This window comes from Paenirhodobacter ferrireducens (genome assembly GCF_004022265.1).
Lineage (GTDB): Bacteria > Pseudomonadota > Alphaproteobacteria > Rhodobacterales > Rhodobacteraceae > Rhodobacter > Rhodobacter ferrireducens.
The window spans coordinates 57,078-164,110 of record NZ_SAVB01000004.1 but is presented as its reverse complement, the minus strand read 5'-3'; the positions used below and the strand labels follow the sequence as shown (position 1 = coordinate 164,110).

Below are 107,033 nucleotides of genomic sequence, written 5' to 3'. Positions count from 1 at the left end.
GCCTGCCAGCGCAGGCCGAGCGACAGGATCAGCGCCAGCGTGCCATAGGAGCCGATCCGGCTGTCGCGCATGATCTCGAGCCGCCGCGCCCGCTCACGCCCGCCCCAGAAGCCATCGGCGACATCGGCGAGCCCGTCCTCGTGCAGCCCGCCGGTGGTCACGACCATCGACGCAAGCGCCAGCCCCGCCGCCAGCATCGGCGGCAGGCCAAGCGCGCCGGCCACGGCCAGCACCGCCGCCGCGACCAGCCCGACGGCGAGCCCCGCCAGCGGAAAGGCCCAGGCTGCCGTGCCGATCGCCGGCGCGGGCTCGGGCAGCCGCCCCGCCGGCAGCCGCGTCAGCAGCATCAGCGCCAGCTGGGCCTCGGCGGCGCGGGCGCGGATCATGCCTCGCTGACCCCCGCCTCGCCGAAGGTCGCCATGCCGTTGTGGCATTCGAGCGCGGCGCGCAGGATGCCAAGCGCCAGCGCCGCGCCCGAGCCCTCGCCAAGGCGCATGTCGAATTCGACCACCGCCGTCTTGCCGATCGCCGCGAGCAGGCGCCGGTGCCCCGGCTCGGCCGAGGCATGGCCGACGAGGCAATGATCGAGCAACCGCGGCTCGGCGGCATAGAGCGTCGCCGCCGCCGCGGTGCAGATGAAACCGTCGAGAATCACCGGAATCCGCGCCGCCCGCGCCGCCAGCACCGCACCGCAGATCGCCGCCTGCTCGCGCCCGCCAAGGCTTGCGAGCGTCGTCATCGCGTCCTTGCCGCCATGGAGCCGCAGCCCCGCCTCGATCGCCGCGACCTTGCGCCTGATCCCGGCATCGTCCGAGCCGGTGCCGGGCCCGACCCAGTCGGCCGGCGTCGCGCCGAAAAGCGCCGAGGCGAGCGCCGCCGCGATCGTCGAATTGCCGATGCCCATCTCGCCGAGGATCAGCACATCGGCCGTGGGATCGACCGCCGCCGCGCCGCGGTTCATCGCATCAAGCGTCTCGGCCTCGGTCATCGCCGGGCCCTGGGTGAAATCGGCGGTGGGATGATCGAGATCGAGCGCGACGACGCTCAGCTCGGCCCCGTTGACCCGGCACAGCTGGTTGATCGAGGCGCCGCCGGCCTCGAAATTCGCCACCATCTGCTTCGTCACGTCCTGCGGATAGGGGTTCACCCCCTGCGCGCAGACGCCGTGGTTGCCGGCAAAAATTACCGCCTGCGCCTTGGCGATGCGCGGCCGGTCGGTGCCGCGCCAGCCCGCCATGAAGATCGCCAGATCCTCGAGCCGGCCGAGCGATCCCGGCGGCTTCGTCAGGCTGTTCTGCCGGGCAAGGGCGGCAGCGCGGGCGCCCTCGTCCACGGCCGGCAGCGTGTCCGCCAGCGCGGCGATTTCGGCAAGCGATTGGAATGTCATCATTTCACCTTCATCGGCAGGCCGGCCACGGCGAAGATCACCTCGTCCGCCACGGCCGCGACCCATTGGTTGAGAAGCCCCGCGGCATCGCGGAACTCGCGGGCAAGCCGGTTCTCGGGCACGATGCCCAGACCGACCTCGTTCGTCACCAGAACCACCGGCGAGGTCTGTCGGGCAAGTGCGGCGCACAGATCGCGCCCCGCCGCCTGCCAGTCGTGCCCGCCGAGCATCTGGTTCGTCAGCCACAGCGTCAGACAGTCGACCAGCCGCGGCGCGCCATCGGTCGCGGCCAGCGCGCCGACAAGGTCGAGCGGCTCCTGCACCGTCCGCCATTCGGCGCCGCGCCGGGCCTGATGCGCCGCGATCCGGGTTTCCATCTCGCCGTCGAAGGCCTGCGCGGTGGCGATGTAGACGGCCGGCGTGCCGAAGCCGAGGGTGCGGCCCTCGGCGATCGCGCTCTTGCCCGAACGCACGCCGCCGGTAATCAGGATGGTCTGGCTCATGGTTTCTCTTGTCCCCCGCCCGGCTTCAAAGCAGAAACGGCGCAGCCGCGAAAGGAGAAATGCGAGATGTCCGCCGAGGGGATGCGCGAGCTGGTCTTCATCCGTCATGCGCCCGCGCGCCATGGCGGCTGTCTGGCCGGTCGCCGCGATGTGCCGGCCGATCTGCCCGCCGCGGCCACGCTTGCCGCGCTGCGCGCCGAGCTGGGGCCTTTGCGTGTCGTCGCCTCGCCCGCGCTGCGCTGCCGGCAGACCGCGGCGGCGCTCTGGCCCGATCAGGAGCCCGAGACCGATCCGCGGTTGTGGGAACAGGATTTCGGCGAGTGGGAAGGGCTGCCCTTCGCCGATCTGCCCGATATCGGCACGCTCTCTGCGTCTGAACTCGCCGCGCATCGCCCGCCGCGCGGCGAAAGCTTTGCCGATCTGTGTGCCCGCGCCACCCCGGCGATTGCGGCGCTGGCGGCGGGCGAGGGGCGGGTGGCCGTCGTCGCCCATGCCGGCATCGTGCGCGCGGCGCTGGCGCTCGCCACCGGATCGGTGCCGGGCGCGCTCGCCTTTCAGGTGGCGCCGCTGTCGCTCACCCGGCTGCTGGCGCTGCCCGGCGGCGGCTGGTCGGTGGCCGGCGTGAACCGGGTCTGCGGATGAGGGGGAGCCTGCACGTCCCCGGCCATTTCGGCGAGTTCCTGCAGGGTCGGCTTGGCCCCGACGGGCCGGTGGCGCTGATCACGCTGCCCTGCCCGTCGCTCGGCGTCGTCGCGCAGGCAAGCGGCGGGCGCGGGCTCATGCTGCATGGCGGGCCGCCGCCGGCGCAGGCGCGCGCGCTGCTCGCCCGGCTTGACCTGCCGCTGCCCGGCCGCTTGGCGCTGCGCCCGCTCGCGCCGCCCGGCATGGGCACCGGGGTTTCGACGGCTGCGCTGGTGGCGCTCGCCCGGCTTGCGGGCTGGCAGGGCCCGCCCGAGGGGCTCGCCCGCGCCTGCGTCGCGGCCGAGGGCGCCTCGGACCCGCTGATGTTCGCGTCTCCCGCGCGGCGTCTGTGGGCCTCGCGCGAGGGGCGGACGGTGGCGCATCTGCCGGCGCTGCCGCGGTTTCACGCGATCGGCGGTTTCTGGGGCCCGCCGCGCCGGACCGAGCCGCGCGACGCGGGCTTCCCCGACATCGCCGACCTCGCCCGGCTCTGGGCCCGGGGCGGCGATCTGCCCACCCTGGCGGCACTCGCCAGCGAAAGCGCGCGCCGCACCCTTGCGTTGCGCGGCCCCGTGGGCGATCCCTCGGCCGGGATCGCCCGCGCGCTTGGTGCCGCCGGGTATGCGATTGCCCATACCGGCGCCGCCCGTGCCTTCCTCTTCGTGCCGGGCACTCTGCCCGCGGGCGCAGGGGCGGTGCTGCGCGCCGCGGGCCTTACCGGCATCCGCCGCTTCACCGGAGGAGAAAGATGAGTTTTGCCGCGATGATGCTGGTCGCCTGCGCGATCGACCTGATCTTCGGCTGGCCCGACGCGCTGTTTCGCCGCATCGGCCACCCGGTCACCTGGCTTGGCGCGCTGATCGCGACGCTTGACCGCCGGCTGAACCGCGAGGGCACGGCGCGGCGCGCCCGCGGTGTCTTCGCCGCGCTTCTCACCATCGCCCTTGCGGCGGGGGCGGGGGCGGTCGCACAGGCGCTGCTGCCGGCGGGGCCGCTCGGCATCGTGATCGGCGGCGTGCTGGCCTGGCCGCTCGTCGCGATCCGCTCGATGCACGACCATGTCGCAGCTGTCGCCCGGCCGCTCGTCGCCGGTGACCTTGGCGCTGCGCGGCAGGCGGTGTCGATGATCGTCGGCCGCGATCCCGCGGCGCTGGATGAGGCTGGCGTCGCCCGCGCGGCGCTGGAAAGCCTGGCCGAAAACAGCTCGGACGGGATCACCGCGCCCCTTTTCTGGGGCGTGGTGGCGGGGCTGCCGGGAATTGCCGCCTACAAGGCGATCAACACGCTCGATTCGATGATCGGCCACCGCACCGCACGGCACGAGGCCTTCGGCTGGGCCGCGGCGCGCATCGACGATGTCGCGAACCTGATCCCGGCGCGGCTGACCGGGGTGGTCTTCGCGCTGGTCTCGCGCGCGCCCGGCCGCGCGCTTGCGGTGATGATGCGCGACGCCCGCGCGCATCGCTCGCCCAATGCCGGCTGGCCCGAGGCGGCGCTTGCCGGGGCGCTTGGCGTGCGGCTGTCCGGGCCGCGGATCTACGGCACCACGGTGGCGGCCGAGCCCTGGCTGAACGGCACCGCCCCCGATCCCGCGCCGCTTGACCTTGCCCGCGGCCTTGCGCTTTACCGTCGGGCGATGGCGGGGCTCGGGCTTCTCCTCGCGGCGGCGGCAGTCTGGGGGATCTGATGCGCGATCACGGTGGTAATCTGGATGCGGCGCGGGCGCGCTTTGGCGGCACCGACTGGATCGACCTCTCGACCGGCATCAACCGCGCGCCCTATCCGCTGCCGCCGCTGCCGCCCGAGGTCTGGACGGCGCTGCCCACGGCGCCGGCCAAGGCCGCACTGCTTGCCGCCGCGCAGGCAGCCTTTGGCACCGCGGCGCCGGGGATGGCGCTGGCCGGCGCGCAGGCGGCAATCCAGATGTTGCCCCGCCTTGGCCCGCCCGGACGCGCCCGGGTGCTGGCGCCGACCTATAACGAGCATGCCGCACAGCTGCGCGCCGCCGGCTGGCAGGTCGAGGAGGTGGCACGACTGACGGACCTTGCCGGCGCCGATCTGGCCGTGGTCGTCAACCCGAACAACCCCGACGGCCAGACCCACGCGCCCGCCGATCTGCTGGCGCTGTCGGGCGCTGTCGGCCGGCTGGTGGTCGATGAAAGCTTTGCCGACCCGGTGCCGGGGCTGTCGGTCGCTGCCCATGCCGGCACCGATGGGCTGACGGTGCTGCGCTCCTTCGGCAAGTTCTGGGGCCTTGCCGGGCTGCGCCTCGGCTTCGTCTTCGCCGATGCGGCGACGATCGCCGCGCTCGAGGCCGCGGCCGGGCCCTGGCCGGTCTCGGGCCCCGCGCTCGAGATCGGCCGGATCGCGCTTGCCGATGCGCCCTGGTGCGCGGCGACCATCGCCCGGCTCGCGGCCGAGGCCCTCCGCCTCGATGCGCTGGCGCAGGGGGCGGGCTGGTCGCTTGTCGGCGGCACGGCGCTGTTTCGCACCTATGCCACGCCCGATGCACCGGCGGCACTGGAGGGCCTTGCCCGCGAACGGATCTGGTCGCGGATCTTCCCCTGGTCACCCACCTGGCTGCGCCTTGGCCTGCCCGGCGGCGCGGCGGAATGGGGCCGGCTGAGCGCCGCGCTCGCCCGCTAACGCGCGAGCGCCAGAAGCCCCGTCACGTCGAGATGTTCCTCGACGTGATCGGCGAGGGCCTCGAGCGCCGCCTCGACCCCGGCCTCGTGCCCACGGCCCGAGGCGGCGATGCCCAGCCCGCTGAGGAAAGCCGCACGGAAGTCGTCGGCGGCAAAGAGCCCGTGCAGATAGCTGCCGCTCACCCGCCCGTCGGCCGAGATCGCGCCCTCCGCCGCGCCGGCAATATCGGCGAAGGGGCGGGCGCGGTCCGGCCCCTCGGTGCGGCCGATGTGGATTTCATAGCCCTCGACCGCCAGCCCGGTGCCCGCATGGCGCGCCGAGACCCGGCTCAACCGCTTCTCTGGCGTCATCACCGTGGTCACGTCGAGAAGGCCCAGCCCGGGGCTTTCGCCCGCGGGCCCCTCGATCCCCTCGGGATCGGCGATCACGCGGCCCAGCATCTGATACCCGCCGCAGATGCCCAGCACAGCGCCGCCGCGGCGCAGATGGGCGGCGAGGTCGATGTCCCAGCCCTGCGCGCGCAGGAAGGCGAGATCGCCGCGCGTCGATTTCGTGCCGGGCAGGATCACCAGCCGCGCATCGCCCGGGATCGGCTCGCCCGCGCGCACCATCACCAGCTCGACCCCCGGCTCGGCCGCGAGCGGGTCGAGGTCGTCGAAATTCGCGATCCGCGAGAAGCTCAGACAGGCGATCTTCACCCCGCCCGAGGCCGGGCCCGAAACCAGGTCGAGCGCATCCTCGGCGGGCAGGCGATGCGCCGCGGAGAACCAGGGCAGCACGCCGAAACCGGGCCAGCCGGTGCGTGTCTCGATGAAGCGATAGCCATCGTCGAAGAGCCGCGGGTCGCCGCGGAACTTGTTCACGACAAAGCCGCGCACCAGCGCCGCGTCGGCCGGGTCCAGCACCGCCTGCGTGCCGACGATCTGCGCGATCACCCCGCCGCGGTCGATGTCGCCGGCGAGCACCACCGGCACCCCGGCCGCGCGCGCAAAGCCCATGTTGGCGATGTCGTTCGCGCGCAGGTTCACCTCGGCTGGACTGCCCGCGCCCTCGACGAGGACAAGGTCATGCGCCGCTGAAAGCCGGCCGAAGCTTTCGAGCACCGCCCCCATCAGCCCGGCGCGGAAGGTGGCATAGTCGCGCGCCCCGGTGACGGCGCGCCGCCGCCCCTGCACGATGACCTGCGCCCCGGTCTCGCTTTCGGGCTTCAGCAGCACCGGGTTCATGTCGGTGACGGGCAGAAGCCCCGCCGCCCGCGCCTGCAGTGCCTGCGCCCGGCCGATCTCGCCGCCGTCGGCAGTGACCGCCGCGTTGTTCGACATGTTCTGCGGCTTGAAGGGGGCGACACTCAGCCCGCGCCGCCGCGCCGCCCGGCACAGCCCGGCCACCAGCATCGACTTGCCGACGTTCGAGCCCGTGCCCTGGATCATCAGCGCCGTCATCCCCGGCCTCCTGCCGTCGTGCGGCCGAGACTGCGGGAGCCTCCGGCGGAGGTATTTGAGGCAAGATGAAAGGGCTGGGCGGTTCCAGCAATGCCGCGCCGCGCCTCGGGCCGGCGGAGCGGGGGAGACGCGGCGCTTTCACCTTGCGCGGTCATCGGGACCTCTCCCTGTACCGCCCCGTCAGCGTGGCACATCATTCTTAAGCCTTCCCTGCTTTCATCTTGCCGAAAATACCTCGGGGGTCCCGGGGGCTGGCCCCCGGTCCGGGCTCAGAACTCGACGCCCGGCTGGGCCTTGATGCCGGCGCGGAACGGGTGCTTGACCAGCGTCATCTCGGTCACCAGATCGGCCGCCTCGACCAGCGCCTCGGCGGCGTTGCGGCCGGTCAGGATGACATGGGTCATCTCGGGCTTCTCGTCGCGCAGGAAGGCCAGGACCTCGTCGAGGTCGAGATAGCCATAGCGCAGCGCGATGTTGATCTCGTCGAGCAGAACCATACGGATCTCGGGGTCGCGGATCAGCGCCTTGGCCTTGTCCCAGCCGGCGCGGGCGGCGGCGATGTCGCGCGCGCGGTCCTGGGTTTCCCAGGTGAAGCCCTCGCCCGAGGCGACGAAGCGGCACAGATCGCCGAAATGGGTGGTGATCAGGCGCCGCTCGCCGGTGTCCCAGCTGCCCTTGATGAACTGCACCACGGCGCAGGGCATCTCATGCGCGATGGCGCGCAGGATCATCCCGAAGCCCGACGAGCTCTTGCCCTTGCCCGGCCCGGTATGAACGATGATCAGCCCCTTCTCGCCGGTCTTCGTCGCCATCATCCGGTCGCGCGCGGCCTTCTTCCTGGCCATCTTCGCGGCGTGGCGGGCGGCGTCGGCTTCGGTCTCGGGCGTCATCGCGGCTCTCCTTCGGCTTGACAAATCGCGCGGCGGGGCCTCTGGTGGCCGCGCGTTGGTTCCTGTCCTACGACAGGCGAAGAGGGAATGCGATAGGGCCTTGTCAGCCCGAAGCGCAGCCGCCCCCGCGACCGTGACCGGAAAGGTCGCCCAAGCCACTGGCCTTTGGCCGGGAAGGTGGGCGCCCGTTGGGGAAACCCTGGATCCGCAAGCCGGGAGACCTGCCAGCGCTGACGATTACGGGCGGACGGGGTGTGCCGCGACCGGGTGGATTGCCGGTCGCCCCCGTGTGCCTGTCGATCCCTTGGCCAGCCCCCTTTCCGCGAACTGGAAGGACGGGCGATGACCGCGACACTTCATGTCTGCACCACCTGCCGCAGGGCGGGCGAGGATCCCGGCGAGGGGGCGCGCCCCGGTGCTGCCTTGCTGGCCGAACTGGCCGGCGGCACCTGCCCCGAGGGGCTGCGCATCCGAGGCGTCGAATGCCTCTCGGCCTGTGCGCAGGGCTGTGCCGTGGCGCTGAGCGCGCCGGGCAAGTGGAGCTATATCTACGGCCGCCTGAGCCCCGAGAACGCCGCCGAGATCCTCTCCGGCGCCGCGCTTTATGCCGCCAGCGCCGACGGGCTCGTGCCCTGGCGCGCGCGCCCCGAGATCTTCCGCAAGCAAAGCCTTGCCCGCATCCCCCCGCAGGAGTGACCATGACCGACCTGACCAAGATCCCCGTCACCGTGATCACCGGCTTTCTCGGCGCCGGCAAGACCACGCTCATCCGCCATCTGATGGCGAACCCGCAGGGCCGTCGCCTGGCGATCCTGGTGAACGAGTTCGGCACCGTGGGCGTCGACGGCGACATCCTGCGCGCCTGTGCCGACGAGAACTGTCCGCTCGACAACATCGTCGAACTGGCGAACGGCTGCATCTGCTGCACCGTCGCCGACGCGTTCATCCCGACGATCGAGGCGCTGCTGGCGCAGCCCGTCCGCCCCGACCACATCCTGATCGAGACCTCGGGTCTTGCCCTGCCGAAGCCGCTGCTGAAGGCCTTCGACTGGCCGGCGATCCGCTCGCGCATTACCGTCGACGGGGTGATCGCGGTCGCCGATGCCGAGGCGGTGGCGGCCGGGCGCTTTGCCCCGGATCTGGCCGCGGTCGATGCGCAGCGCGCCGCCGATGACAGCATCGACCACGAGACGCCGCTTTCCGAGGTGTTCGAGGACCAGATCGCCTGCGCCGATATCGTGCTGCTGTCGAAGGCGGATCTTGCCGGTGCGGCGGGGCTTGCCGCCGCCCGCGCCGCGATCGAGGCCGAGGCGCCGCGCCCGCTGCCGATCCTGCCGATGGTCGAGGGGGCGATCGACCCGGCCGTGGTGCTGGGGCTCGCCGCGGCGGCCGAGGACGACCTTGCCGCGCGCCCCTCGCATCACGACGATCATGGCGATCACGAGCATGACGATTTCGACACGGTGGTGATCGAGTTGCCCGAGGTCGCCGATCCCGAGCGCCTCGTCGCCGCGATCGAGCGGCTGGCGGCCGAGCGCAACATCCTGCGGGTGAAGGGCCATGTCGCGGTCACCGGCAAGCCGATGCGGCTTCTGGTGCAGGCGGTCGGCGCGCGGGTGCGGCGACAGTTCGACCGGCCCTGGGGCGCCGAGCCGCGCCGCTCGGCCCTCGTGGTGATCGCCGAACGCGCCGATGTCGACGCCGGGGCGATCCGCGCCGCGCTGAGCGAGGCCGCCGCCTGATGCATGTCGTCTTCCGCGAAAGCCACGGGCTCGAGGAGACCGAGGTGCCGACCGATCTCGGGCAATCGCCCGCGGATCTGGTGGTGCTGTCCTTCTCGGATTCCGATCTCGGCGCTTTCGCGGAGGGCTGGCATGCGGCGGCGGGGGCGTTGCCGCCCTTGCGGCTTGCCCCCTTGGCGGCGCTGCGCCACCCGGTCTCGGTCGATACCTATCTCGAGCGCACGCTGGGGGGGGCGAAGGCGGTGCTGATCCGGCTGATCGGCGGCGAGGGCTATTGGCCCTATGGCCTTGCCTCGGTGCAGGATTTGGCGCGGCGGCGGGGCATGGCGCTGGCCGTTCTTCCGGCCGATGGCCGGCCCGATCCGCGGCTGGCCGAGGCTTCGACCCTGCCCGCGGAGACGCTCGCCACCCTTGCCGCGCTGTGCGATGCGGGAGGCACCGAGGCCGCGCGCGCCGCGCTGTGCCACCTGGCCCGCGCCGCGGGCCTGCCCGCGCCCGCGCCGGATGCGCCGGCGGCGCTCCCCGACTTCGGCTTCTGGACGCCCGAGGCGGGGGTGACTCCCGCGCCTGTGGGCGAGGGGCCGTGGGTGCTTGTGCCCTGTTACCGTGCCTGGTTGGCGGCGGCCGACATGGCGCCGGTCGCGGTGCTGATCGAGGCCCTCCGCGCGGCGGGGTTTCAGGCCACGGCCTGCTTTGCGCCCTCGCTCAAGGCGCCGGGCTTTGCCGACTGGCTCGCCCCGCATCTGGCCGCGGCGCCGCCGGTCGCGGTGGTCAACCTCACCGCCTTTTCGGCGCAGGGCGCGGCGGGGCGCACGCCCTTCGACGGGCTTGATGTGCCGGTCTTCCAGGGTGCGCTGTCGACCGCCGCCCGCGCCGACTGGGCCGCGGCCGAGCGCGGCCTGTCGCCCGCCGATCTGGCGATGCATGTGGTGTTGCCCGAGGTCGATGGACGGATCTTTGCCGGCGTCGTCTCGTTCAAGGCGCCGGCCGCGCGCGATGCGGTGCTGGAACACGCCCGGCTGATCCACGCGCCCGAGCCCGACCGGATCGCCGCGCTGGTGGCGCGGGTTGCGGCCTGGCACCGGCTGGCCATGACCCCGGCCCCGGCGCGGGCGGTGACCGTGGTGCTGTCGACCTATCCGGGGCGCAGCTGGCAGATGGCCCATGCGGTGGGCCTCGATGCGCTTGCCTCGACCGGGGCGCTGCTCGATGATCTCGCGGCCGAGGGCTATGACGTCGCGCCGGGGACGGGGAGCGAGGCGCTGGCAACCGAACGGCTGAGCTGGCCGCTCGCGGAATATCAGGCGGCGCTTGTGGCCCTGCCTGCGGCCCTGCGCGACGATCTGGCCGCCGCCTGGGGCACGCCGGCGGAGGACCCCGCCTGCCACGACGGCGCCTTCCATTTCGCCGCGCTGCGCCGGGGCAAGATCCTGCTGGCCCTGCAGCCCGAGCGCGGCGAGGTTGCGGCGCGCGAGACCGACTATCACGACCTCGCCCGGGTGCCGCGGCACGGCTATGTCGCCTTCTACCTGTGGCTGCGGGCGCAGGGGCTGCACGCGCTCGTGCACATGGGGGCGCATGGCACGCTCGAATGGCTGCCGGGCAAGGCGGTGGCGCTGTCCGAGGCCTGCTGGCCCGAGGCGCTGCTGGGCCCGCTGCCGGTCATTTACCCCTTCATCGTCAACGACCCGGGCGAGGCGGCGCAGGCCAAGCGCCGGCTGGGCGCGGTCACGCTTGGCCATCTGCCGCCGCCGCTGACCGAGGCCGCGCTGCCCGAGCGGCTGGCCGGGCTCGAGGCGCTGCTCGACGAATATTCGACCGCCGACGGGCTCGACCCGGCGCGGCGCGACCGGCTGATCGGCGCGATCCGCGACGAAGCGGCGGCAAGCGGGGTCGCCGAGGACCTCGCCCTCCCCGTGGGCGCCAGCCCCGCCGAGGCGATCACCCGCATCGACCGTTTCGTCTGCGACCTGAAGGAAAGCCGCTTCGGCGACGGGCTTCATGTCTTCGGCCGGGGCGCCTGTGGCGCGGCCGAGCGCGCGGGGCTGATCGCCGCGCTTGCCGGCCGGCGGGTGGCGCCTGGCCCCTCGGGCAGTCCGGCGCGGGGGCGTTCGGATGTGCTGCCGACCGGGCGGAACCTGTTTTCCGTCGATCCGCGTGCGGTGCCGACGCCCGCCGCCCATGCGCAGGGGGTGACGCACGCCGAGGAGCTGTTGCGCCGCCACCTGCAGGACCACGGCGACTGGCCGCGGGGTCTGGTCGTCGACCTCTGGGGTTCGGCCACGATGCGCACCGCGGGCGAGGATTTCGCCATGGCGCTGCAGCTGGCCGGGCTGACGCCGGTCTGGGACGCGCAATCGGGCCGGGTGACCGGGGTCGAGGTGATCGCGGCGGCGCTTCTGGGCCGGCCGCGGATCGACGTGACCTTGCGGGTCTCGGGCCTTTTCCGCGACATCTTCCCGGCCCTTGCGCAGCTTTTCGAGACCGGCGCCGCGGCGCTTGCGGGGCGCGAGGAAGCGCCCGAGGACAACCCCTATACCGCCCGTATCCCGCGCGTCTTCGGGCCGCGGCCGGGGCAATACGGGCTCGGCATGGGCGATGTGACCGCGGCGCTGACCCCCGAGGCGCGGGCGGCGGCGGGCGAGGCCTGGCTTGCGGCCTCGGCCCATGCGATCGGCGCGGATGGCGCGGTGCGGCCCGCGCGCGCGGCGCTCGAAACCCGGCTCGCGGGCGCCGATGCCTTCGTGCATGCGCAGGACCTGCCCGAAAGCGACCTGCTGCTTGCCGTCGATTACGCCGGCCATGAGGCGGGCTTTGCCGCCGCGATGGCGCGGCTCGGGGCGCCGGCGCCGGCGCTTTACCACCTCGACACCACCGACCCGGCTCGCCCCCGCGCCCGCAGCCTGACCGAGGAGATCGCCCGCATCGTGCGTGCGCGTGCCGCGAACCCGGACTGGGCGGCGGGGATGATGCGCCACGGCTTTCGCGGCGCGGCGGAGATCGCGGCGACGGCCGATCACCTGGCCGCCTTCGCGCAGCTTGCAGACGCGGTGCCGGCGCATCTCTTCGACCTCTACTTCGAGGCGACGCTGGGCCGGCCCGAGGTGACCGATTTCATGGCGGCGGAAAACCCCGAGGCGCTTGCAGCGCTGTGCGACCTGTTCCGGCGGCTGGCCGAGGCAGGGCTGTGGCACAGCCGGCGCAATGCGATCGCCGCGGCATTGGAGGATCTGCGATGAGTTTCACGGTGCAGGGCTGGTGCCCGGGCGCGCTGCGTCCGATGGCCTCGGGCGACGGGCTGGTGGTGCGGCTGCGCCCGCCGGGTGGTCGGTTGAACACCCGTGCCGCGGCCGCTGTGGCCGAGGCGGCGCTGCGCTTCGGCAGCGGGGTCATCGACCTCTCGGGCCGGGCGAACGTGCAGCTGCGCGGGGTGACGAGGGAGAGCCACGCGCCGCTGATCGCCGCGTTGCGCGGGGCGGGGCTCATCGACGCCGACATTGCCGCCGAGACCCGGCGCAACATCCTGGTCACCCCCTTTGCCGATGCCGCGACCGACGCGCTTGCGGCCGCGCTGGCCGGGGTGCTTGCCACCGCGCCGGCGCTGCCGGGCAAGTTCGGCTTTGCCGTCGATACCGGCGCTGCGCCGGTGCTGCGGGAGACGCCGGCTGACATTCGGCTGGAGCGAGCGGCGGCGGGCGGGCTGATCCTGCGCGCCGAGGGGCTGGCCGAGGGCGCGCCGGTGACCGCAGCCGAAGCCCCCGCGGCGGCGATCGCGCTGGCGCAGTGGTTCGTGGCGGCGGGCGGCGTGACGGACGGCCGCGGCCGGATGGCGGCGCTGATCGCGCGCGGCGCGCGGCCCGAGGGCGCCCTTGCTCCGCGGCTGGCCCCGGCATCCGCCTGTGCTCCGCCCGGGCCGGGCCTGTGCCCCACGGGCGCGCTCGTGGCCTTTCCCTTCGGGCAGATGCGGGCCGAGCTTCTGGCGGAGTTGGCGGGCCTTGGTGCGCTGCGCCTGACGCCCTGGCGGATGCTGCTGATCGAGGGGCTTTCGTACCTGCCCGACTTGCCGGGCCTGATCACCGATCCGGCCGCGCCGCTCTTGCGCGTTTATGCCTGCACCGGCGCGCCGGGCTGTCCGCAGGCGCTGGCCGAGACCCGGCCTTTGGCCCGCACGCTGGCACCGCAGCTGCCGCCCGAGGCGGTGCTGCATGTCTCGGGCTGCGCCAAGGGTTGTGCCCATCCGGCGCCGGCCACGCTGACGCTGACCGCGACGCCCGCAGGCTTTGACCTGATCGCCCGTGGCCGCGCCGCGGACACCCCTTGCCGCCGCGCGCTCGGTGCGGCCGACATTCCCTCCCTGCCGGAGTTTTCCTGATGCCTTACGACTATGAAAAGGACGGCGCGAAGATCTATGCGCAATCCTTCGCGATGATCCGCGCCGAGGCCGACCTCGCCCGCTTCACCCCCGACGAGGAGCCCGTGGTGGTGCGGATGATCCACGCCGCGGGGATGGTCGGGCTCGAGCGCGCAGTGCGCTTCAGCCCCGGCATGGCGACGGCGGCGCGCGCGGCGCTCGAGGCCGGGGCACCCATTCTGTGCGACGCGCGGATGGTGAGCGAGGGCATCACCCGCGCCCGTCTTCCCGCCGCGAACGAGGTGCTCTGCGCGCTGCATGACCCCGCGGTGCCGGATCTGGCGCGCGAGATGGGCAACACCCGCTCGGCTGCGGCGCTGGAACTGTGGCGGCCGCATCTGGGCGGCGCGGTGGTGGCGATCGGCAATGCGCCGACGGCCCTCTTTCACCTGCTGAACATGCTCGAGGACCCGGCCTGCCCGCGGCCGGCGGCGATCATCGGCTGTCCGGTGGGCTTCGTCGGCGCGGCGGAATCGAAGGCGGCGCTGTTCGCCGCCGCGCCGGTGCCCTGCCTGATCGTCGAGGGGCGGCTTGGCGGTTCCGCGATCACCGTCGCCGCGGTGAATGCCCTCGCCAGCCGGAAGGAATGAGCATGGGACGCATCATCTGTGCGGGGCTCGGCCCCGGCGACCCCGACCTGATCTCGGTGCGGGCAGACCGCGCGCTGCGCAGTGCCCGCCAGATCGCCTATTTCCGCAAGAAGGGGCGGCAGGGGCAGGCGCGGCGCATCGTCGAGGGGCTGCTGCCCGCGGGCGTCGCCGAGCATCCGATGGAATATCCGGTGACGACCGAGATCCCCTTCGACAGCCCGGCCTATAACGCGCTTCTGGCGGCCTTCTACGACGGTTGGGCGGCGCGGCTGGTGACGCTGGCGCAGGCGGGCGATGTCGTCATCCCCTGCGAGGGCGACCCGTTCTTCTACGGCTCCTTCATGCACCTTTACGTGCGGCTGCGCGGCAAGGTCGAGATCGAGGTGATCCCGGGCATCACCGGCATGACCGGCTGCTGGAACGCCACGGGCGAGCCCTTCACCTGGGGCGACGACGTGCTGACCGTGCTGATGGGCACCCTGCCCGAGGACGAGCTCGCGGAGCACATGGCGCGTGCCGATGCGCTGGTCATCATGAAGACCGGGCGCAACCTGCCGCGGGTGAAGCGTGCGCTGGCGCAGGCCGGGCGGCTCGAGGCGGCCTGGCTTGTCGAACGCGGCACCATGCCGGGCGAGCGCATCGCCCGGCTGAGCGAGGTCGACGATGCCGACTGCCCCTATTTCGCGATCGTGCTGGTGCATGGTCAGGGCCGGCGGCCCGCGGCGGAGGAGGCGGCATGAGCGGCTGGATCGCGGTTGCGGGGCTCGGGCCGGGGGCCGAGGCGCTGGTGACGCCCGAGGTCAGCGCGGCGCTGGCCGAGGCGAGCGATGTCGTGGGCTACATCCCCTATGTCGCGCGGGTTGCGCCGCGGGCGGGGCTGACACTCCACCCCTCCGACAACCGGGTCGAGCTCGACCGCGCGGCCCTTGCGCTGACCCTCGCGGCCGAGGGGCGGCGGGTGGTGATCGTCTCCTCGGGCGATCCCGGGGTCTTCGCCATGGCCTCGGCGCTCTTCGAGGCGCTCGAGGCCGCGCCGGAGCATGCGGGCGCCGACATCCGCATCCTGCCGGGCATCACCGCGATGCTCGCCGCCGCCGCGCGGGCGGGGGCACCGCTTGGCCACGACTTCTGCGCGATCAACCTGAGCGACAACCTCAAGCCCTTCGCGGTGATCGAGCGCCGGTTGCGCGCCGCGATCGCCGGCGATTTCGCCATGGCCTTCTACAACCCCCGCTCGAAGGCGCGGCCCGAGGGCTTTGCCCGTGTGCTCGAGATCCTGCGCGCGGGCTGCGAGCCCGGCCGGCTCATCACTTTCGCCCGCGCCGTCAGCACGCCCGACGAGGCGCTCAACACCGTGACGCTGGCCGAGGCGCGGCCCGAGATGGCCGACATGCGCACCGTGGTGCTGGTCGGCAATTCCGGGACGCGGCGGGTCGGTCGCTGGGTCTATACGCCGCGCGGGGTGAAGCCGTGAGCGGCGAGCCACTCACTCACCCCGGCGACCTCGGCGCAGACCTCGCGCGGCGGCAGGGCGGGGCGGTCGATCAGGATGACGCCAAGGCCAAGCGCGCGCGCCGCGATCAGCTTTGCCTCGGCCCCCGCGCCTCCGGCGTTCTTCGCGACGACATGGGTGATGTCATGGGCGCGCAGCAACGCACTGTCGCCTTCGGCGCTGAACGGACCGCGGGCGATCACCGCCGCGGCATCGGTCAGCGGCAGCGGCCCCTCGGGCGGGTCGACAAGGCGCAGCAGATAGTGATTGCCGGGCTTTCCGGCGAAGGGGGCGAGCGTCTGCTTGCCGATTGCCAGAAACACCCGCGCGCCCGCCTCGGGAAGCGCCGCGACGGCGGCCGCGATGTCGGGCACGGCGGTCCAGCGGTCGCCCGGCCCCGCCCGCCACGGCGCGCGTTCGAGGGCGACGAGCGGCACGCCGGTCTCGGCGCAGGCGGCAACCGCGTTGCGGCTCATCTGCGCGGCGAAAGGGTGGGTGGCGTCGATCACCGCGCCGATGTTTTCGGCGCGCAGGAAGGTCACCAGCCCTGCCACCCCGCCAAAGCCGCCGATCCGGGTGGGCAGCGGCTGCGGCGCCGGTGCCCCGGTGCGCCCGGCATAGGAGAAGAGCGCGGGCAGGCCAGATGCGGCCAGCGCCGCGGCCATGCGGCTCGCCTCGGTGGTGCCGCCCAGAAGAAGGATGCGCGTCATGGCTGAGCCCTGGCTGCTGATCGTCGGTCTTGGCGAAGATGGCCTTGCCGGGCTGCCGGATGCAAGCCGTGCCGCGCTTGCCGCGGCCGAGGTGATCTTCGGCGGGCCGCGGCACCTCGAACTGGTCGGCGCCGGGGCGCGCGGGCGGGCCTGGCCGGTGCCCTTCGACATCGCGCCGGTGCTGGCCCTGCGCGGCCGGCGCACGGTGGTTCTGGCCTCGGGCGATCCGTTCTGGGCGGGGGCGGGGGCGGTGCTGGCGGCGGCGTTCGGCCCCGGCGAGTGGCGGGCGATCCCGGTGGCGGGGGTGTGCTCGCTGGCGGCGGCCCGGATGGGCTGGCGGCTGGAGGACACGACCTGCCTTGCGTTGCACGCCGCCCCTTTCGCGCGGCTGCGCCCGGTGCTGTGCCGCGGCGCGCGGGTCATCGCCACGCTGCGCGACGGCGCGGCGGTGGCCGACCTTGCGCACTGGCTGGCCGATGGCGGCTTCGGCGCGGTCGAGATCACCGTGCTCGAACGACTGGGCGGCCCGGCCGAGCGGCTGCGCCGCACCCGCGCCGATGCTTTCGATCTGGACGCGATCGCGGCCCCCGTTGCTGTCGCGCTCGACGGTGCCGCCCTGCCCGCGGGGGCTGGCCTGCCGCGCAGCCCCGGCCTGCCCGAGGCGGCCTTTGCCCATGACGGGCAGATCACCAAGTCGCCGGTGCGGGCGCTGACCCTTGCAGCCCTTGCCCCCCGACCCGGTGCGCTCTTGTGGGACATCGGCGGCGGTTCGGGCTCGGTCTCGGTCGAGTGGTGCCTGGCCGGTGGCCGCGCCTGCACGGTCGAGCCGCGCGCCGACCGGCTCGACAACATCCGCGCGAATATCGCGGAGTTCGGCCTTGGCGGACGGATGCAGGCGGTGGCAGGCCAGGCGCCCGCGGCGCTTGCCGGTCTGCCTGCACCCGATGCCGTCTTCGTCGGTGGTGGCGGCTCCGAGGCGCTGTTCGCGGCGCTGTGGGGGGCGCTTGCCCCCGGCACCCGGATCGTCGCCAATGCCGTCACGCTTGAAACCGAGGCGCTGCTGATCGCGCTTCATGCCCGCCACGGCGGCACGCTGCTGCGGATCGAGATCGCGCAGGTGGCGCCGCTTGGCCGGGGGCGCGGCTGGCAGCCGGCGCGGCCGGTGGTGCAGTGGAGCGTGACCCGATGAGAGTCGCGGGCGTGGGGTTCCGCGCGGCCGCGACGGCGGCCGAGATCGTGGCGGCGCTGGCCCCCCTGGGCCGGCTCGATGCGCTGGCGACGCTGCCGGAGAAGGCCGCGGCGCTGCGCGCGGCGGTGGCGCCGCTTGGCCTGCCGGTGCGCGCGGTCGCGGTCGCGGGCGTGCCCACCCCCACCCGCGCGCCGCGCATTCTGGCGGCCCATGGCACCGGATCGGTGGCCGAGGCGGCGGCGCTGGTCGCCGCGGGCCCCGGCGCCCGCCTTGCGGTGCCGCGCCGCATCTGTCCGGGCGGCGTGACCGTCGCCCTTGCCCTGTCCGAAGGAGAGACCGAATGACCGTCCATTTCATCGGCGCGGGCCCCGGGGCCGCCGATCTGATCACCCTGCGCGGCCGCGACCTGATCGCCGCCGCGCCGGTCTGCCTGTATGCCGGCAGCCTGGTGCCCGAGGCGCTGCTCGCCCATTGCCCGCCCGGCGCGCGGATGGTGAACACCGCGCCGCTCGGCCTTGACGCGATCATCGACGAGATCGCCGCGGCCCATGCCGCCGGGCAGGACGTGGCGCGGCTGCATTCGGGCGATCTGTCGGTCTGGTCGGCGATGGGCGAGCAGCTGCGCCGGCTGCGCGCGCTCGGCATTCCCTATGACGTCACCCCGGGCGTGCCGGCCTTCGCCGCCGCCGCCGCGACGCTGGGGGCCGAGCTGACCCTGCCCGGCGTCGCGCAATCGGTGGTGCTGACCCGCACCTCGGGGCGCGCCTCGGCAATGCCCGAGGGCGAGACGCTGGCGAATTTTGCCGCGACCGGGGCAGTGCTGGCGATTCACCTGTCGGTGCATGTGCTGCCGCGCGTGATTGCCGAGCTGACGCCGCATTATGGCGCCGACTGTCCGGTGGCGGTGGTCTGGCGCGCGAGCTGGCCCGACGAGAGGGTGCTGCGCGCCACGCTCGGCACGCTCGACCCGGCGGTGGGCGAGGGTGAGCGCACCGCGCTGATCCTCGTCGGCCGTTCGCTCGGCGCCGAGGACTTCGGCGAAAGCCGTCTTTACGCCGGCGATTACGACCGCCGATTCCGTCCGCGCGGCGCGGCGCCGCGGTTCCCGGACACGGGCGCATGACGGGGCGGATGACGGCGGGGCTGCTGATCGCCGCGCCCGCTTCGGGCACCGGCAAGACCACGCTGACGCTTGGCCTCATTGCCGCGCTGCGGGCGCGCGGCGTCGCGGTGCGGCCGTTCAAGTGCGGGCCCGATTACATCGACCCGGCCTTTCACGCCGCCGCCGCCGGGCGCGCCTCGGTCAATCTCGACAGCTGGGCGATGACGGCGGGGCAGATCGCCGCGCTGACCGCGCCCGATGACGCGGGGCTGGTGATCGCCGAAGGCTCGATGGGCCTGTTCGACGGGGTCGCGGTGCCCGGAGAGGCGGGGATCGGCGCCTCGGCCGATATCGCGGCGCTGACCGGCTGGCCGGTGGTGCTGGTGCTCGATGCCTCGGGCGCGGCGCAATCGGTCGCGGCGATGGCGCTTGGCTTTGCGCGCTACCGCTCCGATGTGCGGCTTGCCGGCGTGGTGCTGAACAACGTCGCCTCGGCGCGGCACGAGGCGCTGATCCGGCGCGGGCTTGAGGCGGTGGCGATCGAGGTGCTGGGGGTCTTGCCGCGCGCCGCGGGCATCCGCCTGCCCGAGCGGCATCTGGGCCTCGTGCAGGCCGAGGAGACCTCGGAACTCGATGCGCTGCTGGCCGAGGCGGGCACGGTGATCGCGCGCTGCTGCGATCTTGGCCGGATGCAGGCGGTGGCCACGTCCGTGCCGATGGATGCCGCGCCCGCGCCGCACCTTGCTCCGCCGGGCGGGCGCATCGCGCTGGCCCGCGACGCGGCCTTTTCCTTCGTCTATCCGCATCTGCTGGCCGAGTGGCGCGCGGCGGGGGCGACGATCGTGCCGTTTTCGCCGCTCGCCGACGAGGCCCCCGATCCGGGCGCCGATGCCTGCTGGCTGCCCGGCGGTTATCCCGAGCTGCACGCGCCGCGGCTCGCGGCCGCCCAGACCTTCCGCGCCGGGCTGCGCGCCTTTGCCGAAACCCGCCCGGTGCATGGCGAATGCGGCGGCTACATGGTGCTTGGCGCGGGGCTCGTCGCGGCCGACGGGGTGCGCTATCCTATGACCGGGCTCCTCGGGCTCGAAACCTCTTTCGCGACACGCCGGATGCATCTCGGATATCGACTCGCCACGCTTGCGGCGCCCACGCCCGTCGCCCCGCCCGGCACCCGCCTGCGCGGGCACGAGTTCCATTATGCCACGATCCTCGCGCAGCCCGACGCACCGCTTGCCGCCGTCACCGACGCCACCGGCGTGCCGGTGGCCGAGACCGGCTCGCTGCGCCTCACCCCGGGCGGCGGGCGCGTCACCGGCACCTTCTTCCACCTGATCGCAAAGGCCAGCGCATGACCGGCTTCGTCTCCTTCGTTTCCTCCGGCCCGGGCGATCCCGAGCTGATCACCCTCAAGGCGGTCGACCGGCTCAAGCGCGCCGATGTCGTGCTGTTCGATGATCTCGCCTCGGGGCCGGTGCTGGATCATGCGGGCGCGGGGGCGGAGCGGATCGCGGTCGGCAAGCGCGCCGGCCGCCCCTCGGCGAAGCAGGAACACGTCAACGCGCTGCTGATCGAGCACGCGCAGGCCGGCAAGCGGGTGGTGCGGCTGAAGTCGGGCGATTCGGGCATCTTCGGGCGGCTTGAGGAAGAGATCGGCGCGCTGCTGGCCGCCGGCATCCGCTACGAGATCATCCCGGGCGTGCCCTCGGCCTGTGCCGCGGCGGCGCATGCGGGCATTCCGCTCACCCGCCGGCTGACCGCGCGGCGGCTGCAATTCGTCACCGGCGCCGACATCACCGGCGGCCTGCCCGAGACGCTGAACTGGGCGGCGCTCGCCGATCCCGGGGTGACCACCGTGGTCTTCATGGGCAAGCGCACCTTCCCGGACCTCGCCCGCGGGCTGATCGCGCACGGGCTGCCGGCCGATACCCCCGCGATGCTGGCCGAGGCGGTGGGGCAGGCGGGGCAAAGCTTCCTGCGCTCGACTGTGGCGGAGCTGGCCGAGGTGCTGGCGGGCGCGCGCACCGACCATCCGGCGCTGATCTTCTATGGCCCGCTCGCCCCCTTCGGTCTGCCGCCCGGAGAGACCGGCGGCGCTTGACCTCGGCCCGCCGTTGGCGTTTATCTGAACCTCTGCATGGTGCCCATCACGCGCAAAGCGCCGGGCTTCATCGGGAACGGGGAAGGGCGGACCCAGTTGCGGCGCCCGAAGCCCCGGCCGCCCCCGCGACTGTATGCGGCGAGCGCCCTTCACATTGCCACTGGGGATCCCCCGGGAAGGCGAAGAGGTGCTGCGACCCGCGAGCCAGGAGACCGGCCAGCAGGCAACCTCAACCGCCGTCGGGTGTGACGGCAAGGAGACCGACATGCATATCGAACCCGGTATCGTCACCGGCGCCAAGCTGCTGCTGAGCTATGCCACCGCTGCCACTGCTGGCGTCTACACGCTGAAGACCGCCTTTGACGCGATCCGTGCGCAGGGCGCCGTTTCACTGATCGCCCGCTCGGCGATCGCCAGCGCCCTCGTCTTCACCTTCTTCGAGGTGTTGCCGCACCTGCCCGTGGGCGTGTCCGAGGTGCACCTGATCCTCGGCTCGACGCTGTTCCTGATCCTCGGCGCGGCGCCGGCGGCGATCGGGCTGGCACTTGGCCTGCTGATCCAGGGGCTGTTCTTCGCGCCCTTCGACCTGCCGCAATACGGGATGAACATGACCACGCTGCTGGTGCCGCTCTTCGGCCTGCAGATGCTGGCAAAGCGGCTGATCGCGCCCGGCACGCCCTATGTCGAGCTGCGCTATACCCAGGCCCTCGCGCTCTCGACCGCCTATCAGGGCGGCATCGTCGCCTGGGTCGGCTTCTGGGCCTTCTACGGCCAGGGCTTCGGTGCGGTGTCTGAGGTTGCGACTTTCGGCGTGGCCTACATGACGGTGATCCTCGTCGAACCGCTCGTCGATCTCGGCGTGTTGGCGGTTGCGAAGCGCATCCACGCGCTGCGCGGCTCGTCGCTCGTCACCCCGCGGCTTTACGCCTGAGGAGCTGCGGGCGGCGGGGCACCCTGCCGCCCGCGGACAGCACGCATGATCGAACTGACCCTCATCGGCATCGGCACCGGCAACCCCGGGCATCTGACGCTGCAGGCGATCGACGCGATGAACGCGGCCGATCTGGTGCTGATCCCGCTCAAGGGCGCCGAGAAGTCGGACCTGGCCGGGCTGCGCCGCACGCTGTGCGAAACCCATCTGCGCACACCCGGCCCGCGCGTCGTCGACTTTGCCTTGCCGGTGCGCGAGGCGGAAAATCCCTCCTACCGGCAAGGCGTGGACGACTGGCACGACGCCATCGCCGCCGCCTGGGAGCGCGAGATCCGCGCGCAGATCGGCACCGGGGGGCGGGTGGCGCTCCTGGTCTGGGGCGACCCGTCGCTTTACGATTCGACGCTGCGCATCGCGGCGCGGCTGGCCCGGGTGATGCCGGTGACGACCCGTGTCATTCCCGGGATCACCGCGGTGCAGGCGCTCTGCGCCGCCCATGCGATCCCGCTCAACGAGATCGGCGCGCCGGTCATGATCACCACCGGGCGGCGGCTGCGCGACGACGGCTGGCCCGAGGGCGCCGAGACCGTGGTGGTGATGCTCGACGGCGGCTGCGCCTTCACCACGCTTGCGCCCGAGGGGGTGACGATCTGGTGGGGGGCCTTCGTCGGCATGGCCGAAGAGGTGCTGCACGCGGGCCCGCTGGCCGAGGTGGGGCCCGAGATCCTTGCCACCCGCGCCGCCGCGCGCGCCGCGCATGGCTGGATCATGGACATCTACCTGCTGCGGCGCAGTTAACCCGCAAGCTCAAGGAACGCCGCCATCGCCCGGGTGCGGTGGCGTTCGGGGTGGCTGAGCGCGGTGAAGGGCCGTTCGGCGCCGGGCAGGGGGGCAAGCGTGACCGCGCCCGAGGCCACGGCATGTTCCGCGACCCGCTCGGAGAGCGCCGAGATCCCGCCGCCCGCCGCCACCGCGGCCAGCACCGCCTCGTTCGAGGGGAGTTCCAGCACCACGTCAAGCGCCGCCGTGTCGATGCCCAGCCGATCGAGCGCGGCAAGGGCGACCGAGCGGGTGCCCGAGCCCTCCTCGCGCAGGATCCAGCGGGCCTGCGCCAGTGCCGCGCCTGTGGGCAGTGGCTGCCCCGCAGGCCCCACCAGAACCAGCCGGTCGCGCGCCACCGCGCGGGCGCGCAGCGCGCCCTCGCTCACCGCGCCCTCGACAAAGCCGAGATCGGCCGCCCCGGCCCGCACCGCCCCCGCGACCTGCGCGGTGTTGCCGACATCGAGCCGCAGCCGCACCTGCGGATGCGTCACGCGGAACCGCACCAGCAGCGCCGGCAGCCAGTAGCTGGCGACGGTCTGGCTGGCCCAGATCCGCAGCACGCCCTGCGGCCGCGCGCCGAGATCATCGAGCACCGCCCGCGCCGTCTCGAGCCGGTCAAGCGCCGCCCGCGCCTCGGGCACGAAGGCCGCGCCCTCGGCGGTCAGCACGATGCGCCGGCCGATCCGGTCGAAAAGCTGCACGTCATGGGCGCGCTCGAGCGTCGCCAGCGCTGCCGAGACCGCCGATTGCGTCAGGCCAAGCGCCTCGGCCGCGCGGGTGACATGGGCGCGGTCGGCGACGGCCAGGAAGATGCGGAGCTGTTCGGGCGTCATGTGAAATTCATAAATGAAAACGAACGATCCTACCAGAATTATGAATTGGAATTGTTGAATGCGTCAGGCGAAGAGGGGGCATCCAGCGAAAGTTCCTGCCATGACCTCTGTCGTCCTTCCCCGCCCGGCGCTGCCCCTGCGCCTTGTCGCCCCCGGCCTTGCGCTCTGCCTTGCCCTTGCGCTGCTCGCGATGGGGGGGCAGGCGGTGCTGGGCATCGCGGCGCTCAGCCCGCTTGTCCTTGCGCTGATCCTTGGTGTCGTCTGGCGCAACACCGTGGGCACCATCGCCGTGCTGCAACCGGGCATCGCCTTCTCGCTCAAGCGCGTGCTGCGCGCGGGCGTGGTGCTGCTGGGGTTCCAGCTGACGCTGACGCAGGCGGCCTCGGTCGGGGTTTCCGGCTTGGCGGTGATCGCGGTGACGCTGGTCGCGACCTTCACCGTGACGAAGCTGCTCGGCCGGCTTCTGGGCGTGCCCGCGCCGCTGGCCGAGCTGATCGCGGCCGGCAGCTCGATCTGCGGCGCCTCGGCGGTGATCGCGGTCAACACGGTGACGAATGCAGATGACGAGGATGTCGCCTATGCCATCGCCTGTGTCACCGTCTTCGGCACGCTCGCCATGCTGGGCGCGCCGATGCTGGCCGCGGCGATCGACCTTGGCCCGCGCGCCTATGGGCTGTGGACCGGCGCCTCGATCCACGAGGTGGCGCAGGTGGTGGGGGCGGCCTTTGCCCGCGGCGAGGAGGCAGGGCATTTCGGCACCATCGCCAAGCTCAGCCGGGTGATGCTGCTTGCGCCCCTGATCCTGACGCTGGGCGCGCTGCGGCGCGAGCGGGCCGAGGGCGCGGCGCGGCCGCCGCTGCCGTGGTTCGTCTTCGGCTTCATCGCGGTGGTGCTGCTGAACACCGTGCTGCCGCCCGCGCCCGCGCTGCATGCGGCCATTGCCAGGGGCACCGCCTTCCTGCTCACCGTGGCGCTGGCGGCGATGGGGCTCGAGACCGACATCCGCCGGCTGAAGGCGCGTGGGCTGCGGCCGCTGGCGCTTGGCGCGATGGCGGCGGTCTTCATCTCGGGCCTCGCCTTCGCGCTGGTGCAGCTGGTGGCGTGACCTTACTCCGCTGCGGTGATCGTCAGCCGCACCGGGGCCAGCCCGGCGATCGTGCCCTCAAGCACATCGCCCGGCCCGACCGCCCCCACGCCGGACGGCGTGCCGGTCATCACCAGATCGCCCGGCCCGAGGTGGTAGAGCGTCGACAGATGCGCGAGCAGCGCCGGCACCGACCAGATCATCTCGCCCAGACCCGAGCCCTGCCGCGGCGTGCCGTTCACGGTGAGCGCGATCGGCTGATCCGCCACGGCACCGAAGGTGGCGGCGGGGGTGATCTCGGCGATGATGGCCGAGCCCTCGAAATCCTTGCCGGTGTCCCAGGGGTGGCGCTTTGCCTTCGCCGCCGCCTGCAGATCGCGCCGCGTCATGTCGAGCCCGACGGCATATCCGAAGACCGCCGCCGCCGCCTCGGCCTCGCTCGCGCGGAAGAGCGGCGCGTCAAGCGCCACGGTCAGCTCGACCTCGTGATGCAGGTCCTCGGTTCCCGGCGGATAGGGGAGCGCGCTGCCCGAGGCCGCCAGCGCGAAGGCCGACTTGGTGAAATAGACGGGCGACTCGCGGTCGACCTCGGCGCCCATTTCCTTCGCGTGTTCGGCATAGTTGCGACCGACGCAAAAGATGCGCCGCACCGGGTAGCGGGCCGACTGACCCGCCACCGGCAGGGTCGGCAGGGCCGGGGCCTCGAACAGAAGATCGGTCATGTCTGTCTCCTTCATGCCTGTGCCGCCAGCGACACGAGCCGCAGGCAGACCCGCACCGCCGCCGCCATGTCCTGCACCGAGATCCATTCGAGCGGCCCGTGGATCTCCTGCATGCCGGTGAAGAGATTGGGGCAGGGCACGCCCATCTCGGTCAGCCGCGAACCGTCGGTGCCGCCGCGGATGGCGCGGGCGACGGGCTCGATCCCCTCGGCGCGGCAGGCGGCATGGGCGAGCGTCACCGGCGTCATGTCCTTTTCCAGCCAATAACGCATGTTGCGATACTGCGGCCGGATCTCGCAGGTGACCTTGGCGCGCGGCTCGGTCGCGGCGATGGCGGCGCAGGCGGTGCGCAGCAGCTCGCCGCGCGCGGCGAGGCCCGCCAGTTCGAAATCGCGCAGGATGATGCTCAGCTCGACCTCGGCCGCGGTGCCGGTGAGCGCGTAGACATGCCAGAAGCCATCGCGCCCGGCCGTCACCTCGGGGGTCTGGGTCGCCTGCGGCAACAGCTCGATCAGCTTCGCCGCCAGATGCAGCGCGTTCACCATCTTGCCCTGCGCCGTGCCGGTGTGGGTCGAGACGCCGGTGATCTTCACCTTGGCGCCATCGGCCGAGAAGGTCTCGTGCTCGACCTCGCCAAGCGCGCCGCCGTCGAGCGTATAGGCGAAATCGACGCCCAGATCGGCGGGCAGGCGCGGGTCGACGCCGCGGCCGATCTCCTCGTCCGGGGTGAAGGCGAGGCGCAGCTTCGGATGCGCGATCTCGGGATGGGCGAGCAGATGCGCGGCGAGCGTCATCACCACGCTCACCCCCGCCTTGTCGTCGGCACCGAGCAGCGTGAGGCCCGAGGCGGTGATGATGTCATCGCCGATCTTCGTGGCCAGATAGGGCGCGATCTCGGGGCTCAGCACCAGATCGGGGGCGTCGGGGAAGCGGATCGGCCCGCCGGCATAGCCGCGGATCACCCGCGGCTTCACCCCGGTCGCGTTGTAGGCCGGCGCGGTGTCCATATGAGCGAGCAGCCCGATCGCCGGCCCTTCGGCCGTTGCCGGCACCGTCGCCAGCACCGCGCCGTAGTCCGTCACCGTCACCTCGGCCGCACCGATGGCGGTCAGCTCATCTGCCAGCATCCGGGCGAGATCGAGCTGGATCGCCGTGCTCGGCTGCGTCGCCGAATTTTCGTCGCTTTGCGTGTCGACCGAGGCATAGCGGACCAGCCGCTCTTCCACATCGCGCTCGAACTGGGTCATCGCGGATCTCCTTTTCGGCCCGGATCAGGACCCGGCGGCACGCCGCTGTCAAGCCAAACCCGCCCTTGGCGGCGGCCGGGGGCGGGGCTAGAAAGGCGCTCCAAACCCCGGAGGAGAGCATGGACACAGCCGCCCGCATCGCCCGCACCATCGCAGCCGAAATCGACGCCCGCCCCGAGCAGGTGCGCGCCGCGACGGAGCTTCTGGACGGTGGCGCGACGGTGCCCTTCGTCGCGCGCTACCGCAAGGAAGTGACCGGCGGGCTCGACGACACGCAGCTGCGCAAGCTGGCCGACCGGCTGATCTATCTGCGCGAGATGGAGGCCCGTCGCGCCGCCATCGTCTCGAGCATCACCGAGCAGGGCAAGATGACCGACGATCTGGCCCGCACGCTGGCCGGCGCCGGCACCAAGGCCGAGCTCGAGGACATCTATCTGCCCTACAAGCCGAAGCGCCGCACCAAGGCGATGATCGCGCGGGAAAACGGGCTCGCCCCCCTGGCGGAAGGGATCTTGGCCGATCGTCGTGCCGATCCCGAGGCGCTGGCGCAGGGCTTCGTGACCGAGGCGGTGCCGACGGTGAAGGACGCGCTGACCGGCGCGCGCGAGATCGTCGCCGAGGGTTTGGTCGAGAACGCGACCCTTCTGGGCGAGTTGCGCGCCTTCCTGTCGCGCGAGGCGAAGGTGACGGCGAAGGTCGTCGCCGGGCAGGAGGAGAAGGGCGCGAAATTCTCGGATTACTTCGACCATGCCGAGGATTGGGCGACGATCCCGAGCCACCGCGCGCTCGCGCTGCTGCGGGCCTCGAACGAGGGGGTGGTGACGCTCGACATCGGGCCCGACGAGGCGGGGGCGGAACGTGCCGTCGCGATGGTCGGCGCGGTGCTCGATGCGCGCACGCAGGCGCCGGGCGATGTCTGGCTGCGCACGGTGGCGGGCTGGACCTGGCGGGTGAAGCTGTCGCTGTCGATGATGCTCGATCTGACCGCCGAGATGCGCGGCCGGGCGCAGGAAGAGGCGATCGCCGTCTTCTCGCGCAACCTGAAGGATCTGCTGCTGGCCGCGCCCGCCGGTTCGAAGGCGACACTCGGTCTTGACCCGGGCATCCGCACCGGGGTCAAGGCGGCGGTCGTCGATGCCACCGGCAAGCTTGTCGCCACCGACACGCTCTATCCGTTCCAGCCGAAGAACGATGTGCGCGGCGCCCAGGCGGCAATCCTGCGGCTGATCACCGCGCATGGGGTCGAGCTGATCGCGATCGGCAATGGCACCGCCAGCCGCGAGACCGAGCGGCTGGTCGCCGACACGCTGAAGCTGCTACCTGCCAGCGTGAAGGCGCCGGTGAAGGTAGTGGTGTCCGAGGCCGGCGCCTCGGTCTATTCCGCCTCGGAACTCGCCGCGCGGGAATTCCCCGGGCTCGACGTCAGCCTGCGCGGCGCGGTCTCGATCGCGCGGCGGCTGCAGGACCCGCTCGCCGAGCTGGTGAAGATCGAGCCGAAGTCGATCGGCGTCGGGCAATATCAGCACGACGTCGATCAGTCGAAGCTGGGCCGTGCGCTGGAAGGTGTGGTCGAGGATGCGGTGAACGCCGTGGGCGTCGATCTCAACACCGCCTCGGCGCCGCTGCTGGCCCATGTCTCGGGCCTCGGGCCGGGGCTGGCCGAGGCGATTGTGGCGCATCGCGACGTGAACGGCGCCTTCCGCTCGCGCAAGGAACTGCTGAAGGTCAGCCGCCTCGGGCCGCGCGCCTTTGAGCAATGCGCGGGCTTCCTGCGCATCCGCGAGGGCGATGAGCCGCTTGATGCCTCGGCGGTGCACCCCGAGGCCTATGACGTGGCGCGCCGGATCGTGAAGGCCTGCGGCCGCGACATCCGCGCCCTGATGGGCGACAGCGCCGCGCTGAAGCGGCTGAACGCGGCCGATTTCGTCGATGCGAGCTTCGGCCTGCCCACGGTGCGCGACATCCTGAGCGAGCTGGAGAAACCCGGCCGCGACCCGCGGCCGAGCTTCGTCACCGCGACCTTCGCGGACGGTGTCGAGGACATCAAGGACCTGAAGTCGGGGATGCAGCTCGAGGGCACGGTGACCAACGTCGCGGCCTTCGGCGCCTTCGTCGACATCGGCGTGCATCAGGACGGGCTGGTCCATATCAGCCAGCTCGCCGACCGTTTCGTGAAGGACCCGCATGAAGTGGTGAAGGCGGGCGACGTGGTGCGGGTGCGGGTGACCGAGGTCGACGTGGCGCGCAAGCGCATCGGGCTGACCATGCGCAAGGACGGCGGCGCCTCGGCGAGCGAGGAACGCGCCGCGCGCGGGCCGCAGGGCGCGCCGAAGGGGCGGGGCCCGAAAGGGCCGATGAGCGCCGGGCCGAAGGGCAACGCGGGTGCCGCGACCGGCGCTTTCGGAGCGGCGCTTCTGGACGCGATGAAGCGGCGCTGAACGGCAGGGCTTGGCAAGCGGCCCTGTCCCGGCGCAGAAGGGGGCAGGGCCGGCGCGCGGCCACGGAGGCAAGCATGAGCGACACGATCTTCATCCTGAACGGGCCGAACCTGAACCTGCTCGGCCAGCGCGAGCCGCAGATCTATGGCCACGAGACGCTCGCCGATGTCGAGGCGCTGTGCGCCGCCGAGGCCGGTCCGCGCGGGCTCAAGGTGGTGCTGCGCCAGACCAACCACGAGGGCGAGATGATCGACTGGGTGCACGAGGCGCGCCACGCCGCGGCGGGCATCGTCATCAACCCGGCCGCCTGGACCCATACCTCGGTCGCGCTGCTTGACGCGCTGAACGCCTATGAGGGGCCGGTGATCGAGGTGCATATCTCGAACGTGCACAAGCGCGAGGCCTTCCGCCATCACTCCTATGTCTCGCTGCGCGCCGAGGGGGTGATCGCGGGCCTCGGCATCGAGGGCTATGCACTCGCCACGCGCCGGATCTGCACGCTGCTCGGCCGGGGCTGAGCCCGCCCGCCGCGAAAGCCTCCGGATCTCCGTCAGCGGGTCAAGATTCGGCCGCAATCACGGCCGAGTCTGACTTCCGCAACACCCGGGATGGCTGGAGGACGACGATGCGCAGCCTGTTGAAACTCTTCGGTCTCTGCCGCGAGGAAGAGGGGGACGCGATCCTCGAGGCGCGGCTATCCGCGCTTGGCCGGCAGAGCCACCGCAAGCTCATCCATCACGCCCCGGTCTCGCCCTTCCGCCCGGGCCGCCTTTCGGCCTGAGCTCAGAAGTCGACTTCGACCCCGGGCAGCCGCAGCTCTTTCATCAGCTCGCGCAGCTCCTGCCGCGCCGCCACGTTCGAGATGTTCAGGTTCTCGACGCCGAGGTCGCGCAGATCCAGCAGCGTGAGCCCGCGCGGGAACAGCTCGCGGAAGATCACGCGCTCGGAAAAGCCCGGTGCCACGCGGAAGCCGATGCGCTTCGACAGCTGTTCGAGCGCCGCACCGACCTTGCGCTTGTTGTGCATCTGCTGTGCGCCGACGCGGTTACGCAGCACGATCCAGTCGATCGGCTTCAGCCCGGCGCGCGCGCGCAGCTGCCGCGCCGACCAGACCATTTCCGAATAGATCGAGGGGCCCAGGACCTTCGAGGTCTCGGGGTCGATCCGCGCCAGCAGGTCGAAGTCGATGAAGCTGTCGTTCAGCGGCGTGATCAGCGTGTCGGCCAGCGAATGCGCCACCTGGCTCAGCCGCGTGTGCGATCCGGGGCAGTCGATCAGGATGAAATCGCACTCGGGTTCCAGCTCGGCCACTGCGGCCGCGAGGCGGTGGTCATAGGGGTTCTCGCCCGGCGCAAGACTTTCGGACTCGGCCTCGGGCAGATCGCGATATTCAGGGGTGGGCAGGTCGAGCCCCTCGCGGGCCAGGAAGGCGCGGCGGTTCTCGACATAGCGGCCGAAGCTGCGCTGGCGGATGTCGAGGTCGAGCGCCCCGACCCGATGCCCCATCCGGCACAGCGCCGTGGCGACATGCATGCAGGTGGTCGACTTGCCGGAACCGCCCTTCTCGTTTCCGGTCACAATGATATGCGCCACGTTCTTCCCCCGGGTTCTGACGCGCCTGGCAGGGCGCTTATGGTCAGAATCGGGCTAACCAAGGTTCCGCTCTGGCGCAAGGGGATGTTGGCGAATGTGCCGGGCCGTGGCGCCGCTGCCCGCGCCGGGGCCATGAAAAAGGGCGCCGCAAGGGCGCCCTTTCCGGTTCCGCAAGCGGCGGGGCTCAGAAGCCCAGACCGGCGTACTTGTTCTTGAACTTCGACACGCGGCCGCCGGTGTCCATCAGACGGGCGTTGCCGCCGGTCCAGGCCGGGTGCGAGGTCGGGTCGATGTCGAGCGACATGACTTCGCCTTCCTTGCCCCAGGTCGACCGGGTCTGATACTCGGTGCCGTCGGTCATCTTGACGGTGATGAAGTGGTATTCGGGATGGATTTCGGCTTTCATCGGTCCGCTCCTCAGGCCTTGGCTTTGTAGGTGGTGTCTTCGGCGATACGGGCCGATTTGCCGCGACGCGAACGCAGGTAGTACAGCTTCGCACGACGCACACGGCCGCGACGGACGACCTCGATCGAGTCGATGTTGGTCGAGTAGAGCGGGAACACGCGCTCGACGCCTTCGCCGAAGGAGATCTTGCGCACGGTGAACGAGGCCGCGAGGGTCGAGCCGCCCTTGCGCGAGATGCAGACGCCTTCGTACATCTGCACGCGGGTGCGGGTGCCTTCGGTCACCTTGAAGCCGACGCGAACGGTGTCGCCAGCCTTGAAATCCGGGATGGTCTTGCCGAGGGCGGCGATCTGTTCCGCCTCGAGTTGCGCGATCAGGTTCATCGCATGTCCTTTCGTTGCCTGCGGTAAGCCCGCAAAGATGTCGCGCCCGAGAGCTCCGGTCTTCGATCGGGTCCGGGCCTTTGGAAAGGCGCGCCCGCCGGAGGATCGTTCGTCTTTTTCAGCCTCCCCCCGGCGCCCCACGCGACCGCCGAAGCAGGCGGCCACAGGCAACGGGCAAAGGGTCCGTGGGCCGATTCCGGTCCGGACCGGCGCGTCATACGGTCAAATGCCCAACGGATCAAGGGGGAAGTGGTGGCGGGGGGCGCGTCCCGTCCGGGTTGCGCGACCACTGCCGCCTCAGATCTCGATCACCACAGATGGCGCGCTGCGTCGGGCTTCGCCCTGATAGACCGCCTCGATGTTGTTGCCATCGGGATCGAGGACGAAGGCCGCATAATATGCGGGATGGTAGGGGCGCAGCCCGGGGGCGCCGTTGTCGCGCCCGCCATGGGCGAGGGCGGTGCGGTGGAAGGCATCGACGGTGGCGCGGTCCTTCGCTTGGAAGGCCAGGTGCTGGCGCCCGGTCAGAACGCCCGAGGCGGTCGGACTGTCGAGCGCCGACACCACCAGCTCATCGGCGAAGAAACAGCCCGCGCCGGTGTCGGTCACCGCGATCCCGAGCTCGCCCAGAACCGCCCTGTAGAACTCGGCACTCGCCGCAAGGTCGCGGACCACAAGCTGGACGTGATCGAAAAGCCGGCCGCGCTGCAATCGAATGGGGCTCATACTGTCCTCCCTCGGGAAATCGGGCGCGCACGCCCCCCATTCATCTTGCCCCAAATACCTCGGCGGGGCAGAGCCCCCGCGCGACCGGTCCCGCGCGTGCCGTGTGGCATCACTTGCCGAACTTCTCCCACAGGTCGGGCCGCCGCGCCCTGGTCAGCGCCTCGCTCATCGCGCGCCGCCACTCGGCGATCTTCTTGTGATTGCCCGAGGTCAGCACCTCGGGGATCGTGCGCCCCTCCCATTCGGCAGGGCGGGTGTATTGCGGATGCTCCAGCAGCCCGTTCGAATGACTTTCCTCGACCGCGCTTTCGGCATTGCCCAGCACCCCCGGGCGCAGCCGCACGATGGCGTCGAGGATCACCTGCGCCGCCAGCTCGCCGCCGGTGAGGACGAAATCGCCGATCGAGACCTCCTCGATCGCGTAATGCTCCAGCACCCGCTCGTCGACGCCCTCGAAGCGGCCGCACAGGATGGTCATCCCCTCGGCCGCGGCGAAACGGCGCGCGTCGGCCTGGGTGAAGGGCTTGCCGCGCGGGCTCATGAAGATCACCGGCCATTTCTTGCGGTCCGCGGGCGTGCCCGCCGCCGCGGTATCAAGCGCTGCCGCCACCACATCGGCGCGCAGCACCATGCCCGCGCCACCGCCGGCGGGCGTGTCGTCGACATTGCGGTGCTTGCCGATGCCGAAGGGGCGCAGATCGATGGTTTCGAGCGACCACAGCCGCTCGGTCATCGCCTTGCCGGTCAGGCTGAGGCCCAGAACGCCCGGGAAGGCCTCGGGGAAGAGGGTGACGACCTTCGCACGCCAGCCGGCGGCGGGTTCGGCCTGTTCTTCCATCAGGTCGCGCGGGCGCAGCTTGCCACCGGCAAGCGAGGTGACGACATGACGCCGGCCGATCGCGCGGGTGGGGACGTCCGCCGGCACCTCGGCCTCGGCCAGATAGCTCGTCGAGTATTTCTCGGCGCCCTTGCCGACGCGGCGGGGGGCGGGCGGGGTGTCGGGGGCGTCGGTCTCGTCGCTCATGGCGTTTCCTTCGATGCCGGCTTCGGGGCCGGGGCGAGCACCGCGGCCTTGCGTTTGCGCGCCTCTGCCGGCGGGAAGCGGCGGTTGATCTGGGCGAGGCGGTTCGCCAGTTTCGTCGGATCGGCGCGGCGGGGGCGGCCGTTGCGCCGATCCTGCGCCCGGAACCCGCTGCGGGCGGGCTCGGGCAGGCCCATCAGGTCGAGCAGGGGCGTGATCGGGCCCTGTGCCATCAGCGTCGAGACCTCGATCGGCACGGCCCGAACCGGGGCCGAGGTCGCCTCGGCAATCGCGGCGGCGATCGTGTCGAGCGCCGCCGCCCCGGCCATCCGGGCGCAGAACTCCGCACACCCCTCGGTGAGCGTGCCGGTGCGCACATGCTGCCAATGCACGCTTTCCAGCCAGGGCTGCGCCGACCGGGTCGAGAGATAGAATTGCAGATCGAGGCTGGCGCCGAAGATCTTGCGCGCAGTCGTGGCAAGGGCCGCCATCAGTGCCGGCGCGGCGGAATAATCCTCGATCCCGGGGCGGCCGGGCATATGGCCGCACAGCCCCTCGCAGGAGATCACCACCCCGGGCGCTCCGAGCTGGGCCTCCAGCACATCGGCCATCGCGGCCTGAAACAGGCCGAGATCAAGCGGCGACCGCGGGCCGCAATAGGCCCGTGCGGCGGCGGGTGCATCCAGCAGATCGTCGCGCAGAAGCACCATCCAGTCGGGCGCCAGCACCGCGCGGGCCTCGGCCAGCTGGGTCTGCACGGTCGTCGTTGCGGTCTTGTGAAAGCCCGGATGGACGATCAGCCGCGTCATTCCAGTTCCTCGGGCGGGTCGGCGATGATCCGGCCGGCCTTGAGATCGACGGTGGGCACCACGGCGCGGGTGAAGGGCAGCATCAGCGTCGTCTTGCGCCCGGGCGCGAAGATCTCGAGGATGTCGCCGGCGCCGAAGTTCTGCACCGCGCGGACCTTGCCGATCTGCACCCCGCCCGCGTCGAAGACCGGCAGGCCGATCAGGTCGGTGTGGTAGAATTCGTCATCGGGCAGCGAGGGCAGGCGGTCGCGGTCGGCCCAGAGCGTCGCACCCTTCAGCGCGTCGACCTCTTCCTTGGTCGCCAGCCCCGCCAGCCGCGCGCCCAGCCCGCCCGTCACCGGGCGCGTCAGCTTGACCGTGAAGCTGCGCGTGCCGTCCTCGAGCCAGAGCGGCCCGTAGGTGGCGATGTCCTCGGGGGTCGAGCAAAAGCTCTTCAGCCGCGCCTCGCCCTTCACGCCGAAGGCTCCGGCGATGGCGCCGACACAGACGCGATCCTCTTTCGTCATCGGGGGCCTCCTTGTGCAACGGGCCGGGCATCGCTGCCCGGCCCGCCTGTCTTAGCCGAAATCGGGCCTTGGGCCAGATTATTCTTCGGCCGGAGCGGCAGCCTTGGCGGCCTTCTCCTCGGCGCGCTTCTTCGCCTTGTCGCCGGGCTCGGCCTTCTTCATGTTCTTGCGCTCGGTCTTCGCGACGACGCCGGCGGCTTCCAGGAAGCGGGCCACGCGGTCGGTCGGCTGGGCGCCCTGGGCGAGCCAGTACTGCACGCGCTCCATGTCCATCTTGACGCGGTCTTCGCTGTCCTTGGCGAGCAGCGGATTGTAGGTGCCGAGCTTCTCGAGGAAGCGGCCGTCACGCGGCATGCGCGAGTCGGTGGCGACGATCGCGTAGTGCGGGCGCTTCTTCGAGCCGCCGCGGGCGAGCCGGATCTTCATAGCCATGGGTGTCTCTCCTTCAGATGGCTGGGGGCGGGCAGATGCCCGTCATTTCTGGAATTGCTCGTGATGCCGGATCACTTCCGAGATCACGAAGGTCAGGAACTTCTTGGCGAATTCGGGGTCGAGATCGGCCTCTTTCGCCAACATTTCGAGCCGCGCGATCTGCTGCGCCTCGCGCGCGGGATCGGCGGGGGGCAGCGCGTGCTCGGCCTTCAGCCGGCCCACCGATTGCGTGTGCTTGAACCGCTCGGCCAGGGTGAAGACGAGGATCGCGTCGAGCCGGTCGATCGAGGCGCGATGCCCCTTCAGCAGTTCGGCGGCGCGGGTGATGGCATCGGTCATGCGGCCATCTCCTTCAGCTGGGCGGCCGAGGGGTGACGCCAGACGTTCATCATGCCGTGGCGCTCGTGCTGGAAGGTGCCCTCGAGCACCGCACCAAGGCGCTGTGCCACGCGCGCCGACTGTTCGTTCGCCAGCCGCGTCAGGCTGACCACGCTCGACATGCCGAGGGTGTCATAGGCATAGGCGCGGGCGGCGCGACCGGCTTCGGTCGCATAGCCGCGGCCCTCGAAGCCCTCGTAGAGATCCCAGCCGATTTCCGGGCCGAACCAGCCCTCGGGATTGAAGATGCCGACCATGCCGACGATCTCGCCGCTTGCCTTCTCGACCACGCTCCAGCGGCCATAGCCGCGCAGCGCCCAGTGCCCGATCTCCATCGCGAGCGAGCGCCAGGCCTGCTCGTGCGAGCAGGGGCCGCCGACGAAGCGCGAGCGTTCGGAATCGTAGAAGTCATACATCGCGGGCAGGTCGTCCGTGCCCGGCGCGCGCAGCACCAGACGCTCGGTCTCGATCACCGGGATGTCGAGCAGGATCGTCATTTCTTCTTGCCCATCAGCCCGGACAGGCTGCCCGGCAGGCCCATGCCGCCAAGCCCCGGCATCGACGGCAGGCCCTTCATCTGGCCAAGCGCCTTCGCCGCCTCTTCCATCTTCGCAGGGTCCATGTCGCCGGCGTCGGGAAGCCCGCCCATTTTGCCCTGCATCGCGGCCATCGCCTGCTTCAGCATGCCGCCCTTGCCCATCTTGCCGAGCTTCTTCATCGTGTCGGCCATCTGCCGGTGCATCTTCAGCAGCCGGTTCAGCTCGGCCACGTCAAGGCCGGCGCCGGCGGCGATGCGCTTCTTGCGGCTGGCCTGCAGCATCTCGGGATGGGCGCGTTCCTGCTTGGTCATGGCGCTGATCAGCGCGATCTGGCGGCGGATGGCGCGGTCGGAGAAGCCGGCTTCCTCGGCCTGCTTCGCCATCTTGCCCATGCCCGGCATCATCTGCATCACGCCCTGCATGCCGCCCATCTTCAGCATCTGCTCGAGCTGGGACTTCATGTCGTTCATGTTGAAGAGGCCCTTCTGGAACCGCTTCATCATGCGTTCGGCCTGCTCCTTCTCGAAGACCTCCTGGGCCTTCTCGACGAGCGCGACGATGTCGCCCATGCCGAGGATGCGGCCGGCGATGCGCTCGGCCTCGAAGGTCTCGAGCGCATCCATCTTCTCGCCGAGGCCGACGAAGCGAATGGGCTTGCCGGTCACGGCGCGCATCGACAGCGCCGCACCGCCGCGGCCGTCGCCGTCCATCCGGGTCAGCACGACGCCGGAGATGCCGACCTTGTCCTCGAACTCCTGCGCGACCTCGACCGCGACCTGGCCGGTGAGGCCGTCGACGACCAGAAGGGTCTCGCGCGGGGAAACCGCGTCGCGGACCTGCTGCACCTCGCCCATCAGGACTTCGTCGATGTGCAGGCGGCCCGCGGTGTCGAGCAGGTAGACGTCATAGCCACCGAGCGTCGCCTGCTGCTTGGCGCGCTTGGCGATCTGCACGGCGCTTTCGCCCTGCACGATCGGCAGGGTGTCGACGCCGATCTGGGTGCCGAGGATGGCGAGCTGCTCCATTGCCGCCGGGCGGTAGATGTCGAGCGAGGCCATCAGCACGCGCTTCTTCTCGCGCTCCTTCAGGCGGCGGGCGAGTTTTGCGGTGGTGGTGGTCTTGCCCGAGCCCTGCAGACCGACCATCAGGATCGGCGCCGGAGGGTTGTCGATCTTCAGCGCATCGGCCGGGCCCTCGCCCGACAGCATGGCGATGATCTCGTCATGGACGATCTTCACCACCTGCTGGCCGGGGGTGACCGATTTCGTCACCGCGGCGCCGGTGGCCTTGCCCTCGACGCGCTTGACGAAGTCGCGCACCACCGGCAGCGACACGTCGGCCTCGAGCAGCGCGGTGCGGACCTCGCGCAGCGCGGTGCGCACGTCGTCGGCCGAGAGCGCGCCCTGTTTCGTCAGGCGCTCGAAGACGCCGCCAAGGCGCTCGGAGAGATTCTCGAACATGGCCACCTCCATGCGGGGCACCGGCAGGCCGGCACGACAAACGACAAGCGCACCAGTGGGCGCAACGCGCTGACTGGTGGCGATCCCCGCCTCATGCGGGGACCGGAGGAATCTGCCTCCGGGGAATCTGGGGCCTTCTAGGCGAAAAGCCCCCCGGAGTCAACCGAGGGGCCTCGAGCCGGTTGGGAGAACCGGCAGGTCCACCGCGTCCCGATCCCGCGCAGAGCACGAAGCCGGGTGGGGCGCGGCGACCGAATCAGGCGGCGAGCGTTGCGATCTGCGCATCGGCGCGGGCGAGCGCCGCGGCCTCGTCGACCGCCACGCCTTCGGCGGCGACGACGGTCACATCGGTGATGCCGATGAAGCCCAGAACCTGCTTGATGTAGGGGGTGGCGAAGTCATAGCCCGACCCGGCCGGCACGCCGCCCGAGGAATAGGCCACGATCACGCGCTTGGCACCGGCCAGGCCCTCGGGGCCGGCTTCGGTGTAGCGGAAGGTCTCGCCGACGCGGCAGACCATGTCGATCCAGTGCTTGAGCGGGCCGGTGACGCCGAAGTTGTAGACGCCGCAGCCGATGACGACGGTGTCGGCGGCCTTCAGTTCGGCGATCAGCGCGTCGGAGAGGGCAAGCGCGGCCTTCTGCGCGTCGGTGCGGTTCTCGGCCGGGGTGTAGGCGGCGCCGATCCAGGTGCCGTCGATCGCCGGGATCGTGGTGCAGTCGCGCACGGTCACGTCGCCGCCGACCTTGGCAATCACTTTCTGGGCGATCTTGTGCGAGACCGACATCGGCCCCTTGATGGAGGTTTCAAGAAGCAGGGTCTTGGTCATGAGGAGGACTCCGGGTGTTTGCTGTTGCAGCAAAGAAATGCCCTTGCGCCCGTGAACTCAATTGTCATGATTGCGCAATGAGTGTTCGCGGGTGAACAGATGAATTTCGACAATTGGGACGAGATCCGCACTGCCTATCAGGTCGCGCGGGTGGGCACCGTATCCGGTGCGGCCGAGGTGCTGGGCGTGCACCATGCAACGGTGATCCGCCATGTCGATGCGCTCGAGGAGCGGCTTGGCACCAAGCTGTTCCAGCGCCACCCGCGCGGCTATACGCCGACCGAGGCGGGGCTGCAGCTGCTGGCCGTGGGCCAGGCGACCGAGGATCAGTTCTCGCAGCTTGCCGCGCGTATCGCCGGGGCGGGGGAGGAGGTCTCGGGCGAGCTCATCATCACCTCGCTGCCGACGCTGACCGGGATCGTGCTGCCGGCGCTTGCCCAGCTGATGATCGACCATCCGGGGCTGCGGCTGCGCTATCTGACCGATCAGCGGGTGTTCCGTCTGGAATATGGCGAGGCGCATGTGGCGATCCGCGCCGGCGGTCGCCCGACCGAGCCCGACAACGTGGTGCAGCCGCTCGGCGTCAACCGCGTCGCGCTCTATGCCTCCGAGGATTACCTGAAGCGTATGGGCCGGCCCGCGTCGATCGACGATCTTGCCGGGCACCGCTTCGTCGGGGCCGAGAACCGCGAGAGCCGGGCGCCGTTCTTCCGCTGGCTTGCGGCGAACCAGCCGGCGGATTCGGTGGTGTTCATGGCGAACGATCCGGAGAGTCAGGCGGCGGCGGTGCGCGATGGCATGGGGCTTGGGTTCCTGCCGGTGATCGAGGCGCGGCGCGATCCTCGGGTGATCGAGGTGATCGCGCCGATCCCGGAGTGGGAATCCTCGCTTTGGCTGGTGACCCATGTCGACCTGCACCGCACGCCCAAGGTGCAGGCGGTGCTGAAGGCGCTGAAGACCGTGGCGGCAAGCTGCGGCGCGCTGGACGCGCCGCAGGGCTGATCAGCGGGCGGCAGCGGCATACTGCGGCTTGCCGTCGGCCGTCGCGGCCGCCGCGCCCGGTGCATGGGGAGCGGCGTGGCGGGCGTGCAGCGCCTCGGCCCGGGCCTTGTCGGATTGCCTGATCCGGTCGCGGATCCCGGCAAAGGCCCACAGGATCGCCAGCCCGCCGAGGATCAGCACGCTGTCCTGCCCGAAGCCCGCCGGATGCACCTGCTTCACCGCCTGCGAGAAGATCGCAAGCACGGTGCTCGCCGCAAACACCTGCAGACCGTGCCGGCCGAGCAGCCGCACCGGCGCCATCGCCTTCGAGGCGGCAAAGCGCGGCACGCCCCAGGGCAGCGACAGCAGATAGGCGAGCGCGATGAAATGCGCGAACCGCGGCAGCGAAACATAGGTCTTGTCGAACTCGACCAGGAAGAACGGCACGCCGAGGTCGCGCAGGTGGTGCACATACTCGCCGACGCCGGCCTTGATCGTCTCCGACTTCACCCAGACCAGGCAGATCGCCACCCAGATCGCGGCGACCCAGATCAGCCAGCCCTTCAGCGGGGCGAAGCGGTGGCCGTGGCGCAGCGCCAGCCCGGTGAGGATGCCGAAGGAGAAGATCATCTGCCAGGAGAAGGGGTTGAAGAACCAGCCCCCCTCCTGCGGGAAGTTCGGCAGGTCGAAGCGGAAGAGGCCGCTGAGCGCCCAGAAGCCGATGCTGAACAGCAGCAACAGCAGCGGGTTGCGCTGCCCGAGCCGGATCAGGAAGGGCGCGCCCAGCATCAGCACCGCATACATCGGCAGGATGTTGACGTAGCCGAGCTGATGGCCCAGCGTGGCGATGCCGATCATGAAGGCGAGCGGATCGCTGCCCATCACCTGATAGCCCTGCTGCTCGAGCATCGCGGTGCCGCCGAACCACAGCGCCGCGCCCGAGACGATGGCGATTGCCCAGATCGTGGTGAACATGTGGGTGAGATAAAGCGTCCAGGACCGGCCCCAGCCCTTTCGGACGGCGGCCCAGTTCAGTCCCTGCTTCATCTTCGGCCCATAGGCCAGCGCGGCGGCGCAGCCGGACATGAAGACGAAGCCCTCGGCGGCGTCGGACAGGCCGAAGTTGCGCGAGGTGAAGTTCTCGTACACCGTGCCCGGCACGTGGTTGATGTAGATCATCAGCAGGCTGAGCCCGCGGAAGAAATCAAGACGGGGATCGCGCGCGCCCACGGGCAGCGCCGACCCCGCAGCGGGGGACAGTTTAGGCATGGGTCTTCTCCGGCGCCACGGCCGGGGCGGCCGGCGCGTCTTCGGGGATGAGCGCGGCGGTCCAGCGCTCGAGAATCTGGTCGTGCAGCACCATCACCGGGGCCGGCGCATATTCGGTGGGCACGCCCATCAGCCGCCCCTTCGATGGCAGCGAGGACCAGCGCAGCAGCGCCGGGGCGAAGATCATCGGCACGCCAACGGGCAGCAGCCACAACAGCAGCCCGGGCGCGAAGGCCCAGGTCGCGGCCAGGCCGACGGTGCCGATCGTGACGATCCAGTGCGAGGCCGCAAAGCTTTCGCCAAGCGTCAGGGTGCCGTCGCCGCGGTTGTTGGTGGGCCAGCCGCCATCACGGCCGAGCAGCACCTGAAACACCGAGCGCGTCGCATACATCAGCAGCACCGGCGCGGTGAGCGAGGAGAAGGCCAGCTCGCCCAGCGTCGACAGGAAAGCGAGCCGCGCGCCACCGAAGCCCTTCGCCCGGCCGGTGAAGGCGGCGCGGGTGGCGATCAGGATCTTCGGCAGCAGCAGCAGGCCGAAGATGCCGATCGCGAGCGAGATCGCCTTCGAGGCCTCCGACGGCGGGAAATAGGGGAAGGGCCAGTAGGGGATCGGGAAGTAGTCGGGCGGCGGGGCAAGGATCGGCGCGGCGATCGAGGCGAGGATGAAGCCCAGCCAGAACAGCGGCGCGATATAGGCCATGATGCCCTGCGCGAAGACGAAGCGCGACCAGGCGCGCAGGCCCGGCGCGCCGATGATGCGCGAATGCTGCAGGTTGCCCTGACACCAGCGCCGGTCGCGTTTCGCGTGGTCGACGATGTTCTCGGGGCCTTCCTCGAAGCTGCCGCCGAGGTCGTCGTCAAGCCGCACGATCCAGCCCGCGCGGGCCAGCATCGCGGCCTCGACATAGTCGTGGCTCATCACATGGCCGCCGAAGGGCGGCTTGCCGCGCAGCGCCGGCAGGCCGCAGCTTTCGGCGAAGGCGCGCACGCGCACGATCGCGTTGTGGCCCCAGAACGGGCCGGTCTCACCCTGCATCATCGCAAGGCCGCGCGCGAAGATCGGCGAGAAGAACGAGGCCGAGAACTGCATCGCGCGGCCGAAGCGCGAGCGGGCCCGGATCACCTTCGGCAGGGTCTGCAACAGGCCGAGACGCTCCTCGGCCTCCATCCGGCGGATCATCGACAGGATCGTCGTGCCTTCCATCAGGCTGTCGGCGTCGAGGATCACCGCATAGTCATAGGCGCCGCCGGAGCGGGTGATGAAATCCTCGATATTGCCGGCCTTCTTGCCGACGTTGTTCTCGCGCCGGCGATAGAAGAAGCGGCCCATGCCGTTTCGGTCTTCGACCAGATGCTTGAACAGCACCAGCTCGCGTCGGGCGATGGTCTCGTTTCGGGTGTCGGAGAGGATCGCGAAATGGATCTGCGCCGGGTCGCCCGTCTCGCGCAGCGAGGCTTCCATCGCGGCGACGCGCGAGAAGGTGGCGAGCGGGTCCTCGTTGTAGACCGGCATCAGGATCACGCTGCGGCCACGGATCGGCGCGGCCGGGTCATGGGCAGGCGGATGGGCGAAGGAGGTCAGCCCGATCAGCGCCTGGATCGCGCCCCAGGCAAGCCACAGCGTCGAGATCAGGATCAGCAGCGCGCGCAGGATGTCGAGCGTGTCGAGCCCGTCCGCGTCGCCGAACTGCAGGAACAGCACGAAAGCCCCCAGCCCCGCGACGAGGCTGAGGCCCACGGCCAGCGAGCGCAGGGCATAGAGCCCCGCGCGCGAGATGCTTGTGCGGTTCATTTTGTCAGAGGCCGGCGCCCGCCGACGGCGCCGCGGGGTGATGCGGGATCAGCCCTGAAAGAAGCCTCCGCAGCAGGCCCACACGCGGCTCGATGATCTGCATCGGCATTGCGAGGGGGGCGTTGGGCAGGGCACAGGGGCCCGCGACGAGCTCTGCCGGGCTGAGCGCCTCGGCGGAAACGGAGGAACGGGCCGCTTGCGGTTCGAGAAGTGCGGTCATGCCTTGATCCATTGATAGAGCCAGGTTTCGGTCAGCTTGCGGCCATAACCCGCGATATGGGCGGAAAGTTCCACGGTGGCGCCCGAGGGCGCCTTGACGTCGAGGACGAGCCGCCAGATCCCGTCCTCGGGAATGCGTTGCAGCACCTGCGTCACGATCTCCCCCTTCGAGACCGAGGCGACGATGTTCAGCTTGTCGACCGCCTCCGCCGGGAGATTTTCCAGCAGACCGCCGACAAAGTCGATGACGAACTTGCGGGTGCCATCGGTATTCGCCACGCCCGAGACGCCGCCGGCGCCGGCGCGGGTCTCCAGCACGCGCGCAAGCGCACTGCCGTCGAAGGGCTCGATGTCGCCCCAGCGCAGTCGATAGCGGTATTCGAACGCATCGCCCGCCTTCGCCGGCGCCTCAGGCACCCAGAAGGCGACGATATTGTCGTTGACCTCGAGGTCCGAGGGGATCTCGACCAGCCGCACGGCGCCCTTGCCCCAGTCGCCCAGAGGCTCGACCACGCAGGAGGGGCGGCGCTCGTAAAGTGCGGCAGCATCCTGATAATGATCGAAATTCCGGTCACGCTGATAGAGGCCGAAGCTTTTCGGCGTGGTCTCGGTGAAGTAGCTCGAGGCGAGGCGCGGCGGGTTCGCGAGCGGTCGCCACAGCAGTTCGCCGTCGGCGCGGGTGATGCCCAGCCCGTCGCTGTCATGCACGTTCGGACGATAGTCGTCGAAGTCGGAATGGTTGCGCTCGGCAAAGAGGAACATCGAGGTCAGCGGCGCGATGCCGAGCTGCTCGACATTGTTGCGCAGGAACAGCCGCGCCGTCACCTCCATCACCGTTTCCTCGCCGGGGGTGATGACGAACTGATAGGCGCCGGTGAGCGAGGCACTCTCCATCGCGGCCCAGACGGTGATCGTGCTGCTGCCCGATTCGGGGCGCTGGATCCAGAACCGGGTGAAGCGCGGGAACTCCTCGGCGATCGACATGCCGGTGTTCACCGCCAGCCCCCGCGCCGAGAGCCCATAGGCCGAGCCGCGGCCGAGCGAGCGGAAATAGGAGGCGCCCTGGAAGGCCACCAGCTCGTCGAAGACGTCGGGACGGTTCAGCGGCGTGTGCAGGCGGAAGCCGGCGACGCCGGGCAGTACCGTGTGCTCGGGCACATGGGTGCGGGCCTCGCGCTCATAGATGAAATCGTCGGTGTCGAAGCCCATCAGCCGGGCCTGGTCGCCCGAGACCTCGTAGAGCAGCACCGGTTCCTTGAACAGCCAGCCCATGTGGAAGGCGTGGAGCTGGAAGCGGGTCTCCTCGACATCGGCGAAGCGGGCGCGCTCGGGGTTGAAGCGGATCAGCCGGTAGTCGTCGTAGGTCAGCTGCGACAGGAAGCTGTCGGGCAGTTGCTGCGGCTGGTCGGGCTTCGCCGTCGCCGCGCGCATCTCCTCGGTCAGGCTGTCGAAGCTGAACGGCGCCTGCTGCGGCGCAGCGGGTTCGGCTGGAACCTCGGGGGGGGGCGCCAGGGTGGGCTCGGTCGCCGGAGCTGCGTCCTGGGCCAGCACCGGGCGTGCGAAACCGCCGCTGCAGGCCAGAACGGCCCCGGCGGACAGGGTTCCGAGCAGGCGGCGGCGGGTCACCAGGGCTGGTCTTTGAAGACGACGGGCAGGCATCTATTTTCCAAGGTATCTCAGATAGTTCTTGAGGCCACCCTAGGGCAGCCTCGTTGCCAAATCCTTAGGCATAGTGCCCATAAACTTGCAAGAGAGCATTGCGTCACACAGTCGTCAAAGTCGCGGGTGCGGCGCTGCTGCCGCAGCGGTTCAGCGCATTGTTGCTCAGACCACGCCGGAACCGGCAGGTTGTTGCGCATTCTGCATGTGCGAGAGGATTTCGCCGGGCCCTGCCGGCCCGGCACCGCCGCCCGCCCGAGGGGTGAGTCGCCCGGTCCCGGCCGGCCGCTCCTGCGGGCCTCCCCCGGTCTTTGCGCCTGGGCGCGATTGCACTTGTTTCCTGCGCCTGCCCGGGGGTAAATCCAGCGGAAACAGGGACTGGAGAACTCTCGGAATGGAAAGCCTGGACCTTACGGGCAGCGTGATCGGCATTGCCTCGATCCTGATCTTCATCGGCGCCTATGCGCTGGTGATCACGGAAGAAGCGACCCACATGCGCAAGTCGAAGCCGGTGATGCTGGCGGCCGGCCTGATCTGGATGCTGATCGGCATCGCCTACATGCGGGCGGGGCTGACCGGCGTCGCGCATGAGAAGGCAATCGGGATCGTCGAGGAATATGGTGAGCTCTTCCTCTTCCTCCTTGTCGCCATCACCTATGTGAACACGATGGAGGAACGGCGCGTCTTCGATGTGCTGCGGGCCAAGCTCGTCAGTCTCGGGCTGACCTATCGCAAGCTGTTCTGGATCACCGGCGTCATCGCCTTCTTCCTGTCGGGCGTGCTCGACAACCTGACCACGGCGCTGGTCATGGGCGCGGTGGTGATGGCGGTGGGCAAGGGCCATCCGAAATTCGTCTCCACCTCCTTCGTCTCGCTCGTCGTCGCGGCGAATGCGGGCGGCGCCTTCACCCCCTTCGGCGACATCACCACGCTGATGGTCTGGCAAAAGGGCGTGATCGAGTTCTTCGAGTTCTTCGACCTGCTGATCCCGTCGCTGCTGAACTGGCTGGTGCCGGCGCTGATCATGTCCTTCGTGATCCCGAACGAGATGCCGGCCGACGTGCATGGCACCGCGCATCCGAAGCCGGGCGCGGGCATGGTGGTGTTCCTGTTCTTCGCGACCATCGTCACCGCGATCTGCTTCAAGAACTTCCTCGCCCTGCCGCCGGCGCTGGGCATGATGCTCGGCCTCGGCTACATGCAGATCTACAGCTATTTCCTGACCCGCAAGATCACCAAGCGCCGCCCGCACGAAGAGCTGGTGCTCGACGCCTTCAAGCAGTTCGAGCAGCTCGAATGGGACACGCTGCTGTTCTTCTTCGGCATCATCTTCGCCGTCGGCGGTCTGGGCGTTCTGGGCTATCTCGATATGCTGTCGGGGCTGCTCTATCAGGGGCTCGGGCCGACCGCGGCAAACACCATCCTCGGTGCGATGAGCTCGATCATCGACAACATCCCGCTGATGTTCGCGGTGCTGACGATGGACCCGGACATGACGCATGGCCAGTGGCTGCTGATCACCCTGACCTGCGGCGTCGGCGGCTCGCTTTTGTCGATCGGCTCGGCGGCGGGCGTGGCGCTGATGGGGCAGGCGCGTGGCATCTATACCTTCACCACCCACCTCAAATGGACCTGGGCGATCGCGCTTGGCTATGCGGTGGCGATCGGCGCGCATCTGCTGTTGAACGCCGATCTCTTCTCGGTCGCCGCCCGCGCGCACTGAGGACAGGATTGTCGAAAAGGCCCGGGCCGCGCGCCCGGGCCTTTTCCTTTTGGCAGACGGCGTGCCGGAACGGCACGTCGCGGGGCGTTGACGGCGAACCGTCCGGCGTGCTGATCTGCGCCGATCTCGGGAGGGGCAGATGACGGATGAACGCATCGGCGGGGCGAGCGCCGCACGGATTGCCGATTTCGCGGCGACCGAGGCTGCGGTCTATGCTGCGGCTCGCCCGCGCAGCCGCGCCGCGCTTGCGGCGGGCGCCGGGGCCTTTCTCGACGGCGTGCCGATGCACTGGATGCGCGACTGGCCGCAATCGTTCCCGATGCTGGTCGCCCGCGCCGAGGGGGCGGTGATCGAGGATCTCGACGGCCATGTGATCGACGATTTCTGTCTGGGCGACACCGGCTCGATGTTCGGCCATTCGCCCGCCCCCGTCGCCCGCGCGATCCGCGCGCAGGCAGACCGCGGCCTCACCACCATGCTGCCGAGCGAGGCGGCACTTGAGGCCGGGCGGCGTCTGTGCGAGGTCTTCGGTCCGATGCGCTGGCAGATCGCGACGACCGCGACCGATGCGAACCGCTTCGCGCTGCGCCTTGCCCGCGCCGTCACCGGGCGGCCGAAGGTGCTGGTGTTCAACGGCTGCTACCACGGTACGGTCGATGACACGATGGTGCGGCTCGAGGGCGGCCGGACCGCGGCGCGTCCGGGCCTTGTCGGTCAGGTCGAGGATCTGACGCAGGTCGCCGTCGCGGCCGAGTTCAACGACCTCGCCTCGGTCGAGGCGGCGCTGGCCGCGGGCGATGTCGCCGCGATCCTGACCGAGCCGGTGCTGACCAATTCCTGCATGGTGCTGCCGGCGCCTGGGTTCCACGCCGGGCTGCGCGATCTGACCACCCGCCACGGCGCGCTCCTCATCATCGACGAGACGCACACGATCTCGTCGGGGCGGGGCGGGTACAGCCGCGTGCACGGGCTGATGCCCGACATCTTCGTCACCGGCAAATGCGTGGCGGGGGGGATGCCCACCGCGATCTGGGGCGTGACCGAGACCGTTGCGCGCCGCTTTGCCGCCTATGACGCCACCCGCCCCGCCGGCCATTCCGGCATGGGCACCACGCTGTCGGCGAATCCGATGCAGGTCGCCTGCCTCGTCGCCACCCTCTCCGAGGTGATGACCGCCGAGAATTATGCCCGGATGGAGGCGGGCGCCGCGCGACTGAGCGCGGGACTGACGAAGGCGATCGTCCGCGTCGGCGCCCCCTGGCATGTGGTGCGCGTCGGCGCGCGGGTCGAGTTCATCTGCGCCCCCGGGCCACTGCTGAACGGCACGCAAGCCGAGGCCGCCCATGCCCCCGCGCTCGAGGCGGCGATCCACCAGGGGCTTTTGAACCGCGGCTGCCTGATCGCGCCGTTCCACAACATGATGCTGATTTCGCCCGTCACCACCGAGGCCCAGATCGACCGCCTGGTCGAGGCCTTCGGCGCGGTGCTGGGCCTTCTTTTCGAGACCTGACATGACCCTTTCCCCGTCCGGCTCCTCCATCGAGGAAGCCGAGGAATTCCTCGCCGCCCATCCCGAGATCGAGGCGATCGACATCGTCCTGTCCGACGCCAACGGCATCGGCCGCGGCAAGATCATCCGCCGCCATGAGCTGATCGGCCTCTACCGCAACGGCCGTCACCTGCCGATCTCGATCCTCGGGCTCGACATCGTCGGCGAGGATGTGCACGAGACCGGCCTGATCTGGGATCAGGGCGATGGCGATCTGCGCGCCTGGCCGATCCCGGGCACGCTGAAGCCGCTCCATGGCACCACGCCGCCGCGGGCCGAGTTGCTGATGAGCATGTATTCGCTCGAGGGCGTGCCGATGAGCTCGGATCCGCGCCATGCCCTGAAGCGTCAGGTCGAGGCGATGGCGGGCGAAGGGCTGTTCCCCGCCGGCGCCTTCGAACTCGAGTTCTTCCTGCTCGACCCGGACATGAGCGCGGGCGTGCGGCCGGCGGCCGCGGTGCTCGACGGGCGCCGCTCGGACTGGACCGAGGTCTATTCCGTCGACCACCTGCACGGGATGCAGCCGCTGTTTTCCGACATCTACCGCGCCGCCGAGGCGATGGGGATCCGCGCCGAGACGGTGATCTCGGAATATGCGCCGGGGCAATACGAGCTGACGCTCGATTACCGCACCGACGTGATGCAGGCGGCCGATGACCTCGTGCGGCTGAAGCGCATCGTGCGGATGCAGGCGCGCCGGCACGGCGTCACCGCCTGCTTCATGGCGAAGCCGGTCGAGAAATACGCGGGCTCGGGCATGCATTTCCACGTCTCGCTGCAGGACGGCACGGGGCGCAACATCTTCGCCGAGGCGGTCGAGGGGGTGTGGACCGAGACGATCAGGCACGCGCTCGGCGGGCTACGCCAGACGATGGGCGAGTCAATGCTGGTCTTCGCGCCGCATGCGAATTCCTGGCGCCGCTTCGTCGGGCAAAGCTATGCCCCGGTCTCACCGTCGTGGGGCGTCAACAACCGCTCGGTCGCGCTGCGCATCCCCGCGGGCGAGGTCAAGGCGCGGCGGATCGAGCATCGCCCCTCGGGCGTCGACGCCAGCCCCTATCTCGTCGGTGCGACGATCCTTGCGGGCATCCGCCGCGGCCTCGCGCAGCGCATCGACCCGGGCCCCGAGACCACCGGCAACGGCTATGAGGGCACCGACGACCTGCCGATGCCGCGCGACTGGCGCGAGGCGATCGATCGGGCGACGGCGTCGGAGTTCCTGAAGGAGGCACTTGGTGCGGACATGCACCGCACCTTCACCGCGATCAAGGCGGCCGAGCACGCCCGCGTCGCGCGCTGGATCGCCGACGTCGATTACGCGCTCTACCTGCACAACGTCTGAGGCGGCCGGGGGAGTCTTCGTGAAACGAAGACGGGGGGCAGCGCCCCCCGACCCGGTGTCCGATTGTGACGTCGCCTCAGATCAGGCCGGCATGCGCCATCGCCGCGTCGATCGCGGCCTTGGTGGCGTCGGTGAGCTCGGTCAGCGGCAGCCGCACCTCGGCCGCGCACAGGCCCAGCTTCGACATCGCGTATTTCGCGCCCGCAACGCCCGGCTCGAGGAAGATTGCGATGTGCAGCGGGATCAGCTTGTCCTGATATTCCATTGCCTTCTCGTAATCGCCCGCCAGCGTCGCCGCCTGGAACTCGGCGCAGAGCTTCGGCGCCACGTTCGCGGTGACCGAGATGCAGCCGACGCCGCCCATGGCGTTGAAGCCGAGCGCCGTCGCATCCTCGCCCGAGAGCTGGATGAAATCGGGCCCGCAGGTCAGGCGCTGCTTCGCCACGCGGCTGAGGTCGCCGGTCGCGTCCTTGACACCGACGATGCGGGGCAGTTTCGCCAGCTCGCCCATCGTCTCGGGCGACATGTCGACGACCGAGCGGCCGGGGATGTTGTAGATGATGATCGGCAGCGACGAGGCGTCGTGCATCGCGGTGAAATGCGCCACCATGCCGCGCTGCGTCGGCTTGTTGTAATAGGGCGTCACCACAAGTGCGGCATCGGCGCCGGCGGCCTCGGCGTGCTGGATCAGTTCGATCCCTTCGGAGGTCGAGTTCGAGCCCGCGCCGGCGATCACCGGCACCCGGCCGGCGGCGGCCTGCACGACCACCTCGATCACGCGGTTGTGCTCCTCGTGGCTCAGCGTCGGGCTCTCGCCGGTGGTGCCGACCGGGACGATGCCGCTCGAGCCCTGCTCGATGTGCCACTCGACGAGTTTCTTGAGCGTGTCCCAATCGACTGCGCCGTTCGTGAACGGCGTGACGAGTGCGGGGAAGGACCCTTTGAACATGACACGCTCCTGCGGTGTGGGCGGATTCGCCCGGTTGAAATCGGCCGGACCATAGGCGAGCCTTCGCCTCTTGCCAACTTGTGAATTGCATCCGGGCGGGCTTCGGGTCACCACTTGAAAAAACGAGCAGAGCGATGATCCGAACCCTTCCGCAGGCGGTCCTTCTGGCCGTCGCCCTTGCCCTTTCCCCGCCGCCCGTCCGGGCGGCCGATGCCACCGCGCTCGCCGCGGCGCTGGCGGCGGCGCAGGCCGGCGACTGGGATGGTGCGGCGGCCGCCGCCCGCCCGGCGGGGCAGATCGCCGCCGATCTGATCGAATGGCAGCGGTTGCGCGCGGGGCGGGGCAGCTTCGACGATTACGCGGGTTTCATCGCGCGCCGGGCCGACTGGCCGGGGATGCCGCTTCTGCGCCGGAAGGGCGAGGACACACTGAGTGAAGCGAGCCCCGCCGCGGTCGTCGCCTGGTTCGCCCATTCCGCGCCGCAGACCGGGCAGGGCGCGCTTGCCCTGATTGCGGCGTTGCAGGCGCTTGGCCGCGACGAGGCCGCCCGGCAGGTGGCCGAGACCGCCTGGCGCGGCCTGACCCTGACCGAGGCCGAGGAGGCCGCCTTCCTCGCGCGCTATGGCGATCTGGTGGCGCCGGCGCATGGCGGGCGGATGCAGGCGATGCTCGACCGCGGTGAGACCGCGCAGGCGGCGCGCCTGCTGCCGCTTGTCACCTCTGGTACCCGGGCGGTCGCCGCGGCGCGGATCGCGCTCCAGCGCCGCGCGCAGGGGGTGGATGCGCTGATCGCGGCCGTGCCCGACTACATGATGCACTCGGCCGGTCTGGCGCGCGACCGCGCCGTCTGGCGCTGGCGCAAGAGCCTCGAGGAGGGGGCAGCCGAGATCGTTCTGTCACGCTCGGACAGCGCCGAGACCCTGGGCGATCCGGGGGCCTGGTCGACGCTGCGCGGCCAGCTGGCGCGTTTCTTCCTGCGCAAGGGCGATGTGGCGCTCGCCTACAAGCTGGCGGCGGGCCATCACCTGGCTGCGGGGGGCGGCGACTGGGCCGATCTCGAATGGCTGGCGGGCTTTGCCGCGCTGAAGCTCGGCGATGCGCCGCAGGCGCTTGCGCATTTCGAGGCGCTTGGCGCCGAGGTGGCAAGCCCGATCAGCACCTCGCGTGCCGATTACTGGCGCGGCCGCGCGCTCGAGCGGATGGGCAAGACCGCCGAGGCGCAGGCCGCCTATCGCGACGGGGCACGGTTCCAGACGGCCTATTATGGCCTCCTGTGCGCCGAGCGCGCGGGCGAGCCGCTCGATCCCGCCTTCTCGGCCCCCGCGCCCTTGCCCGACTGGCGCGGACAGGGGTTCACGACCAGCTCGGTCTTCGCCGCGGCGCAGGAGCTGCAGGCGGCGGGCGACGGGGATCTGGCGGCGCGCTTCATCCTGCATCTCGAGGAAGGCCTGCCCGATGCGGCGTTGCCGGCACTGGCCCGGCTGGCCGACGAATGGCGCGATCCGCATCTGGCGCTGCTTCTGGCCAAGCGCGCGGCAAGTGGCGGCACGGTGCTGGTGCAGGCCTATTATCCGATTCCCGAGCTGACCACGCATGACCTCGGTGTGCCCGAGGAGCTGGCCCTCTCGATCGCGCGGCGGGAAAGCGAATTCGACCACGCCGTCATCAGCCATGTCGGCGCACGCGGGCTGATGCAGCTGATGCCGGGCACGGCGAAGCTGATGGCGCCCACGATCGGCGAGACCTACAGCGCACCGCGGCTGACCACGGACGCGACCTACAACCTGCGCCTTGGCGGGGCCTATCTGGCGAAGCTGCGCGCCGAGTTCGGCGCCTCGCCGGTGCTGGTGGCGGCGGGCTACAACGCCGGCCCGGGCCGGCCGCGGCGCTGGATCGAGGAGATGGGCGATCCGCGGGTGCCGACGGTCGACGTGGTCGACTGGGTCGAGATGATCCCCTTCACCGAGACCCGCACCTATGTGATGCGGGTGGCCGAGAGCCTGCCGGTCTATCGCGCCCGGCTGGGCGTGGCGGGCCACGGCCCGATCACCTTCTCGGACGAGCTGCGCGGCATCGCGCCCTAGCGCTGCGCCGCGCGGCGCGCCCGCCACAGGGTGAAGAGCCCCGCGCCGACGGTGACCGCTGCGCCAAGCGCCACGTTCGGGCGCAGCACGTCGCCGAAGATGGTGATGCCGAAGATCGCGCCGAAGACGAGCTGCAGATAGGCGATCGGCTGCAGCGCCGAGGCCTCGGCGATCTCATAGGCGCGGATCATCAGCCAGTGCCCGGCGATCGCGGTCAGGCACAGCAGGCCCATCCAGCCCCAGTCGCCCGCGCTCATCGGCTGCCAGAACCAGATCCCGCCGGCGGTGGCGGTGAGCGCGCCGGTGATGCCGGTCCAGAAGAAGGACACCTCGCCCGAATCATCGCGCGCGACCCAGCGGGTGGCGAGCGCATAGATCGCGAACATGATCGCGCCGGCGAGCGGGATCAGCGCCTCGGGGCGGAACACGCCGCTGCCGGGGGCAAGGATGATCGTCACGCCGACGAAGCCCGTGGCAATCGCCAGCCAGCGCCGCCAGCCCACCTTCTCGCCCAGCACCGGGCCCGAGAGCGCGGCGACGATCAGCGGGTAGGAGATGAAGATCGAGTGGCTCTCGACCAGTCCGAGCTTGACGAAGGCGATGATCGCCACCCAGACCTCGACCACCAGGAGCACGCCGCGCAGGCTCTGCATCAGCGGGTGCTTGGTGCGCAGCGCCCCCCTCAGCCCGCCCGCACTGCGCAGCGCGAGGCCGAGCACGAAAAGTGCGAAGACCCAGTAGCGGATCATCACCACCAGATAGACGTTGTAGGTGCCCGCGAGATGGCGCGAGATGCCGTCCTGTGCGGCGAAGATGAAGGTCACCGCGACCATCATCGCGACGCCGAGGCGGGTGTTCTGTTCGGTCATGGGCGCACTCCACGGCTCATGTGGCGCTTGCCGGCATGACCCGGGGCGCGGCTGACCGCGAAGCCCGCGGCGGCAAGGCCGCGGCGCACGAAGCCCGCGGCGGTATAGGTGGCGAAGCTGCCGCCGGGCGCGGTGTGGCGGCCGACTTCGGCCATCAGATCCTCGCCCCACATCTCGGGGTTCTTCGCCGGCGAGAAGCCGTCGAGGAACCAGGCGTCGGCGGCGCCTGCCCAGGCGGGCAGGGTCTCGCGCACATCGCCGAGGATCACCTCGACCGAGACGCTGCGCAGGGTGAAGCAGGTCTCGCCGCGGCCCCAGGCGGCAAGGAAGGAGCCGGCGGCGGCCTCGGCCTCGGGAAAGGCTGCGAGCGCGCGGGCAATCTCGGGCGCCGACATCGGATAGGCCTCGAAGGAGGTGAAGCGGATCGGCGTGTCGGTCGCCAGCGCCGTCGCGATCAGGTTCAGCCCGGTGCCGAAGCCCAGCTCCGCCACCCGGAAGCCCGGGCGGAACCGCGACGGCAGGTCGTTGCCCGCCAGGAAGACGTGGCGCGTTTCCGCAAGCCCGCCCGCGAGGCTGAAATAGGGGTCGTCGAAGCGCGTCGAGACGGGCGTCGTTCCGTCGCGCCAGTCGAGCGCGGCAGGGCTCTGGTCAGGGGAGGTCATTGCGGGTAGTGCCTGAGGCGAATTCCCGTGGAAACTGGCGAAAGGTCCGGGCAATGGCAAGAGGGGATCGGGTGACAGTGCGCGGCGGCGGCGTGTTCGGCCTTGCCTGCGCCTTCGAGATGGCACGGCGCGGCGCGCAGGTGCGGGTGATCGAGCGGGTGCGGATCGGCGCGGGCTCGTCGGGCGGCACGGTGGGGGCGCTTGCCCCGCATGTGCCCGAGACCTGGAACCCGAAGAAGCAGTTCCAGCTTGAAAGCCTGCTTGGGGCTGAGGCGTTCTGGGCGGCGGTCGAGGCCGCGGGCGGTCAGGGCGCGGGCTATGCCCGACTCGGCCGGATCCAGCCGCTGGTTGACGCTGCTGCGGTCGAGCGGGCGCGGGCCCGCGCCGCCGGCGCGGCCGAACACTGGCGCACCGCGGCGCTGTGGCGGGTGCTGCCGGCCGAGACATTCGCCCCCTTCGTGCCGCTCTCTCCGACCGGGCTCGTGGTCCACGACACGCTTTCGGCCCGCGCCGCGCCGCGCGCGGCCTGCGCGGCGCTGGCCGCGGCGCTGACCGCGCTTGGCGGCGAGATCGTGATCGGCGCGGCCGAGGACGAGGGCGCGGTGCTGCACGCGACCGGCGCGCCGGGGCTTGCGGATCTCGGGATGGCCTTCGGCAAGACGCTTGGCGGCGGGGTGAAGGGGCAATCGGCGCTGTTGCGCCACGATGCAGGCGCGGTGCCGCAGATCTATGCCGACGCCGTGCATATCGTGCCGCATGCGGATGGCACCGTGGCGATCGGCTCGACCTCCGAGCGCGACTTCGACGCGCCCGACAGCACCGACGCACAGCTCGAGGCGCTGATCGAGAAGGCGCGGGCAATCTGCCCGGCGCTTGCGGGGGCCGAGGTCGTCGACCGCTGGGCGGGGGTGCGGCCACGCGCGCGCTCGCGCGCGCCAATGCTGGGCGCCTGGCCCGGACGGCCCGGACAGTTCATCGCGAATGGCGGGTTCAAGATCGGCTTCGGCATGGCGCCAAAGGTGGCACAGGTGATGGCGGATCTGATCCTCGAGGGGCGCGACGCGATCCCGGCGGGGTTCCGGGTCGAGGACAATCTCTAGGGGGCGCTGCCCCCCTTGCGTGCGATGTCACCAGCGCGTCAGGGCGTCTTCATCGCTTGCCTTCGCCGCGACCCAGCAGGTGCCATCCGGGCTGATCTCCTTCTTCCAGAAGGGGGCGCGCGATTTCAGATAGTCCATCAGGAACTCGGCGGCCTCGAAGGCGGCGGCGCGATGACGGGCGGCGGTGGCGACCATCATGATCGGCTCGCCCACCGTCAGCCGGCCGAAGCGGTGGATCACCAGGCAATCGGCCAGCGACCAGCGGGTCATTGCCTCCTCGGCGATCTTCGCGATCGCGCGTTCGGTCATGCCCGGGTAATGCTCGAGCTCGAGCGCCTGCATCCGGCCGCTGTCGTCGCGCACGAGGCCGGTGAAGGTGACGAGCGCGCCGGCATTCGTGCCCGCGCCGAAGCCTGCGATCTCGGCCGCAGCGTCGAAGGGGGCGGATTGCACGGCGATCCGCATCTCAGCCGCCCGTCATCGGCGGGAAGAAGGCCACTTCGCGCACGCCCGCCAGCGGCGCGTCGAACTCGGACAGCTCCTGGTCGAGAGCGACGCGCAGTGCCGAGATGTCGGCGAAGGCCGCGGCATAGCGCTCTTCGCGCGCGCTCAGTTCCGCCACCAGATCCGCCACCGTCGCCGCCCGGGTCTCGACCCGCTCGCGCGGCAGGCCGATGCGCTCGCGCACCCAGGCGAAATAGACGACGTCAATCACGGCCGGGGTCCCGCAGGAAGGGCAGGGCCTTGCGGAAATAGTCCCAGCCGGTGATCGCGGTCAGGATCGCGGCGATCCAGATCAGGCCGAGGCCGACGTGGTTCGCCATGTCGGCGGGGCTGAGCCCGGTCGGCAGGTCGCCCTCGCCCGCGCGCGGCGCGCGGCCCTTTTCGAGGAAGTCGAGCCCGGTGCCGAGGAACAGCGTGGCGATCGCCACCATTTGCGCGGTGGTTTTCCACTTGGCGAGCTTGGTGACCTTGAGCTTGCCCTTCTCGGCGCCGAGGTATTCGCGCAGCCCCGAGACGAAGACCTCGCGGAACAGGATCACCGTCGCCGGCAGGATCAGCCAGGGGTTCATGCCCGAATAGCCGGTGAGCACCATGATCGCGATCACCACCATCGCCTTGTCGGCGATCGGGTCGAGCATGGCGCCGAATTTCGACTCCTGCTTCCACAGTCGGGCAAGGTAGCCGTCGAAGTAATCGGTGATCGCCGCGCCGACGAAGAGCGCAAGCGCCAGCCAGTCGGCCCAGGGGCGGTGGAAATAGAGGAACATCACCGCCACGCCGGGGGCGGCGAGCAGTCGAAGCACCGTGAGCGTATTTGGCAGGGTCCAGGTCATGCGCGCACCCTAGCGGGGGCGCGCCCCGAGGGAAAGAGGGCCGTTCAGCGCGGCGGGTCCACGTAATCGTGAACGCGCCCCTGCCAGTCGGTCACCCGCCAGCTGCCACGGGTGGGGCCGGGGGTGAAATGGTCGGCGGTGACCGGCACCTTGCCGAAGCCGCCGGGGATGTCGAGCACATAGGTCGGCACCGCGGCGCCGCTCAGATGCCCGCGCAGTCCCGCCATCAGCGCCCGGCCCTCGGCGATCGTGGTGCGGAAATGCGAGGTGCCGCGGGCCAGGTCGCAATGATGCAGGTAATAGGGCTTCACCCGGTTGTCCTGCAGCATGCGGAACAGCCCGATCAGCGCTTCGTGGCTGTCGTTCACCCCGCGCAGCAGCACGGACTGCGACAGCATCGGCACGCCGCCATCGACCAGCCGGGCAATCGCCGCGCGCGCCTCGGCGGTGAATTCCTGCGCGTGGTTGGTGTGCAGCACCACCCAGACCGGTGCGCGCAGGCCCGACAGCAGCGCCACCAGATCGGCATCGATGCGCTCGGGCGCGACCACCGGCACCCGGGTGTGGATGCGCAGCGTGGTGACATGGGCGATCGCGTCGAGCCGCTTCAGCACGTCAGCGAGGCGCCGGTGCGAGAGCGTGAGCGGGTCGCCCCCGGTCAGGATCACCTCGCGGATCGCCGGGGTGGCGGCGATATAGGCCAGCGCCTGTGCCAGTGCCTCCTCGGGCAGCGGGCCGGTCTCGCCCACCGTCTCGCGGCGGAAGCAGAAGCGGCAATAGACATCGCAGGTCTTGGTGATGTGCAGGATCACCCGGTCGGGATAGCGGTGCGTCACCCCGGGGGCGGGCGAATGCGCGCCGTCGCCGATCGGGTCGATCAGCTCCTCGGCGCGGATCTCGAGCTCCTTCGGCGAGGGCACGAATTGCATCGCGACCGGGTCGGTGGCCTCGGTGCGGGCGATCGCGGCACGCATCGCCGGGGTCAGGCGGATGCGGAAGTCCTGCGCGACCTCTTTCAGGGCCGGCAGCGCGGCATGGGGGATCAGGCCCTCGGCCAGAAGGTCTTCGGGATGGGTGAGTGCGTGGCGGATCGGGCTTTCGTCTGTCATTTGCGGGCCGCTACGCCTGCCGCCGCGATCCGTCAAGCCGCATTTTTCGGCAGGATGTGAGCGCTCACATCTTGTCGTTGAAGAAGTTCCAGATCGTTTCGGCCATCGCCTGCGAGATTCCGGGCACCTCGACAAGGTCGGTGACGCCCGCCCGGCTGACCGCCTTGGCCGAGCCGAAATGCTGCAGCAGGGCGCGCTTGCGGGTGGCGCCGATGCCCGGAACCTCGTCGAGCGGGTTCGCCATCGCGGCCTTGGCGCGCTTCGCCCGGTGTGCGCCGATCGCCCAGCGGTGGGCCTCGTCGCGCAGCCGTTGGATGTAATAAAGCACCGGATCCTGCCGTGGCAGCGCCATCGGGCGGGCGCCGATGCGGTGGAATTCCTCCTTGCCGAGGTCGCGGTCGATGCCCTTGGCGACGCCGACCATCGGGATGTCGGTGACGCCCATCTCGACCATGATCTCGTGCACCGCCGAGACCTGCCCGGCGCCGCCGTCGATCAGCAGCAGGTCCGGCCAGGCGTCGGTCTTGCGCTCGGGGTCTTCCTTCAGCAGGCGGGCGAAGCGGCGGGTCATCACCTCCTTCATCATGCCGAAGTCGTCGCCGGGGGTCAGCTCGTCGCCCTTGATGTTCCACTTGCGATACTGGCTCTTCATGAAGCCGTCGGGGCCGGCGCAGATCATCCCGCCGACCGCATTCGTGCCCTGAATGTGCGAGTTGTCATAGACCTCGATCCGCTCGGGGGGCTTCGGCAGACCGAAGGCCTCAGCCAGGCCCCTGAGCAGCCGCGCCTGGGCGGCCGATTCCGACATCTTCCGGCCCAGGCTTTCGCGCGCGTTGCGCAGGGCGTTCTCGACCAGTTCCGCCTTCTCGCCGCGCTTCGGCACGGCAATCTCGACGCGGTGGCCGGCCTTGCCGGCGAGCGCCTCTTCCATCAGATCGAGATCCTCGATCGGATGCGACAGCAGGATCAGCCGCGGTGCCTCCTTCGTGTCGTAGAACTGACCGAGGAAGGCCTCGATCACCTCGGCCTCTTCCGCGCCGGAGCCAGTCTTGGGATAGAAGTCGTGGTTGCCCCAGCTTTGATGAGCGCGGATGAAGAAGACCTGCACGCAGGCCTGCCCGCCCTCCATGTGCAGTGCCACCACATCCGCCTCGGCCACGCCGCGCGGGTTGATGCCCTGGCTCTGCTGCACCGTGGTCAGCGCCGCGATCCGGTCGCGCAGCGCCGCCGCGCGCTCGAACTCGAGCGCATCCGAGGCGGCCTGCATTTCCTCGGCCAGCTCCTGCTGGATCGCCGTCGACTTGCCCTCGAGGAAGCGCTCGGCATCGGCGACGGTGCGGCCATACTCGGCCTCGGAGATCTTGCCGACGCAGGGCGCCGAGCAGCGCTTGATCTGGTATTGCAGGCAGGGCCGGGTGCGCGAAGCGAACATCGCGTCCGAGCAGTTGCGCAGCTGGAACACCCGTTCGAGGTGGTTCAGCGTGCGGTTCACCGCCGCGGCCGAGGCGAAGGGGCCGAAATAGGCGCCCTTCACCGTGCGCGCACCACGGTGCTTGCGGATCTCGGGGAAGGGGTGGCTCTTGTCGAGCAGGATATAGGGAAAGCTCTTGTCGTCGCGCAGCAGCACGTTGTAGCGCGGCTTGAGCTGCTTGATCAGGTTCTGTTCAAGCAACAGCGCCTCGGTCTCGGTGCGCGTCGTCAGGAACATCATGTAGCGCGTTTCCGAGATCATCCGCGCGATCCGCGCCGAATGCCCCGAGGGCCGGGCATAGTTCGATACCCTCGCCTTCAGGTTGCGCGCCTTGCCGACGTAAAGCACCTCCTGCCGGTCGTTCAGCATCCGGTAGACGCCGGGCGAGCTGTCCAGCCGCGACACGTAATCGGCGATCAGCGCATGGCCGATCAGCCGCGGCGGCTGCGGCATTTCGGCGGGATCGGAAGCGATCTCTGGGTCGGTCATCTCGGAGCCTTGATTCCGGTTTCTGGCTGCAATGTTAAGGCGACGGGTTCAAGAGAAAAGGCATCCACGGTTTCTGTGGATAACTCTGTTGGGAAGTTTCCGGGAACGTCGATTTTCCCTTGAATCAGGGGTTGTTCTTTGGATCGCCCAATTTTTAGGCGATCAATTAAGTCGTTGAAATCGTGCAAATAATTTTCAAGCATCACACAAGTAGCTGAAAATACTGAGAGATTCGTAACGCTTGCGTGACAGGTGGCGATGGCGTGGACAACTTGCCGCACGGTCATCGTTAAAGGGGCCGAAACGGCCCTATTCCGGGCCGAGCACATCGGGTGTCTGCCAGCCGAGGTGCTGGCCACCGTCGACGCAGAGCAGCTGTCCGGTGACCGCCTTGGCGTCGAGCAGATAGCCAAGCGCGGCGCAGATATCGTCGGGATCGGCGCCGCGCTGCAGAATGGTCGCGGCGCGCTGGCGGGTGAAATGGCTCTCGCTCTGCCGCGCGCCCTGCAGCGTCGGGCCCGGGCCGATGGCATTTACACGGATTGCGGGAGCCAGCGCCTGCGCCGCGGTGCGGGTCAGCGCCCAGAGCCCGGCCTTGGCGAGCGAGTAGGTCATGAACTCGGGCGTGGGTTTCAGCACGCGCTGGTCGATCATGTTGACGACAAGCGCCTGAGCCCGGGGCTCGGGGCCGCTGCGGTCGGCCGCGGGGGCCTGTGCTGCGAAGGCCTGGGTCAGCACGAAGGGCGCGCGCAGGTTCGAGCCGAAGTGCCGGTCCCAGCCCGCCCGCGTGGCGGTGCGGAGAGTGTCGTATTCGAAGATCGAAGCGTTGTTGACCAGCACCGTCAGCGGCCCGCCGAGCGCCTCGGCCGCGCGCGGCACCAGCGCCTCGACCGCCGCCTCGTCGAGGATGTCGGCGGGCAGCACCACGGCCTTGACGCCACGGGCGCGGGCCTCGGCGGCGGTCGCCTCGGCCGCTTCGACCGAGCCGTTGCAATGGATCGCGACGTCATGGCCGCGGTCCGCGAGATAGAGCGCCATCGCGCGACCAAGCCGTTTCGCTGCGCCGGTGATCAGGGCCTTGCCCATGCTGTCCTCCTCAGCCCGCATGGGCGGTCATCAGCACCACCACATAGGTGGCATAGATCAGGGTGAAGCCCACGCCCACCAGCCGGGTGAACGGCCAGCGGTGCAGGATGAAGGGCGCGATCAGCAGCGAGGCCGCCAACATCACCCACAGGTCGAGCCGCAGCATCCCCGGCGGCACGTCGAGCCGGCCGAAGAAGCCCGCGACGCCGATGATCCCGAGCAGGTTGAAGATGTTCGAGCCGATGACATTGCCAAGCGCGACATCGGCGCGCCCTTTCATCGCGGCGGTGACCGAGGTCGCCAGTTCCGGCAGGGACGTGCCGATGGCGACGAGGGTCAGGCCGATCACCGTGTCGGGAATGCCCGCCGCGCGGGCGATCGAGCTGGCACCATCCACCAGGAAATCGGCACCGAAGGGCAGGCCCACAAGACCGATCGCGATGAACAGCGCGACCTTGCCCAGGCTCATGTGCACGTCGACGCCCTCGATCTCTTCCTCGGTGCGGCTGGCGCGATGGGCGAGCGCCTGACGCCCCTGCCGGATCAGGATCACCACCAGCGTGACCAGCAGCAGCGCCGCATGCGGCCAGCCAAGCGGCCCCATGAAGCAGACCAGAATGAACAGCACCGAGGCGCCAAGCATGATGAAATAGCTTTCGCGCGTGTCCTGCTCGTCGGTGCGGATCATCGAGATGATCGCCGGGATGCCCAGCACCAGCAGGATGTTGGCGGTGTTCGAGCCGACCACGTTGCCAAGTGCGATGCCCGGGTTGTGGTCGAGCACGGCGGCGACCGAGACCATCATCTCGGGCGCCGAGGTGCCGAAGGCGACGACCGTCAGCCCGACGATCAGCGCCGGAATGCCAAGCCGCAGCGCCAGGTTCACCGCGCCCTTCACCAGAAGGTCGCCGGCCACCACCAGCAGGCCGAGACCGGCCAGGATCTTCACCAGATCAATGAGCACTTAGGCCCCCTTCTTGTTGTTGCGCCCGCAGGGGCAGGGCCCCGGCCCGATCTTCGGCCGGCCGCAGGCCGGGCAGCGCCCCGCCAGCCGCCGCGCCTTGCCGCCCGGCAGCCGCAGCTTGCCGAAGATGGCGAGCACCGCCATCGCGACGAGGAAAAGCGTCATGCCCTTGATTAGCATGTCACAGCCCGTAACGCGCCCAGAGTGCGCGCTCCTCGGCGGTGTCGAGCAGCGCGCCCGCGACGTCGGCGCCAAACCCCGTGCCCGGCAGCCGCAGCCACGACCGGCGCGGCCCGTTCACCGGCACGATCCGCACGGTGTCGCCGTAAAGCGCCTTCAGCTTCGGAACGGTATGGGCGGTGCCGTCGATGAGCCCGGTGGCCACCGCCTGCGCGCCGGTCCAGACCTCGCCGGTGAACAGGTCTGCGCCGCTCAGCCGGGTGCCGCGCCGCGCGGTGACATGGGCCTTGAAGGCGCGGTGCATGTCCTCAAGGAGCCGGGTCAGGCGGGCGATGTCCTCGGGCTTTTCCGGGCGGAACGGGTCAAGGAAGCTCTTCGAGCCGCCCGCGGTGTGCACCCGCCGCTCGATCCCGTGTTTCGCGATCAGCCCGTCCAGCCCGAAGCCCGACGAGATCACTCCGATCGAGCCGACGACCGAGGTCTCGTCGGCCCAGATGTCATCGGCCGCGCAGGCCAGCCAATAGCCGCCCGAGGCCGCCACGTCCTCGACGAAGGCATGGACCGGCACGCCGGTTTCGCCGGCAAGCCGCCGGATCCGTGCCGCGATCAGCGAGCTTTGCACCGGCGAGCCGCCGGGCGAGTTGATCACCAGCGCCACGGCGGCGGGCTTGCCCTTGCGAAAGGCGCGCTCGATCACCGGCGCAAGCGCCGCGTCCGACAGGCCCGGCGACCCGGGGCGGGTGATGCCGATCGCGCCTTGCAGGCGGATCAGGGCGACACGGGGCGCGCGGCGGCGCAGGAAAAGGCGGGCAAGGTCCATGTGGCTCGATGTAGGGGGGCACAATCGCGTGAACAAGCCGCGGTGGGAGGGTTTCGCCGAATTTCCCCGCTACTGGTCGGGACCGCCCGGGAATGCGGCCGCCGGGCACTGGCGCGGGGCCGCGCGGGCGGCTAGCGTGGCGCGATGATCGACAAGCTCGAAATGTTCATGGTGCTGGCGCGCGAGGGCCATTTCGGTCGCGCGGCGGCCGTCTATGGCGTGACGCAGCCGACGCTCAGCTCGGCGATCCGTTCGCTCGAGGACAGCCTCGGCGTGCAGCTGGTGCTGCGTGGCGCGCGGTTTCAGGGGCTGACGCCCGAGGGGCAGCGGGTGCTCGACCATGCCCGCCGCATCGTCGGCGAGGCGCGCGCGATGCAGGACGAGATGCGCGAGGCACGCTTTGGCGTGGCAGGGCATCTGCGCATCGGCGTCATCCCCACTGCACTGCCGCGGGTGGCGCGGCTGACCGGGCCGTTCCTGGCGCGCAACCGGGCCGCGCGGGTGACGCTCCTGTCGCGCAGCTCGGCCGAGATCCGCGAGGGGATCGCGGCGCAGGCGCTTGATGCCGGGATCACCTATCTCGAGGGCGCCGAGCCCGGGCGGCTCGATGCCGTGGCCCTCTGGGTCGAGCGCTACCGGCTGGTCGAGCGCGGCAGCGAGACCGGCGCGCTGAGCTGGGCCGAGGCGGCGACCCGGCCGCTGTGCCTGCTCACCCCCGACATGCAGAACCGCCGGCTGATCGACGCGCATCTGGCCGCGGCCGGGGTCGAGGTGGCGCCGCGGGTCGAGTCGAACTCGACGCTCGCGCTTCTGTCCCATGTCGCGACCGGAAGCTGGGCCGCGATCCTCGCCGAGGCGCTGAGCGAGGGCTCGGCGCTGCCGGCGGGCTGTGTCGCGCGGCCGTTGACCTCGCCCGAGGCGCGTCATGCCGTGGGCCTTGTCGTCGGCCATCGCGCCACCCGCACGCCCAGCCTGCGCGCGCTGCTGGAAGAGGCCGAGCGGATCGTTGAGCGATAGACGTTCTCTATCAATCAACGGGGGTCTTGACGTTGATTGGTCTATCGCGCTGCGCTATCGGGCGGTAAGCCAACCGGCCCTGACCTGAGGGAGGAGAGCCATGACCGACACGGCGCGACTGAGCGAGATCGTCGCTTCCCATGCCGAGCGCGAGGGCGCGCTGCTGCCGATCCTGCACGACGTGCAGGCGGAATTCGGCTTCATCCCCGAGGCGGCACTTGACCCGATCGCCACGGCGCTGCGGCTCAGCCGGGCCGAGGTGGCGGGGGTGATCGGTTTCTACCACGATTTCCGCCGCCAGCCCGCCGGGCGCCATGTGCTGAAGCTGTGCCGGGCCGAGGCCTGTCAGGCGATGGGCGGCGTCGCGCTCCAGGCGCTGCTTGAACATGCGCTTGGTCAGAAGATCGGCGAGACGAAGGACGGCATCACCTTCGAGGCGGTCTATTGCCTAGGGCTGTGCGCCTGTGCGCCGGCCGCGCAGGTCGACGGGCGGCTGGTGGGGCGGCTCGATGCCGCCGCGGTCGATGCGCTGGCCGAGGAGATGCGGGCATGAGATTCTGGGTTCCGGCAGATGCGGCGGCCAAGGCCTGCGGCGCGGATGCGGTGGCGGCGGCGATCGCGGCCGAGGCGGCGCGGCGCGGCATTCCGGTCGAGATCATCCGCAACGGCACGCGCGGCATGGTCTGGCTCGAGCCGCTGGTCGAGATCGAGGCGCCCGAGGGCCGGCTCGGCTTCGGCCCGATGACGGTGGCCGACGTGCCCTCGCTGTTCGCGGCCCCCGCGAAGCATCCGAAGGCGCTTGGCCCGACCGAGGAGATCCCCTTCTTCAAGCGCCAGACCCGGCTGACCTTCGCCCGCTGCGGCCGCACCGATCCGCTCAGCCTGTCCGACTACGAGGCGGGCGGCGGTCTTGCGGGGCTGCGCGTGGCGCTGGCGAAGAAGCCCGAGGAGATCGTCGACGACGTCGTCACCTCGGGGCTGCGCGGGCGCGGCGGTGCGGGCTTCCCGACCGGGATCAAGTGGCGCACCGTGCAGCTCGCCCGCGCGCCGAAGAAATACATCGTGTGCAACGCCGACGAGGGCGACAGCGGCTCGTTCGCCGACCGCATGCTGATGGAGGGCGACCCGTTCTGCCTGATCGAGGGCATGGCGATCGCCGCCCTCGCCACCGGTGCGACGCAGGGCTTCGTCTACATCCGTTCCGAATATCCCGACGCGATCGCGGTGATGCGCCGCGCGGTCGAGATCGCGACTGCGGCCGGGGTGATCGGGGACGCCATGCTGGGCAGCGGTCACGCCTTTCACATCGAGATCCGCGAGGGCGCCGGCGCCTATGTCTGCGGCGAGGAGACCTCGCTGCTGAACAGCCTCGAGGGCAAGCGCGGCGTGGTGCGGGCAAAGCCGCCGCTGCCGGCGCTTCAGGGCTTCATGGCCGCGCCGACGGTGGTCAACAACGTGCTCTCGCTTGCCGCCGTGCCGTGGATCATGGCCGAGGGGCCCGAGGCCTACAGTGCCATCGGCATCGGTCGCTCGCGCGGCACCATTCCGCTGCAAATTGCGGGAAATGTGAAATTCGGTGGCCTGTTCGAGACCGGTTTCGGCATCACATTGGGGGAAATCGTCAATGACATCGCAGGCGGCACGGCCTCTGGCCGGCCGGTGAAGGCGGTGCAGGTGGGCGGCCCGCTCGGCGCCTATCACCCGGTGTCGGATTTCGAGCTTGCCTTCTGCTACGAATGCTTTGCCGAGCAGAAGGGGCTGGTCGGGCACGCCGGTCTCGTCGTGCATGACGACAGTGCCGACATGATGGCGCTGGCCCGTTTCGCGATGGAATTCTGCGCCGTCGAAAGCTGTGGCAAGTGCACGCCCTGCCGCATCGGCGCGGTGCGGGGCGTCGAGACGCTCGACCGCATCGCGGCGGGCGACGGCGCGGCGCTCGCCCTGCTCGATGACCTGTGCGAGCTGATGAAGACCGGCTCGCTGTGCGCCCTTGGCGGCTTCACCCCCTATCCGGTGCAAAGCGCGTTGCGACATTTCCCCGAGGAATTCACCCCTGTCCGGGAGGCGGCAGAATGAAGGACTTCATCATCCCCGAACCCGGCTGGACCAAGGACATGGGCACGCCCGCGCGCGCGGGCAAGCCGGTGCATCTGGTGATCGACGGTGTGGCCGTCACCGTGCCCGCGGGCACCTCGGTGATGCGCGCGGCGGCCGAGGCCGGGATCACCATCCCGAAGCTTTGCGCCACCGACAGCCTCGAGCCGATCGGCTCGTGCCGGCTGTGCATGGTCGAGATCGACGGCATGCGCGGCACGCCGGCCTCCTGCACCACGCCGGTCAGCGAGGGGATGCAGGTCCATACCCAGACCGCGCAGCTGGCCAAGCTGCGCCGCGGGGTGATGGAGCTTTACATCTCCGACCACCCGCTCGACTGCCTGACCTGCGCCGCGAACGGCGATTGCGAGTTGCAGGACATGGCCGGTGCCGTCGGTCTGCGCGAGGTGCGCTATGCCAGGGGCGAAAACCATTTCGAGGTGCGCGCGAATGGCGAGGCGAACCCGCGTTACATCGCGAAGGACGTCTCGAACCCCTATTTCAGCTATGACCCGGCGAAGTGCATCGTCTGCATGCGCTGCGTGCGGGCCTGCGAGGAGGTGCAGGGCACCTTCGCGCTGACCATCGAGGGGCGCGGCTTCGATGCCCGGATCTCGCCCGCCGCGCCCGATTTCCTGTCCTCCGATTGCGTCAGCTGCGGCGCCTGCGTGCAGGCCTGCCCGACCGCGACCCTGGTCGAGAAAACGGTCGAGGCGATCGGCACGCCGGAACGGTCGGTCATCACCACCTGTGCCTATTGCGGCGTCGGCTGCGCCTTCAAGGCCGAGATGCGCGGCGACGAACTCGTGCGGATGGTGCCCTGGAAGGGCGGCAAGGCGAACCGGGGCCATTCCTGCGTGAAGGGCCGCTTCGCCTGGGGCTATGCCACGCACCGCGACCGGGTCCTGAAACCGATGGTGCGCGAGCGCATCACCGACCCCTGGCGCGAAGTCAGCTGGGACGAGGCGCTGAGCTTCGCCGCGACGCGGCTGCACGCGATCCAGGCAGCGCATGGCAAGGATTCGGTGGGGGTGATCACCTCCTCGCGCTGCACCAACGAGGAAACCTTCCTGGTGCAAAAGCTGGCCCGCGCGGTCTTCGGCACCAACAACACCGACACCTGCGCCCGCGTCTGCCACTCGCCCACCGGCTACGGGTTGAAGCAGACCTTCGGCACTTCGGCCGGCACGCAGGATTTCGACTCGGTCGAGAAGACCGATCTGGCGCTCGTCATCGGCGCGAACCCGACCGACGGCCACCCGGTCTTCGGCTCGCGGCTGCGCAAGCGGCTGCGGGCGGGGGCGAAGCTGATTGTCATCGACCCGCGCCGGATCGACCTGCTCGACACCGCGCATCTCGGCCAGAGCTGGCACCTGCCGCTGCGCCCGGGCACCAATGTCGCGGTGCTGACCGCGATGGCCCATGTGATCGTGACCGAGCATCTGACCGATGACACCTTCATCGCCGAGCGCTGCGATCTCGATGAATGGGCCGATTACGTCGAATTCGTCACCAACCCGGATTATGCCCCCGAGGCGGTCGAGGCGCTGACCGGCGTGCCCGCGGCGACGATCCGCGACGCCGCGCGCGCCTATGCCGCCGCCCCCAATGCGGCGATCTATTACGGCCTCGGCGTGACCGAACATTCGCAGGGCTCGACCACCGTCATCGCCATCGCCAACCTCGCGATGATGACCGGCAACATCGGCCGCGAGGGCGTGGGCGTGAACCCGCTGCGCGGGCAGAACAACGTGCAGGGCAGCTGCGACATGGGCAGCTTCCCGCACGAGCTGCCGGGCTATCGCCATGTCTCGGACGACACCGCGCGGGCGATCTTCGAGAAGGCCTGGGGCGTGGCGCTCGATCCCGAACCCGGGCTGCGGATCCCGAACATGCTCGACGCCGCGGTGGCCGGGCAGTTCAAGGGGCTCTATGTCCAGGGCGAGGATATCCTGCAATCCGATCCCGACACCCGCCACGTCTCGGCAGGGCTCGCGGCGATGGACTGCGTCATCGTGCATGACCTCTTCCTGAACGAGACCGCGAATTACGCCCATGTCTTCCTGCCCGGCTCGACCTTCCTCGAGAAGGACGGCACCTTCACCAATGCCGAGCGCCGGATCAACCCGGTGCGCCGGGTGATGGCGCCGAAGGCGGGCTATGCCGACTGGGAGGTGACGCAGCTTCTGGCGAATGCCATGGGCGCGGGCTGGAGCTATACCCACCCGCGCGAGATCATGGCCGAGATCGCCGCGACCACCCCGGGCTTTGCCGGCGTCACCTACGAGATGCTGGACGAGCGCGGCTCGGTGCAATGGCCGTGCAATGATGCCGCGCCCGAGGGCTCGCCGATCATGCATGTCGAGGGCTTCGTGCGCGGCAAGGGCCGGTTCATCCGCACCGCCTATGTGCCGACCGACGAACGCACCGGCCCGCGCTTCCCGCTGCTGCTGACCACCGGCCGGATCCTCAGCCACTACAACGTCGGCGCCCAGACCCGGCGCACCGAGAACGTGGTCTGGCACCCCGAGGACCGGCTGGAGATCCACCCCCATGACGCCGAGACGCGCGGCATCAAGGACGGCGACTGGGTCCGGCTGGCAAGCCGCGCGGGCGAGACCACGCTGCGCGCGACGTTGACCACGCGGGTCTCGCCCGGTGTCGTCTACACCACCTTCCACCACCCGACGACACAGGCGAACGTCGTCACCACCGACAATTCCGACTGGGCGACGAACTGCCCGGAATACAAGGTGACGGCGGTGCAGGTGGGGCTGTCGAACGGGCCCTCGGACTGGCAGGAGGGCTATGAAGCGCTGAGCGAGGCGGCGCGCCGGATCGAGGCCGCGGAATGAGCCTGCCTGCGGGGGCCACGCGCGTTCCCGTTCCGGCCGGCACCGAGGTGCTGGCCGAGGAGGTGCCGGTGGCGCTCGTCTATGACGGGGCGACGCAGGCGGTGATGATGGCGACGCCTGCCGACCTTGAGGATTTCGTGCTGGGCTTTGCGCTGGCCGAGGGGCTGATCGACAGTCCGTCCGAGCTCATCCGGACCGAGATCGTCGCGCAGCCGCGCGGGATCGAGGCCCGGGCCTGGCTTGCCGCCCCCGCGGGCGCCCGCTTTGCCGCGCGGCGCCGGGCGATGGCGGGGCCGGTGGGCTGCGGGTTGTGCGGGCTCGACAGTCTCGAGCAGGCGCTGCGGCAGCTGCCGGCGCGGCCGATGCGCGCGGCGCCGGGGCCCGCACAGGCCGCCCGGGCGCTCGACGATCTGCGCGCCGCGCAGGCGCTGCAGGATGCGACCCGCGCGGTTCACGCTGCGGGCTTCTGGACCGAGGCCGGGGGGCTGATCTCTCTGCGCGAGGATGTCGGCCGGCACAATGCGCTCGACAAGCTTGCCGGGGCTCTGGCCCGTGCCGGCATCGCGACCGAAGGCGGGGCGGTGGTGATGACCTCGCGGCTCTCGGTCGATCTGGTGCAGAAGGCCGCGACCCTTGGCGCCACGGCGCTGATCTCGCCCTCGGCGCCGACCGCGCTGGCCGTGGCCGAGGCCGGGGCCGCCGGGCTTGCGCTGATCGCGCGCGGGCGCGACGGTTTCACCCGATACACAGGCCCTGCCGGGGCAGAGGAGAGTGCCGCATGAGCGAGGACCGCCTGATCCGCATGGCGAACCAGATCGCCACCTTCTTCGAGGTGCAGCCGGGCGATGGCGCCGCGGCCGTCGCCGCGCATCTGAACGAGAACTGGTCGGTGCCGATGCGCGCGGGCCTGGCCGCACAGATCGCCGCCGGGGCCGGGGGCGTGCATCCGCTCGTCGCCGCGGCCCTGCCGCTGATCCGCACCGCGCGCGTGTCCGTCGCGGGCTGAGGGGGCGCTGCCCCCATCTTCGTTCCGAAGACTCCCCCGGAGTATTTCCGCAAGGAAAAGCAGTGGTTTTTCGGCTTTTTCTTGGGGAAAATACTCCCGGGGGTGAACTTGCCGCAGGCAAGGAGGGGGCGGGAGCCCCCTTTCACTCGATCCGCTTCTGCATCCGCTCGATATGGTCGCGCAGCTCCTCGGCCTCGCGTCGCGCGTCGCGCAGCCCGTCCATCGCGGCGCGCAGCTCGGCCTCGGTCTGGCTGAGGTGGTTCGTCAGCTCGGCCTCGCGGCTTTCGGCATAGGCGACGGCGCGGTCGCGGGTTTCCTCGGCCTCGTGCAGCGCCTGCGCCATCTGTTCGAGCTCGCCCATATCGGCCCGGCTTACCCGGGTGAGGCGGTGGATCAGCCAGGAAGCGAACCAGCCGAGGAAGAAGAAGACGAGCAGGATCAGCGCCGTCGCGAAGATGAATTCGGGTCTGTTCATGGCGGTCTCTCGCGTCCTCAGTTCTGGTCGGTCTTCAGCCCCTTGGGGCGGGGTTTCGGCGTGCCGGGCGAATCCTTGGCCGGGGCGACCGGAATCTCGATCGTCGGGTCCTGGGCGGCGGCGACACCGGGCGGCAGCGCGGGCGTCGCCGTGCTCTCGGCAGCCGGTTCGGCCTGAACCGCCGGGGCGGTCTCGGCCGGGGGCACGGCCGGCGGCGTGGCTCCGGTTGCCGCTTCCGGCGCAGTGGCTTCGGCAGGCTTGGCGGTATCCGGGGTCGGCGCCGGGGCCGTCTCGGACGGCGGCAGGGCCTCGGGCGGAGGATTCTCGCCCACGCCGGCGAGCGGCTCGCCCGTCGCATCCTCCATCGGCCCCTCGTTCCCGGAGAAATCCGGCGCGTCGAGCGGAGAGAAGTCGGGCGCCATGTCCTCGGCCGGGACCTCGGTGGCGGTGTCGGGTGCGGCCGCCGCGGCATCGGGAGCGATCTGCGCCGCGTGTTCCTCGGGCGCAGTGACGGGGGCCGCCTCGGTCGCGGGCAGCGGTGCGCCCTCGGTCTCGACCGGGGCCGCGTCGAGCAGCACGAATTCGATGCGGCGGTTCGCCTCGCGCCCCTCCTCGGTGCCGTTGTCGGCAATCGGCTGGCTCTCGCCATAGCCTTTCGCCACCAGATTCTCGGTCAGCACCCGGCGGTCGCGCAGCGCATGCAGCACGGCGAGCGCGCGATCCTGGCTGAGCTGCTGGTTCATCTCCTCGCGGCCCTGGCTGTCGGTGTGGCCGGCGATTTCCATGCGGAAATCCTGGCAATCCTTCATCGCCTTTGCCAGCGCCTCGATCGGCTTCTCGCCCGCGGCCGCGATCACCGCCGAGCCGGGCTCGAAGCTGATCTTCTGCTCGGTCAGAACGGCGTTCAGTCGCCGCACGCATTCGGGCCCGTCGGGTAGGCCCAGCACCGGATCGAGCCGGCGGTCATAGCGCACGTCGAGCGCGATCCGCGCGCCCTCGCCAAGGCGCTGTGTCAAAACCCGCGAGATCGTGTCCGAGGCCTGAGCGTCACCGGTCACGCCCTTGACCGTCACAAGGTCAGGGGTGACGGTGACGCTGCCCTGGGCGAGGCTGTCGAGCGCCTCGAGGGCGGCGAGGGTACGCACCGGCCAGCCCTGCGGCAGCTCGCCGTCGATGCGGGTCGCGCCATAGACCGATTTCGCACCGAACCGGGCGCGGGCGAAGCTTTCGACCGCCTCGCGGCCAAGCGCGTTCGTCACCCGGCCGCGCAGCTCGACCTTGCCATCCTCGCCGAGAAGCGCCGAGAATTCGGGCCTGGCGCCGCCCTTTTCGGCCTTCTTCTGCAGCTCGGCCTTGAGCGAGAACACCTCGGGCAGGTTCGATTCGAGCTCGCCCACGACCTTGTCGAAGACAGCGGGGTCTGCGCCGTCATTGGCCGAAAGCGCGATGTCGCCATCCGAGAAGGTGATCGTGCCGGCGCCGATCTCCTTCAGCGCATTGATCCCCATCACCACCGCATCGGCCCATTGCGGCGAGGGCGTGCCCATGCCGACGGTGCAGCCCAGCGTGCCGGTCGCGCCGGCCGCGCGCGCGGCGGCAAGGATGCGGTCGCGTGCCCGCGTGGTGTCGGCCGAGCAGGCGTCGAAGCGCGGGCCGGCCGTGTCGATCAGGAAGCGCAGGGTGAATGGGGTGATCACCGGCCGCGGCGCCGAGATGTCCGAGGTCAGTTTCAGCTCGACCGGGCGGCGGCGGGCGAGGGTGGTCTCGATCCGCGCCTTCTCGGTCGGGCTGTCGGTGATCGCCTGCACCTCGACCCGGCCCGGATCGACCGAGATCTTCGCCCGCGGCAGGGTTTTCAGTGTCTCGACCGCGAAGTCGAGTGCCATCTGCCAGCCGGCGGGCACCGGATAGTCGGCGCGTTCAAGCATGTCGGTGACCGTGCCCCGATCGCCAAGCGCGGCCTGCAGCCCCTCGATCAGCGCCTTGCGGTCGGTGTCGGTGGGGACGAGGCCAATCAGCGAGATGCCGTCGTCGTTGCGCAGCATCTGCAGCGAGAACTGGGGCGGCGCAATGGCCGCGGTGCTTTCCACATCGGTGCTGTCGACGATGCGGGCGCTGTCGACCACGGTGCCGGCGATGGTGATGGCGCGGAAGCGCGCCGCTTCGGAGGGCGCGGTGCCGAGCAAGATCACCTGCAGCCCGTCCGCCTCGGTGCGCACCCAGCTGATGCCCGCGCTTTCAAGCGCGACGCGCACCGCCATGCGCGAGCGCTTCTCGATGATCGTGGCCGAGCCGCCGGCGACGAAGGCGGAGAGCACGAGCGCGGAAGCGACGGCGGCGGTGGTCAGGAGAGTGGTGCGCAAGCGCATGCAGTCAGGGCCTCCTCCGGTGTGTGGGCAATCTCTTACGGGGCAGGGCGGGGCGGATCAATCACACGATTGCGGCGACGGCGAGAAACAGCGCAGCAATCAGCCCGGTGTCGCGGGTGGCGCGGAACAGGCGCAGGCAGGTGTCGCCGTCGTCGATGTCGAGCTGGCGCAACAGCCACAGCATGTGCCAGCCCATCCCCCAGGGCGCGCAGAGCGCAAGCACGAGAACAAGCGGCGGCGCTCCGGCGGGCAGAAGCGCCGCCAGCACCGCGGCGGTCATCAGCGCCACCACCGCGACCAGAAAGCCCGAGAGCCATTTCACCGTGTCGGTGCCGAACAGCCGCGCCGTCGACTTCACCCCGATCAGCGCGTCGTCCTCCTTGTCCTGATGGGCATAGATTGTGTCATAGAACAGCGTCCAGATCAGGCCGGAGAGATAGAGCAGCACGGGCGCCAGGCTCAGGCTGCCGGCATGGGCGACCCAGCCGAGCAGCGCGCCCCAGTTGAAGGCGATGCCGAGAAAGGCCTGCGGCCACCAGGTGAAACGCTTGGCGAAGGGATAGATCGCCACCGGCACCAGCGCGACGATGCCGATCACGATCGACGCGCCGTTGAAGGTCAGCAGCAGCAGCGCCGAGACCGCGATCTGCGCCACCATGAAGGCGAGGGCCTGCTTCACCGTGACCTGTCCCGAGGGGATCGGCCGCGAGCGGGTGCGGGCGACCGAGCCGTCGAAATCGCGGTCGGTGATGTCGTTCCAGGTGCAGCCGGCGCCGCGCATCAGGAACGCGCCGGCGGTGCAGGCCAGCGCCCACCACAGGTCCGACAGCCGCGGGCCATCGGTGGCAGCGGCGAGTGCAATCCCCCACCAGCAGGGGATCAGCAGAAGCCAGGTGCCGATCGGCCGGTCGGCGCGCGCCAGCCGCAGATAGGGGCGCGTCACGGGCGGCGCCAGCCGGTCGACCCAGTTGCCCTGCACCGCATCCGCGACCGTGCCGTGAAGCTCTGGCATTTGTTCCGTGCCTCCCCTAGATTTCCGCGCATGGACCGCGCCAAGATCAGACTGTGTGTAGATCACCCGCTGGGGCCGGGGCAAGCCGTGCCCCTGACGCCCGAGCAGGCGCATTACCTGTTTTCGGTGATGCGCGAGGGACCGGGGGCGCGGGTGGCGCTCTTCAACGGCCGCGACGGCGAATGGACCGCCGAGGTCGTTGCCGCCGCGAAGAAGGGGGGCACGCTCACCTGCCTTGGCCAGGCGGCGCCACAGCTGGACCCGCCCGACCTGTGGCTGATCTTCGCGCCGATCAAGAAGGAGCGCACCGACTTCATCGTCGAGAAGGCGGCCGAGCTGGGCTGTGCGCGGATCGTGCCGGTCCAGACCGAATTCACCAATTCGCAGCGGATCCGGCAGGACCGGCTGCAGGCCCATGCGCTCGAGGCGGCCGAGCAATGCCTGGGCACCTTCGTGCCCGAGGTCACCGACCTCGTGCCGCTGCGCCGGCTGCTTGACGGCTGGGACCCGGCGCGGCGCATCCTGTGGGCGGACGAAAGCCTGGTCGGGCCGGCCGAGACGCTCGCGGGCCTCGCCCCCGGCCCCTGGGCGATCCTGATCGGCCCCGAGGGCGGGTTTTCCGAGCCCGAGCGGGCGCGGCTGCGCGCGCTGCCCTTCGTGACGCCGGTCTCGCTCGGCCCGCGCATCCTGCGCGCCGACACCGCCGCCTGCGCGGCGATCACCCTGTGGCAATCGGCGCTCGGAGACTGGCGGTGATCCGCCCCGAGCTGCGCGCGGCGCTGCAGCGCCACCGCGAGACCCTCGCGGCGGCGGGCGTCGCGGCACTCGGGCTCTGGATCGCGACGCGCGGCGGCTGGCTGCTGGGCCCGCTCGGGCTTGGCCTGTGCGCGCTGGCCCTGGTCTGGGCAGGAACGGCACTGCGCCGCACGCGCTTTGCCCGTGCGGTGACCGATCCGGGCCTTGTCGAGGTGGACGAGGGGCGGATCGGCTATTTCGGCGCCGGCAGCACGGTGCTGGGCGGCTATATCGCGCTTGCCGATCTGGCCGAGATCCGCCTGCTCACCCTGCGCGGCGCGCAGCACTGGCGGCTGAAGACGGGGGACGGGCAGGCGCTGCTGATCCCGGTCGCGGCGGCGGGTGCCCCGGCGCTCTACGATGCCTTTGCGGCGCTGCCCGGCATAGACATGGGCCGGCTTGCCGCCGCGCTCGATCGGCGCGAGGTCGCACAGAGCCTGTGGCACCGTCCTGCGCGGGCCTCCCTTGACTTGGCGCGCTGATAGCGCCACCTGTTGCGCTCGGTTTCCGCAAGAAGAAGGCGTCTGCATGTCCATTCCCCAGCAGGGCGGAGGCCCGATCGAACGGTTCGAGCAGCTCGCCGAATACATCGCCTCGGGCGAGAAGCCGCCCGCCGACTGGCGCATCGGCACCGAGCACGAGAAATTCGGCTATCTCGCCGACAGCCTGACGCCACTGCCCTACGAGGGGCCGCGCTCGATCAAAGCGATGCTCGAGGGGCTGCGCGACGGCTTCGGCTGGGAGCCGGTGCTTGAGCAGGGCAACATCATCGGCCTGACCCAGAACGGCGCCAATGTCAGCCTGGAACCGGGCGGGCAGCTGGAACTGTCGGGCGCGCCGCTCGAGACGATCCATGACACCTGCTCCGAGGTCGGCGAGCATCTGCGCGAAGTGCATGCGGTGGCCGACCGGATCGGGGCGAAGTTCATCGGCCTTGGCGCCGCGCCGGTCTGGCGCGGGGACGAGATGCCGATGATGCCGAAGGGCCGCTACCGGCTGATGACCGACTACATGGACAAGGTCGGTACCATGGGCAAGACGATGATGTACCGCACCTGCACGGTGCAGGTGAACCTCGACTTCGCCTCCGAGGCGGACATGGTGCAGAAGATGCGCGTGGCGCTGGCGCTGCAACCGGTGGCGACGGCGCTGTTCGCGAACTCGCCCTTCCTCGACGGCAAGCCCAATGGCTTCAAGTCGTGGCGCGGCAATGTCTGGCAGAACCTCGACCCAGCCCGCACCGGCATGCTGCCCTTCATGTTCGAGGAGGGCGCGGGCTATGAACGCTATGTCGATTACGTCCTCGATGTGCCGATGTATTTCGTCTACCGCGACGGGCAGTATATCAACGCGCTGGGCCAGTCCTTCCGCGACTTCCTCAAGGGCGAGCTGCCGGCGCTGCCGGGCGAGAAGCCGACGCTCTCCGACTGGGCCGACCATCTGACCACCGTCTTCCCCGAGGCACGGGTGAAGAAATACATCGAGATGCGCGGCGCCGATGGCGGGCCGTGGCGGCGGCTGTGCGCGCTGCCGGCGCTCTGGGTCGGGCTGATGTACGATCAGGGTGCGCTCGATGCCGCCTGGGATCTGGTGAAGGGCTGGGACGAGGCCACCCGCGAGGGCCTGCGCCGCGCCGCTGCCAAGGACGCGCTGCAGGGCGAGGCGGGAGGCGTGAAGCTTTATGCTCTCGCGCGCGAGGTGGTGTCGATCGCCAAGGCTGGTCTTGCCGCGCGGGCGCGTCCCTCGGCGAACGGGCTGATCCCGGACGAGACGCATTTCCTCAATGCGCTCGAGGAATCGATCGAGACCGGCAAGGTCCCGGCGGACGAGCTGCTCGATCGCTACAGGGGCGACTGGAACGGCAATCTGACCAAGATCTACGCCGATTACAGCTATTGAGACGGAAAGGAGGGGCGCTGCCCCTCCTGGCCTGCGGCCAGTTCACCCCGAGGTATTTGGGGCAAGATGAATTGGGGGCGTTTCATCTTGCCCCAAATACCTCGGGGGAAGGCTGCGGATGCAGCCGGGGGGCAGCGCCCCCCGCGACGGCTCAGCCCATCGGCACCGGCGGCGGTGTGTTGCCCGGCTGCGGCCCGAAGCGGTTGGTGCCGGGCTGCGAGGGCTGGACGAAGAAGAACAGCAGGATCAGCCCGCCGATGAGCGGGATGAAGGCGATCAGCAGCCACCAGCCCGACTTGTCGAGGTCATGCAGCCGCCGCACCCCGACCGCGATCATCGGCACCAGAAGTGCCAGGGTGAAGATCGTGCTCAGCGGGCCGCCATTGCTGACCCAGCTGGCATAGCCCGGGCCGTGCATGAAGCGGCCGGTGCCGAACAGCATCGAATCGACGATGCTCAGCACGATCTGGCCGAGAAAGGCGAAAAGAACGAACCACCAGTATTCCGAGCGCGCGGCGCGGCCGGAAAAGGTGGCGTATTTCGTCAATGACGTGCGAACGGCGGTCTGAAAATCCATCGGGGCCTCCTGGCTGATGCCTGCATCTGGCCAGCGAAGCGCGCCGGGATCAACCCTTCTTTCCGATCCGCGGCTCGCGCCCCTGGGCGAGGCGCTGGATATTGGCGCGGTGGCGCCAGAAGATCAGCACCGCCATCGCCGCGACGAGCAGCATCATCTCGCGGTGGCCGAGCGCGAGGGCGAGCGGCACCGCGGTCGCGGCCGCGACGAGGGCGGAGAGCGAGGAGATCCGGCTGAGCGCCGCGGTCACCAGCCAGACAGCGCAGGCGGCGAGGCCGACGGGCCAGGCGAGCGCGATCAGCGTGCCGAGGAAGGTCGCCACGCCCTTGCCGCCGCGAAAGCGCAGCCACACCGGGTAGAGATGGCCGACGAAAGCCGCGCCGCCCGCGATCTGCGCCGCGGTGTCGTCGAGGAAATAGCGCGCGAGCAGCACCGCCACCGCGCCCTTGCCCGAATCGAGCAGCAGCGTTGCCAGCGCCGCGCCCTTGTGCCCGGTGCGCAGCACGTTGGTCGCGCCGATATTGCCCGAGCCGATCGTGCGCAGGTCGCCCAGCCCCATCAGCCGGGTGACCACCACCCCGAAGGGAATGGCGCCGAGCAGATAGCCCAGCACCGCCACCCCGGTCAGCACCGCGGCCCCGTTCTCCATTCCAGGCATCACTGCTCTGCCTCGTTCTTTTATTTTTCGTTATGCGGATAAACCTGCACCCCGGCGACGAATGTGGCAAGAACTTTGCCTTCCATCCGGGTGCCGTCGAAGGGGGTATTCTTCGATTTCGAGTGCAGGGTAAAGCGGTCGAGGACGAACGGCGCGTCCGGATCGAAGAGAACGAGGTCGGCAGGCGCGCCTTCGGCCAGCCGGCCCTGCGCGAGGCCCAGCCGTTTCGCCGGGTTCAGCGCCATCGCGCGGAAGAGCTGCGGCAGGCTCAGTGCGCCGGCGTGGTAAAGCCGCAGCGCCGCGGGCAGCAGGGTCTCGAGCCCGACCGCACCCGAGGCCGCCTGCTCGAAGGGCAGGCGCTTGCTTTCCTCGTCGGCGGGCGTGTGCATCGAGCAGATCACGTCGATCAGCCCGTCGGCCACCGCCTGCACCGCGGCCAGCCGGTCCTCTTCTGAGCGCAGCGGCGGCGTCATCTTGAAGAAGGTGCGGTACTCGCCGACGTCGAATTCGTTCAGCGTCAGGTGATGGATCGACACGCCCGCGGTGACGTCGAGCCCCGCCGCCTTGGCGCGTGCAAGCGCCGGCAGCGATGCGGCCGAGGTGATCTGGTCGGCGTGATAGCGCACGCCGGTCATCTCGACGAGGGCGAGGTCGCGCTCGAGCCCGATCCGCTCGGCCATCGGGCTGACGCCGGGCAGGCCGCGCAGCGAGGCGAACTTGCCCGAGGTGACGGCGGCGCCGTGGCTCAGCCCCGGTTCCTGCGGGTGGCCCACCACCATCGCGCCAAGCGCGCGGGCATAGGTGAAGGCCCGGCTGAGCACCTTGGCGTCGGTGGTCACCGCCTCGGCATCGGTGAAGGCGACGGCTCCCGCGTCCATGAGAAAGCCGATCTCGGTCATCTCGCGGCCATCGCGGCCCTTGGTCAGCGCGGCCATGTGGCGGATGCGCACCGGGGCCTCGGCCGCGCGCCGGGTGGCGAATTCGAGCGATTCGGGGGTGTCGATCGCCGGCAGCGTGTCGGGGCGGGCGATCACCGTGGTGACGCCGCCGGCCGCCGCCGCGCGCCCGGCGGTGCGGAAGCTTTCCTTGTGACGCTCGCCCGGCTCGCCGATCTTCACGCCGAGATCGACGATGCCGGGCGCAAGGCACTTGCCGGCGCAGTCGATCACCTCGGCGCCCTCGGGCACGGCGATGTCGCCAAGCGCGACGATGCGGCCCGCTTCGATCAGCAGGTTGCCGGGGGTCTCGGTCAGGCGCTCCGGGTCGATCAGGCGGGCGTTCTGCAGGAACAGGGTCATGTCATTCCCCTCTGGATCTCGCGGACCAGCGACTGCACCGCCGCCGCGTCGTGAATGTGGAAGAAGCCGCGCATCAGCGGGCGCTCGGGCTCGTTGCGGTGCTGGGTCACGCCGACCGGGAAGGTGACCGAATTGCGGCCGAGCCCGACAGCGAGATGCGGCGTCAGCGGGTAGCGCTCGAGATGCGGCGCGGCGCCCGGGCGCAGCGTGGCAATGTAGATCGCCCGGTCGCTCAGCGCATAGCGGGTGTCGAGCAGCCGGCGGTTGCCGAAGCCGCTGCGCCGGGCGAGCTGCAGCGCCGAGAGTACGAAAAGCCCGATCCCGGCCACCGCCTGCGCGGCCGAGCCTCCGGCGCGCAGGGCGATGACGATCCCCGTGCCGGCGCCGCCCGCAAGCACCGCAAGGATCGCCGGCCCGCCTGCCGGGGTGAACAGCCGCGGATCGGGGGCGCCGTGCCAGCGCAGCGTCTCGCCCGGGGCCAGCAGCCCGCCCCAGAAGGCGGCGCCGTCGCGGCCCACCTGCGGCAGGGGGGTGTCTCCTCCGGTCGGGCCGGGGTCGGAGGCGGGCGTGTCGCTCACCGCTTCACCTTCGCGCGTTTCGTCCGCGCCGCCTCGATCGCGGCCATCACCGAAGCGCTGTCGGCGAGGTGTTTGATCAGGTGCTTGTCGCCGGCCTTGGTGACGATCTGCACATCGCCCATCAGCCGGCGCACGGTGGTGATCTCGAGCAGCATCACCTGCCGTCCCTGCGGCCCGACAAGGCGCCGGTCGGTCAGCTGCCAGCGCCGCGCGAAGGCCTCGGAGCGGAAGTAGAGCGCGCGCAGCGCCATGCCGGCGGCGATCGCCAGTGCGGCCACCGCGATCTGATCGGTGTGGCCCATCCACACGAGCGCCGCCGAGACCAGCACGATGCCGATGCCGGCCAGAACCGCCGTGTCATACCAATACCGCCGGGGATCGGCGCCGAACACCGCCGCGACCTTCTCGCCCGGATCGAGCGGCAGCTCGGAGGCCGGGCCGGGGCGATAGTCGTGGACGCTGTCGCGCTTGATCTCAGACATAGACATCCCCGACGGCGGCGCGGCCGCGCTCGGCGCGCAGGTTCTGCGCGAGCAGATCCATCACCGCCATGCGCACCGCGACGCCCATCTCGACCTGGTCCTGGATGACCGAGCGGGTGATGTCGTCGGCGATGGTGCCGTCGATCTCGACGCCGCGGTTCATCGGACCGGGGTGCATGACGATCGCGTCGGGTTTCGCGCAGGCCAGCTTTTCGGCATCGAGCCCGTAGCGGAAGAAATACTCGCGTTCCGAGGGGATGAAGCCGCCGTCCATACGTTCCTTCTGCAGGCGCAGCATCATCACCACATCGGCGCCCTCGAGCCCCTCGCGCATGTTCTCGAAGACCTCGCAGCCGAATTCCGAGATCCCCGAGGGCATCAGCGTCGGCGGCCCGATCAGCCGGATGCGGTTCTTCATCTTGCCGAGCAGGAACAGGTTCGAGCGCGCCACCCGGCTGTGCGAGACGTCGCCGCAGATCGCCACCGTCAGCCCCTCGATCCGGCCCTTGCTGCGGCGGATCGTCAGCGCGTCGAGCAACGCCTGCGTCGGGTGTTCGTGCTTGCCGTCGCCGGCGTTGATGACGGCGCAGTTCACCTTCTGCGACAGCAGCTCGACCGCGCCCGAACTGGCGTGGCGCACCACCAGCAGGTCGGGGTGCATCGCGTTCAGCGTCAGCGCGGTGTCGATCAGGGTCTCGCCCTTCTTCACCGACGAGGTCTGCATCGACATGTTCATCACGTCCGCGCCAAGCCGCTTGCCGGCCAGCTCGAAGCTCGACTGCGTGCGCGTCGAGTTCTCGAAGAACATGTTGATCTGCGTCATGCCGGCGAGCACGTCGGTGCGCTTCACCGTGCGGCGGTTCAGTTCGACGTAGCGGTCGGCGAGATCGAGGACGGTCCGGATCTCCTCCGGCGCCAGATGCTCGATGCCCAGAAGATGCCTTGCGCGGAATGACATGACTGCCTCCGAAGTTGTCCGGGGCCGCTTATGGCAAAAGGGGGGGCATCCGTCCAGCATGAAGCGGCCGGGGCCGGGGCGGAAAACGTCGCATCCTTGCCCCGGTTTTGCCATGGCGCCGGTGCAGGACAGGAGTCTGACGGACCGATTTCAGGAGAACTGCCATGCCGGACGTTCCGATCTCCGCCCAGGATCGGCGGTTGCGCCTGCGGCGCGAGGCCGAGGCGAGCCGGGCCGAGGCGCGCGCGCTTGCGGAAAGCTTCGACGACTCGACCGGGCTGAGCTGGTTCTGGGCGCTGCTCTTCGGTTCGCTTTATTACATCGTGCATGGGTTCTATGCCCGTGCGCTGGTGGTTCTGCTGCTCGATCTGGTGGGCATCGGCATTGTCGTGTCGCCCTTCCTGGCCTACCCGGCCTGGCGCAAGCGCGCCCTCGACCGGGCCGAGGTGATGCTCAGCATCGACCGGGGCCGGCATCCGATGGGACGGGTGCTTTACCCCGGCCGCGCCCCGGCATAGCTTGGCGGCATGACCGCCGGAGCCGATCTCGATTACAACGCCGCCCGCGCCGCGCTCGAATGGCTGATCGAGCTCGGGGTGGATTCGGCTGTGCTCGATGAGCCCGTCGATGCCTATGCGCTTCCGGAAACCCTGAATGCGCCGAAACCTGCGGCCCCCGCTGTCGCGCCGAAGGGGCCGGGAGCACGGCCCGTGCGTGTGGTCGAGGAGGGGCCCGATCCGGTCGTCGAGGCGCGCCGGGCCGCCGCCGCGGCCAACGACCTCGAGGCGCTGCGCGACGCGATCACCGCTTACGATCTGTGCGAGCTGAAGAAGGGCGCGAAGACCACGGTCTTTGCCGACGGCAATCCGAAGGCGCGGGTGATGATCATCGGCGAGGCGCCGGGCCGCGACGAGGACGTCCAGGGCAAGCCCTTCGTCGGCCGCGCCGGGCATCTGCTCGACAAGATGTTCGCCGCGATCGGGCTCTCCCGGACCAGCCCCGATGCCGGGGCGGCCTTCTACATCACCAACGTGCTGCCCTGGCGCCCGCCGGGCAACCGCGACCCGGAACCGGCCGAGATCGCGCAGATGCTGCCCTTCCTCGCCCGCCATGTCGAACTCGCCGATCCCGATCTGATCGTGCTGATGGGCAATGCCGCCTGCGCCGCGGCACTGAACAAGCGCGGCATCCTGCGGCTGCGCGGACACTGGGCCGAGGCCTTCGGCCGGCCTGCGCTGCCGATGACCCACCCGGCCTATCTGCTGCGCCAGCCCCATGCCAAGCGCGAGGCCTGGGCCGATCTGCTGGCCCTGCGGGCGCGGCTGAATGCGCTCGCGCCCTGACAAATGCGTGAACGGCGGCGGAAGCGGCGCCGTGCCGCGTAGGATGCGCGCTAGACTTTGCGTAAGGGCTGGGATCGGCCCCTTTCCCCTGCACCGACCGACAGGATACGGACGATGAAGTTTCTCACCCGCTCCCTGATGGGGCTGTTCCTCACCGCGCTGACGCTTGGGCTGCTCGCGGCGGGGGGCTATGCCGTCAAGGCCGCGATCGAGGCGCGCAACGCCGCGCCCGAGCGTCCGGCGCAGGCGCGCGAGCGGGTCTTTGCGGCGAATGTGGTGACGCTCGATTTCGGCACGCGGGTGCCGCGGCTCACGGCCTATGGCGAGATCCGCGCGGCGCGGCGGCTGGAACTTCGGGCGGCGGTGGCGGGTCGGATCCTGGACCTCTCGCCGAATTTCGTCGAGGGCGGCACGGTCTCGGCGGGCGAGCTTTTGGTGCAGCTCGATCCGGCCGAGGCGCAGGCGGCGCGCGACACTGCGGCCGCGGCGCGCGGCGAGGCGCAGGCGGCGCTGGCGCTGGCCGAGCGCACGGTGGCGATCGCCTCGGATGATCTGACGGCGGCCGGGCGGCAGGCGGAGCTGCGCCGCTCGGCGCTCGAGCGGCAACGCTCGATCGACGCGAAGGGCTTCGGCAAGGCGGCCGACACCGAGACCGCCGAGCTGGCCGTTTCGGCGGCCGATCAGGCGGTGCTGACCAAGCGCACGGCACTCTCGGCGGCCGAAGCCGGGCTCGATCAGGCGCGCAACACCCTGCGCCGCGCCGAGATCACGCTCGGCGAGGCCGAGCGCAAGCTGCGCGACACGGTGATCCGCGCGGGCTTTGCCGGCGATCTTGCCGGCATCACCGCGGTGAAGGGCCGGGTCGTCTCGATGAACGAGATGCTGGGCGAGCTGATCGACCCTGCCGCGCTCGAGGTCTCGTTCCGGGTCTCGACGGCGCAATTCGCCCGGCTGACCGATGCCACGGGCGCGCTGGTGCCGATGCGGGCCGAGGTGGCGCTGGATCTGCAGGGCCGCACGCTCGCCGCGCCGGCGACGCTGGTGCGGGCGGGGGCGGCGGTCGAGACCGGGCTGACCGGGCGGCTGCTGTTCGCGCGGCTCGACGTTCCCGCGGGCTTCAAGGCCGGCGATTTCGTCACCGTCACCCTCGACGAGCCGCCGCTCGAGGCGGTGGCCGAGGTGCCGGCGGCGGCGGTCGGCGCGGATGGCCGGGTTCTGCTTCTGGGGGCCGGCGATCGTCTGGCCGCGGTGCCGGTCGAGGTGCTGCACCGGCAGGGGGATGCGGTTCTGATCCGTGCCGCCGGGCTTGCCACCGGACAGGAGATCGTGGCCGAACGCACGCCGCTTCTGGGCGAGGGGCTGAAGCTGCGCCCGCTTCGGCCGGGCGCGGCGGCAGCGCCGGCGCTGGTGCCGCTCGATCCCGACCGCCGCGCGCGGCTGATTGCGCAGGTCGAGGCGAATGCACGCATGCCGTCGGAGGCGAAGGCGCGCCTTCTGGCGCAGCTGGCCGAGGAGGCGGTGCCGGCCGAGCTGATCGACCGGCTCGAAGCGCGGACCGGAGGCTGAGCCGGTGAGCGCGCGCCCCGAGGACACTCCCCACACCGCCACCGAGGCGAATGCCGCCGCGGCCGAGGCCGCCCGGGCCGAGGGCGCTTTCGTCCGCCCTGACGAGCCCCTGCCGCCGCCGCGCGGGATCATCGGCCGGTTCACCCGGCACCGGACGCTGGCGAATATCGTGCTCGTCGTCATGCTTTGCGCCGGGCTGGCCGTGCTGCCGAAGATGCGCGCGCAGTTCTTCCCCGATTCGGTGACCGAGGAGGTCGAGGTCGAGGTGACCTGGGAGGGCGCCGGCGCCGAGGATGTCGACCGCGCCATCGTGCAGGTGCTCGAACCCTCGCTGATCTCGGTCGAGGGCGTCGACAGTTCCGAAAGCCGCGCGATCGAGGGCAAGGCGACGATCACCCTTGAATTCGAGCCGGGCTGGGACATGGGCCGCGCGGTGAACGATGTCGAGCAGGCGATCACCGCCGCGGGCGACCTGCCCGAGGCCGCCGACGAGCCCGTCGTCACCCGCGGCGTCTGGCGCGACACGGTGACCGACGTGGTGCTGACCGGCCCGATCCCGCCCGAACAGCTCGGTCGGCTGGCCGACGAGCTGGTGGTGCGGCTCTATGCGGCGGGGGTGACGCGCACCACGGTGCAGGGCATGGCCGCGCCGCGCACGCTGGTCGAGGTGCCGACGGCGCAGATGATGCGCCATAACGTGACGCTGAGCCAGATCTCGGCGCTGATCGCGGCCGAGGCGGCGACCAGTCCCGCGGGCGACGTGGCGGGGGGGGCTGCGCGCGTGCGCACCGGCGAGGAACGCCGCGCCGCGCGCGACATCGCGGGCATCGTCATCCGCACCAACCCGGACGGTTCGTTGCTGACCATCGGCGACGTGGCGACCATCCGGGTCGAGGGGGCGAACCGGGCGCGGGCCTATTACGTCGGCACGAACCCGGCGATGACGGTGAATGTCTCGCGCTCGGCCGCGGGCGATGCGATCGCGCTGCAGCACGCGGTCGAGGCGGTGGTGGCCGAGATCCGCCCGACGCTGCCCGCGGGCACCACCATCGACCTCGTGCGCACCCGCTCGGCCGCGATCATCCAGCGGCTCGAACTCCTGATGAAGAACGGCGCGCAGGGGCTGGCGCTGGTGCTGGTGCTGCTGTTCCTGTTCCTGAATGCGCGCACCGCTTTCTGGGTGGCGATGGGTATTCCCACCTCGATGGCGGCGGCGCTGGCGGTCATGTACCTCGGCGGCATGACGCTCAACATGATCTCGATCTTCGCGCTGATCCTGACCCTGGGGATCGTCGTCGACGATGCGATCGTGGTGGGCGAGCACGCCGATTTCCGCGCCCGCGAGCTGGGCGAGCACCCGGTTCTGGCGGCCGAACAGGGCGCGTGGCGGATGGCGGCGCCGGTGCTCGCCTCGTCGCTGACCACGATCATCGCCTTTGCCGGGCTGACGGTGGTCGGCGGGCCGATGGGGCGGATGGTCGAGGACATCCCCTGGACGGTGATTGCGGTGCTCGCGGCCTCGCTCGTCGAGTGCTTCCTGATCCTGCCCAACCACATGAGCCACGCGCTTGCCCATACCGCGAAGGGCGCCTGGTATGACGCGCCGTCGCGGGTGGTGAACCGCGGGCTCGACTGGGTGCGGGTGCGGATCATGCGGCCGCTGGTGCGGCTGATCGTGCGGGCGCGCTATGCGGTCGTGGCGGGCTCGGTCGCGCTGCTGCTCAGTCAGGTGGCGCTGCTGATCGGCGGCACGGTGCAATGGCGCTTCTTCTCGCCCCCCGAGCAATCGACCGTCTCGGGCGCCTTCGCCATGCTGGCCGGCGCCTCGCGCGCCGACACCACGGCGCAGATGCAGGCGCTGCAACGCGCCGTCGACCGGGTCGGGCAGGAATACGCCGCCGAGACCGGCATCAACCCCGTCGAATACGTGCTGGGCCAGATCGGCGGCGCCTCGGGTCGGGCGCTTGCCTCGGCCGAGGGCAAGGACACCGACCTTCTGGGCTCGATCTCGGTCGAGCTGGTCGATGCCGACCTTCGCCCCTTCTCCTCGGCCGATTTCGTCGCCCGCCTGCAACGCGAGGCCGAGCGGATGCCGCTGCTCGAGGAACTCAGCTTCCGCGGCTTCCGCACCGGGCCTTCGTCGGACGGCATCTCGGTGCAATTCTCGGGCGCCGAAAGCCGGGTGCTGAAGGAGGCGGCCGAAGACCTGAAGGCGGCGCTTGCGGCCTTCCCCGAGGTCTCGGCGGTCGAGGACACGCTCGCCTACGACAAGGAGGAGCTGATCCTGTCGCTCACCCCGCAGGGCGCGGCACTCGGCTTCGACATCGACAGCCTTGGGCGCGAGTTGCGGGCGCGGCTGAACGGCACCGAGGCGGCGACCTATCCCGACGGCGTGCGCTCGGCCTCGATCCGGGTCGAACTGCCGGAAGGCGAGCTCACCGCCGATTTCATCGACCGGATGCAGATGCGCACGCCGGCGGGGAACTGGGTGCCGCTCTCCGACATCGTCACCCTGCGTTCGGAAACCGGCTTCTCGACGATCCGGCGCGAGGACGGGGTGCGGCGCGTGGGCGTCACCGGCGACATCTCCGAGGACGATCCGGCGCGGGCGAACGAGATTCAGCGCCTGCTGCGCGACGAGATCCTGCCGCGGATCGCCGAGGAACGCGGCGTCGTCTTCACCCTGACCGGCGCGGCCGAGCAGGAGCGCGACTTCATGTCCGACGCGATGATGGGGCTGATCCTGTGCCTTCTCGGCATCTACATCGTGCTGGCCTGGATCTTTGCCAGCTGGACGCGGCCGGTGGTGGTGATGTCGGTGATTCCCTTCGGCCTTGTGGGCGCGATCTGGGGCCATGCGCTCTGGGGCCTGCCGATGTCGATGTTCTCGGTCGTCGGGCTGATCGGCATGACCGGGATCATCATCAACGACGCCATCGTGCTGATCTCGACCGTCGACGAATATGCGGCAAAGCGCGGCCTTGCCCCGGCGATCGTCGATGCGGTGGCGGACCGGCTGCGGCCGGTGCTGCTGACCACGCTGACGACGGTGCTGGGGCTGGCGCCGCTGCTCTACGAGACCTCGGCCTCGGCACTGTTCCTGAAACCCACGGTCATCACCCTGTGCTACGGGCTCGGCTTCGGCATGGTGATCGTGCTGCTCGTCGTGCCCGCTGTGCTGGCGATCCAGCTTGATGTGACGCGACAGATGCGGGCGCTGCGCCACGGGCTGCGGGCGCGGCCGCTGCGCGGGGTGCTGGGCGCGGCGGCGGGGCTGATCGCGCTCGCCTTCGTCGCGACGCTGGGCCGGGCGATGCTGGCCGGGCAGGGCGTCGGCGCGGCGCTTGGCCTGTTCGTGGGGCTTGCGGCGCTGGTGGTGCTGGGCGCGGGGCTGGTTGCGCCGCGGATCATGCGCGCCCGGCTCGGTGCAGCGCGCTGAGGCGTCTCAGTTCGCGGGGCAGCCGTCGATCTCAATCGCGCCCGCGTCGCTCAGCACGGTGATGCGCAGATCGGACTGCTCAAGCGCGAAGGGCTTGCCGCTGTCTGGCACGAATTCGGCGCTGGCGAGCAGCGTGTTGCCCTGCCGCTCGGCCTCCGACTCCGAGACCCACATCGGGGTCGAGCGCAGCTCGAACAACGCCACCTCGCCCGCCGCCTCGGGCAGGTCGATCGCGGCCTTCACCCGCATCCCGTCGGCGATCGGCTCCACCGTGCAGCGCGCAAGGCCGGGCTGGCGCAGCGGCACGGCGGCCATCGCGGCGCGGATCTCGGGGTCGGGCGCGCCCGGGCCGGCGAGATCGGCCCCCAGCTCCAGCGAGACCGGCACGCAGACGTCGTGGCAGATCCCCATGTCGAGATCGGCCGACAGCGTCACCGGCTTTGCCGGGTCCGTGGGGGTGATCTCGAGCGGCAGGATCATCTCGTCGTGATAGCCCACGGTGCGCAGCCCGTTCTGGTCGAAGACCTGCGGCGCGGGCCAGATCACCTGCACGTCGGCGACATTGTCCGACCCGGCAAAGTCGATCACCGGCGGCACCCCGGCATCGCCCGGGCTGCGCCAATAGGTCTTCCAGCCGGGATCGAGTTCGATCTTCAGTGCCGCGATGCGGCTGCCGTCGGGCGCTTCCCAGCCGGGCAGCACCTCGGCGCCCTCCATGCCGGGCGGCAGCGGCTCTTCGGCGCGGGCGGGAAGCGCGGCGAGGCAGAGGCAGAGCGGAAGCAGGGCGGCGAGAGGTCTAGACATGATCTTCGGATAGCGCCTCGGGGCCGGGCAGTCCAAGTCACAAACGCGCCAGCGCGGTCTTTGTGTGCGGCTTTGCCACAGTCGGTGCCGGCACGGGGCTTGATCCGGCCGGGGGCCGGGGCCACCTTTGGAGAAAGGCGCATCCCGCGCCGGCGGAGACCGACATGGACCTGACCGGAAAACTCCTGATCGCGATGCCTGGCATGGGCGACCCGCGCTTCGAACATGCGGTGGTGGCGGTCTGCGCCCATTCGGCCGAGGGCGCGATGGGGGTGATCGTCAACAAGCCGCTGCCGACGCCGGGGCTGAGCGACCTGCTCACCCAGCTTGGCATCCCGGTGACGGCCTCGGACCGGCCGGCCAGTGCGCCCATTCTCTTCGGCGGTCCGGTCGAGACCGGGCGCGGCTTCGTGCTGCATTCGCGCGACTGGAAGGGGCAGGGGCCGGAGATGGAGGTCATGCCCGAGGTGGCGATGACCGCGACCCGCGACATTCTCGAGGATATCGCGCAGGGGCGGGGGCCGGACCGGGCGCTGTTGGCCCTTGGCTATGCCGGTTGGGGGCCCGGTCAGCTCGAGGCAGAGATCCTGTCGAACGGCTGGCTGATTGCCGATGGCGATGCCACGATCGCGCTCGACCCCGATCACGCGACGAAATGGACCCGGGCGCTCGCCACCATGGGCGTCGATCCGCGCACGCTGTCTGCCGCGGCGGGCCATGCCTGAGCCCAGAGGGGGGCGCTGCCCCCCGGCTTTGCCTCCCCCCGAGGTATTTCGGGCAAGGAGAAAGCCCGAAGGGTAGCTTTGCCTTCATCTTGGCAAAAATACCTCGGGGGTGAGCGCCTCTGGCGCGAGGGGGCAGCGCCCCCTAGCTGCGCGGCGCGGCGGCGCGCTGCAGCCGGTCATTGATTGCGCGGCCAAGCCCGGTGTCGGGAATGGGCGCGACGGCGATCGTTGCGGCGCCGCATGCCTGTGCCAGCCGGTCGGCCTCGCGCAATGCGCCGAACAGGCGCGCCGCCGCCTCGACCAGATCGCCGGTTTCCGACAGCGTCAGATCGGCCGCGGGGCCGGGGCCGAAGCCGAGGAAGACCTCGCCCGGGCGTTTCTCGGTCGCGTTCAGCCGCACGGCGGCGCCGGGGGCGTAATGCGATTTCAGCTGGCCGGGCGCGTTCGGTCTCGCGGCATCCCCGCCCGTCGGCAATGCGCAGCCGAGTGCCGCCTCGAGCGCTTCGGCCGGCAGCCCGCCCGGGCGCAGCAGTGTCGGCGGATCGAGCATCAGGATCGTCGATTCGAGCCCCACCGCGCAGGGCCCGCCATCGACCACCGCGGCAATCTTTCCGTCGAGCCCCTCGAGCACATGATCGGCGTTCGTCGGGCTGACCTTGCCCGAGGGATTGGCGGAGGGCGCCGCGACCGGGCCGCCGAAGGCCGCAAGCAGCGCGCGCGCGACCGGGTGGGCGGGCATCCGCACCGCCACCGTATCAAGCCCGGCGCTGACGAGATCGGAGATCCCCGCCTCGGGGCGCAGCGGCAGCACGAGGGTCAGGGGGCCGGGCCAGAATGCCGCGGCGAGCGCCCGGGCCGCCTCCGAGAACACCGCCACCCGTTCGGCCGCGGCAAGGTCGGGCACATGCACGATCAGCGGGTTGAAGCGCGGCCGGCCCTTGGCCGCATAGATCCGCGCCACCGCCTCGCCTGAGCGGGCATCGCCGCCGAGGCCATAGACCGTCTCGGTCGGGAAGGCGACGAGATCGCCCGCGGCCAGCAGCTCTGCCGCCCGTGCGATCCCCGCGGCATCGGTTGCGAGACGTTCCGTCATGCGATCCATTCCCTCCGGTGACGCTGCGTAGCGGTTGAAGGCGCCTTCCCTTGCGGTAACTTGTGCCCCGAGTATTGAGGTCATAAGCGCGCCGGCGCCCGTTGCCAAGCGCTCCAAGGAGGAAGTCATGTCCTATCGTTCGCCCGTCGCGGAACTGCGGTTCATTCTCGACAAGGTGGTGCCGCTCGCGCCGGTGTCCGCGACCGAGAAATTCGCCGAGGCGACCGGCGAGACCGTCGACGCGATCCTGACCGAGGCGGCGAAGCTGTGCGACGAGGTGATGGCGCCGCTGATCCGCAATGGCGACCTGACCCCCGCCAAGCTGGAAAACGGCGTGGTGCGGTCGTCGCCGGGCTTCAAGGAGGCCTATGAGCAGATCGCCGAGGGCGGCTGGGTCGGGATCTCCTCGCCGGCCGAATACGGTGGCATGGGCCTGCCGCTGACCATGGCGATCGCGGTGAACGACATGATGTCGGGGGCGAACCTCGCGCTGCAGCTGAACCCGCTGCTGACCCAGGGCCAGATCGACGCGCTGGAACACCACGCCTCAGACGAGATCAAGGAGCTTTACCTGCCGAAGCTGATCTCGGGCGAATGGTCGGGCACGATGAACCTGACCGAGCCGCAGGCCGGTTCCGACGTCGGCGCACTGCGCACCAAGGCCGAGCCGAACGGCGACGGCACCTATTCGGTCACCGGGCAGAAGATCTTCATCTCTTGGGGCGATTCGGACATGACGAAGAACGTCTGCCACCTCGTCCTCGCCCGCCTGCCCGACGGCGCGCCGGGCACGAAGGGGATCTCGCTCTTCATGGTGCCGAAATACATCCCCGACGCGAACGGCGAGCCGGGCGTGGCGAACAGCCTCAAGGTCGTCTCGCTCGAGCACAAGATGGGCCTGCACGGCTCGCCCACCTGCGTGATGAGCTTCGAGGGCGCGAAGGGCTGGATGGTCGACGGGCCGAACAAGGGCATGGCCGCGATGTTCACGATGATGAACAACGCGCGTCTGAACGTCGGCGTCGAGGGCATCGGCATCGCCGAGGGCGCCTATCAGAAGGCGCTTGCCTATGCGCAGGACCGGGTGCAGTTCAAGCCGATCATCGAGCACGCCGACGTGCGCCGGATGCTCGCCGAGATGAAGGCCGAGGTCTTTGCGGCGCGCTCGATCGCGCTCGCCTGCGCGGTGTCCATCGACATGGGGCACGCGACCGGTGACGAGGGCTGGAAGGCGCGCGCCGCGCTGCTGACCCCGATCGCCAAGGCCTATGGCACCGACACCGGCATGTGGGTCTCGGACCAGGGCATCCAGGTGCATGGCGGCATGGGCTTCATCGAGGAGACCGGCGCCGCGCAGTATTTCCGCGACGTGCGCGTGACCGCGATCTACGAGGGCACGAACGGCATCCAGTCGATGGACCTTGTCGGGCGCAAGATGATGGACGGCGGCAAGGCCGCGTTCCGCCTGCTGCAGGAGGTCGAGGAAGACGCGAAATCCGCGCGCGAGGTGCTGCCGCAGCTTGCCGAGGACGTCTGGCAGGCCGCCGAGACGCTGCGCGAGCACACCGAATGGATGATCGGCCAGGACATGCAGGACCGCTTCGCCGGTTCGGTGCCCTATCTCAAGGCCTTTGCCCGCGTTCTTGGTGCGCATTTCCACCTGCGTGCGGCGATCGCCGGCGGCGCCGAGTCGCGCCATGCCAAGCTTGCCGCGGTCTATATCCGCCGCCTGCTGCCGCAGTTCGCCGCGGCGCTGGCCGAGGCGCGCGAAGGCGCCGAGGGGCTCTATGCGCTGTCGGTCGAAGACCTGAGCGCATGAGCCACGGGACCGCGCGGAAAGGGCTGCATTACCCCTGGCCCGATCCGCCGGCCCCGGGTGAGACCGTTGAAATCGCGGAGGGCGTGCTGTGGCTGCGCCTTCCGCTGCCGATGGCGCTCGACCACGTCAATGCCTATGCCCTCGACGAGGGCGATGGCTGGACGCTGGTCGACCCGGGCATCGACACCCCGGCCTGCCGCGCCGCGCTGCAATCGGCGCTCGACGGGCCGCTGGCTGGCAAGCCCGTCACCCGTGTCCTCGTCACCCATTACCACCCCGATCACATCGGCCTTGCGGGATGGTTGCAGGTGCGCGGCGCCGAGCTGGTGACCACCCGCACCTCCTGGCTCTTCGCGCGGATGCTCACGCTGGACGAGCAGCCGGTGCCGGTCGCCGAGACGCTCGATTTCTGGCGCCGGGCCGGGATGACCCCCGACCTGCATGCCCGCCGTGCCACGGAACGCCCCTTCAACTTCGCCGATTGCGTGTATCCGCTGCCCTTGGGCTTCACCCGGATCCGCGAGGGTGACCGGGTCGTCGCCGGCGGCCGGCGCTGGCGCGTGCGGATCGGCGAGGGGCATGCGCCCGACCATGCCACGCTCTGGTCCGAGGACGACGAGCTGATCCTTGGCGGCGATCAGCTGCTTCCCTCGATCTCGGCCAATCTCGGCGTCTATGCGACCGAGCCGATGGCCGACCCGGTCGCCGACTGGCTGGAGAGCTGCCGCGCCTTCCAGCCCTTCGCGCATCGCCACCATCTGGTGCTGCCCGGCCACAAGACCCCCTTCACCGGCCTGCCGCTGCGGCTGCGGCAGATGATCGAGAACCACGAGGGCGCGCTTGGCCGCCTGCGCACGCTGCTGGCCGAGGGGCCGCGGCCGGCGACTGCCTGTTTCCCCGCGCTCTTCAAGCGGCCGATCGGCGAGGGCGAATACGGGCTCGCGTTGGTCGAGGCGGTGGCGCATCTCAATCACCTCTTGCACCGCGGCGAGGTCCGCCGCACGCTTGGGGGCGACGATATCTGGCACTGGTCCCTCGCATGAGCGACACCCCGATCCGCACCCTTGCCGAGGCACATGAGGACAGCGCGCTGCCGCGCGCCCATGCGGTGCTGACCGATGACGAGGCGGCGGCGCCTTTCGAGACCCTGCCGCTGCCGCCCGGCATGGCCGACGAGCCGTTCGAGGACAAGTCGCCCGCGCAATGGGCCTATGAGCGGCTCGTGCTCTATATCCAGAACTTCGAGAACCAGCTGCAGCCCGACGAGGAGGTGGCGCTTGGCATCACCGGCGGCGATGTCGGCGTGCTGCAGATCGAGGGGCTCGGTTATTTCGCCCCCGACATCCTGACCTTCTACGGCCGTGACGAGGACGGGGCGCGCACCCAGCTGATCCAGCATGTGAGCCAGCTCAACGTGATGCTGGTGGCGATCCCGAAACCCGCGGCCGAGGACGAGGCGCGGCGCATCGGCTTCCGCCTTGCGCGCGGGCTCACGGCCGAGCGCAAGGGTTGAGGCGCCCTGCAGCGCATGGATGACAGGCGCGTGACGCTGCGCTAGGCTTGCCCCGGGAGACAGTCGGGAGGAAACGATGGCCGATCACGGAATGGGCAGCATGGACATCCGTGCTCAGGAGAGAACATTCGCGGGTTTCCTGCGCTTCGTGACCGTCGGGGCGGTTGTCATTGTGGCATTTTTGGTGTTCCTCGCTCTGGCAAACGGCTGATCCGTCAGCCCTGTCACGAGTTTGAGGAGGACGGCAGATGCGCCGACTTATCATCTGCTTGATCCTGCCGCTGGCACTGGCCGCGTGCGGGGCGCAACCCGTCTGGGCACCGGACGATGTCGTGCAGAAGGCGGCAGTGCACACCGGCAACCCGCCCTCGGTGACGCTGTTCACCGTGATCGGCACCCATACCGGTTCGGGCGGGCATTCGGCGCTGATGATCGACGGTACGCAACGGGTGATCTTCGACCCGGCCGGGACCTGGAACCACCCCTGGGTGCCCGAGCGCAACGACGTCGACTACGGCATCACCGAACGGATGTACAAGTTTTACATCGACTACCACGCGCGCGAGACCTGGTTCGTGCGCGAGCAGCGCGTGCCGGTGACGCTTGCGCAGGCCGATGCGATGATCCGCCGGGCCGAGGCGAATGGTGCGGTGAACAAGATGATGTGCGCCAATGATACCTCGGCGGTGCTGCGCGACATCCCGGGTTTCGAATCGCTGCCGAACACCTTCTCGCCGCTGAAGCTGTCGAAGGCCTTCGGCAAGCTGCCCGGCGTGGTGACCAAGGATCACTACGACAACGACCCCGATGACAATTCGGGCGTGCTGATGGTGCAGCAGGAAGCGATCCGGCACGGTACCGAGCTGCCGTTCTGATCCGGCGTGCCGCTTCTGAAAGACGAGCGCCCGGGGCTTGCCCCGGGCGTTTCCGTCTCAGCCGACCAGCCAGAGCGCGAGATAGAGCGAGACGAAGCCGCCGAGGATCGCGGCGAGGGTGTTGCGCGTGGCGAGCCCCGCCAGCACCGTCACCGCGGCGGCGATCAGCCGCGCGGGGTCGGGGGCGCCGCCCGTCGCCTGCGGCCAGAGCACCAGCGGCGCGACCAGCCCCGGCAGCACCGCCACTGCGGTATAGCGCAGATAGCGCAGCGCCCATTCCGGCAGCGGCCGGCGCCCGGCGAGGCCAAGGAAGGAATAGCGCAGGAAGAAGGTGCCGACGCCGAGGGCGAGGATGATGATCCAGATCTCGGCCCGGCCGTAGAAATCCGCGCTCATCATGCGGCCCTCCGCGCCAGGAAGGTTTCGGCCCGCGCGCCCGCGACCATCGCCAGCACCGCGGCGACCAGCACGCCCAGCCCCGAGGGCAGGAACGAGAAGACGAGCGCCGCGACGACCGAGACCGTCGCCGCCACCAGATGCGGCAGCGAGCGCAGCATCGGCGCGATCATCGCGAGGAAGGTCACCGGCACCGCGAAATCGAGCGCGAACTCGGGCGGGATCGCCGCGCCCAGAAGCGCGCCCGCGAGCGTCGCGACATACCAGGTCGGACAGTTCGGCGTGCAGGCGCCGGCGTAATAGGCGAGCTTCTCGGCCAGGCTCTGCTGCGGCGCGCGCTCGTAATCCTGCGCGGCGACGGCAAAGCTCTGGTCGATCATGAAATAGGCGACGAGCGCCTTCTGCCAGCGCGGCGCGGCGCCCAGATGCGGCGCGAGCGAGGCCGAATACATCGCCATGCGCAGATTGACCGCGAGCGCGGTCAGGATCACCAGAAGCGCCGGCGTGTGGTCGTTCATCAGCTGCACCGCGGTGAATTGCGAGGCGCCCGCAATGACCAGGACCGAGAAGCCCATCACCTCGACGAGGTTCAGCCCGGCCTCGGTCGCCGCGACGCCGAAGAGGGTGCCGAAGGGCACGATCACCAGCATGAAGGGCAATCCGTTGCGCAGGCCGCGCCAGTAGGCGGCGGAAAGTGAGGGGCGGTCGGTCATGGTGGCTTGCTCGCTGAGGCGTGTTGCGCCAGTTCTAGGGGCAGCGACGAAGGGCGCCAAGGGCGCGATTGTATCGGAGGCATTATGCGGATCGCCGGGCTGATCCTGGCCGGCGGGCAGGGCCGCCGCATGGGCGGTGTCGCGAAGGCGCTGCTGCCGCTCTCCGGCCGTCCGCTCGCGGCCCATGTCATCGCGCGGCTGGCGCCGCAGGTCGGGGCGCTGGCGCTGTCGGCCAACGGCGATCCGGTGCGCTTTGCCGGGTTCGGCCTGCCGGTGCTTGCCGATCTGCCGGGCGAGGTGGGGGAGGGGCCGCTGGCCGGGCTGCGGGCGGGGCTTCGTTGGGCCGCCGCCGAGGGCGCCGGGGCGCTCGTGACCGCGGCGACCGACACACCCTTCCTGCCCGGCGATCTGGTGGCGCGGCTCGCCGCTCCGGGGGGCGCGGCCTTCGCGACCTGGCGCGGCCGGGCGCATTACACCGCGGCGCTCTGGCCGCTGTCCGAGGCGGCGCGGATCGGGGCGCTGTTCGCGGCGGGCGAGCGGCGGCTGCGGGTGGCGCTCGGTACGGCGACCGAGGTCGCCTTCGACGACCTGCCTGAGGACCCCTTCGCCAATCTCAACACGCCCGAGGACCTTGCCGCCGCCGCAGTGCGGATCGGGGAGGCGCGGTGATGGCGATCATTCGTCACGGCGTCTTCCCCGAGCAGCGCGCACAGGCGGCGCGGCTTTACTGGCAGGCCTTCGGTGGCAAGCTTGGCATGGTGATGGGCCCCGAGCCGAAGGCGATGGCCTTCATCGAGCGGGTGATGTCGCCCGATCACGTGATCTCGGCGAGCGACGAGGCGGGGGCCTTGCTGGGGGTGATCGGCTATCGCACCGCGCGGGGCTCCTTTGTCGGTGGCCGGATGTCGGATCTGATCGCGGTCTATGGCCGCTTCGGCGCCTGGTGGCGGGGGCATGCGCTTGGCGTGCTGGCCGAAGATCTGGCGACGGGCACGATTTCCGTCGACGGGCTGGCGGTGGCCGAGGGCGCGCGCGGCACCGGGGTGGGGGCGGCGCTGGTCGAGGCGCTGTCGCGCGAGGCGACGATGCGCGGCTTTTCGCAGCTGCGGCTCGAGGTGATCGGCGAGAACCTGCGGGCGCGCGCCCTCTATGATCGGCTCGGCTTCGAGGTGACGGCGCGCTGCGAGAGCCGGGTGAAGGCGCTGATCTTCGGCTATCGCTCGAGCATCACCATGGCGCGGCACCTGTGACGGTGGGCGGCGCGGGGCGCTGCCCCGCACCCCGAGGTATTTCGGGCAAGGCGAAAGCCGAGGCGTTCAGTCGAAGGTGCCGGTGACGCGGCCGAGCAGCATGAAGGCGCGCGCGGTGCGGGTCTCGGCAAGTTCCGCCACTTCCTGATCCGAGGCGTTCGTCTCGAATTCGGTGAAGGTGCGGTCGAACTGGCGCAGGAAGTGGTGCGCGGCGTCGCGGAAGATCGTGTCCGAGCGCATCCGGCCGGCGGTGAGGGCAAGCGAGGAGCGGTCGCGCACGCCACCGAGCGCGGCGATCTCGCGGCCGCGTTCGCCCTGCGCAAAACGGCGCCACAGCTCGGGCCGGGCGCGGTCGGGGCGCAGGTCGTCCATGTAGATGCCATCCTGCGAGAGCAGGTTGAGCACGTCCTGCGCGGCGCGGATCAGCTTGGCCATCGTCCGGTCCTCAAGCGCGCGGCGCAGTGCACGGAAGCCCTCGCGGTCGTCGGCATTGTCCGGGAAATTGAGCGCACGGATGAAATCAGCGACCGAGACCGGCTGCGCGAGCGCCTCGGCCGGGGTGCCGAGGGCGAGGGCGGGCTGGTCCTCGCCGGGGGCGGCGGGGGCGGGGGCCACCAGCGCCGCCTTGCGGTCGGCCGAGGGCTGCGTCGCGCCGGCATCGCGCCGCGAGGTGAAGGTGGCGATCGCGGTTTCCGCCTGGCGGGCGACCTGCGCCACCTCGTCGAGCTTCTTCTCGATCGTGCTGCCGGGGCGCAGCTGGGCCTGGGCAAGCCAGGCCGTGCGCATCGTCTCGACCGAGGCCTTCAGCGCCTGCGCCTCGGCACGCATTTCGGCCGCGGTGCGCGCGGTGATCGCCGCGATCCAGATCATCGCCAGTGGCAGAAGGATGCCGGTCACCGCCATCACCAGTGCGGCGGCATCGAGCCCGGCGCCGGGGCCTGGCACGAAGAGCCAGAACGCCGCGACGAGGACGAGCCAGGCAAGGCTGAGCCCGGTGGCGATCCGCTCGATCGGGCCGAAGCCCTGCCGGGCCGCGGCGCGGGCGCGCACGTCGGCAATCGGGGCCGCGCCGACGGCGGCCGGCGGCTCGGGGGCGATGCGATCCGGTTTGGCGTCGCTCATCACGGCAAACCTTTCGGGCGGGTCCTCAGATGTAGCGGACCGAGAGGATTTCATAGCTGCGTTCGCCGCCGGGGGTGCGGACCTCGACACTGTCACCTTCGTCCTTGCCGATCAGGGCGCGGGCGAGGGGCGATTTCATGTTCAGCAGGCCGCGCTCGAGATCGGCCTCGGCTTCGCCCACGATCTGATAGGTGCGCTCCTCGTCGGTGTCGGCGTCGACGAGGGTGACGGTGGCGCCGAACTTGATCGCGCCGGTCATCCGCGAGGGGTCGATCACCTCTGCACGGCCGAGAATCGCCTCGAGTTCCTTGATCCGGCCCTCGATGAAGCTCTGCTTCTCGCGCGCGGCGTGGTATTCGGCATTCTCCGACAGGTCGCCGTGCTCGCGGGCCTCGGCGATCGCCTTGATGACGGTGGGGCGTTCGACCGTCTTGAGGGTCTTCAGTTCGGCATCGAGCGCGTCGAAACCCGCGCGCGTCATCGGTATCTTTTCCATTGAGAGCCCCTGCTCCGAGCTTGCTGGCAACATCGTGTTGACTGGAGTGTAAATCCGCCATCCCCCCCCGAAGTCAAGGGCTGCGCCCTATTTTCGCCGCATCGATGCGCGAGGGGTCAGGCATTGGAATTGCACGAGACATTTACATGCAGGGAATTTTCAGGGCTTCGATCGCCTATGCTTTGAGTGCGCTTGCGTTGACAGGGTGGCTTTATGGTGACGCTGCGCGCCTGATTTGGGAGGCCGGCGCGACGGTGCATGCTTCGGCGGGGATGATGATCGGGGCCGCGGGGCGGATTTGGCCGTGGCTGCTGATCGGTTTCGCGCTCCTCGGCCGACGCCGGATCGTCGCGCGGATGGCGCCGCTTGTCTTCGTCACCGGTGCGACCCTGTTGCTGACGTTTGGCTTTTCTTTCGCCAAGAACGCAATTCCGGTCCTTGTGCCCTATTATGCGGATTCGGCGCTTGCGGCCTTCGATAGCTGGCTGCATTTCGGCCGCGATCCCTGGCGCATCGCGCATGACCTGCTGGGGGATCGGGGGCCGGGTGGGATGCCGTGGCTTTACCTGATGGTCTGGGGGCTGTGTGCGATCGGCTTCCCGGTGGTCGTTGCCGCGACCGATCCCGACTTCGCGCGTGCGCGGCGATATCTGTGGCTGTTCTTCGCTTCGTGGCTGGTGATCGGAAACGTTCTGGCGCTCACCGGGTCTTCCGTCGGGCCGGTCTATTACGACCGGCTGACCGGCACCGAGCGGTTCCGGGAACTGACGCTGGCGCTTGCGGCCTCCGGCCTTTCCGAGACCGGGATCGGGGTGATCCAGGAACGGCTCTGGCAGCGCTACCTTGGCGGTGGACTCGACTTCGGTCTTGGCATCTCGGCCTTTCCGTCGATGCATGTCGCCGTCGCGGCGATTGTCGCGCTCTATCTTGCCGAGCGCTCACGCTGGCTGGCGCCGCTGGGCGGGCTGTTCTTGCTGTCGATTTTCTTCGTCTCCGTCTACACGGGCTATCACTATGCAGTTGACGGATATGTGGCGGTTCTCGTTGTGCTTGCCGGCCACTTCGGACTGCGCCACCTGTCCGGCGTAAAAAAAGCGAAAGAATGTTGCGCATAGTCGCTGCGTCACAATTGCTTCGTTCCGTCAGGTAAGTTAGCAACGGGGCCGTAGAGCTGAAGCCAGTCGAGGGAGCCAGGCCATGGCGGCGATCGAACGCGAGTCGATGGAATATGATGTGGTGATCGTGGGTGGCGGTCCCGCGGGGCTGTCGGCGGCGATCCGTCTGAAACAGATCGACCCGGAACTCAACGTCGTGGTGCTCGAGAAGGGTTCGGAAGTGGGCGCGCATATCCTGTCGGGCGCGGTGCTCGACCCGATCGGGCTCGACAAGCTGATCCCGGACTGGAAGGAAAAGGGCGCGCCGATCAAGACCGAGGTGAAGAAGGACAATTTCTTCATTCTCGGGCCGGCCGGGCACATGCGCATCCCGAACTGGCCGATGCCGCCGCTGATGTCGAACCACGGCAAGTACATCGTCTCGATGGCGAATGTCTGCCGCTGGATGGCCGAGCAGGCCGAGGAGCTGGGTGTCGAGATCTTCCCGGGCATGTCGGCCTCGGAAATCGTCTGGGACGGCGACCGGGTCGCCGGCGTCGTTGCGGGCGAGATGGGGCTCGAGTCGGACGGCACGCCCGGCCCGCAGTATGAGCCCGGCATGGAACTGCGCGGCAAATACGTGATGCTGGCCGAGGGCGTGCGCGGCTCGCTCTCCAAGGTGGTGATGGAGAAGTTCGACCTGTCGAAGGGCCACTGCCCGCAGAAATTCGGCCTCGGCATGAAGGAGATCTGGGAGATCGACCCGGCGAAGCATCGCGAGGGCACGGTCACCCACACCATGGGCTGGCCGCTCGGCAAGAACGCCGGCGGCGGCGCCTTCATCTACCATCTCGAGAACAATCAGGTGTTCATCGGCTTCGTGGTGCACCTGAACTACGAGAACCCGTATCTCTTCCCCTACATGGAATTCCAGCGCTTCAAGCACCACCCGATGGTGCAGAACCTGCTCGAGGGCGGCAAGCGCGTGGCCTATGGCGCGCGGGCGATCTCGGAGGGCGGCTGGCAGTCGATCCCGAAGGTGACCTTCCCGGGCGGCGTGCTGCTCGGCTGTTCGGCGGGGCTCGTCAACGTGCCGCGGATCAAGGGCAACCACAACGCGATGCTGTCGGGCATCGCGGCGGCCGAGGCGGCTGCGGCGGCGATCAAGGCCGGGCGCGAGGGCGACGAGCTGGTCGAGTACGAGGCCGACCTGCGCTCGGGCCCGATCGCGGCCGACCTGAAGAAGGTGCGCAACGTCAAGCCGATGTGGTCGCATTGGGGGCTGGCCGCCTCGCTGGTTCTCGGCGGGCTCGACATGTGGACGAACAACCTGTTCGGCTTCTCGTTCTTCGGCACGATCAAGCACGGCAAGACCGATGCCGCGCATACCGGCGAGGCGAAGAACTTCAAGCCGATCGACTATCCGAAGCCCGACGGCAAGATCAGCTTCGACCGGCTGACGAACGTGGCCTTCTCCTTCACCAACCACGAAGAGAGTCAGCCGTGCCATCTGAAGCTGAAGGACCCGTCGATCCCGATTGCGGTGAACCTGCCGAAATACGCCGAGCCGGCGCAGCGCTATTGCCCGGCCGGGGTCTATGAGGTGCTGACCGACGAGGCCGGCAACCCGCGCTTCCAGATCAACTTCCAGAACTGCGTGCATTGCAAGACCTGCGACATCAAGGACCCGTCGCAGAACATCACCTGGACCACGCCGCAGGGCGGCGACGGCCCGAACTATCCCAACATGTGAGGCCGAAAGGTCCGCCATGGAAACGGAAAACGGGGGAGGCGCCGCCTCCCCCGTTCGCATTTCGGCCGACGGGCCCGGCTCAGTTGGTGATGTTGTAGGTGCCGACGGTGCAGACGTCGATCTTGTCGGTCATCTCGTCGCCATCCTCGAACTTCACCAGGAAGTCGAACATGCAGTAGCCGGTGCCATCGTTGAAATCGATGGTGACCGAGCCGCCGGGGGGCAGGACATCCTTGCCGAGGATGTCTTCCTCCCAGTTGTCCGAGCCGCTGTTCGAGCCGTAGAACTCGGTGATCGTGTAGCCCGACTTGTTGTAGACCGTCAGCTTGCGGTCGAGGGCGAAGCTGGCGCCGGCGGACAGGGTGAGAAGCACGAGGCTCGCCACGGTTGCGTTTCTGAAGTGCATGATGCTGCTGTGATCCTTTTGGAACGAAGTTCCCGGCTGCGCCGGGCCTGTCAGAAGTGTCGAAATTCCGTTCGCCCGCCCCGGGAACGGCGGGCCGAAAAGCTTCAGCCCTCACGCAAGTGTGACCGAAAGCCGGCATTTCGCAAGAGGGCTCTGTGTCGCCGATGTGGCGGCGTTGCCGCGGCGTCACGCCCGGGCCGGGTCAGGCCGCGCTGCCGCCGCGCGCCGCGTCGAGGAAGGCCTCGAAGGCCCGCAGCGTGACCTCCGAGACGTGATGCTCGAGCCCCTCGGCATCAAGCTCGGCGGTCTCGTTCGGCACGCCCACGGCAACAAGCAGGTCGACCACCACCCGGTGTCGCGCCCGCACCCGTGCAGCCAGCGCCGCGCCCGCCTCGGTCAGGAACACACCGCGATAGGGGCGCGAATTCGCCAGCCCCTCGCGCTTGAGCCGCGCCACCGCCTTCGTCGCCGTCGGATGCGTCACCCCCATTCGCGCCGCGATGTCGGTGATCCGCGCCTCGCCCATCTCGGCGGTGAGGTCGTCGATCATCTCGGCGTAATCCTCTAGCACCGCCATCGACTGGGCGGCACGCGCCTGGCTGAAGCGGGCGGACGTGGCGGGGGTGGTCCCGGCGTCGTCGGTCTGGGTGTGCTCTGTCATGGGATCCTCCGGTGCGGAACACTTTACAGCCTCGGCTTCACCTTGAAAACCGTGTGAAAGGTTGCGGCCGGCAAGGAAGCCGTTTGACAGAAGTGTAGCCGAGGCTTTAAATTCCGGCCGAGCAATCCGGGAGAGCAGGGAGCGCCATGGAACCGAGCGACAGGCTGACGCGACGCACGCAGACGGTGATGACCGCCGCGATCCATGGAAGGATCCGCGGGCCGCGGGTGTGGCTGGTGTTCCTCGGCCCGGCGGTGATCGCCTCGGTCGCCTACATGGACCCGGGCAATTACGCGACGAACATCCAGGCGGGGGCGGGCTATGGCTATGCGCTGCTCTGGGTGGTGCTGTTCGCCAACCTGATCGCCATGCTGTTCCAGGCGCTGTCGGCGAAGCTGGGCATCGTCACCGGCAAGAACCTGGCCGAACTCAGCCGCGAGCATCTGCCGAAGCCGCTGGTGATGGCGATGTGGGCGGTGAGCGAGGTGGCGGCGATGGCCACCGACCTTGCCGAGTTCCTCGGTGGCGCGATCGGGCTGTCGCTGCTTCTGGGCATCCCGCTCTTGTGGGGCATGGCGATCACCGCGGTCGTCACCTATCTGATCCTGACCTTCGAGGCCTTCGGTTTCCGCCCGATGGAGATCATCATCGGCGCGCTCGTTGGCGTCATCGGCCTCTGCTATCTGGCCGAGATCCTGATCGCGCCGATCGACTGGGGCGGGGCGGTGCACGGGCTGACGACGCCGGTTCTGCCCGACCTCGGCGCGCTGACGATTGCCGTCGGAATCATCGGGGCCACGGTGATGCCGCATGCGATCTATCTGCATTCGGGGCTGACCCAGCACCGCGCGAAGGTGCGCAACGACACCGAGCGTCGGGCCGTGCTGCGGTTCTCGAACATCGAGGTGATCGTGGCGCTGTCGGTCGCCGGCATGGTGAACATGGCGATGGTGATGATGGCGGCTTCGGCCTTCCATCAGGGCCATGCCGAGGTGGCCGAGATCGAGACCGCCTATCACACGCTGACGCCGCTGCTGGGCGCGGCCTCGGCCGGGGTGTTCCTCGTTTCGCTGATCGCCTCGGGGATCTCCTCCTCGGTCGTCGGCACGATGGCGGGGCAGATGATCATGCAGGGCTTCCTGCGGATCAGCGTTCCGCTCTGGCTGCGGCGGGCGGTGACGATGGTGCCGGCCTTTGCCGTGGTGCTGGCGGGGGTAAACGCCACCGAGGCGCTGGTGATGAGCCAGGTGGTGCTGTCGATCGCGCTGCCGGTGCCGATGCTGGCGCTGCTGTGGCTGACGGCGCAGCGCTCGGTGATGGGCGATTTCGTCTCGGGGTTGAAGGTGCGCATCGCCGCCGGGGCGGGCGCGCTGGTCGTGCTGTGCCTGAACTTCGTGCTGCTGGCCCAGGCCTTCGGCGTGCCGGTCCCCTTCCTGCAGGCCTGACTTGCCCTTCGCCCGCGCCCCTGACAGACAGGAGCAAAACGGAGGGCAGACATGGCCAAGATGATCCATTCGATGATCCGCGTGTTCGACGAGGCGCGCTCGCTGGCGTTCTACGAGGCGGCCTTCGGGCTGACCGCGGCCGAGCGGCTCGACTTTCCCGAGTTCTCGCTGATCTATCTGGCGAATGCGGAAAGCACGTTTGAGCTGGAGCTGACGGTGAACAAGGGTCGGGCCGAGCCTTACGATCTGGGCAACGGCTATGGCCATCTGGCGGTGTCGGTCGAGGACGTCGCGGCCGAGCATGCGCGGATGGAGGCGGCGGGGCTGGCACCGCGCAAGATCGTCGATTTCGCCCCGGCGGGCACGGTGATCGCCCGCTTCTTCTTCATCGCCGACCCGGATGGCTATCAGATCGAGGTGCTCGAACGCGCCGGTCGCTATCTCTGAGTGGGCGCCGGCCGGGGGCGCTGCCCCCGGACCCCCGAGGTATTTGCGGCAAGATGAAAGGGCCGGGTTCAGAACCAGTGCCGGTTCATCGCGGTGAGGAATGCGGGATCGGTCACCCGCAGGCCCGAGGCATCCCCGAGCACGGAATCGATCCCGCAGAGGGGGCAGAGCGCGGTCTGGCCGCCATCGACCCAGTCCAGGATCTCGGAGGCCGGGAAGACCGCGCCGCAACAGAAGCAGCCGCAACGGTCGCTGGCCTCGATTTCCGCCCGGTGGCGCGCGCTGTGGGCATGGGCGCCGTGAAGGTCGATCGTCATCGGAGTGCCGGCTGAATGTGCCAGGCAAAAGGCCCCCTTGCGGGAGCCTTCGTCGTTCTCTGGTCGCGCGGGCTCATTCCGGCAGGATGCGCACGCCGCCCTTCGCCGCCGAGGAGGCGAACATCGCGTAGGCCTTGAGCGCGGTCGAGACCTGACGCGGGCGCGGCGCGGCGGGTTTCCACGGCAGCGGGCCCTTGGCGGCGCGGCGGGCGGCGAGCGTCGCCTCGTCGACGGCCAGGTTGATCGTGCGGTTCGGGATGTCGATCTCGATCAGGTCGCCGGTTTCCACCAGCGCGATGGTGCCGCCTTCCTCTGCCTCGGGCGAGACGTGGCCGATCGACAGCCCCGAGGTGCCGCCCGAGAAGCGGCCGTCGGTGAGCAGCGCGCATTTCTTGCCCAGCCCCTTCGATTTCAGATAGCTCGTCGGGTAGAGCATTTCCTGCATCCCCGGACCGCCGCGCGGCCCCTCGAAGCGGATCACCACGACCTCGCCTTCCTTCACCTTGCCGGTGAGGATGCCCGAGACCGCGTCGTCCTGGCTTTCGAAGACCTTCGCCGGGCCGGAGAATTTCAGGATCGAGTCATCGACGCCCGCGGTCTTCACGATGCAGCCGTTGAGCGCGATATTGCCGAACAGAACCGCCAGCCCGCCATCCTTCGAGAAGGCATGGTCGAGGTCGCGGATCACACCCGCCTCGCGGTCGCGGTCGAGCGCCTTGTAGCGGTTGCCGGTCGAGAAGGCCTGCGTCGTGCGCACGCCGCCCGGCGCGGCGCGGTAGAATTCCTCGACGCCCGGGTCGTTCGCCGTCATCACGTCCCATTTCTGGATCGCGGCGCCGAGGCTGTCGCTGTGCACGGTGCGCACGCCCATGTGCAGCAGGCCGGCGCGGCCCATCTCGCCCAGAATGCCCATGATGCCGCCGGCGCGGTGCACGTCTTCCATGTGCACGTCCTGCTTCGCCGGCGCGACCTTGCACAGGCAGGGCACCTTGCGGCTGAGCCGGTCGATGTCGTCCATGGTGAAGTCGACGCCGCCCTCGTGCGCGATCGCCAGCAGGTGCAGCACGGTGTTGGTCGAGCCGCCCATGGCGATGTCGAGGCTCATCGCATTCTCGAAGGCCTCGAAGGTGGCGATGTCGCGCGGCAGCAGGCCGGGCTCGTTGCCCTCGTAATGGCGCTTGGTGATCTCGACGATCTTGCGGCCGGCTTCGAGGAACAGCTCCTTGCGGTCGGCATGGGTCGCCAGCATCGAGCCGTTGCCGGGCAGCGCCAGGCCGAGCGCCTCGGCCAGGCAGTTCATCGAGTTCGCGGTGAACATGCCCGAGCAGGAGCCGCAGGTCGGGCAGGCGTTCTTCTCGAACTCGTCGACCTGGGCGTCGGTATAGGCGTCATCCGCCGCGACCACCATCGCGTCGACCAGATCGACGGCGTGCTCGAGATCGTTCACCGTGACCTTGCCCGCTTCCATCGGCCCGCCCGAGACGAAGATCACCGGGATGTTCAGCCGCATCGCCGCCATCATCATGCCGGGGGTGATCTTGTCGCAGTTCGAGATGCAGACCATCGCGTCGGCGCAGTGGCCGTTCACCATGTATTCGACCGAATCCGCGATGATCTCGCGCGAGGGCAGGGAGTAGAGCATCCCGTCGTGGCCCATGGCGATGCCGTCGTCGATGGCGATGGTGTTGAATTCCTTGGCGACGCCGCCCGCGGCCTCGATCTCGCGCGCGACCATCTGGCCCAGATCCTTGAGGTGGACGTGGCCCGGCACGAACTGGGTGAAGGAGTTGACGACCGCGATGATCGGCTTGCCGAAGTCGCTGTCGGTCATGCCGGTGGCGCGCCACAGGCCACGGGCGCCGGCCATGTTGCGGCCATGGGTCGATTTGCGGGAACGGTAATAGGGCATCTGGCTTCCTCCGGGACCTGTCGCGCCGTGTGGCGGCTCGGGCCGTCTTAGCGCAGGGACGGCGGAAATGCCAACGCACAAAGGGTCAGAAGCGCTGCCCTGCCGGTCAGGGATGGGGGTGCAGGTGCGGGTGGGCGTGCAGATGCGGGTGGGTGTGGATCTCGGCCTCGGTCAGGCGGCCGCCCGCGATCAGCAGCGCACGGGTGGCAAGCTCGGAGACGAAGCCCTCGTCATGCGAGACGAGGATCATCGCGCCGTCGAACCCCGCAAGCGCCGCGCGCAGCCGCGCCCCGTTCGCGGCATCGACGCCGTTTGTCGGTTCGTCGAGCAGCAGCACCTCGGGGCGCATCGCCAAGAGGCCGGCAAGGCAGACCAGCCGCTTCTCGCCGCCCGAGAGCCGGTGGGTGACACGCTCGGCGAGATGGGCGATGCCAAGGGCCGCGAGCGTCTCGCGGCCGCGCGCCTCGGCCTCGGGCAGGGTGCAGCCGGTGTTCAGCGGGCCGAAGGCGACGTCCTCGAGCACGGTCGGGCAGAAGAGCTGGTCGTCGCTGTCCTGGAACAGGAAGCCGATGCGCGGGCGGGCGGCGCGGAACTCGGCCTCGGTCGTGCAGTCCTGCCCGAAGAGCCGCACGCGGCCCGAGGCGGGGCGTTCGAGCCCGACGAGGGTGCGCAGCAGCGTGGTCTTGCCCGCCCCGTTCGGTCCGACGATCGCCAGCCGGTCGCGACTGCGCAGGGTCAGCGACACGGCGTCGAGCACCGGGCTTTCGCCGCGGCAGACGCGCACATCGCTGAGGGACAGAAGCGGGATCATAGCCTGTCGAGTAACAGCGCGGCGGCCGCAAGGCCAGTCAGAAGCGCGAAGCCCGTCCAGTCGCGTGCGGTGGGGGCGGCGAGCGCGGCATGGGGGAAGCGGCCGGAAAATCCGCGCAGCCGCATCGCCTCCTCGACCCGGCGGGCGCGGTCGAGGGCGCGCACCAGAAGCATGCCGATCAGGTTGCCGAAGCTGCGCCAGGTGTGGCGGTCGGTGCGGGCGCGAAAGGCGCGGGCGCGCATCGCCTCGCGCAGGCGCCGCGCCTCGTCGCCGATCAGGCCGAGATAGCGCAGGGTCAGCACGAAAAGCCGCACCAGCGGCTCGGGCAGGCGCAGGGCGTGGAGTGCCGCGCCAAGGCGGATCGGCTCGACGGTGCCGAGAAGGGCGAGCAGCACCAACGCCGCGGTGGTGACCTTGGCGGCCAGAAGTGCGGCGCGGGCCAACCCCTCGAGGCTGGCGCTGAGCGGGCCGAGGGTGAGCAGCGGCGCGCCCGGCACGGCGAAGGGCAGGGTGAGAAGGAGCAGCGCCACGAAGCCCTCGACATGGCGCAACCGGCGCCAGAGCGCGCGGTCCGGGCGGGCGGCAAGGGCAAGGATCAGGGCGAGTGCGAGCGCGGCCAGCGCCGGGCCGAGATGGGCAAGCTGCGAGGCGGCCAGCACCAGCAGAACCGCCGCCAGCAGCCGCAAGCGCAGATCGGCCGGGATCATCCCCGCCGCCCGCGCAGGAACAGCCCGATGCCCGCGAGCCCGATGATCAGGAAGATCCCCGACATCACGTCGGTCAGGCGCAGGCGGGCATCCATCGTCTCGATCTGTTCCTGAAGCGGCTCGACCTGGCGTTGCACTGCGGCCTCGACCAGGGCGGCAAGGGCCACATCATCGCGGGGCGCGGCTGCCGGAGCGGCAGTCACCACGCCCGCGGCGGCGAGCGAGGCGCCGGCGGCGGGGCCGGCGCTGCCGCTGGCTGCGGGCGTGCCGTCGAGCCGTGCGGCGGGAAGAACGGCCTGCGCGATATGGCCTTCCTCGGTGTTCACCGTCACGGTGAGATCGCCCGCGCCCGCGGGGGGCGTGAAGCGATAGCGGCCCTCGGCGTCGGTCTTGCCCGCGGCCACCGTCGTGCCGGCGGCGTCCCGCGCGATCCAGCCGGTGCCCTGCGCCCGCCCGCCACCGACGAAGAAGGCATAGCCGGTGACCTCGGCCCCCGCGACGGTGGCGAAGACCTTGAGCTTGTGTGCGGCGGCGGGCGAGGCGAGCGCGATCAGCAGCGC

At 70.2% G+C, this 107,033-nt stretch carries 113 protein-coding genes and 2 riboswitches (2 of these 115 cut by a window edge); of the genes, 53 read left to right on the top strand and 60 right to left on the bottom strand.

Annotation, left to right across the window (positions count from 1 at the left end; genetic code table 11):
• The 3 genes in view from cobS to cobU are tightly spaced (each overlapping or abutting the next) and all read right to left on the bottom strand, a layout consistent with a single transcriptional unit that may run on beyond the window.
• Positions 1-386, bottom strand: partial view of an adenosylcobinamide-GDP ribazoletransferase gene (gene cobS / locus EOW65_RS04595; RefSeq protein WP_128147817.1) — the 5' portion only. 361 nt of this gene lie to the left of the window's left edge; 386 of the gene's 747 nt are visible here — the first part of the coding sequence; its start codon is at positions 384-386; its stop codon lies off the left edge, out of view.
• The gene (cobT, locus tag EOW65_RS04590; RefSeq protein WP_128147816.1) at positions 383-1,390 is read right to left on the bottom strand and encodes a nicotinate-nucleotide--dimethylbenzimidazole phosphoribosyltransferase; all 1,008 of its coding nucleotides are present in this window, start codon (positions 1,388-1,390) and stop codon (positions 383-385) included. The genes cobS and cobT overlap by 4 nt, the downstream gene beginning before the upstream one ends.
• Positions 1,387-1,890 (bottom strand): bifunctional adenosylcobinamide kinase/adenosylcobinamide-phosphate guanylyltransferase, encoded by a 504-nt coding sequence (cobU, locus tag EOW65_RS04585; RefSeq protein WP_113899923.1) that lies wholly within the window; start codon positions 1,888-1,890, stop codon positions 1,387-1,389. Before cobU ends, cobT begins: the two co-directional genes overlap by 4 nt.
• Before the next feature lie 66 nt (positions 1,891-1,956).
• On the opposite strand from cobU, the gene EOW65_RS04580 reads away from it, so the two are divergent.
• Genes EOW65_RS04580 through cobD form a run of 4 tightly spaced genes read left to right on the top strand, consistent with a single transcriptional unit; the run spans position 1,957 to position 5,217 of the window.
• Positions 1,957-2,532 carry a histidine phosphatase family protein gene (locus EOW65_RS04580; RefSeq protein WP_128147815.1) on the top strand — a complete coding sequence of 192 codons (576 nt, stop codon included), beginning with the start codon at positions 1,957-1,959 and terminating at the stop codon, positions 2,530-2,532.
• Entirely contained in the window at positions 2,529-3,323 is a 795-nt protein-coding gene (locus EOW65_RS04575) for a propanediol utilization protein (protein WP_128147814.1), read from the top strand. The genes EOW65_RS04580 and EOW65_RS04575 overlap by 4 nt, the downstream gene beginning before the upstream one ends.
• Positions 3,320-4,258 (top strand): adenosylcobinamide-phosphate synthase CbiB, encoded by a 939-nt coding sequence (gene cbiB / locus EOW65_RS04570; protein WP_128147813.1) that lies wholly within the window; start codon positions 3,320-3,322, stop codon positions 4,256-4,258. The genes EOW65_RS04575 and cbiB overlap by 4 nt, the downstream gene beginning before the upstream one ends.
• Positions 4,258-5,217, top strand: coding sequence for a threonine-phosphate decarboxylase CobD (gene cobD, locus EOW65_RS04565; protein WP_128147812.1), 960 nt, complete (start codon positions 4,258-4,260; stop codon positions 5,215-5,217). The genes cbiB and cobD overlap by 1 nt, the downstream gene beginning before the upstream one ends.
• Here cobD and EOW65_RS04560 read toward each other — a convergent pair.
• Together EOW65_RS04560 and cobO are read right to left on the bottom strand one after the other, a co-directional pair.
• Positions 5,214-6,659: a cobyric acid synthase gene (locus tag EOW65_RS04560; protein ID WP_128147811.1), complete on the bottom strand. Its 1,446-nt coding sequence runs from the start codon at positions 6,657-6,659 to the stop codon at positions 5,214-5,216. The two genes, cobD and EOW65_RS04560, sit on opposite strands and share 4 nt — an antisense overlap.
• Before the next feature lie 269 nt (positions 6,660-6,928).
• The gene (gene cobO / locus EOW65_RS04555) at positions 6,929-7,549 is read right to left on the bottom strand and encodes a cob(I)yrinic acid a,c-diamide adenosyltransferase (RefSeq protein ID WP_128147810.1); all 621 of its coding nucleotides are present in this window, start codon (positions 7,547-7,549) and stop codon (positions 6,929-6,931) included.
• 39 nt (positions 7,550-7,588) lie between these two features.
• A riboswitch (cobalamin riboswitch) is annotated at positions 7,589-7,792 on the top strand.
• A gap of 99 nt (positions 7,793-7,891) precedes the next feature.
• Between cobO and EOW65_RS04550 the strand changes: the two genes are divergently transcribed.
• The 7 genes from EOW65_RS04550 to cobJ are packed head-to-tail and all read left to right on the top strand — an operon-like array spanning position 7,892 to position 15,766.
• Positions 7,892-8,245, top strand: coding sequence for a DUF1636 family protein (locus EOW65_RS04550; RefSeq protein ID WP_128147809.1), 354 nt, complete (start codon positions 7,892-7,894; stop codon positions 8,243-8,245).
• 2 nt (positions 8,246-8,247) lie between these two features.
• Positions 8,248-9,291, top strand: a complete 1,044-nt coding sequence (gene cobW, locus EOW65_RS04545) for a cobalamin biosynthesis protein CobW (RefSeq protein ID WP_128147808.1) — start codon at positions 8,248-8,250, stop codon at positions 9,289-9,291.
• Positions 9,291-12,530: a cobaltochelatase subunit CobN gene (gene cobN, locus EOW65_RS04540; protein ID WP_128147807.1), complete on the top strand. Its 3,240-nt coding sequence runs from the start codon at positions 9,291-9,293 to the stop codon at positions 12,528-12,530. Before cobW ends, cobN begins: the two co-directional genes overlap by 1 nt.
• The gene (gene cobG / locus EOW65_RS04535) at positions 12,527-13,663 is read left to right on the top strand and encodes a precorrin-3B synthase (RefSeq protein WP_128147806.1); all 1,137 of its coding nucleotides are present in this window, start codon (positions 12,527-12,529) and stop codon (positions 13,661-13,663) included. Before cobN ends, cobG begins: the two co-directional genes overlap by 4 nt.
• A complete protein-coding gene (locus EOW65_RS04530; protein ID WP_128147805.1) occupies positions 13,663-14,292 on the top strand; it encodes a precorrin-8X methylmutase in 630 nt (209 codons plus the stop codon). Before cobG ends, EOW65_RS04530 begins: the two co-directional genes overlap by 1 nt.
• A 2-nt stretch (positions 14,293-14,294) precedes the next feature.
• Complete coding sequence (locus tag EOW65_RS04525; RefSeq protein WP_128147804.1) at positions 14,295-15,032, top strand: precorrin-2 C(20)-methyltransferase; 738 nt, start codon at positions 14,295-14,297, stop codon at positions 15,030-15,032.
• Positions 15,029-15,766 (top strand): precorrin-3B C(17)-methyltransferase, encoded by a 738-nt coding sequence (gene cobJ, locus EOW65_RS04520; protein WP_128147803.1) that lies wholly within the window; start codon positions 15,029-15,031, stop codon positions 15,764-15,766. Before EOW65_RS04525 ends, cobJ begins: the two co-directional genes overlap by 4 nt.
• Here cobJ and EOW65_RS04515 read toward each other — a convergent pair.
• Positions 15,739-16,494, bottom strand: coding sequence for a cobalt-precorrin-6A reductase (locus tag EOW65_RS04515; protein WP_128147802.1), 756 nt, complete (start codon positions 16,492-16,494; stop codon positions 15,739-15,741). The genes cobJ and EOW65_RS04515 overlap by 28 nt on opposite strands.
• Here EOW65_RS04515 and cbiE point away from each other — a divergent pair.
• From cbiE to cobF, 7 genes are all read left to right on the top strand, one after another.
• Positions 16,493-17,683, top strand: a complete 1,191-nt coding sequence (gene cbiE, locus EOW65_RS04510) for a precorrin-6y C5,15-methyltransferase (decarboxylating) subunit CbiE (RefSeq protein WP_128147801.1) — start codon at positions 16,493-16,495, stop codon at positions 17,681-17,683. The genes EOW65_RS04515 and cbiE overlap by 2 nt on opposite strands.
• Positions 17,680-18,027, top strand: coding sequence for a cobalamin biosynthesis protein (locus tag EOW65_RS04505; RefSeq protein WP_128147800.1), 348 nt, complete (start codon positions 17,680-17,682; stop codon positions 18,025-18,027). Before cbiE ends, EOW65_RS04505 begins: the two co-directional genes overlap by 4 nt.
• Positions 18,024-18,806, top strand: coding sequence for a precorrin-4 C(11)-methyltransferase (gene cobM, locus EOW65_RS04500; RefSeq protein ID WP_128147799.1), 783 nt, complete (start codon positions 18,024-18,026; stop codon positions 18,804-18,806). Before EOW65_RS04505 ends, cobM begins: the two co-directional genes overlap by 4 nt.
• Complete coding sequence (locus EOW65_RS04495) at positions 18,803-20,137, top strand: cobyrinate a,c-diamide synthase (RefSeq protein WP_206364015.1); 1,335 nt, start codon at positions 18,803-18,805, stop codon at positions 20,135-20,137. Before cobM ends, EOW65_RS04495 begins: the two co-directional genes overlap by 4 nt.
• Positions 20,134-20,883: a uroporphyrinogen-III C-methyltransferase gene (gene cobA, locus EOW65_RS04490; RefSeq protein ID WP_128147798.1), complete on the top strand. Its 750-nt coding sequence runs from the start codon at positions 20,134-20,136 to the stop codon at positions 20,881-20,883. The genes EOW65_RS04495 and cobA overlap by 4 nt, the downstream gene beginning before the upstream one ends.
• A 19-nt stretch (positions 20,884-20,902) precedes the next feature.
• Positions 20,903-21,118, top strand: a riboswitch (cobalamin riboswitch).
• Positions 21,119-21,148: 30 nt separating this feature from the next.
• Complete coding sequence (locus EOW65_RS04485; protein ID WP_128147797.1) at positions 21,149-21,814, top strand: energy-coupling factor ABC transporter permease; 666 nt, start codon at positions 21,149-21,151, stop codon at positions 21,812-21,814.
• Between the two features lie 45 nt (positions 21,815-21,859).
• The gene (gene cobF / locus EOW65_RS04480) at positions 21,860-22,612 is read left to right on the top strand and encodes a precorrin-6A synthase (deacetylating) (RefSeq protein WP_128147796.1); all 753 of its coding nucleotides are present in this window, start codon (positions 21,860-21,862) and stop codon (positions 22,610-22,612) included.
• Here cobF and EOW65_RS04475 read toward each other — a convergent pair.
• The gene (locus tag EOW65_RS04475; RefSeq protein WP_128147795.1) at positions 22,609-23,469 is read right to left on the bottom strand and encodes a LysR family transcriptional regulator; all 861 of its coding nucleotides are present in this window, start codon (positions 23,467-23,469) and stop codon (positions 22,609-22,611) included. The genes cobF and EOW65_RS04475 overlap by 4 nt on opposite strands.
• A 100-nt stretch (positions 23,470-23,569) precedes the next feature.
• Between EOW65_RS04475 and EOW65_RS04470 the strand changes: the two genes are divergently transcribed.
• Positions 23,570-24,574 carry a YeiH family protein gene (locus EOW65_RS04470; RefSeq protein ID WP_128147794.1) on the top strand — a complete coding sequence of 335 codons (1,005 nt, stop codon included), beginning with the start codon at positions 23,570-23,572 and terminating at the stop codon, positions 24,572-24,574.
• Positions 24,575-24,576: 2 nt separating this feature from the next.
• On the opposite strand, the gene EOW65_RS04465 is transcribed toward EOW65_RS04470, so the two are convergent.
• Together EOW65_RS04465 and pepT are read right to left on the bottom strand one after the other, a co-directional pair.
• Positions 24,577-25,275: a fumarylacetoacetate hydrolase family protein gene (locus EOW65_RS04465; protein ID WP_128147793.1), complete on the bottom strand. Its 699-nt coding sequence runs from the start codon at positions 25,273-25,275 to the stop codon at positions 24,577-24,579.
• 11 nt (positions 25,276-25,286) lie between these two features.
• On the bottom strand, positions 25,287-26,522 hold the full coding sequence (gene pepT, locus EOW65_RS04460) for a peptidase T (RefSeq protein WP_128147792.1): 1,236 nt from the start codon (positions 26,520-26,522) through the stop codon (positions 25,287-25,289).
• 119 nt (positions 26,523-26,641) lie between these two features.
• Between pepT and EOW65_RS04455 the strand changes: the two genes are divergently transcribed.
• From EOW65_RS04455 to EOW65_RS19915, 3 genes are all read left to right on the top strand, one after another.
• On the top strand, positions 26,642-28,960 hold the full coding sequence (locus EOW65_RS04455; RefSeq protein WP_128147791.1) for a Tex family protein: 2,319 nt from the start codon (positions 26,642-26,644) through the stop codon (positions 28,958-28,960).
• A gap of 74 nt (positions 28,961-29,034) precedes the next feature.
• The gene (gene aroQ, locus EOW65_RS04450) at positions 29,035-29,478 is read left to right on the top strand and encodes a type II 3-dehydroquinate dehydratase (RefSeq protein WP_128147790.1); all 444 of its coding nucleotides are present in this window, start codon (positions 29,035-29,037) and stop codon (positions 29,476-29,478) included.
• Between the two features lie 107 nt (positions 29,479-29,585).
• Positions 29,586-29,741 (top strand): hypothetical protein, encoded by a 156-nt coding sequence (locus EOW65_RS19915; protein ID WP_164879988.1) that lies wholly within the window; start codon positions 29,586-29,588, stop codon positions 29,739-29,741.
• Positions 29,742-29,743: 2 nt separating this feature from the next.
• Here EOW65_RS19915 and EOW65_RS04445 read toward each other — a convergent pair whose 3' ends face one another.
• From EOW65_RS04445 to EOW65_RS04390, 12 genes are all read right to left on the bottom strand, one after another.
• Positions 29,744-30,553 (bottom strand): division plane positioning ATPase MipZ, encoded by an 810-nt coding sequence (locus EOW65_RS04445; protein WP_113899896.1) that lies wholly within the window; start codon positions 30,551-30,553, stop codon positions 29,744-29,746.
• 184 nt (positions 30,554-30,737) lie between these two features.
• Positions 30,738-30,959 carry a 50S ribosomal protein L31 gene (rpmE, locus tag EOW65_RS04440; protein ID WP_121533559.1) on the bottom strand — a complete coding sequence of 74 codons (222 nt, stop codon included), beginning with the start codon at positions 30,957-30,959 and terminating at the stop codon, positions 30,738-30,740.
• 11 nt (positions 30,960-30,970) lie between these two features.
• Entirely contained in the window at positions 30,971-31,342 is a 372-nt protein-coding gene (gene rplS / locus EOW65_RS04435; protein ID WP_128147789.1) for a 50S ribosomal protein L19, read from the bottom strand.
• Between the two features lie 297 nt (positions 31,343-31,639).
• Positions 31,640-32,059, bottom strand: coding sequence for a VOC family protein (locus tag EOW65_RS04430; protein WP_240664505.1), 420 nt, complete (start codon positions 32,057-32,059; stop codon positions 31,640-31,642).
• A 118-nt stretch (positions 32,060-32,177) separates the two neighbouring features.
• Positions 32,178-33,092 (bottom strand): tRNA (guanosine(37)-N1)-methyltransferase TrmD, encoded by a 915-nt coding sequence (gene trmD / locus EOW65_RS04425; RefSeq protein ID WP_128147787.1) that lies wholly within the window; start codon positions 33,090-33,092, stop codon positions 32,178-32,180.
• Positions 33,089-33,898, bottom strand: a complete 810-nt coding sequence (locus tag EOW65_RS04420) for a hypothetical protein (protein WP_128147786.1) — start codon at positions 33,896-33,898, stop codon at positions 33,089-33,091. The genes trmD and EOW65_RS04420 overlap by 4 nt, the downstream gene beginning before the upstream one ends.
• The gene (rimM, locus tag EOW65_RS04415; protein ID WP_128147785.1) at positions 33,895-34,404 is read right to left on the bottom strand and encodes a ribosome maturation factor RimM; all 510 of its coding nucleotides are present in this window, start codon (positions 34,402-34,404) and stop codon (positions 33,895-33,897) included. Before rimM ends, EOW65_RS04420 begins: the two co-directional genes overlap by 4 nt.
• Before the next feature lie 78 nt (positions 34,405-34,482).
• Positions 34,483-34,836 carry a 30S ribosomal protein S16 gene (gene rpsP, locus EOW65_RS04410; RefSeq protein WP_113899889.1) on the bottom strand — a complete coding sequence of 118 codons (354 nt, stop codon included), beginning with the start codon at positions 34,834-34,836 and terminating at the stop codon, positions 34,483-34,485.
• Positions 34,837-34,878: 42 nt separating this feature from the next.
• A complete protein-coding gene (locus EOW65_RS04405; RefSeq protein ID WP_128147784.1) occupies positions 34,879-35,175 on the bottom strand; it encodes a chorismate mutase in 297 nt (98 codons plus the stop codon).
• Entirely contained in the window at positions 35,172-35,711 is a 540-nt protein-coding gene (locus EOW65_RS04400) for a GNAT family N-acetyltransferase (RefSeq protein ID WP_128147783.1), read from the bottom strand. The genes EOW65_RS04405 and EOW65_RS04400 overlap by 4 nt, the downstream gene beginning before the upstream one ends.
• On the bottom strand, positions 35,708-37,213 hold the full coding sequence (ffh, locus tag EOW65_RS04395) for a signal recognition particle protein (protein ID WP_121533737.1): 1,506 nt from the start codon (positions 37,211-37,213) through the stop codon (positions 35,708-35,710). Before ffh ends, EOW65_RS04400 begins: the two co-directional genes overlap by 4 nt.
• Before the next feature lie 256 nt (positions 37,214-37,469).
• Complete coding sequence (locus EOW65_RS04390; RefSeq protein ID WP_128147782.1) at positions 37,470-38,042, bottom strand: FMN-dependent NADH-azoreductase; 573 nt, start codon at positions 38,040-38,042, stop codon at positions 37,470-37,472.
• 99 nt (positions 38,043-38,141) lie between these two features.
• Between EOW65_RS04390 and EOW65_RS04385 the strand changes: the two genes are divergently transcribed.
• Entirely contained in the window at positions 38,142-39,044 is a 903-nt protein-coding gene (locus EOW65_RS04385) for a LysR family transcriptional regulator (protein ID WP_128147781.1), read from the top strand.
• On the opposite strand, the gene EOW65_RS04380 is transcribed toward EOW65_RS04385, so the two are convergent.
• From EOW65_RS04380 to EOW65_RS04365, 4 genes are read right to left on the bottom strand one after another with little or no spacing between them, the layout of a single operon-like run.
• Positions 39,045-40,292 carry an OpgC family protein gene (locus EOW65_RS04380; protein WP_128147780.1) on the bottom strand — a complete coding sequence of 416 codons (1,248 nt, stop codon included), beginning with the start codon at positions 40,290-40,292 and terminating at the stop codon, positions 39,045-39,047.
• Positions 40,285-42,084, bottom strand: a complete 1,800-nt coding sequence (gene mdoH / locus EOW65_RS04375) for a glucans biosynthesis glucosyltransferase MdoH (RefSeq protein WP_128147779.1) — start codon at positions 42,082-42,084, stop codon at positions 40,285-40,287. Before mdoH ends, EOW65_RS04380 begins: the two co-directional genes overlap by 8 nt.
• A 4-nt stretch (positions 42,085-42,088) precedes the next feature.
• Positions 42,089-42,304, bottom strand: coding sequence for a hypothetical protein (locus EOW65_RS04370; RefSeq protein ID WP_128147778.1), 216 nt, complete (start codon positions 42,302-42,304; stop codon positions 42,089-42,091).
• The gene (locus EOW65_RS04365) at positions 42,301-43,962 is read right to left on the bottom strand and encodes a glucan biosynthesis protein (RefSeq protein ID WP_128147777.1); all 1,662 of its coding nucleotides are present in this window, start codon (positions 43,960-43,962) and stop codon (positions 42,301-42,303) included. The genes EOW65_RS04370 and EOW65_RS04365 overlap by 4 nt, the downstream gene beginning before the upstream one ends.
• A gap of 394 nt (positions 43,963-44,356) precedes the next feature.
• Between EOW65_RS04365 and nhaD the strand changes: the two genes are divergently transcribed.
• The 3 genes from nhaD (at position 44,357) to EOW65_RS04350 (ending at position 48,576) form a co-directional block, all read left to right on the top strand.
• A complete protein-coding gene (nhaD, locus tag EOW65_RS04360) occupies positions 44,357-45,685 on the top strand; it encodes a sodium:proton antiporter NhaD (RefSeq protein WP_128147776.1) in 1,329 nt (442 codons plus the stop codon).
• Between the two features lie 139 nt (positions 45,686-45,824).
• Positions 45,825-47,195, top strand: a complete 1,371-nt coding sequence (locus tag EOW65_RS04355; protein ID WP_128147775.1) for an aspartate aminotransferase family protein — start codon at positions 45,825-45,827, stop codon at positions 47,193-47,195.
• Position 47,196: 1 nt separating this feature from the next.
• The gene (locus EOW65_RS04350; RefSeq protein WP_128147774.1) at positions 47,197-48,576 is read left to right on the top strand and encodes a glutamine synthetase family protein; all 1,380 of its coding nucleotides are present in this window, start codon (positions 47,197-47,199) and stop codon (positions 48,574-48,576) included.
• 76 nt (positions 48,577-48,652) lie between these two features.
• Here the strand turns inward: EOW65_RS04350 and dapA are convergent, their stop codons facing one another.
• Positions 48,653-49,525, bottom strand: coding sequence for a 4-hydroxy-tetrahydrodipicolinate synthase (dapA, locus tag EOW65_RS04345; protein ID WP_128147773.1), 873 nt, complete (start codon positions 49,523-49,525; stop codon positions 48,653-48,655).
• Positions 49,526-49,659: 134 nt separating this feature from the next.
• Here dapA and EOW65_RS04340 point away from each other — a divergent pair, with 134 nt between their 5' ends.
• The gene (locus tag EOW65_RS04340) at positions 49,660-51,609 is read left to right on the top strand and encodes a lytic transglycosylase domain-containing protein (protein ID WP_128147772.1); all 1,950 of its coding nucleotides are present in this window, start codon (positions 49,660-49,662) and stop codon (positions 51,607-51,609) included.
• Here EOW65_RS04340 and EOW65_RS04335 read toward each other — a convergent pair.
• Positions 51,606-52,478, bottom strand: a complete 873-nt coding sequence (locus tag EOW65_RS04335) for a DMT family transporter (RefSeq protein ID WP_128147771.1) — start codon at positions 52,476-52,478, stop codon at positions 51,606-51,608. The two genes, EOW65_RS04340 and EOW65_RS04335, sit on opposite strands and share 4 nt — an antisense overlap.
• A complete protein-coding gene (gene mnmD / locus EOW65_RS04330) occupies positions 52,475-53,140 on the bottom strand; it encodes a tRNA (5-methylaminomethyl-2-thiouridine)(34)-methyltransferase MnmD (RefSeq protein ID WP_128147770.1) in 666 nt (221 codons plus the stop codon). Before mnmD ends, EOW65_RS04335 begins: the two co-directional genes overlap by 4 nt.
• Before the next feature lie 53 nt (positions 53,141-53,193).
• Here mnmD and EOW65_RS04325 point away from each other — a divergent pair, with 53 nt between their 5' ends.
• Positions 53,194-54,240, top strand: a complete 1,047-nt coding sequence (locus tag EOW65_RS04325) for an NAD(P)/FAD-dependent oxidoreductase (protein WP_128147769.1) — start codon at positions 53,194-53,196, stop codon at positions 54,238-54,240.
• A gap of 27 nt (positions 54,241-54,267) precedes the next feature.
• Here EOW65_RS04325 and EOW65_RS04320 read toward each other — a convergent pair whose 3' ends face one another.
• From EOW65_RS04320 to EOW65_RS04275, 10 genes are all read right to left on the bottom strand, one after another.
• Complete coding sequence (locus EOW65_RS04320) at positions 54,268-54,705, bottom strand: molybdenum cofactor biosynthesis protein MoaE (protein ID WP_128147768.1); 438 nt, start codon at positions 54,703-54,705, stop codon at positions 54,268-54,270.
• 1 nt (position 54,706) lies between these two features.
• Positions 54,707-54,952, bottom strand: coding sequence for a molybdopterin converting factor subunit 1 (gene moaD / locus EOW65_RS04315; protein ID WP_164879993.1), 246 nt, complete (start codon positions 54,950-54,952; stop codon positions 54,707-54,709).
• On the bottom strand, positions 54,948-55,577 hold the full coding sequence (pgsA, locus tag EOW65_RS04310; protein ID WP_128147766.1) for a CDP-diacylglycerol--glycerol-3-phosphate 3-phosphatidyltransferase: 630 nt from the start codon (positions 55,575-55,577) through the stop codon (positions 54,948-54,950). The genes moaD and pgsA overlap by 5 nt, the downstream gene beginning before the upstream one ends.
• 44 nt (positions 55,578-55,621) lie before the next feature.
• Positions 55,622-56,686 (bottom strand): lysine-2,3-aminomutase-like protein, encoded by a 1,065-nt coding sequence (locus tag EOW65_RS04305; RefSeq protein WP_128147765.1) that lies wholly within the window; start codon positions 56,684-56,686, stop codon positions 55,622-55,624.
• A 64-nt stretch (positions 56,687-56,750) separates the two neighbouring features.
• Positions 56,751-58,646, bottom strand: a complete 1,896-nt coding sequence (uvrC, locus tag EOW65_RS04300) for an excinuclease ABC subunit UvrC (RefSeq protein WP_128147764.1) — start codon at positions 58,644-58,646, stop codon at positions 56,751-56,753.
• The gene (locus tag EOW65_RS04295; RefSeq protein ID WP_128147763.1) at positions 58,643-58,933 is read right to left on the bottom strand and encodes a hypothetical protein; all 291 of its coding nucleotides are present in this window, start codon (positions 58,931-58,933) and stop codon (positions 58,643-58,645) included. The genes uvrC and EOW65_RS04295 overlap by 4 nt, the downstream gene beginning before the upstream one ends.
• Before the next feature lie 22 nt (positions 58,934-58,955).
• Positions 58,956-59,732, bottom strand: coding sequence for an SDR family oxidoreductase (locus EOW65_RS04290; RefSeq protein WP_128147762.1), 777 nt, complete (start codon positions 59,730-59,732; stop codon positions 58,956-58,958).
• Between the two features lie 10 nt (positions 59,733-59,742).
• A complete protein-coding gene (locus EOW65_RS04285) occupies positions 59,743-60,696 on the bottom strand; it encodes a calcium/sodium antiporter (RefSeq protein WP_128147761.1) in 954 nt (317 codons plus the stop codon).
• The gene (locus tag EOW65_RS04280) at positions 60,697-60,876 is read right to left on the bottom strand and encodes a hypothetical protein (RefSeq protein ID WP_128147760.1); all 180 of its coding nucleotides are present in this window, start codon (positions 60,874-60,876) and stop codon (positions 60,697-60,699) included.
• 1 nt (position 60,877) lies between these two features.
• Positions 60,878-61,696 carry a S49 family peptidase gene (locus tag EOW65_RS04275; RefSeq protein WP_128147759.1) on the bottom strand — a complete coding sequence of 273 codons (819 nt, stop codon included), beginning with the start codon at positions 61,694-61,696 and terminating at the stop codon, positions 60,878-60,880.
• A 144-nt stretch (positions 61,697-61,840) separates the two neighbouring features.
• Here EOW65_RS04275 and EOW65_RS04270 point away from each other — a divergent pair, with 144 nt between their 5' ends.
• The 6 genes from EOW65_RS04270 (at position 61,841) to EOW65_RS04245 (ending at position 68,668) form a co-directional block, all read left to right on the top strand.
• A complete protein-coding gene (locus EOW65_RS04270; protein ID WP_128147758.1) occupies positions 61,841-62,713 on the top strand; it encodes a LysR family transcriptional regulator in 873 nt (290 codons plus the stop codon).
• 100 nt (positions 62,714-62,813) lie between these two features.
• Positions 62,814-63,266, top strand: coding sequence for a formate dehydrogenase subunit gamma (locus EOW65_RS04265; protein ID WP_128147757.1), 453 nt, complete (start codon positions 62,814-62,816; stop codon positions 63,264-63,266).
• Positions 63,263-64,789 carry an NADH-ubiquinone oxidoreductase-F iron-sulfur binding region domain-containing protein gene (locus EOW65_RS04260; protein ID WP_128147756.1) on the top strand — a complete coding sequence of 509 codons (1,527 nt, stop codon included), beginning with the start codon at positions 63,263-63,265 and terminating at the stop codon, positions 64,787-64,789. Before EOW65_RS04265 ends, EOW65_RS04260 begins: the two co-directional genes overlap by 4 nt.
• Positions 64,786-67,662 carry a formate dehydrogenase subunit alpha gene (fdhF, locus tag EOW65_RS04255; RefSeq protein ID WP_128147755.1) on the top strand — a complete coding sequence of 959 codons (2,877 nt, stop codon included), beginning with the start codon at positions 64,786-64,788 and terminating at the stop codon, positions 67,660-67,662. Before EOW65_RS04260 ends, fdhF begins: the two co-directional genes overlap by 4 nt.
• Entirely contained in the window at positions 67,659-68,444 is a 786-nt protein-coding gene (gene fdhD, locus EOW65_RS04250; protein ID WP_128147754.1) for a formate dehydrogenase accessory sulfurtransferase FdhD, read from the top strand. Before fdhF ends, fdhD begins: the two co-directional genes overlap by 4 nt.
• The gene (locus tag EOW65_RS04245) at positions 68,441-68,668 is read left to right on the top strand and encodes a formate dehydrogenase subunit delta (protein ID WP_128147753.1); all 228 of its coding nucleotides are present in this window, start codon (positions 68,441-68,443) and stop codon (positions 68,666-68,668) included. Before fdhD ends, EOW65_RS04245 begins: the two co-directional genes overlap by 4 nt.
• 142 nt (positions 68,669-68,810) lie before the next feature.
• Here EOW65_RS04245 and EOW65_RS04240 read toward each other — a convergent pair whose 3' ends face one another.
• From EOW65_RS04240 to ubiA, 3 genes are all read right to left on the bottom strand, one after another.
• On the bottom strand, positions 68,811-69,143 hold the full coding sequence (locus EOW65_RS04240) for a hypothetical protein (RefSeq protein WP_128147752.1): 333 nt from the start codon (positions 69,141-69,143) through the stop codon (positions 68,811-68,813).
• 17 nt (positions 69,144-69,160) lie between these two features.
• Complete coding sequence (locus EOW65_RS04235; protein ID WP_128147751.1) at positions 69,161-71,512, bottom strand: OmpA family protein; 2,352 nt, start codon at positions 71,510-71,512, stop codon at positions 69,161-69,163.
• A 61-nt stretch (positions 71,513-71,573) separates the two neighbouring features.
• Positions 71,574-72,524: a 4-hydroxybenzoate octaprenyltransferase gene (ubiA, locus tag EOW65_RS04230; RefSeq protein WP_240664493.1), complete on the bottom strand. Its 951-nt coding sequence runs from the start codon at positions 72,522-72,524 to the stop codon at positions 71,574-71,576.
• Positions 72,525-72,554: 30 nt separating this feature from the next.
• Between ubiA and EOW65_RS04225 the strand changes: the two genes are divergently transcribed.
• The 3 genes from EOW65_RS04225 to EOW65_RS04215 are packed head-to-tail and all read left to right on the top strand — an operon-like array spanning position 72,555 to position 75,218.
• Entirely contained in the window at positions 72,555-73,280 is a 726-nt protein-coding gene (locus EOW65_RS04225) for a 16S rRNA (uracil(1498)-N(3))-methyltransferase (protein ID WP_128147749.1), read from the top strand.
• The gene (locus EOW65_RS04220) at positions 73,277-73,801 is read left to right on the top strand and encodes a hypothetical protein (protein WP_128147748.1); all 525 of its coding nucleotides are present in this window, start codon (positions 73,277-73,279) and stop codon (positions 73,799-73,801) included. Before EOW65_RS04225 ends, EOW65_RS04220 begins: the two co-directional genes overlap by 4 nt.
• Before the next feature lie 46 nt (positions 73,802-73,847).
• Entirely contained in the window at positions 73,848-75,218 is a 1,371-nt protein-coding gene (locus tag EOW65_RS04215; RefSeq protein ID WP_128147747.1) for a glutamate--cysteine ligase, read from the top strand.
• A gap of 151 nt (positions 75,219-75,369) precedes the next feature.
• Here the strand turns inward: EOW65_RS04215 and EOW65_RS04210 are convergent, their stop codons facing one another.
• From EOW65_RS04210 to EOW65_RS04185, 6 genes are read right to left on the bottom strand one after another with little or no spacing between them, the layout of a single operon-like run.
• On the bottom strand, positions 75,370-75,795 hold the full coding sequence (locus EOW65_RS04210) for a DUF805 domain-containing protein (RefSeq protein WP_128147746.1): 426 nt from the start codon (positions 75,793-75,795) through the stop codon (positions 75,370-75,372).
• Between the two features lie 49 nt (positions 75,796-75,844).
• Positions 75,845-76,453, bottom strand: a complete 609-nt coding sequence (gene plsY, locus EOW65_RS04205) for a glycerol-3-phosphate 1-O-acyltransferase PlsY (RefSeq protein ID WP_128147745.1) — start codon at positions 76,451-76,453, stop codon at positions 75,845-75,847.
• A 20-nt stretch (positions 76,454-76,473) separates the two neighbouring features.
• Positions 76,474-77,751, bottom strand: a complete 1,278-nt coding sequence (gene pyrC, locus EOW65_RS04200) for a dihydroorotase (protein WP_128147744.1) — start codon at positions 77,749-77,751, stop codon at positions 76,474-76,476.
• On the bottom strand, positions 77,748-78,329 hold the full coding sequence (locus EOW65_RS04195; protein WP_128147743.1) for a hypothetical protein: 582 nt from the start codon (positions 78,327-78,329) through the stop codon (positions 77,748-77,750). The genes pyrC and EOW65_RS04195 overlap by 4 nt, the downstream gene beginning before the upstream one ends.
• Positions 78,326-78,811 carry a hypothetical protein gene (locus EOW65_RS04190; RefSeq protein WP_128147742.1) on the bottom strand — a complete coding sequence of 162 codons (486 nt, stop codon included), beginning with the start codon at positions 78,809-78,811 and terminating at the stop codon, positions 78,326-78,328. Before EOW65_RS04190 ends, EOW65_RS04195 begins: the two co-directional genes overlap by 4 nt.
• On the bottom strand, positions 78,804-79,769 hold the full coding sequence (locus EOW65_RS04185; protein WP_121533472.1) for an aspartate carbamoyltransferase catalytic subunit: 966 nt from the start codon (positions 79,767-79,769) through the stop codon (positions 78,804-78,806). The genes EOW65_RS04190 and EOW65_RS04185 overlap by 8 nt, the downstream gene beginning before the upstream one ends.
• Positions 79,770-79,933: 164 nt before the next feature.
• Between EOW65_RS04185 and EOW65_RS04180 the strand changes: the two genes are divergently transcribed.
• The 4 genes from EOW65_RS04180 to EOW65_RS04165 all read left to right on the top strand — a co-directional run bounded on the left by EOW65_RS04180 (position 79,934) and on the right by EOW65_RS04165 (position 86,117).
• A complete protein-coding gene (locus EOW65_RS04180) occupies positions 79,934-80,287 on the top strand; it encodes a hypothetical protein (RefSeq protein ID WP_128147741.1) in 354 nt (117 codons plus the stop codon).
• A 9-nt stretch (positions 80,288-80,296) separates the two neighbouring features.
• A complete protein-coding gene (locus EOW65_RS04175) occupies positions 80,297-81,112 on the top strand; it encodes a uracil-DNA glycosylase (RefSeq protein WP_128147740.1) in 816 nt (271 codons plus the stop codon).
• A gap of 114 nt (positions 81,113-81,226) precedes the next feature.
• Positions 81,227-82,678 carry an efflux RND transporter periplasmic adaptor subunit gene (locus EOW65_RS04170; RefSeq protein WP_128147739.1) on the top strand — a complete coding sequence of 484 codons (1,452 nt, stop codon included), beginning with the start codon at positions 81,227-81,229 and terminating at the stop codon, positions 82,676-82,678.
• Positions 82,679-82,787: 109 nt separating this feature from the next.
• The gene (locus EOW65_RS04165) at positions 82,788-86,117 is read left to right on the top strand and encodes an efflux RND transporter permease subunit (protein WP_240664503.1); all 3,330 of its coding nucleotides are present in this window, start codon (positions 82,788-82,790) and stop codon (positions 86,115-86,117) included.
• Between the two features lie 6 nt (positions 86,118-86,123).
• Here EOW65_RS04165 and EOW65_RS04160 read toward each other — a convergent pair whose 3' ends face one another.
• Positions 86,124-86,921: a protein-disulfide reductase DsbD domain-containing protein gene (locus EOW65_RS04160; protein WP_128147738.1), complete on the bottom strand. Its 798-nt coding sequence runs from the start codon at positions 86,919-86,921 to the stop codon at positions 86,124-86,126.
• A gap of 164 nt (positions 86,922-87,085) precedes the next feature.
• Here EOW65_RS04160 and EOW65_RS04155 point away from each other — a divergent pair, with 164 nt between their 5' ends.
• Positions 87,086-87,646: a YqgE/AlgH family protein gene (locus EOW65_RS04155; RefSeq protein WP_128147737.1), complete on the top strand. Its 561-nt coding sequence runs from the start codon at positions 87,086-87,088 to the stop codon at positions 87,644-87,646.
• 142 nt (positions 87,647-87,788) lie between these two features.
• On the opposite strand, the gene EOW65_RS04150 is transcribed toward EOW65_RS04155, so the two are convergent.
• Entirely contained in the window at positions 87,789-88,739 is a 951-nt protein-coding gene (locus EOW65_RS04150) for an L-threonylcarbamoyladenylate synthase (protein ID WP_128147736.1), read from the bottom strand.
• A gap of 127 nt (positions 88,740-88,866) precedes the next feature.
• On the opposite strand from EOW65_RS04150, the gene EOW65_RS04145 reads away from it, so the two are divergent.
• The 5 genes from EOW65_RS04145 to EOW65_RS04125 all read left to right on the top strand — a co-directional run bounded on the left by EOW65_RS04145 (position 88,867) and on the right by EOW65_RS04125 (position 92,946).
• Positions 88,867-90,558: an acyl-CoA dehydrogenase gene (locus EOW65_RS04145; protein WP_128147735.1), complete on the top strand. Its 1,692-nt coding sequence runs from the start codon at positions 88,867-88,869 to the stop codon at positions 90,556-90,558.
• Positions 90,555-91,601, top strand: coding sequence for an MBL fold metallo-hydrolase (locus EOW65_RS04140; protein WP_128147734.1), 1,047 nt, complete (start codon positions 90,555-90,557; stop codon positions 91,599-91,601). Before EOW65_RS04145 ends, EOW65_RS04140 begins: the two co-directional genes overlap by 4 nt.
• Positions 91,598-92,071: a DUF6173 family protein gene (locus tag EOW65_RS04135; RefSeq protein WP_128147733.1), complete on the top strand. Its 474-nt coding sequence runs from the start codon at positions 91,598-91,600 to the stop codon at positions 92,069-92,071. Before EOW65_RS04140 ends, EOW65_RS04135 begins: the two co-directional genes overlap by 4 nt.
• A 76-nt stretch (positions 92,072-92,147) precedes the next feature.
• Positions 92,148-92,282, top strand: coding sequence for an aa3-type cytochrome c oxidase subunit IV (locus tag EOW65_RS04130; protein ID WP_128147732.1), 135 nt, complete (start codon positions 92,148-92,150; stop codon positions 92,280-92,282).
• A gap of 37 nt (positions 92,283-92,319) precedes the next feature.
• Positions 92,320-92,946, top strand: coding sequence for a hypothetical protein (locus EOW65_RS04125; protein WP_128147731.1), 627 nt, complete (start codon positions 92,320-92,322; stop codon positions 92,944-92,946).
• A 57-nt stretch (positions 92,947-93,003) separates the two neighbouring features.
• Here the strand turns inward: EOW65_RS04125 and EOW65_RS04120 are convergent, their stop codons facing one another.
• Positions 93,004-93,345, bottom strand: a complete 342-nt coding sequence (locus EOW65_RS04120; RefSeq protein WP_394342731.1) for an AzlD domain-containing protein — start codon at positions 93,343-93,345, stop codon at positions 93,004-93,006.
• The gene (locus EOW65_RS04115) at positions 93,342-94,055 is read right to left on the bottom strand and encodes an AzlC family ABC transporter permease (protein WP_128147729.1); all 714 of its coding nucleotides are present in this window, start codon (positions 94,053-94,055) and stop codon (positions 93,342-93,344) included. The genes EOW65_RS04120 and EOW65_RS04115 overlap by 4 nt, the downstream gene beginning before the upstream one ends.
• Positions 94,056-94,139: 84 nt before the next feature.
• Between EOW65_RS04115 and mobA the strand changes: the two genes are divergently transcribed.
• Complete coding sequence (gene mobA, locus EOW65_RS04110; protein ID WP_128147728.1) at positions 94,140-94,724, top strand: molybdenum cofactor guanylyltransferase MobA; 585 nt, start codon at positions 94,140-94,142, stop codon at positions 94,722-94,724.
• Positions 94,724-95,305: a GNAT family N-acetyltransferase gene (locus EOW65_RS04105; RefSeq protein WP_128147727.1), complete on the top strand. Its 582-nt coding sequence runs from the start codon at positions 94,724-94,726 to the stop codon at positions 95,303-95,305. The genes mobA and EOW65_RS04105 overlap by 1 nt, the downstream gene beginning before the upstream one ends.
• Before the next feature lie 66 nt (positions 95,306-95,371).
• Here the strand turns inward: EOW65_RS04105 and EOW65_RS04100 are convergent, their stop codons facing one another.
• Together EOW65_RS04100 and greA are read right to left on the bottom strand one after the other, a co-directional pair.
• Entirely contained in the window at positions 95,372-96,427 is a 1,056-nt protein-coding gene (locus EOW65_RS04100) for a hypothetical protein (protein ID WP_128147726.1), read from the bottom strand.
• Positions 96,428-96,452: 25 nt separating this feature from the next.
• Positions 96,453-96,923 (bottom strand): transcription elongation factor GreA, encoded by a 471-nt coding sequence (greA, locus tag EOW65_RS04095; RefSeq protein ID WP_164879987.1) that lies wholly within the window; start codon positions 96,921-96,923, stop codon positions 96,453-96,455.
• 146 nt (positions 96,924-97,069) lie between these two features.
• On the opposite strand from greA, the gene EOW65_RS04090 reads away from it, so the two are divergent.
• Positions 97,070-98,038, top strand: coding sequence for a phosphatase PAP2 family protein (locus EOW65_RS04090; RefSeq protein WP_164879986.1), 969 nt, complete (start codon positions 97,070-97,072; stop codon positions 98,036-98,038).
• An 82-nt stretch (positions 98,039-98,120) separates the two neighbouring features.
• Entirely contained in the window at positions 98,121-99,770 is a 1,650-nt protein-coding gene (locus EOW65_RS04085) for an electron transfer flavoprotein-ubiquinone oxidoreductase (RefSeq protein WP_128147724.1), read from the top strand.
• Between the two features lie 79 nt (positions 99,771-99,849).
• Here the strand turns inward: EOW65_RS04085 and EOW65_RS04080 are convergent, their stop codons facing one another.
• Positions 99,850-100,176, bottom strand: coding sequence for a hypothetical protein (locus EOW65_RS04080; protein WP_240664492.1), 327 nt, complete (start codon positions 100,174-100,176; stop codon positions 99,850-99,852).
• A 202-nt stretch (positions 100,177-100,378) separates the two neighbouring features.
• Positions 100,379-100,837, bottom strand: a complete 459-nt coding sequence (gene mntR, locus EOW65_RS04075) for a manganese-binding transcriptional regulator MntR (protein WP_128147722.1) — start codon at positions 100,835-100,837, stop codon at positions 100,379-100,381.
• Between the two features lie 146 nt (positions 100,838-100,983).
• On the opposite strand from mntR, the gene EOW65_RS04070 reads away from it, so the two are divergent.
• Positions 100,984-102,282 carry an Nramp family divalent metal transporter gene (locus EOW65_RS04070; RefSeq protein ID WP_128147721.1) on the top strand — a complete coding sequence of 433 codons (1,299 nt, stop codon included), beginning with the start codon at positions 100,984-100,986 and terminating at the stop codon, positions 102,280-102,282.
• A gap of 51 nt (positions 102,283-102,333) precedes the next feature.
• Positions 102,334-102,729: a VOC family protein gene (locus EOW65_RS04065; protein ID WP_128147720.1), complete on the top strand. Its 396-nt coding sequence runs from the start codon at positions 102,334-102,336 to the stop codon at positions 102,727-102,729.
• Positions 102,730-102,797: 68 nt separating this feature from the next.
• Here EOW65_RS04065 and EOW65_RS04060 read toward each other — a convergent pair whose 3' ends face one another.
• The 5 genes from EOW65_RS04060 to EOW65_RS04040 all read right to left on the bottom strand — a co-directional run.
• Positions 102,798-103,046: a cytoplasmic protein gene (locus EOW65_RS04060; RefSeq protein ID WP_128147719.1), complete on the bottom strand. Its 249-nt coding sequence runs from the start codon at positions 103,044-103,046 to the stop codon at positions 102,798-102,800.
• 73 nt (positions 103,047-103,119) lie between these two features.
• Entirely contained in the window at positions 103,120-104,955 is a 1,836-nt protein-coding gene (gene ilvD, locus EOW65_RS04055) for a dihydroxy-acid dehydratase (protein WP_128147718.1), read from the bottom strand.
• Between the two features lie 106 nt (positions 104,956-105,061).
• On the bottom strand, positions 105,062-105,766 hold the full coding sequence (locus tag EOW65_RS04050; RefSeq protein WP_128147717.1) for an energy-coupling factor ABC transporter ATP-binding protein: 705 nt from the start codon (positions 105,764-105,766) through the stop codon (positions 105,062-105,064).
• Positions 105,763-106,473, bottom strand: coding sequence for a cobalt ECF transporter T component CbiQ (gene cbiQ / locus EOW65_RS04045; RefSeq protein ID WP_128147716.1), 711 nt, complete (start codon positions 106,471-106,473; stop codon positions 105,763-105,765). Before cbiQ ends, EOW65_RS04050 begins: the two co-directional genes overlap by 4 nt.
• Positions 106,470-107,033: the 3' portion of a cobalamin biosynthesis protein CbiL gene (locus EOW65_RS04040; RefSeq protein ID WP_128147715.1), read on the bottom strand. 24 nt of this gene lie beyond the right edge of the window; only the last 564 of its 588 coding nucleotides appear in the window; its start codon lies beyond the right edge, outside the window; the stop codon is at positions 106,470-106,472. The genes cbiQ and EOW65_RS04040 overlap by 4 nt, the downstream gene beginning before the upstream one ends.

Bases quoted from the DNA above. Each gene is read 5' to 3' on its own strand.
- mobA (WP_128147728.1), top strand. From the start codon at position 94,140: ATGCGGATCGCCGGGCTGATCCTGGCCGGCGGGCAGGGCCGCCGCATG.
- EOW65_RS04070 (WP_128147721.1), top strand. From the start codon at position 100,984: ATGGAACCGAGCGACAGGCTGACGCGACGCACGCAGACGGTGATGACC.
- mnmD (WP_128147770.1), bottom strand. From the start codon at position 53,140: ATGACCTCCCCTGACCAGAGCCCTGCCGCGCTCGACTGGCGCGACGGA.
- EOW65_RS04465 (WP_128147793.1), bottom strand. From the start codon at position 25,275: ATGACCGATCTTCTGTTCGAGGCCCCGGCCCTGCCGACCCTGCCGGTG.
- cobD (WP_128147812.1), top strand. From the start codon at position 4,258: ATGCGCGATCACGGTGGTAATCTGGATGCGGCGCGGGCGCGCTTTGGC.
- ilvD (WP_128147718.1), bottom strand. From the start codon at position 104,955: ATGCCCTATTACCGTTCCCGCAAATCGACCCATGGCCGCAACATGGCC.
- EOW65_RS04125 (WP_128147731.1), top strand. From the start codon at position 92,320: ATGCGCCGACTTATCATCTGCTTGATCCTGCCGCTGGCACTGGCCGCG.
- trmD (WP_128147787.1), bottom strand. From the start codon at position 33,092: ATGAGCGACGAGACCGACGCCCCCGACACCCCGCCCGCCCCCCGCCGC.
- EOW65_RS04265 (WP_128147757.1), top strand. From the start codon at position 62,814: ATGACCGACACGGCGCGACTGAGCGAGATCGTCGCTTCCCATGCCGAG.
- EOW65_RS04170 (WP_128147739.1), top strand. From the start codon at position 81,227: ATGAAGTTTCTCACCCGCTCCCTGATGGGGCTGTTCCTCACCGCGCTG.
- EOW65_RS04355 (WP_128147775.1), top strand. From the start codon at position 45,825: ATGACGGATGAACGCATCGGCGGGGCGAGCGCCGCACGGATTGCCGAT.
- rplS (WP_128147789.1), bottom strand. From the start codon at position 31,342: ATGAACCTGATCGCGCAACTCGAGGCGGAACAGATCGCCGCCCTCGGC.
- EOW65_RS04190 (WP_128147742.1), bottom strand. From the start codon at position 78,811: ATGTCTGAGATCAAGCGCGACAGCGTCCACGACTATCGCCCCGGCCCG.
- EOW65_RS04580 (WP_128147815.1), top strand. From the start codon at position 1,957: ATGTCCGCCGAGGGGATGCGCGAGCTGGTCTTCATCCGTCATGCGCCC.
- EOW65_RS04385 (WP_128147781.1), top strand. From the start codon at position 38,142: ATGAATTTCGACAATTGGGACGAGATCCGCACTGCCTATCAGGTCGCG.
- EOW65_RS04245 (WP_128147753.1), top strand. From the start codon at position 68,441: ATGAGCGAGGACCGCCTGATCCGCATGGCGAACCAGATCGCCACCTTC.
- rpmE (WP_121533559.1), bottom strand. From the start codon at position 30,959: ATGAAAGCCGAAATCCATCCCGAATACCACTTCATCACCGTCAAGATG.
- EOW65_RS04225 (WP_128147749.1), top strand. From the start codon at position 72,555: ATGGACCGCGCCAAGATCAGACTGTGTGTAGATCACCCGCTGGGGCCG.
- EOW65_RS04215 (WP_128147747.1), top strand. From the start codon at position 73,848: ATGTCCATTCCCCAGCAGGGCGGAGGCCCGATCGAACGGTTCGAGCAG.
- EOW65_RS04115 (WP_128147729.1), bottom strand. From the start codon at position 94,055: ATGACCGACCGCCCCTCACTTTCCGCCGCCTACTGGCGCGGCCTGCGC.
- EOW65_RS04475 (WP_128147795.1), bottom strand. From the start codon at position 23,469: ATGACGCCCGAACAGCTCCGCATCTTCCTGGCCGTCGCCGACCGCGCC.
- EOW65_RS04155 (WP_128147737.1), top strand. From the start codon at position 87,086: ATGGACCTGACCGGAAAACTCCTGATCGCGATGCCTGGCATGGGCGAC.
- rpsP (WP_113899889.1), bottom strand. From the start codon at position 34,836: ATGGCTATGAAGATCCGGCTCGCCCGCGGCGGCTCGAAGAAGCGCCCG.
- cobM (WP_128147799.1), top strand. From the start codon at position 18,024: ATGACCGTCCATTTCATCGGCGCGGGCCCCGGGGCCGCCGATCTGATC.
- cbiQ (WP_128147716.1), bottom strand. From the start codon at position 106,473: ATGATCCCGGCCGATCTGCGCTTGCGGCTGCTGGCGGCGGTTCTGCTG.
- cobG (WP_128147806.1), top strand. From the start codon at position 12,527: ATGAGTTTCACGGTGCAGGGCTGGTGCCCGGGCGCGCTGCGTCCGATG.
- EOW65_RS04525 (WP_128147804.1), top strand. From the start codon at position 14,295: ATGGGACGCATCATCTGTGCGGGGCTCGGCCCCGGCGACCCCGACCTG.
- EOW65_RS04090 (WP_164879986.1), top strand. From the start codon at position 97,070: ATGCAGGGAATTTTCAGGGCTTCGATCGCCTATGCTTTGAGTGCGCTT.
- mdoH (WP_128147779.1), bottom strand. From the start codon at position 42,084: ATGAACCGCACAAGCATCTCGCGCGCGGGGCTCTATGCCCTGCGCTCG.
- pyrC (WP_128147744.1), bottom strand. From the start codon at position 77,751: ATGACCCTGTTCCTGCAGAACGCCCGCCTGATCGACCCGGAGCGCCTG.
- EOW65_RS04145 (WP_128147735.1), top strand. From the start codon at position 88,867: ATGTCCTATCGTTCGCCCGTCGCGGAACTGCGGTTCATTCTCGACAAG.
- nhaD (WP_128147776.1), top strand. From the start codon at position 44,357: ATGGAAAGCCTGGACCTTACGGGCAGCGTGATCGGCATTGCCTCGATC.
- EOW65_RS04405 (WP_128147784.1), bottom strand. From the start codon at position 35,175: ATGACCGATGCCATCACCCGCGCCGCCGAACTGCTGAAGGGGCATCGC.
- cobJ (WP_128147803.1), top strand. From the start codon at position 15,029: ATGAGCGGCTGGATCGCGGTTGCGGGGCTCGGGCCGGGGGCCGAGGCG.
- EOW65_RS04280 (WP_128147760.1), bottom strand. From the start codon at position 60,876: ATGCTAATCAAGGGCATGACGCTTTTCCTCGTCGCGATGGCGGTGCTC.
- cobO (WP_128147810.1), bottom strand. From the start codon at position 7,549: ATGACGCCCGAGACCGAAGCCGACGCCGCCCGCCACGCCGCGAAGATG.
- ffh (WP_121533737.1), bottom strand. From the start codon at position 37,213: ATGTTCGAGAATCTCTCCGAGCGCCTTGGCGGCGTCTTCGAGCGCCTG.
- EOW65_RS04100 (WP_128147726.1), bottom strand. From the start codon at position 96,427: ATGAGCGACGCCAAACCGGATCGCATCGCCCCCGAGCCGCCGGCCGCC.
- dapA (WP_128147773.1), bottom strand. From the start codon at position 49,525: ATGTTCAAAGGGTCCTTCCCCGCACTCGTCACGCCGTTCACGAACGGC.
- EOW65_RS04575 (WP_128147814.1), top strand. From the start codon at position 2,529: ATGAGGGGGAGCCTGCACGTCCCCGGCCATTTCGGCGAGTTCCTGCAG.
- EOW65_RS04275 (WP_128147759.1), bottom strand. From the start codon at position 61,696: ATGGACCTTGCCCGCCTTTTCCTGCGCCGCCGCGCGCCCCGTGTCGCC.
- pgsA (WP_128147766.1), bottom strand. From the start codon at position 55,577: ATGACCTGGACCCTGCCAAATACGCTCACGGTGCTTCGACTGCTCGCC.
- EOW65_RS04180 (WP_128147741.1), top strand. From the start codon at position 79,934: ATGCCGGACGTTCCGATCTCCGCCCAGGATCGGCGGTTGCGCCTGCGG.
- EOW65_RS19915 (WP_164879988.1), top strand. From the start codon at position 29,586: ATGCGCAGCCTGTTGAAACTCTTCGGTCTCTGCCGCGAGGAAGAGGGG.
- plsY (WP_128147745.1), bottom strand. From the start codon at position 76,453: ATGCCTGGAATGGAGAACGGGGCCGCGGTGCTGACCGGGGTGGCGGTG.
- EOW65_RS04365 (WP_128147777.1), bottom strand. From the start codon at position 43,962: ATGCCTGCCCGTCGTCTTCAAAGACCAGCCCTGGTGACCCGCCGCCGC.
- EOW65_RS04305 (WP_128147765.1), bottom strand. From the start codon at position 56,686: ATGACAGACGAAAGCCCGATCCGCCACGCACTCACCCATCCCGAAGAC.
- EOW65_RS04050 (WP_128147717.1), bottom strand. From the start codon at position 105,766: ATGATCCCGCTTCTGTCCCTCAGCGATGTGCGCGTCTGCCGCGGCGAA.
- greA (WP_164879987.1), bottom strand. From the start codon at position 96,923: ATGGAAAAGATACCGATGACGCGCGCGGGTTTCGACGCGCTCGATGCC.
- cobW (WP_128147808.1), top strand. From the start codon at position 8,248: ATGACCGACCTGACCAAGATCCCCGTCACCGTGATCACCGGCTTTCTC.
- cobU (WP_113899923.1), bottom strand. From the start codon at position 1,890: ATGAGCCAGACCATCCTGATTACCGGCGGCGTGCGTTCGGGCAAGAGC.
- EOW65_RS04150 (WP_128147736.1), bottom strand. From the start codon at position 88,739: ATGACGGAACGTCTCGCAACCGATGCCGCGGGGATCGCACGGGCGGCA.
- rimM (WP_128147785.1), bottom strand. From the start codon at position 34,404: ATGACGAAAGAGGATCGCGTCTGTGTCGGCGCCATCGCCGGAGCCTTC.
- EOW65_RS04470 (WP_128147794.1), top strand. From the start codon at position 23,570: ATGACCTCTGTCGTCCTTCCCCGCCCGGCGCTGCCCCTGCGCCTTGTC.
- fdhF (WP_128147755.1), top strand. From the start codon at position 64,786: ATGAAGGACTTCATCATCCCCGAACCCGGCTGGACCAAGGACATGGGC.
- pepT (WP_128147792.1), bottom strand. From the start codon at position 26,522: ATGACCCAGTTCGAGCGCGATGTGGAAGAGCGGCTGGTCCGCTATGCC.
- EOW65_RS04270 (WP_128147758.1), top strand. From the start codon at position 61,841: ATGATCGACAAGCTCGAAATGTTCATGGTGCTGGCGCGCGAGGGCCAT.
- EOW65_RS04140 (WP_128147734.1), top strand. From the start codon at position 90,555: ATGAGCCACGGGACCGCGCGGAAAGGGCTGCATTACCCCTGGCCCGAT.
- EOW65_RS04400 (WP_128147783.1), bottom strand. From the start codon at position 35,711: ATGACGATCCTGCTCGACATCCCGGTGATCGAGACCGAGCGTCTGGTG.
- EOW65_RS04325 (WP_128147769.1), top strand. From the start codon at position 53,194: ATGGCAAGAGGGGATCGGGTGACAGTGCGCGGCGGCGGCGTGTTCGGC.
- EOW65_RS04120 (WP_394342731.1), bottom strand. From the start codon at position 93,345: ATGATGAGCGCGGATTTCTACGGCCGGGCCGAGATCTGGATCATCATC.
- EOW65_RS04210 (WP_128147746.1), bottom strand. From the start codon at position 75,795: ATGGATTTTCAGACCGCCGTTCGCACGTCATTGACGAAATACGCCACC.
- EOW65_RS04390 (WP_128147782.1), bottom strand. From the start codon at position 38,042: ATGACCAAGACCCTGCTTCTTGAAACCTCCATCAAGGGGCCGATGTCG.
- aroQ (WP_128147790.1), top strand. From the start codon at position 29,035: ATGAGCGACACGATCTTCATCCTGAACGGGCCGAACCTGAACCTGCTC.
- EOW65_RS04485 (WP_128147797.1), top strand. From the start codon at position 21,149: ATGCATATCGAACCCGGTATCGTCACCGGCGCCAAGCTGCTGCTGAGC.
- EOW65_RS04505 (WP_128147800.1), top strand. From the start codon at position 17,680: ATGAGAGTCGCGGGCGTGGGGTTCCGCGCGGCCGCGACGGCGGCCGAG.
- EOW65_RS04080 (WP_240664492.1), bottom strand. From the start codon at position 100,176: ATGCACTTCAGAAACGCAACCGTGGCGAGCCTCGTGCTTCTCACCCTG.
- EOW65_RS04370 (WP_128147778.1), bottom strand. From the start codon at position 42,304: ATGACCGCACTTCTCGAACCGCAAGCGGCCCGTTCCTCCGTTTCCGCC.
- EOW65_RS04135 (WP_128147733.1), top strand. From the start codon at position 91,598: ATGAGCGACACCCCGATCCGCACCCTTGCCGAGGCACATGAGGACAGC.
- EOW65_RS04060 (WP_128147719.1), bottom strand. From the start codon at position 103,046: ATGACGATCGACCTTCACGGCGCCCATGCCCACAGCGCGCGCCACCGG.
- cobF (WP_128147796.1), top strand. From the start codon at position 21,860: ATGATCGAACTGACCCTCATCGGCATCGGCACCGGCAACCCCGGGCAT.
- EOW65_RS04335 (WP_128147771.1), bottom strand. From the start codon at position 52,478: ATGACCGAACAGAACACCCGCCTCGGCGTCGCGATGATGGTCGCGGTG.
- ubiA (WP_240664493.1), bottom strand. From the start codon at position 72,524: ATGCCAGAGCTTCACGGCACGGTCGCGGATGCGGTGCAGGGCAACTGG.
- EOW65_RS04160 (WP_128147738.1), bottom strand. From the start codon at position 86,921: ATGTCTAGACCTCTCGCCGCCCTGCTTCCGCTCTGCCTCTGCCTCGCC.
- EOW65_RS04235 (WP_128147751.1), bottom strand. From the start codon at position 71,512: ATGCGCTTGCGCACCACTCTCCTGACCACCGCCGCCGTCGCTTCCGCG.
- EOW65_RS04350 (WP_128147774.1), top strand. From the start codon at position 47,197: ATGACCCTTTCCCCGTCCGGCTCCTCCATCGAGGAAGCCGAGGAATTC.
- fdhD (WP_128147754.1), top strand. From the start codon at position 67,659: ATGAGCCTGCCTGCGGGGGCCACGCGCGTTCCCGTTCCGGCCGGCACC.
- uvrC (WP_128147764.1), bottom strand. From the start codon at position 58,646: ATGACCGACCCAGAGATCGCTTCCGATCCCGCCGAAATGCCGCAGCCG.
- cobN (WP_128147807.1), top strand. From the start codon at position 9,291: ATGCATGTCGTCTTCCGCGAAAGCCACGGGCTCGAGGAGACCGAGGTG.
- EOW65_RS04260 (WP_128147756.1), top strand. From the start codon at position 63,263: ATGAGATTCTGGGTTCCGGCAGATGCGGCGGCCAAGGCCTGCGGCGCG.
- EOW65_RS04105 (WP_128147727.1), top strand. From the start codon at position 94,724: ATGGCGATCATTCGTCACGGCGTCTTCCCCGAGCAGCGCGCACAGGCG.
- cobA (WP_128147798.1), top strand. From the start codon at position 20,134: ATGACCGGCTTCGTCTCCTTCGTTTCCTCCGGCCCGGGCGATCCCGAG.
- EOW65_RS04495 (WP_206364015.1), top strand. From the start codon at position 18,803: ATGACGGGGCGGATGACGGCGGGGCTGCTGATCGCCGCGCCCGCTTCG.
- EOW65_RS04175 (WP_128147740.1), top strand. From the start codon at position 80,297: ATGACCGCCGGAGCCGATCTCGATTACAACGCCGCCCGCGCCGCGCTC.
- EOW65_RS04550 (WP_128147809.1), top strand. From the start codon at position 7,892: ATGACCGCGACACTTCATGTCTGCACCACCTGCCGCAGGGCGGGCGAG.
- cbiE (WP_128147801.1), top strand. From the start codon at position 16,493: ATGGCTGAGCCCTGGCTGCTGATCGTCGGTCTTGGCGAAGATGGCCTT.
- EOW65_RS04290 (WP_128147762.1), bottom strand. From the start codon at position 59,732: ATGGGCAAGGCCCTGATCACCGGCGCAGCGAAACGGCTTGGTCGCGCG.
- mntR (WP_128147722.1), bottom strand. From the start codon at position 100,837: ATGACAGAGCACACCCAGACCGACGACGCCGGGACCACCCCCGCCACG.
- EOW65_RS04380 (WP_128147780.1), bottom strand. From the start codon at position 40,292: ATGCCTAAACTGTCCCCCGCTGCGGGGTCGGCGCTGCCCGTGGGCGCG.
- EOW65_RS04065 (WP_128147720.1), top strand. From the start codon at position 102,334: ATGGCCAAGATGATCCATTCGATGATCCGCGTGTTCGACGAGGCGCGC.
- EOW65_RS04185 (WP_121533472.1), bottom strand. From the start codon at position 79,769: ATGTCATTCCGCGCAAGGCATCTTCTGGGCATCGAGCATCTGGCGCCG.
- EOW65_RS04420 (WP_128147786.1), bottom strand. From the start codon at position 33,898: ATGACGCGGCTGATCGTCCATCCGGGCTTTCACAAGACCGCAACGACG.
- EOW65_RS04240 (WP_128147752.1), bottom strand. From the start codon at position 69,143: ATGAACAGACCCGAATTCATCTTCGCGACGGCGCTGATCCTGCTCGTC.
- EOW65_RS04340 (WP_128147772.1), top strand. From the start codon at position 49,660: ATGATCCGAACCCTTCCGCAGGCGGTCCTTCTGGCCGTCGCCCTTGCC.
- EOW65_RS04515 (WP_128147802.1), bottom strand. From the start codon at position 16,494: ATGACGCGCATCCTTCTTCTGGGCGGCACCACCGAGGCGAGCCGCATG.
- EOW65_RS04455 (WP_128147791.1), top strand. From the start codon at position 26,642: ATGGACACAGCCGCCCGCATCGCCCGCACCATCGCAGCCGAAATCGAC.
- EOW65_RS04560 (WP_128147811.1), bottom strand. From the start codon at position 6,659: ATGACGGCGCTGATGATCCAGGGCACGGGCTCGAACGTCGGCAAGTCG.
- EOW65_RS04530 (WP_128147805.1), top strand. From the start codon at position 13,663: ATGCCTTACGACTATGAAAAGGACGGCGCGAAGATCTATGCGCAATCC.
- EOW65_RS04320 (WP_128147768.1), bottom strand. From the start codon at position 54,705: ATGCGGATCGCCGTGCAATCCGCCCCCTTCGACGCTGCGGCCGAGATC.
- EOW65_RS04085 (WP_128147724.1), top strand. From the start codon at position 98,121: ATGGCGGCGATCGAACGCGAGTCGATGGAATATGATGTGGTGATCGTG.
- cobT (WP_128147816.1), bottom strand. From the start codon at position 1,390: ATGATGACATTCCAATCGCTTGCCGAAATCGCCGCGCTGGCGGACACG.
- EOW65_RS04295 (WP_128147763.1), bottom strand. From the start codon at position 58,933: ATGACCGTGCGGCAAGTTGTCCACGCCATCGCCACCTGTCACGCAAGC.
- cbiB (WP_128147813.1), top strand. From the start codon at position 3,320: ATGAGTTTTGCCGCGATGATGCTGGTCGCCTGCGCGATCGACCTGATC.
- EOW65_RS04130 (WP_128147732.1), top strand. From the start codon at position 92,148: ATGGCCGATCACGGAATGGGCAGCATGGACATCCGTGCTCAGGAGAGA.